We start from the raw sequence: 113,247 nt of genomic DNA, 5'->3' as shown, positions 1-113,247 counted from the left end.
CGAACTTTTCCGTGGCGCAAGGCGTTGTGGATTAAGGTCATTCCCAGTCAGTCCCAGTAGTATCGGGAAGAGGAAGGGCCGTGGGGCGCGCACTTTGGTGTGTGCACAGTCGGACCAATTGCAGGACTATCGGACAGGCACAGCAGGTGCCGCGGCAAGGAAAGGAGAAGGAACATGGGTTTGCTGGACAAAGTCGAGCGCGGCATTGAAAAGGCCGTCCGCAACGTCTTCTCCACGGGGTCGCGGGCACGGGTTGAGCCAGTGGAGATCGCGAGCAAGCTGAGGCGGGAACTGGACAATCAGTCCATCACCATCGCCGCCGGACGCACGCTTGCTCCCAACGTTTTTGATGTCCTGCTCAGCGATGAGGACTTCGCCCGGGCCCAGGAATGGGGAACGCCCCTCGCTGAGGAACTGTGCGACGTCGTTATCCAACACGTTCGCAGCCAGGGCTATACGCTCCAAGGCGCGGTCAGGATCTCGTTCCGTCGCAATGACGAGGAACGGGCCGGCCACTTCGAGATCGCTTCCCGGACCGAAAAGTCCTCCGGCGACGCAGCTCCTGCTCCGCAGCCTCCGCGGGCCAACGTTCCCGCAGCCCCCGCACGGCAGCCAATTCGCCTCCAGCCTGTCCTGGACATCAGCGGTCAGCGATACTCCCTCAATGCGGCCAGCGTGGTGCTCGGCCGCTCTTCCGAGGCCGACATCCTGGTGGACGACACCGGGGTTTCACGGAAGCATCTTGAGGTACGCACCGAGAACGGGAGCACGTGGGCAGTTGACCTCGGCTCCACGAATGGCAGTTACGTCAACGGACATAAGGTAAACGGCAGCGTGGAGCTCACAGACGGCTCAACCATCACGATGGGACGTACCAAGATTATTTTCCGCCTCCTCCCCCAGACCCCGGGTGGCCACGCGTGAACGATGTCAGCGAACTGACCATAACAGCGCTTCGTTTCGGCTTCCTCCTGTTGCTGTGGGTCCTGATCTTCAGCATTGTGTCCACCATGCGTCGCGACTTCCAGATCGGACGCAAGGCAGTGACCGGTGTTCCTACGGCACGTGAAGTCCGCAAGCATCCTGAACTGGCTGCCACACCGCCGCCGGCCATCCAGCATGCCCGCAACCTGGTGGTCACCGAGGGTCCCCTCAAGGGCACCACGGTTCCCCTGGCGGCCAGCCCCATCCTGCTCGGACGCGCGCAGGAAGCCACCCTGGTCCTGGAGGATGACTACGCCTCCGGCCGGCATGCGCGTCTGTTCCCGCAGGGCAGCCGATGGTTCATTGAGGACCTCGGCTCTACGAACGGCACCTACCTGGCCGATCAGCAGCTCACTCGTGCGTTGCCGGTGGAGCTCGGTGTCCCCGTGAGAATCGGCAAGACGGTCATTGAATTGAGGCCATAGTCCATGGCCTCTTCTGAGACCCCCGAGGACAAGGAAAAGCCCGCGGAGCGCCCGCTGATCATGCGCTACGCGGCCCGTTCCGACGTCGGCCGGATCCGCTCCAAGAATGACGACTCCGCTTATGTGGGCCGCCATCTCGCTGTGGTCGCCGACGGCATGGGCGGGCACGCGGGCGGCGATGTCGCCTCCGCTTCGACGGTCCTGGACATGATCCACCTGGATCATGACGACTACCCTGAAGGCGCCGACACCGTCCTGGCGGACGAGATCCAAACCGCCAATTCACTGCTCTCAGAGCTCGTCCACCAGAATCCCAAGCTGTCAGGCATGGGTACGACGGTCACGGCGTTGCTCCTTGAGGACCGCAAGCTCCACTTCGCGCATATCGGCGATTCCCGCGCTTACCGCCTGCGCAACAAGAAGTTCGAGCAGATCAGCGTGGACCACACGTTCGTCCAGCGCCTGATCGATGAGGGACGCCTCCGTCCGGAGGAAGCCGAGACCCATCCCCATAAAAACGTCCTAATGCGCGTGCTTGGCGACGTTGACGCGAGCCCTGAGCTGGACTTGGACGTCCTGGACGTCGAACCCGGCGAACGCTGGCTGCTGTGCTCTGATGGCCTGAACTACGTAGCAGGGCACGTCGTGGAGCGCATGGTCCGCGAGACCAAGGACCTTCGCGAATGCGCCGAGATCCTCGTAGACCTCACGCTCGAAGCGGGCGCCCCGGACAACGTCACGGTTGTCATGTTGGAAATCGTCGAGGAGACGGTCGACGACGTCAACACGGCCGCCGTCGACGTCGTACCGGCCGCTGCGCTTGCCGCCGTCGATGAGCCTGAAGCGGTGACGGCCACCAAGTCCCCCGATGAGGTGCCGTCCGGAGATGCGGCTAAGGGCGCCTCGAAGTCGGAAGCTGACCGGAAGCCGGACGCAGGATCGGCTTCCGACGACGGCACCAGGACGAAGGAGTCGGACGAGGCGGACGAAACGTCCGGGACTTCGGATTCCTCCACCGAACCGCCGGCGACCACCGATCCCCACCTCGGTGAGCATCTGTCAGCCGAAGTCCTGCGCGAGGAACTGGCCAGCCGCCCCCATGAGCTCGTTGGCGCCGCGGCAACGGCTGCTGAAACAGGCTCCATTCCTACCGTTGCCGGCCGCACGGTGGCCCGTCGCGCTGCCACAGTCCTGACGCACAAAGCAGAGCAGGACCGCGCGGAGGCCGAAGAGCCGCCACGACGCCGCATCCGCTGGTTGATGCCCGCCGTCGCCGCATTCCTGGTTCTGGGCGTCGTGGTCGGCCTGTGGCTTGGCTACGCCTGGACCCAGACACGCTATTACGTGGGTGAATACGATCAGCGTGTTGCCATCTTCAACGGCATCTCGCAAAGGCTCGGCCCAATTCAGCTTTCCCGGCTGGAAGCCGTAACCGATGTCAGGGTGGATTCCTTGCCTGAATATGGCCAGCAGAGCGTTCGCCAGACCGTTCCTGCCGGGGACCTCGACGACGCCCAGCTCATCGTGGAAAACCTGAAACAGTACGGCAGCGCCTCGGCCAATTGCCCCAGCCCGACGCCAACCGGCACGGCGACTCCCACGCCGTCGCCGTCGCCGTCGGCTACGGCCACAGTGCCGGTACCCAGCACGGCAGCCGTTGCCAGCCCCACGCCATCTCCCGTTCCGACTCCCTGTGAGGGGGCAAAATGATCCAGACTGAAACCGCCCCCAAGCCCCGCCGGAACGTCGAGCTTCTGCTCATCGTGCTGGCACTTGCCGTTGGAATCGGCGCCAGCGCACTGGTCAGCCTCAACTCGGATCTGGGACTGGACAGCGACTTCTGGTTCCAATCGAGCCTGCTCGCCGTAGCCGCCTTTGCATTCCACGTGGTGCTCCGTCTCCGCGCTAAATATGCCGATCCGGTAATACTTCCCATCGTGGTGGCCCTGAATGGATTGGGCCTGGCCCTGATCCACCGCATGGACGGCCCTGGCGACGACACCGGCAACAACCAGCTCCGGTGGACGCTGATTGCCATGGCCGTTTCCATCGCCGTGATCTGGTTCCTCAAGGACCACCGCATCCTGCGCCGCTTCACCTACATCTCGTTGGCGGCCAGTGCATTGCTGCTGATTCTTCCTCTGGTGCCCGGCATCTCCGCCGGTGAGGTGCTCGGTGCCAGCGTCTGGATCCGCATCGGCCCCATGACTTTCCAGCCTGGTGAAATCGCCAAGATCACCCTGGCCATATTCTTCGCGGGTTATCTGTCGTCCAACCGGGACCTCATCCTCCTGGCCGGCCGGAAGATCGGTCCCATGCAGTTCCCCCGCTTCAAGGACCTGGGTCCGATGATCACCGCCTGGCTGGTGAGCATCGGTGTCCTGGTCTTCCAGCGCGACCTCGGATCGTCCGTCCTCTTCTTCGGCCTCTTTATCGTGATGATCTACGTGGCCACCAGCCGTATCTCCTGGGTCGTTATTGGCCTGGCCCTGATCCTCGGCGGCGGTTTCATCGCATCGAAGATCTTCTCCCACGTCGCGTTCAGGATCGACAGCTGGATCAACGCCTTCACCCCGGAGGTCTTCGGCAGGTCTCCCGGCGGGAGTGGACAGATCGTCCAAGGCCTGTTCGGCATGGCCGACGGCGGCCTGGTGGGAACAGGACTGGGACAGGGCCGCCCGGACCTGGTTCCGTTCGCAAACAGCGACATGATCGTGGCGCTCATCGGCGAAGAACTGGGCCTGATCGGCCTTTTCGCCGTGGTGATGCTCTATTTGCTGCTCTTCACCCGCGGTTTCCGCGCAGCCCTGGGAACGCGCGACGCCTTCGGAAAGCTCCTGGCGTGCGGCTTGTCCTTCGCGATCGCACTGCAGTGCTTCGTGGTCATCGGCGGCGTCACCCGGCTCATCCCGTTGACCGGCCTGACCACCCCGTTCCTGGCCGCCGGGGGTTCATCCCTGCTGGCCAACTGGATCATCGTCGGGCTGCTGCTCATGATCTCCAATACGGCCCGCGGACCGGTTGACACCACACCCATGGTCAACAAACCCCCGACCACCAGCTCCCACGGGACAGTCAAGACTCCAACAGGCCAGACACCAAGCGCACCAACTGAGGCGGTGAAGCATCAATGAACCAAGCGATTCGCAGCTCGTGGATGGCCGCCGTCGCCATGTTCGCGTTGATTTTCGGCGCCATCAGCTACGTCCAGGTCATTGGCGCGGACGACCTCAACGCCAATCCCTGGAACCAGCGCGCCATCCTCGCCACGTTCTGCAACGAACGCGGTGCCATCATCGTTGGCGGGAAACCGGTGGCAGAGTCCGTCCCCGGAACCGAGTCCTGCGCCTTCCAGCGTTCGTACCCCCAGCCGGAGCTTTATGCGGGCGTCACCGGCTTCTTCTCGAGGGGCTTCGGATCCACCGGGCTGGAGCAGTCAATGGGGGAAACCCTGGCGGGTAACTCGGACCAGTTGTTCCTGGACCGCATCAGCCAGATGTTCCTGGGCAAGGAACCCAAGGGCGCTTCTGTGGAGCTGACCCTTGATCCTGCCATCCAGAAGCTGGCCTACGACCTCATTCCGGACGGCCAGCGGGGTTCCATCGTGGTCACCAACCCGAAGACGGGAGCCATCCTGGCGATGGTCTCCAAGCCGTCCTACGACCCCAACCTGATTGCCACCCACGACACTGCCGCTGCAGAGGCGAACATGGCCCAGCTGAACCAGATCCCGGGTATCAACCTGAACCAGAACGTCAGCGGTCCCACCGGAAACCTGCTCTCTCCCGGCTCGGTTTTCAAGCTCATTGACACGGCCGCGGCGTTGAACTCGGGCAAGTACAACAAGGACAGTGAGCTGCCGAACCCGAGCAGCCTCCCGCTTCCCGGTTCCAATGCCAGCCTTCCCAACTATGCCGGGGGCAACTGCAACGTCCGGGAGACGGCGTCGTTCGCCTTTGCCCTGGAGCAGTCCTGCAACACGCCGTTTGCGAGCATTGCCCTGGACCTCGGCCAGGACGCCATTCGTGAGCAGGCCGAGAAATTCGGTTTCGGTGAAACCTTCGGAGATCAGCTCAAGCTTCAGCAGGCCAAGAGCGTCTTCCCCAGGGACCTGGACCAGGCACAGCTCGCCCAGTCGTCCGTGGGCCAGCGCGACGTCAAAGCTACTCCGCTGCAGATCAACATGATGACGGCAGCCATCGCAAACGGCGGCGTGCAGATGAAGCCGAACCTGGTGCAGACAGTACGTGCTCCTGACCTGCGCGTCATCAGCGAAACAAAGCCTGAAGCACTCCGCACCAGCACCACGCAGCCGATCGCCGGCCAGATCACCGAATGGATGACCAGCGCAGTGGACAACGGCATTGCCAAGGGCGCAGCCGTTCCCGGCATCAAGGTGGCCGGCAAGACCGGCACGGCGGAACTCGGTGATTCAGGTTTGAACAACTCATGGTTTACCGGGTTCGCCCCGGCAAACGACCCGCAAGTAGCCGTCACCATTGTCATGGAACGTGTGGACGTGCTCAGCGGTGCCCAGCTAACCAGTCCGAACGCAAAGAAGATTTTTGAGGCGGTGTTGAATAAGTGAGGCCTACTTCGGGAATCACACTCGGCGGCAGGTTCCAGCTGACCAGTCGCATTGCGATTGGCGGCATGGGCGAGGTCTGGAAGGCCAAGGACCAGATCCTTGGCCGGATCGTGGCCATCAAGGTGCTCAAGGAGGAATACACGGGTGACCCCGGCTTCCTGCAGCGCTTCCGTGCCGAAGCGCGCCACACCGCCCTCCTCAACCACGTGGGCATCGCCAACGTGTTCGATTACGGCGAGGAAGCCGGCTCGGCATACCTGGTGATGGAGCTCGTGCCGGGCCACCCCCTGAGCGGCATCCTGGAGCGCGAACAGGTGCTGTCCCCGGACATGACGCTCTCCATCATTGCCCAGACAGCCCGGGCCCTTGCCGTGGCCCACGCGCAAGGCCTGGTTCACCGCGATATCAAGCCCGGCAACCTGCTCATCACACCGGACAACCGGGTAAAGGTCACCGACTTCGGCATCGCCCGCCTGGCGGACCAGGTTCCGCTGACGCAGACCGGCCAGGTCATGGGCACCGCCCAGTACCTGGCACCTGAGCAGGCAACCGGCCAGACAGCCACCGGGTCCTCGGATATCTACTCCCTGGGTGTCATCGGCTACGAATGCCTCACAGGTCACCGTCCGTTCTCCGGGGAATCGCAGATCGCCATCGCCTTGGCGCAGGTCAATGACGCACCGCCGCCCCTGCCGGAGACGCTGCCTACGCCCGTGCGTGCCCTCTTGATGTCCATGCTTGCCAAGGACCCCAAGAACCGGCCGGCCAACGCCATCAAGCTTGCCGAAGCAGCTGAAGCCATCCGTAACGGCGACATCGCCACGGCTCATGCCGCTGTGCCGGGAATGCTGTTGTTCGAAGACTCAACCGGCCCCATCACTGCGCCGGTCGACACCGCAACGGCACCCACCGGCGTCGTCGCCTCACCTTACGGCAAGGAGCAATCCTCGACGGCGACCTCCGCACTTCCGGTGCTGGGCGCCGGCGCCGCCGGAGCTGCTGTGGGAGCCGCTGCGGCATCCGCGGACAACCCACTGACACGAGCCAACGCCCTCGAGGCGGAACGGCAACTGAACGACGACGAAGAAGTCATCTACAGCGATGACGAACGTTACGACGATCAGGAACCGGAACGCAAGAAGCGCAGCCCCTGGACGTGGCCCCTTGTTGCGTTGATCCTCCTGGTCTTGTTCGCGCTGGTCGGTTTCCTGATTTCCCAGTCGGGATTCTTCTCGCCCACCCCTTCGCCGAGCCAGTCCACTTCCGCGAGCCCGAGCCGTTCTGCCAGCCCGTCGTCCTCATCGACGTCGTCCTCGCCGACGCCTACGCCTACGGAAACCTCTGAAGCACCGTCGCCCACCCAGTCGACGCCGCAGAAGATCAACATCATCCCGGAGGAATTCCAAGGACAGCCGTTCGAGACGGTCAGTGCCAAGCTGCGTTCCCTCGGCCTCGGCGTCAACGGCCAGGAGGTCTTCGATCCGGCAACACCCGGGACGGTTCTCAGCCTCAACCCCACAGGTCCTGTTGACCCGGGGACCACCATCACGGTGACCTACTCAAAGGGACCCGAAATGGTTGCGGTCCCGAACATCGGTCAGGGAGTCTCCGAAACCCAGGTCCAGGGCGCCCTGCAGGGGGCAGGGCTTAAGTACGTGAGGGGCGAGGACGTCAACGGAAGCATCAGCCAGGGCCCGAACACGTTCGTGCGTTCCTCGCCTGCCGCCGGCACCGAGGTACCCGCAGGGTCCACGGTGACCTACTACCTGTCCAAGGAGCTCATCCCTACGGATCCGGTCACTCCCAGCGGCAACCCCAAGCCGTCCAGCTCTGCGTCCCCCACAGGCCGCTAAGCCACCATGTCTACGCCACGTCCCGGCCCCGCGCATCGAGAGGAGAGCACACCTGTGTCTTCACAGCGCATCCTCAATGGACGCTACGAACTCGGTGAGTTGATCGGTCGTGGCGGCATGGCTGACGTCTACAAGGGAACAGATACCCTCCTGGGCCGAACCATCGCCGTAAAGGTCCTGCGTGCCGACCTTGCCCGCGATCCCCAGTTCCAGGCCCGTTTCAAGCGTGAAGCCCAAGCCGTCGCGGCGCTTAACCACCCCTCCATCGTGGCTATTTTCGATACCGGAGAATATTCCGTTCCAGGTGGGCCCGGAGAGGATGTCCGCGTTCCGTACATCGTCATGGAGTTCGTCTCGGGCCGCACCCTGAGGGACATGATCAAGGCGAAGGAACTGGGCGTAGAGGACTCCGTCGGCTACACGCTGGGTGTCCTCTCAGCCCTGGAGTACAGCCACCGGGCAGGGATTGTGCACCGGGATATCAAGCCGGCCAATGTCATGGTGTGTGCGGATACCGGCGACGTCAAAGTCATGGACTTCGGAATCGCCCGGGCCATGGCAGATTCCGCGGCCACCATGACCCAAACACAGGCAGTCGTTGGCACCGCGCAGTACCTTTCCCCGGAACAAGCCCGGGGCGAAACCGTGGACGCCCGCAGCGACCTCTACTCGGCTGGATGCCTCCTGTACGAACTGCTGACCAGCAGGCCGCCGTTCGTTGGTGACAGCCCGGTGTCCGTCGCCTACCAGCACGTCCGGGAAACCCCGGAACTGCCCAGCACCCACAACCCGGATATCACAGATGCGCTGGATTCCGTTTTGGTCAAGGCACTGCAGAAAAACCGTACTGACCGCTTCCAGGACGCAGCGGCCTTCCGTCGGGCCCTCCGGGCAGCCAGCAATGGCATTCCCGTGCCTGCACTCCCGGCAAGCGAAGCCCCCACAGATCCCAACGACCTCGTGGAACAGGAAGATCCCGCCACGCAGCTCTTGAGCACTACCGCCGTGGGGCTTTTGGACGTGGACCAGTTCAAGGACGAGACCTTGGACCACGAGCACGAGGAACCCCTTCCTTTGGGCCTCCCAGCGGAACGTGAGCGGCCCGCCCAGCAGAAGTCCCGGCGTCGAGCGTGGATCTCCACCCTGGTGATCTTCACTATCCTGGTACTGGCCGGCGGCGGGTTCTGGCTCTACAACCTCATGAACGCCAAGCCGGCCGAACCTGCACAGATCGAGGTTCCGGTGGTGGCCAACATGTCGGAATCCCAAGCGATCCAGAAGCTCTACTCGCTCAAGCTGGTACCGAAATCCGTACGCGAGCCAAGCGATACTGTGGCCAAGGACATGGCCATTGGCACCTCGCCCGCAGCGGGCGCCAAGGTGCCCCAGGACGGCGAAGTGATCCTCAAGGTCTCCAGCGGTCCGAGTTCGGTGACCATACCGGCGGATATCGTGGGCCGCACGGAAGCAAACGCGACCGACGCCCTGCGGGAACTTGGTATCACGGGCACCATCACCAGTGTCCGGACGCACAGCCCGACGGTACCCATGGGCCAGGTGATCAGCACAGCCCCGGCGCCGGGCGGACCCATAGCTACGTCCTCAAAGGTGGAGCTGCAGATCTCATCGGGCAAGGTCCTGATGCCCCAACTCATTGGCCTGCCTGTGGCGGAGGCCGAAGCGGCGCTGAAGGCCAACGGCTTGACCATGCAGGTAGTGGAACAGGAAAACTCGCAGGTGGATCCGGGCAAGGTCACGGCACAAAGCGAGGTATTCAACAGCGAGGTAGATCAGGGCAAGTTGGTCACCGTTACTGTTGCGAAGGCTCCCGCGCCTGTCCCGACCCCGACCCCCACTCCAACACCCACAACGGACACGCCTACGCCGAAGCCTACGCCGACGACAACCAAGAAATAGCCTGCTGCCTGGGCGGATCCACCGTCCCGCCGGGAAAGTCTTTACCGGCAGTTATTGCTTAATGAGCGGGCTCAGCTTGGAGGCACGTTCGGCGGCACCGGCCATGCCCAGGGATTCGAGCCAGTTCCCCAACATCTGGTACCCACCCTCGGTGAGCACTGATTCCGGGTGGAACTGGACACCGCACAGGGGAGCGGTCCTGTGTTGAAGACCCATCACTACACCGTTCGTCGTCTCCGCTGTGACCTCCAGGACGTCCGGTATGGAGTCACGAACCGCCGCCAGTGAGTGGTACCGCGTTGCCGTGACGGGCGAGGGCAGGCCGACGAAGACGCTTTTGCCTTCATGCCGCACGGGTGATGTCTTGCCGTGCATGAGTTCCGGCGCGTGGGTCACCACTCCGCCGTAGGCCTCAGCGAGGGCCTGGTGTCCCAAGCAGACACCGAACATGGGTTTGGAGGCCTCACCGCACCACTTGATCAGCTCAATGCACACGCCGGCTTCTGCAGGGGTCCCGGGCCCGGGGGAAACCAATACGCCGTCCCGCGTTGCGGCCAGTTCGATGGCCTCGGCAAGGGTGACGTCGTCGTTACGGACGACCGTTGTTTCCGCACCCAGTTCCTGAAGGTAGCCCACCAGTGTGTAGACGAAGCTGTCGTAGTTATCTATTACCAAAATCTTTGTTGTGCTCATGGCTGCTGCACTAAACCAATCGTTGAGTCAGTCAATGTGGTGAATTGGGAAAACCAGGGGAAGAGGAACTCGACCATCAAGACAAGGGCCACACCCACCAGTACCAGTGAGGTCAGGATCCGTACCCATAGCGGACCGGGCAAGTTCCGGAAAATCCATGCGTACATCTGCTACCCCTTTCCGTGGGCGCGGGCTACTTGGGCGGCTATTTCCGACGGCGGCCCTGCCGAGGCAGGTTGCCAACCATCCAGCACTGAGTACGCGATGATGCGTTCCTGTGCACCAAAGCGGGGATTGCAGCTGGTCATGGTGAGGAAACTTTCCGTGGGGGTTGCCCCCGGTTGGGTAGGCACGGGCATCAGCACGTCGGTACGGTCCGGCAGGACAATCTGATTGTTGCGGAACACGTAGGTGTAGTAGCCATCCGCGGTTTGGACGTAGATCTTGTCACCGGGAACCAACGTGTGGATGTTGTCCAGGACCGCACCGTGCGTTTGCCTGTGGCCGGCCACCGCAAAATTGCCGGGAGCTCCAGGCATGCTGGTGGTTCCGTAGTGGCCCAATCCCAAGGTGTCCAGGACGTCCGAGCCCGTGCCTTCAATGATGGGGCGGGTGTAGTCCTGGCCGAAGCGGGGGATGTACATGATCCCGATGGTTCCGCCGTTGCCGGGAGCCTTGCCCACCACGGGAGGGCCATAGTCCACCGGACCCACCGGCGCCGCCGGAGCTACCGGGCCGGTGAATTCCTGGGCGAAGCTCTTCACCGCTTCCGTTTGCTTGGCATCGGCTTCCACGTTTGTCCACCACAATTCCCAGCCAACGAACAGCAGCAGGACTATCCCGGCTGTGATGAGGAGTTCGCCGAAGATCTGGCTGATTTTACGGATAACATCCGAGGCCCGTCGACGCTTTCGGGGCCGCCGTTCCTGCCCCGGGCTGGCGGACGGCACGGCTGATGCCGCCGTCGTCTGCTGGTGCGCCACAGGGTCTCCTCATATAGGGCGCGGGCGTCGCGGGCGTATCCCGAGTTGCGGCTAGACTTGACAGCTAGAACCAACCCGGAACGCCGTGTGGCCGTTAACCGCTGGAAATTTCCTTCCTGCAGGATATCAAGGCCGGCAGGGACGGGTATCAACCGAACAGTCCAGGAGGATCCGTGCCCGAGTCCAAGCCCCGCAAGCGGCCTGCCCGCCAGGCCCCACAGACTTCGGCCACGCAGCAGTACAAGCCCAACCCGGTTTGGTACAAGGCCGTCATGTTTGGATTGATGATCCTCGGCCTCCTGTGGATCATCACCTTCTACATCACTGAAGGGCAGTTCCCGGTCCGCGACTGGGCATCCTGGAACATCGTGGCCGGCTTCGGCATTGCAATTGTCGGGTTCCTCATGACCACGCGCTGGCGCTCCTAGGAATTCCGGACCTCACATTCCAGTGCTTGCTGGCGTCTACAGGATATGAGCAACCGGCACACCACGTTGGACTCCCCGTTGGGTCAGTTGACGCTGACAGCCCGCGGGGAGTTTTTGACGGGCATATTTTACGAAGGCCACTGGCATATGCCTCCGCCCGACTATTTCGGAGAGCCCACCACCATCGAGGACCCGGTGTTCTCCCGCACCCGGAGCGAGCTCTCCGAATACCTGGCCGGTCAACGCACCGAATTCAACGTGCCGTTCGAGGCACGCGGAAATCCCTTCCAGGAGAAGGTCTGGGCACGCCTCGAGACCATTCCTTTCGGGGAAACGGTCAGCTATGGGGAATTGGCCCAGGAACTGGGTGATCCCCACCTGGCGCAGGCAGTTGGTTCGGCTGTCGGCCGTAATCCCATCAGCATCATCATCCCCTGCCACCGGGTAGTGGGCCGGAAGGGGCAACTGACCGGCTATGCCGGCGGGCTTCGCAACAAGCGCTTCCTCCTGGAACTGGAAGAACCGGATTCCGTAAGAGAGGGCAAGCTCTTCTGATGGAAGACGGACAGGCGGCCAGCAAGAAACCGTTCGAAGCAGTTGTTCGGGAACGCGGGGCGACAGTGCTTCGTGTTTGCCGTGCAATTCTCGGCGTCCACGATGCCGACGACGCCTGGTCGGACACGTTCCTGGCGGCTCTCCAGGCCTATCCCGATCTTCCCGTGGGGGCCAACGTGGAAGCCTGGCTGGTGACCATCGCCCACCGGAAGTGCATTGACCATCTGCGGGCCGGTGCGCGCCGGGCATTACCTGTGGAACAACCGCCGGAACAACCAACCCGCCTGGGCCTTCCGGGCGAACGGGACACCGAGCTTCTCGACGCCGTCGCCAAGTTGCCCTCGAAGCAGCGCCAGGCCGTGGCGTACCACTACCTCGCCGGGCTGCCTTACAAAGAGATCGGCGCCCTTCTGGGCAGTTCCCCGGAGGCCGCACGCCGGGCCGGAGCAGATGGCGTGAAGGCGCTCCGGGCAGCCGTCCACACCCCCGTTCCGCTGGTCCATTCATCGTCGAAAGGTGAAGTGCAATGACCCTCGACCCCAGCCCCGGGCACACCGAGGTGTTGTCACTCCTGGAACCACTGGACGTTGCCCTTGGGCCCGCCCTCGCGGACCTCCATGCCCGTCTGGCCCTCGACGCACAACTGACCCACACCCTGGACATCGCCTACCGAACCGTCGATTCACCGGTGGGGAAGCTCCTCTTGGCAGCCACGGACCGCGGAATCATCCGGGTAGCCTTCGAATTGGAAAACCATGACTCCGTCCTGCAGTTGCTGGCGGACACGGTCAGCCCCCGCATTCTGGAAGCGCCCACGCGCCTCGACGACGCTGCCCGGGAACTCGAAGAGTATTTCGCCGGTACACGCCGCGACTTCGACCTCATCCTCGATTTCCGGTTATCCCGCGGTTTCCGGCTCAACGTCCTCCGTCACCTGCCCCGGATTCCGTACGGCAACACGGCGAGTTATGCACAGGTGGCCCAGGCGGCCGGCAGCCCCAACGCCGTCCGTGCCGTGGGCACCGCCTGCGCCACCAACCCGCTTCCCGTGATCGTTCCCTGCCATCGGGTGGTCAAATCCGACGGCAGCTTCGGTGGCTACCTTGGAGGTCCTGAAGCCAAACGCGCATTGCTCACGCTGGAGGCCGCGGCGTGAGCGACGACGCCCTGTTCCCGCTGGAGCTGGTTCAACCGGAAAACCACGACGCCGGTCCACGCCTGGTGCGGCCGGGTGCGGTTCACGTCCCCGGTTGGCTGACCCTGGAACAGCAACGATGGATCGTCGGGCGTTTTGGTGAATGGACCCAGGGGCCCGTTCCCTTGCGGGCTGCAACTCTGCCGGGAGGGCATCAGATGTCCGTCCGCACGGTTTGCCTGGGATGGCATTGGCAGCCGTACCGCTATTCACGGACGGCGACCGACGTGAACGGCCAACCCGTCCTCGATTTTCCTGAGTGGATGGTCCGCCTGGGGAAGCAGGCCGTTGCTGTCGCGTATTCCCCGGACCTTGGAGTCGATGAATCCTTGATTGGCCTGTCCCGGGACTACGCACCGGATGCCGCCCTGGTGAACTATTACGGCGATGGAGCCGCCATGGGCATGCACCAGGACAAGGACGAGCATTCCAACGCTCCGGTGGTGTCCCTCAGCATCGGAGACACGTGTATCTTCCGTTTCGGCAACACCGAGTCACGGACCAAGCCCTACACCGATCTGGAACTCCGTTCGGGCGATCTGTTCGTTTTCGGCGGGCCCTCCCGGTTCGCTTATCACGGCATCCCCAAGGTCCTTCCGGATACGGCTCCTGAGGGCTGCGGCCTCGATCGTGGACGGATCAATATCACCATGCGTGTCACGGGTCTGTCGTAAGACCGGACCCGTGGAAACCGGCTCCGTGCTACCCGGCTGTCGACGTGACAGCTGTTAATGTCACAGGTGCCGGGAAGAATATCCCCGGCAGTTAAATGCATGCCGGCCGCTGGGCCGGCATGGTTGCGGAGGAGTGCGCATGACCCCGGATAACGGCACCATCATCGGACCGGACGGCTTGGCTCGTCCCTCATGGGCTGCCTCGGACCCGCTCATGCAGGCCTACTACGATCACGAGTGGGGCATGCCCGTGCGCGATGAACAGGGCATGTACGAACGCATCAGCCTCGAGGCGTTCCAGGCCGGCCTCTCCTGGGCCACCATCCTCCGGAAGCGCGAGGCCTTCAGAGAGGCGTTCCTGGACTTCCACCCGGAAAGCGTGGCCGCCTTCACGGAATCCGACGTGGAGCGCCTGATGCTCGACGCCGGGATAGTCCGGAACCGCCTGAAGATCCACGCCGCGATCACGAACGCCAAAGCCACCATTGCCTTGCGTGAGGAGGGCGGGCTGGTGGAATTCGTGTGGTCCTTCCAGCCGGACAGCACACCCGCTCCCCGCACATTGGCGGAAATCCCCACAACTTCGCCGGAGTCAATCGCCCTCTCCAAGGCCCTGAGGAAGAAGGGTTTCGCTTTCGTGGGACCCACCACCATGTACGCCCTGATGGAAGCAGTGGGCATCATCGATACCCATTTGGTGGACAGCCACCGGCGCGGCACGTCTGGAGTGTGGACCTAGGGGAAGCGTCCACCTTCGCTGTGGGCGGCTGAGCCGCTGTCCACAGAAGTGCGTAACTTTATCCACAAGGGTGGATAACTTCTGTGGACATCCACGTACTTAGGTCCAAAATCGGTGCCACACCGCGTGTGGAGGGGCCAAACGGCCCATGTTGCGACTTATGCCCACTGTGCATCGAGCTGTGGATAGTGGTCCAAGCTTCACCAAAAATTCAACGTCGCAGGATTGCCTGGTTCGTCTTGGCGGAATAATCCGGCCACTACCTTGAGGCACCGGAGGCACCGGTCGACTCTCGCCTCGCATCTTCCGAGTCCGTGCCGGTTACCCACTTAACAACAACCCCCTACCCACAAGTTATCCACAGATGGGGAAAACATGTGGGTTTCAGCAAAGGGATCGCTGTCGTGCCGGGCCTCAGTGGCCCTAAGCCGGACTGAACTACACGTGTGTAAGTTATTAACATTGTTGATAAGCCTGTTGATAGCCGCTTCCACGCACCGGAATTAACAGGCTTATCCACAGACATCCCAAATTAGCCTTGTTTGTCCACAAATTCCGGGCTGGTGGGGACATAGTTATCCACAGGTGTGGAGAAATCCATGCCTTTCGGGGGATATCTAGCGCTTCAGGGGCTGCAACGAGGGCTTAACACGATAACTACACGTGTGTAAGTTACTCACAGTGTGGATAACGCTTGTGGATAACACGGGTGCCGCAGGGTGGGACGCCCTGGCCTGTGGGCTTAGCGTGGGTTCCATGAAGACCGACCTCAAGAAACTGATACCTGCCTACAGTGCGACCAAGGGACGGTTTTCCCTGCTTACCGTCCCGCCCATGCAGTACCTGATGATCGATGGCAAGGGTGACCCCAACACTGCCCAGGCGTACAAGGACGCGTTGTCGACCCTTTATCCGGTCGCCTACAAACTGAAGTTCTTCAGCAAGGGTGAGCTCGCGCGTGATTATGGTGTCATGCCGCTGGAAGCCCTGTGGTGGGCCGAAGACATGGATTCCTTCACCAGCGCCCGGGATAAATCACTCTGGTCATGGACGTTGATGAACATGGTTCCCGAGTGGCTTACACAGGAACACATGGAGGCAGCGTGCAGGTCGGTCGCCGACAAGGGAGCGGCTCCTGCCGTAGATGCACTCCGTCTGGAATCGTTGGAAGAGGGTTTGAGCGTGCAGACACTTCACGTTGGCCCCTACGACGACGAAGGCCCCGTACTGGATGAGATGCACAACAGGTTCATACCGGAGCATTCACTGGCCATGGCGGGGAGGCACCATGAGATCTACCTCGGTGATCCCCGGCGTACTGCCCCGGACAGGCTCAGGACAATCCTTAGGCAGCCAGTCGTGCGCCCTACGGACTGAAGGTCGGAAAAGCAGCGAGCGTGGGGGCCAGTCCAAGCATCGGGCAGCCTGCTAGCCGGCCGTAATGCGGAACCAGGTCACCACGGCCAGCAAGCCGGCCACGAGGACCAAGCCGCCGGCTTGGAGCAGGGCCTGGTTCTTGCCCCGGGGCGCGTAGGCGATGGCTGCTGCGGCCAGGCCACCGGTAATCAGCCCGCCCAGGTGGGCCTGCCAGGCAATGTTGGGGACAAAGAATCCGATAGCGCCGTTGATGGCGATCAGGATCCACAGTTGCCGGGTGTCGCCACCGCGGTGCCGTTGAACCACCAGCATGGCCCCGAAGAGGCCGAAGATGGCACCGGAGGCACCGACGACGCCGGACAGAGGGTAGTCAGGGGTCAGCAGGAGATAGCCAATCGAGCCACCGACAGCAGACAAGAGATAGACAGCCAGGAAGCGGATCCGCCCGAGCAGTGGCTCGAGGGCTTGTCCGAAGATCCACAGCGTATACATGTTCAGGACTATGTGGAGCAGGAATCCCTGGGAATGCAGGAACGCTGCGGTCAACATCCGCCAGGGTTCCGTGGCCGCAAAAGCATTCGCGAACGCAAAGTCTTGGAAAATCAGGTCGCCGGGGACAATCCACTGAAGGATGTACACCAGCACGCAAAGCCCGATGATCGTGAACGTCACCAAAGGACGGCCGACGGCCAGGGCGCCGCCATACGGGGACCGGTACGCCGGCGTCGTACGTTTTTGTTCGTTGACGCAGTCAACGCATTGGAACCCGACGGCGGCCGTCCGCTGGCACTCGGGGCACGCGGGGCGCCCGCAGCGCTGGCACCGCACATAGGAGGGCCTGTCCGGGTGCCGCGGGCACACCGGAATATCAGCGGACGGCTCTGCCGACGGGATTCCGTAACTCATGGATTCAGCTCAGTGAATGACTAGAGCTGTTCGATGTCGATGCTGTTGATGACGACGTCCTCAACGGGGCGGTCGCCCATGCCGGTGCGGACAGCCTCAATGGCGTCGACAACCTTGCGGGATTCCTCATCCGTGACTTCACCGAAGATGCTGTGCTTGCCGAACAGCCAGTCGGTGTTGACCGTGGTGATGAAGAACTGTGACCCGTTGGTGCCCTTGCCCATCTGGATGCCGGCGTTTGCCATGGCCAGCTTGTACGGAGCGTTGAAGGTCAGTTCCGGGTGGATCTCGTCATCGAACTGGTAGCCGGGGCCACCGACGCCGCGGCCCAGGGGATCGCCGCCCTGGATCATGAAATCCTTGATGATCCGGTGGAAGATCGTGCCGTTGTACAGGGGAGTTCCGGTCTTGTCCTCGCCCGTTTCGGGGTGGTTCCAGGACTTCTCGCCCGTAGCCAGGCCAATGAAGTTGGCTACCGTCTTGGGCGCGTGGTTGCCGAAGAGGTCAACCTTGATGTCGCCGAGGGTAGTGTGGATCGTTGCTTTTGCAGTTGCAATGGTCATAGGGCCATTCTTCCATGCAGGGTCAACGCCGTTGCCGTTGTAAAGCCGGTTCCGCGCTCGGTGAAATCCGGGTCGAATCCGGCAGATGAATAGCCGGTGTTCCCCAAGCGACGTAGGCTAGCAACAAACGAGCACGTGTATCGGGAGGTAGTTGTGAAGAAAACAGACCGTATTGCCCGCGAACTCGAACAATCCGTTGCGGTTGGTGTGGATAACGCACGCGACTGGGCTGCGCCCCGTGTGGAAGCAGCCGTCAATTGGGCTGTTCCGCGCATCCAGCACGGCATTGACACCGCTTCCCCCAGGATCCAAGAGGGGCTGAAGTCCGCCGCGCACAACCTTGCCGACGGCGTGGCAGTTGTAACGCCGCGGATCCAGGATGGGCTGGCGCACCTCGCGCCGAAGATCCACGACGTCGTAGAGGACGCAACACCCCGGATCCAGGAGACGCTCAACAAGGCCACTCCGGCTCTGGGTATTGCGCGGGACAAAGTCGTGGACGAGTACCTGCCCAAGCTCTCTGAACAGTTGGGCCAGGCCTCTGTAGCCGTTCACCACGTTTTGGAGAACGCCCCCGCACAGGTTGACGCGGTTGCGCAGAAGCTTGTTGATTCAGGCGTGGTGCACAGCGTCCAGGAGCAGGCACACGCTACCGGCAAGCAGATCAAGGCCGTGGCTGACGAGGCCACCAAGGCCGTCTCCACGAAGTTGGGCAAGGAACCGAAGCCCAAGAAACGTGGATGGCTGATCTTCACCGTCATTGCCGCAGCTGCGGCCGCCGGTGTTGCCGCCTGGAAGGCTTCCAAGCCGGTTGAGGATCCGTGGAAGACGCCTTCTCCGGTCACCCCCACGCCGGCTCCGGTTCCGGCCGCCCCGGCACCGGCTCCCGCGGACACCGCAGCATCGGCAACGGCTGCGGAAGCTGCCAAGCCGGGTGCAACGGACATCACCCCGGAAGATGCAGCAGCCGAGGCCGAGCAGGCCACCAAGGACGCCTTCAAGAACGTCGAGGACTCCACCGCCAAGGTGGCAACCGACGCCAAGACGGCCGTGAAGAACATCGCGGCCAGCTTGAACAAGGACACCGAAGGTACCGGGGCTGACGCCAAGGGTACAAACAGCTAAGTGCTTTTCAGATAGGCACCGCTTCAATACTGGAGGGACTTCGGCAGCAGCCGGGGTCCCTCCAGTGTTTGCCGGCTTGTAACCAAAGCCTCCGGCTGGGGCGAGGATGCGGGTGTTAGATTTGGAGAGATGTCAGCCGATAGCCCCTTGACGGGTGCCCTCCAGGATGCCCCGGAACCCCCCGGGGTCTCCATCGTCATCCCGGCGTATAACGAAGAAAGCGTCATCCGCCAGTGCCTCATCGCTGCCATCTACCAGTCTGTCCCTGCTGACGAGATCATCGTGGTGGACAACATGTCCACGGACCGGACAGCACGGATTGTGCGGCAGATGCAGCAGGAATACCCCGAGAGCCCCATCATTCTCCTGCGGCAGGACGCAACGCAGGGTCTCATCCCCACACGCAACCACGGCCTGAACAGCGCTACGGGGGACGTCGTGGGCCGCATCGATGCCGACTCTGTCCTGGAACCGGATTGGGTTGAGCAGGTCCAGAAGGCGTTCACTGACAAGTCCGTGGCCGCTGCCACGGGGCCGGTGGTGTACTACGACATGCCCATGCGCCGGTTCGGACTCAAGGCCGATGACAAGATGCGCCAACTCATGCTGCGCCTGGCCAAGCACCAGTACCACTTCCTGTTCGGCTCCAACATGGCCCTTCGCCGGACTGCCTGGGAAACCATCCGCGACGAGGCATGCCTCGATGAGAAGGATGAGATGCACGAGGACATCGACCTCTCGCTGCACCTTTTTGAGCACGACCTCAAAGTCCAGTACGTGCCCCAGATGGTCTCGGGCATGTCCGCGCGCAGGCTGGAAGACTCACCGAGGGACTACCGCTACTACGTCCAACGCTTTGACCGGACCTATAAGGCACATAACGTCAAAAAGATGGCCCTGAAAGCCCCCATGGTGGTGTTCTTCTCCGTGTATTTCCCCGCCAAATTGCTGCGGGCCATCCACACAGCCAATTCGGCTCAGGGCGTCCGCCGCGGCGGTCTGTAACGCCTGTAAGCCGTCGACGTACGACGCCGGCACTTCAGTCAGTGCCTAGCTCGGCTTCCCGCCGGTCAGCTTCCGGGCGGTCCGTTCCCGGGCGCTTGCGCCTCTGTCCGGCCACCACAACGGCCAGGCCGGCGAGTATAAGTCCCAATCCGGCGTAGATACCGGGCGGCAATGTTTCGTTGAGGAAGATGGCTGCCAGAATGGCGGCCCCTGGGATCTCCAGCAGGATGATCATGGATACCAGCAGGGGACTCATCGTTGCCAGCAAGTGATTGAAGGCCGTATGGCCCACCAACTGCGCACAAACGGTGATGGCGATGATGCCCAGCCAGCCGCCGGCGTCGAATCCTGACAACGGCTGCCCACTGACCAGCGCCATCAATGCCACGAGGGCCGCGCACATGCCGTAACAGAGCGTGGTGTAGGTTCCCGTTGCCATGGACTGCCGGGCTTTGCCGCCCGCCAGGGTGTAGAGACCTGCCAGGGCCCCGCCCGCGACGGCCAGGAGATCTCCGAGCAGTGCTTCGGGGGAAGAACCCATATCGAATCCCGTGATCGCCACAACGCCCACGAATGCGATGCCAAGGCCGGCCAGGACAGGCCAGCGGTGGCGGGTACCACGGAACATCTGGAAGACYGCGATCCAGGCTGACTGCAGGCAGACCAGAGCAGTAGCGGCCGCAACGGACGTCAACTGGAGTGCGGTGATGAAGCACGCGAAGTGGAATGCCAATGCGACGGCGGCCACCGTCGACCAGCCGAACTCACGCCGGGTGATCCTGCCGAACGCTCTCGGCTCCCGGATAGCTACAGGCGCCGCCATCACCACAGCCCCGATGGCGTTCCGCCAGAAGGCGATGGCCAGTGCAGTCACCGAGGTGGCACCCAAGGTCCCGGCAATCAGTGGTCCGGAGGAGGCAACACCCAGGACTCCCAGGGCGGCGATGAGAAGGTTCACAGACCAACCCTAGTGCGCCGGAGTTCCCTGTCCATTCGAGCTGCCGGCCAGATCATATTCCGGATCCTGGTGTTAAATGCGAAAGTCCCGGTCATTCCTGACCGGGACTTTCCTTATGGTGGAGGCACGGGGACTCGAACCCCGAACCCCCTGCTTGCAAAGCAGGTGCGCTACCAATTGCGCCATGCCCCCATAAGAAGCAACCCGTCAATCATACCCCATCTCCGGACTGGCTTTTACCAGTTCAGAACCGGGATCCTCGGCTAATCAACCGTATCGGTTGACTTGCTCCAGACATCTTTCCGGGCTTCGGATTCCTGGTTCTTTTTATAAACCAGGACACCTGCGATTGCCGCTGCCACAACTATCAGCAACTTCTTCACAAGTACCTCATTCCGGCTCAGTTTTACCTGAACCTGTTTTGGTTCCGTGGGCGTACCAGGACTTGAACCTGGGACCTCTTCGTTATCAGCGAAGCGCTCTAACCGCCTGAGCTATACGCCCCGATGCCTCATCGGGCCGAGATATGACTGTACAGCACTTCCCGGCCCGATCTCAAATCGAGGCAATTTCGCGGAAGATTTCCGCCGAAAATGGCGAAATTCCGCGGATTTCTTCTAGTCGTCCGTCAGGGTGACGCCGACGCCGCCAACCAATGTTGCAGAAATGTTATACAGCACAGCCGACAGCATGGACAGCGCCGTCAGCAGAACAACATTCACCACGGCGATGATGGTGGCGAACGAGGCAACCTGGCCCAGCGAGGCAATCTTCTTCAGCTCGAAACCGCCGCCTTCAGAACCTGCGAGAGTGCCCAGGAGGCTGTCCACCTGGTTGAAGATTCCCGTAAGGTCCAGCACAGTCCACAGAACGATTGCGGCCACGACAGTGACAATGCCCAGCGCTACGGACAGCAGGAACGCCATCTTGAGCACCGACCACGGGTCCACCTTGCTGACCAGGAGGCGTGCACGGCGCACCTTCGCCTTGGGAGCGGGCTTTACCAAGCCGGGGGCACCCTGGGCCGGACGCTGGCCCGGGGCCCCTGCAGGCCGCTGGCCGGGCTGGGCCGGACGCTGCCCGGGGGCACCCGCAGGACGTTGTCCCGCCGGGGCAGGTCGTTGTCCGGCTTGAGCGGGACGCTGTCCGGGGGCACCGGCAGGTCGCGGAGCGGAGTTGGCACCCGTCGCCGGTCGTGCGCCTGTGGCTCCTGAACCGGTGGCTCCTGCTCCGGGTCGTTGCTGGGGCCGTGCAGGCGTTCCTGCCTGTGCATTGCCCGAGGGCTGCCGGAGTCCGCCGGGGACACCTGTGCTCGGCTTGGGATATGAGTCGGAATTACTCACTCGTTACCTCCGGTATTGTCTTCGTTCAGCTCCGCGCCCGATTCACTTTCCGGGTCTGCGTCGTTTTCCGTTGCGGGCGTTGCGGTCACCGCAGCGGCGCCGTCCTCTGCAGCCAACGTTACGTCATCGTCGGCTCCGTCTTCGGATTCCTCGCCTTCCAAACCGCGTTCGCTGTTGCGGGCAACTTCAATAATGCGGTCATTCTTGTCCGGTTTGGCAAAGATGACGCCCATGGTGTCGCGGCCCTTGGCGGGAACGCCGGTCACGGCTGAGCGGACCACCTTGCCGCCCTCCATGACCACCAGGACTTCGTCTTCTTCCTGGACGATCAAAGCGCCTACAAGGTCGCCACGGTCCTCGGCCAGCTTGGCTACCTTGATACCCAAACCGCCGCGGCCCTGGAGCCGGTACTCATCCACGGCAGTCCGCTTGGCATAACCGCCTTCGGTCACGATGAACACGAACGAGCCATCTTGAACCACGTCCGCGGCCAGCAGTTCGTCGTCCTCACGGAACTTCATACCCGTAACACCTGAAGTGGCACGGCCCATGGGCCGCAGGGCGTCATCCGTGGCTGTGAAGCGGATGGACTGGCCCTTGCGTGAGACAAGCAGGAGATCGTCTGTTTCACTGACCAGCTGAGCTGAAACCAGTTCGTCACCATCGCGCAGGTTAATGGCGATGACGCCGGCGGTGCGGTTGGTGTCGTAGTCTTCCAGCCGCGTCTTCTTGACCAAGCCGTTCTTGGTGGCCAGAACCAGGTACGGAGCCTGCTGGTAATCCCTCAGGTCCAGGACCTGGGCGATGTGCTCGTCCGGCTGGAAGGCTAGAAGGTTGGCAACGTGCTGACCCTTGGCGTCGCGACCGGCTTCGGCAAGTTCGTAGGCCTTCGCGCGGTAAACACGGCCCAAGTTGGTGAAGAACAACAGCCAGTGGTGGGTGGTGGTGACGAAGAAGTGCTCAACCACGTCGTCGCCACGCAGCTGGGCACCCTTGATGCCCTTGCCGCCGCGCTGCTGCGAACGGTAGTTGTCACTGCGGGTGCGCTTGACGTAGCCGCCGCGGGTGATGGTGACAACCATTTCCTCTTCAGGAATCAGGTCTTCCATGGACATGTCGCCGTCGAAGCCCATGAGGATGTGCGTCCGCCGGTCGTCACCATGCTTGGCAACGATTTCAGCGAGTTCCTCGCTGATGATCTGGCGCTGGCGTTCCTCGGAAGCCAGGATCGAGTTGTATTCCTCGATCATCGCTTCGAGCTCGGAGTGCCGGTCCTGGATCTTCTGGCGCTCCAGGGCGGCCAGGCGGCGCAACTGCATGTCGAGGATGGCCCGGGCCTGGAGTTCGTCAATCTCCAACAGCTCCATCAGGCCTTCGCGGGCTGCTTCCGTGGTGTTGGACGCACGGATCAACGCGATGACTTCATCCAGCATGTCCAGTGCCTTGAGGAGTGCGCGCAGGATGTGCGCTTCTTCCTCGGCCTTGCGCAGGCGGTAACGGGTGCGGCGCGCAATGACGTCCATCTGGTGGGCAACCCAGTGCCGGATGAAGGCATCCAGGCTCAAGGTGCGCGGCACGCCGTCGACAATCGCCAGCATGTTCGCCGAGAAGTTGTCCTGCAGCTGCGTGTGCTTGTAGAGGTTGTTCAGGACCACCTTGGCCACGGCGTCGCGCTTGAGGACGATCACCAAGCGCTGGCCGGTGCGGCCGGAGGTCTCATCGCGGAGGTCGGCAATGCCCTGGATCTTGCCATCCTTGACCAGCTCGGCGATCTTGATCGCCAGGTTGTCCGGGTTGGCCTGGTACGGAAGCTCGGTGACTACCAGGCAGGTACGGCCCTGGAGCTCTTCAACGTTGACCACCGCGCGCATCGTGATGGAGCCGCGGCCAGTGCGGTAAGCGTCCTCGATACCCTTGTGGCCCAGGATGGTGGCGCCTGTGGGGAAGTCGGGTCCCTTGATACGCAGCAACAGGGCTTCAAGCAACTCTTCGCGCGTGGCGGTGGGGTTTTCCAGTGCCCACTGGACGCCCTCGGCAACTTCACGGAGGTTGTGCGGCGGGATATTGGTTGCCATGCCGACGGCGATGCCTGAGGAGCCATTGACCAGCAGGTTCGGGAAACGGGCCGGCAGGATGGTCGGTTCCTGGTTCTTGCCGTCGTAGTTGTCCTGGAAATCGACGGTTTCCTCGTCGATGTCTCTGACCATCTCCATGGCCAGCTGCGCCATTTTGGTTTCCGTGTAACGCGGTGCAGCAGCGCCGTCGTTGCCGGGCGAGCCGAAGTTACCCTGGCCCAGCGCCAGCGGGTAGCGCATGGTCCAGTCCTGGATCAGGCGCACCAGGGCATCGTAGATCGCCATGTCACCGTGCGGGTGGTAGGTACCCATGACGTCGCCCACGACGCGGGCGCACTTGTTGAAGGAGCGGTCGGGGCGGTAGCCGCCGTCGAACATTGCGTACAAAACGCGGCGGTGAACGGGCTTGAGTCCGTCGCGGACGTCCGGGAGGGCGCGGCCGACGATCACGGCCATGGCGTAGTCCAGGTAGGACCGCTGCATCTCTGTCTGCAGGTCCACCTGCTCCACGCGGTCGGTCAGCACATCACCCTCAAGAACAACTTCCTCGGCGTCGTTCGATTCCGCCGGGACTTCGGGAGTTTCGTCACTCATAATCTAAGGTTTCCGTTTCAGGTATATGTCGGTTCTGGAATATTCAAGTGCCCTGCTGGGCCCTTAGATATCGAGGAACCTGACGTCCTTGGCGTTCTGCTGGATGAAGTTACGGCGTGATTCAACGTCCTCGCCCATCAACACGGAGAAGGTCTGGTCGGCTGCCAATGCGTCGTCCATGGTTACCTGCAACAACGTGCGGCGACCCGGATCCATGGTGGTATCCCACAGCTCGGTGTAGTCCATTTCACCGAGGCCCTTGTAGCGCTGGATGCCGTTGTCCTTGGGGAGGCGCTTGTTCATGGCGGCACCCTTGCGGATGGTCTCGTCGCGCTCACGATCGCTGTAGACGTAGTCGTGCGCGGCATTGGACCACTTGATCCGGTACAGCGGCGGCTGGGCCAGGTACACATAACCGTTCTCGATGAGCGGGCGCATGTAGCGGAACAGCAACGTCATCAACAGGGTGGTGATGTGCTGGCCGTCAACGTCAGCATCGGCCATCAACACGATCTTGTGGTAGCGGAGCTTGGAGATGTCGAAGTCTTCGCCGATTCCCGTGCCGAATGCGGTGATCATGGACTGGACTTCAGCGTTACCCAAAGCTTTGTCCAGGCGTGCGCGCTCCACATTCAGGATCTTGCCACGCAGCGGCAGGATCGCCTGGGTTTCGGGGTTGCGCCCACGCTTGGCCGAACCGCCGGCCGAGTCACCCTCAACGAGGTAGACCTCGCAGCGCGAAGGATCCTTCGACGAGCAGTCAGAGAGCTTACCGGGCATACCGAAGGACTCAAGCGGGCTCTTTCGGCGGGCATTGTCGCGCGCCTTCCGGGCGGCCATGCGGGCCTGGGCGGCTGAAATGGCCTTGCGGATAACGTCGCGGGCCGGGCCCGGGTTCCGTTCCAGCCAGTCACCCAACTGGTCAGTAACGACGCGCTGGACGAAGCCCTTGACCTCGGAGTTGCCCAGCTTGGTCTTGGTCTGGCCTTCGAACTGCGGTTCAGCAAGCTTTACCGAAATCACCGCAGTCAGGCCTTCGCGGATGTCATCACCGGTAAGGTTGTCTTCCTTTTCCTTGATGATGCTCTTCTCGCGCGCATAGCGGTTGATCAGCGATGTCATCGCGGCACGGAAGCCTTCTTCGTGCGTTCCGCCCTCGTGGGTGTTGATCGTGTTCGCGTACGTGTGGACACTTTCCGAATAAGCGGTGGTCCACTGCATGGCAACCTCGACGGCGATGTGCCGCTCAGTGTCCTCGGTTTCGAAAGCGATGACGTCCTCGTGGACGATCTCGACCTTCTTGTTCGAGTTGAGGTGCTTGACGTAGTCCAGCAAGCCGTCCGGGTACTCGTAGACAACCGTGCGGTGCTCGGCTGCAACTTCGCCTTCGGTGGCCACTGCGTCCAGGTCAAGGTCGTCATCGCCATCGCGGTTGACCGGACGCTCGTCAGTCAACGTGATCCGCAGGCCCTTGTTGAGGAAGGCCATCTGCTGGAAACGTGCGCGAAGAGTCTCGAAGTCGAACTCAGTGGATTCGAAGATCGTTCCGTCGGGGTAGAACGTCTGGGACGTTCCGGTACGCTCGGTTTCTTCTCCCTTGACGAGTTCGCCCTGGGGCTTGCCGCCGTCGGCGAAGGTCATCCGCCAAACGTGGCCCTGGCGGCGCACTTCCGTGTCCACACGACGGGAAAGGGCGTTCACAACCGAAATGCCGACACCGTGCAGACCACCGGAAACCGCGTACCCTCCACCGCCGAACTTGCCGCCGGCGTGCAGGATGGTCATGACTACTTCAACCGTGGGCTTACCCTCGGTGGGGTGGATATCCACGGGAATGCCGCGGCCATCATCGACCACCTGCACACCGCCGTCAGCGCGGAGCGTTACTTCGATATGGCTGCAGTAACCGGCCAGGGCCTCATCAACAGAGTTGTCCACCACTTCATAGACCAAGTGGTGCAGGCCGCGGGGACCGGTTGAACCGATGTACATACCGGGGCGTTTGCGCACGGCTTCGAGGCCTTCCAGCACGGTGATGTCGCTGGCACCGTACTCCCTGGGGGCCTCCGCAGGCGTATCAGGCGTGGGAACAGTCTCCTCTTGGGGCTCTACTGCCAAGGTCTCTGCATTGTCGTTAGCCACAGGCGCTTTCGACTCCTCTGTACTCGATGTCGGCCGTTCCCGCAGCTGCCCGCGGCGAACCGCGGCCGCCAACGGGCACGTGACTGATTGCGCCGATTACTCCGACGACGGGGGTTCCCAACTGCCACAGGAGTGGATTCGGGATCCGACGACGTTTCACCGGCGCTCAGTGATCTACGCCAATTCTATCGTGGAAACCCGCGAATCCTTGCAAATACGGGGGCAGCCCAGAGCTGAATATGCCGATGGGAGGCCGCTGGCCCTATCTGCAATGGCCCTGCGGAGGTCCCGATGGGTGCCTATACGACCCGGGGGCGTTGAAACGCCCTGCACGCCGTTCAGCCGTAGGTATCCCGGGGGCCGCGGCCGTTGACACTGCGCCCGCCTTTTCGCCAACTTGGAGCTGATGGCCCCAGTACCTGGATGCTGGTGACCACCCCTTCACCCAGCTCATTCCGGAACATCTCCAAGAGGCTGGTACTGAGCAACCGCAATTGCGTGGCCCATGCCGTTGAGTCACAGCGGACATGCAGCGTGGTGTCGGTGAAACTCTCCGGGGTGCAGTGGGCGGAGATGTCCGACCCAACCAACGTTTCCCATTCGGCCATGACGGAACCGACGGCAACAGGAGAAGTCCAACCCCGTTCCGCCACAAGCCTTCCCACAACATTGCCCAAGCCCAAGGGGTCGCGGCCGCTGCCATGAAACTGCGCAAAACCCCGGGTATCCCGCAGACCCTTGCGTTTGGGAGCAGATCCGGGCCTGGGGGCACGCAGCCTTACTTCACCTCGGGCCGCGGCTGCTTCACGCATGCGGTTCAGCGCCGCCTGGGCAGCATCAATTTCGTCCGGATCCCGGCCCGGTTGCAGTCCTTCGGGACTATCCTTCGCCATCGATGCCTCCCGGAACAACGGTTACGCGCCGTCCGGCCAGCTCCTCAGGGATATCGGCATCGACGGCGGCAGTCACCAGAACCTGTTCAGCGCCGGCCACTATTGCAGCCAGTCTACGCCGCCTCTGCACGTCCAATTCGGCAAAAACATCGTCCAGAATCAGGATCGGCGCAGTTCCACCAGTCCGGGCATCGTCCAACATGACGTAGTAGGAAGCCAGGCGCAAGGACAGGCACATGGACCACGTTTCGCCGTGGGAGGCATAGCCCTTGGCTGGAGCCTGTCCCAGGACGAGTTCCAACTCGTCGCGGTGCGGGCCAACAAGCGAGATGCCCCGCTCAAGTTCCTTTTTCCGCGAAGCTGCAAAGGCCTGGACATAGCGTTCGGTGAGTTCGTCGACGGACAGCAGCCTGAGGTCCTCAACCGACGGCGAAGGTTCCGTTCCGTAGTCGGCCGGACCGCCGTCGTCGTCCAGGATGTCCTGGATGGTGGAGCGGTAAACCGCCCCGGCGTCTTTGGAACCATCCGTGAGTTGGGCGTAGGCGCTGTTCAGGTGCGGACGCAACCGCTCCACCAACTCCAGCCGGGCGTGCAGCAATTCGGCCCCGGCCTTGGCCATGTGTTGGTCCCACACATCCAGGGTTGCTTCATGACCCGCAGTGAATTTGCCTRCACGGGCCGATTTCAACAGGGCGTTCCGCTGTTTCAGGACGCGGTCGTAGTCACTGCGGGTGGCAGCATGGCGGGGTACCAAGCTGACCAGCAGTTCATCGAGGAAGCGCCGGCGGTTGGAGGGGTCCCCCTTCACCAGTGCCAGGTCCTCGGGCGCGAACAGCACCGTGTGGCAAATGCCCAGGATGTCCCGTGCGCGCACCGGGTTTCCCCGGTTGATGCGTCCCCGGTTGGCGCGCCCGGCATTGATTTCAAGCTCGATGACCGTCGCTTGCTCACCACGGACCAAACGGGCCCGGATCAATGCGCGTTCTGAACCAAAACGAAGCAATGGCGCGTCTGTGCTGACACGGTGCGAGCTCAGGGTAGCCAAATAGCCGATGGCTTCCATGAGGTTTGTCTTGCCGATGCCGTTGGAACCCACCAGCACGGTGACACCGGGACCCAGTTTCAGGTCTACCTGTGCGTAGCTGCGGAAATCAGTCAGCGAAAGATGTTCGAGGTACACGCCGTTTGCAGGACTCCTGCGGCCTAGTTGGCCGGACGGGTGGCGTGTCCGCCGAACTGGTGACGCAGGGCGGAAACCATTTTCATGGCCGGTGAGTTGTCTTCGCGCGAAGCAAAGCGTGCAAAGAGCGCAGCCGTGATGGCGGGTGCCGGAACAGCATTGGCGATGGCTTCTTCCACGGTCCAGCGGCCCTCGCCGGAATCTTCGACGTAGTCGTCAATGGAGGCCAGCCCCGGATCTTCGTCGAGTGCCTTCACCATGAGGTCCAGGAGCCAGGACCGGACAACCGTTCCCTTTTGCCATGCGCGGAATGTTCCGGGAAGGTCCTTGACGATGTCCTTTGCGGCGAGGAGTTCATATCCCTCGGCATAGGCCTGCATCAAGCCGTACTCGATGCCGTTGTGCACCATCTTGGCGTAGTGGCCGGCGCCAACGCCGCCAACGTGGACGAAGCTGTCGGCCCGATCGCCTTCAGGACGAAGAGCGTCGAAGACCGGCATGGCAAGTTCGATGTCTTCGTCAGCTCCACCAGCCATGAGGCCGTAACCGTTCTGGAGACCCCAGACGCCGCCGGAAACACCGCAGTCAGCGAAGCGGATGCCCTTTTCGGCCAGCGCGGCCGCGTGCTTCTGGTCTTCGGTGAAACGTGAATTTCCGCCGTCGATCACCATATCGCCGGGGCTCAGTTTACCGCCGAGCTCCGTTACGACCGCGTCAGTGATCTCGCCTGAGGGAACCATGACCCACACGAGCCGCGGAGTAGGAAGGGCGGCAATGAGCTCGTCGACCGAAGCGGCATCGGTGACCTCGGGATTCCGGTCGAAGCCTGTGACCTCGATGCCGCCTTTCCGCATGCGTTCCCGCATGTTGAAACCCATTTTTCCAAGGCCGATCAATCCGATGTGCACAGTGCGAACTCTTTTCTGCGAAAGCGGGGCGGGTTTTGCCGATTAGTTGGGAAGGCGGACCGGCATCACGAGGTAGCGGTAGTCGTCCTGGTCTTCGCCGTCGGCCTCAGCCTGGGCCGTGATCATGGCCGGCTTGGGAGCGGTGGTGAAGGAGAAGCGAACGTACTTGGTCTCGATGACGCTCAAACCTTCAACGAGGTAGTGCGGGTTGAAGGCCACGGTGATGTCATCGCCGGACAACTGTGCTTCGAGCTCTTCGGAAGCCTGCGCGTCTTCGCCGGTGCCGGCGTCGAGGTTCAGCAGGCCCTGCGTGAAGGCGAGGCGGACGGGAGTGTTGCGCTCTGCAACGAGGGAAACGCGACGTACAGCCTCCACCAATTCCTGGGTCTGGACTGTTGCGTGGATCGGGGTAGAGTCCGGGAAAAGTGAGCGGATCTTCGGGTAATCGCCGTCCACCAGGAGCGAAGTCGTGGTACGGCCGCCGCTCTCGAAACCAATAAGCCGGCTGTCGTCGTCCGCGAGGGCCAGGTTGATGTCACCGCTGCCGCCCAAGGTTTTGGCGACTTCGTTCAGGGTCTTGGACTTCACGAGTGCGCTGGTTGAGATGCCGGGAGTTACTGGCTTCCACGGCACTTCCCGCATGGCCAACCGGTAGCGGTCCGTAGCCAGGAGCGTGATGAGGTCATCCTCGATCTCCATGCGGACGCCGGTCAGGATCGGCAAGGTGTCGTCCTTGCTCGCAGCGATGATGACCTGGGACACGGCTTGGGCGAAAGCGTCGCCGGGCAAGGTGCCGCTGATGGCGGGAAGCGCAGGAAGGGCCGGGTACTCGGACTCAGGCATTGTGGCCAGGTGGAAGCTGCTTCGACGGCAGGTAAGCGTGACTTTGCTTCCGTCTGTTTCAACCTCGACCGGAGCCGAGGGGAGGCTGCGGCAGATGTCTGCCAGGAGGCGTCCGGAAACCAGGATGGTGCCCTCGACGGCGATATCGGCGGGGATTTCCAGGCGCGCCGATGTTTCGTAGTCGAAGCTCGAGAGGCTTACGGTTCCCGCCTCAGCTTTGAGGAGGAGGCCGGAAAGCACAGGAACGGGCGGCCGCGGAGACAACGACCGCGCGGTCCACGTAACGGCTTCTGCCAGGACGTCGCGGTCGACTCTGAACTTCACGGAGGGGTGCCGCCTTTCATTGCTGCTGCCATGTAGTAGCCGCGGATTCCTGCTTGGAAACCGCTAAATCTTCGCAGTCCGGCATCGGAACCTGCATGGTCCGCACTCAGCGAACTACAAACAAGACCCAAGGATGGGAGCGCTGCTGACAGCTTAGCCGGAAGATCCGCGATTAACCCATCCCCGATTGCTCCGACCCGTCCTATGTGGACAGCCGCAGGCTGGCCGTGGCCCGGAACTTGGCATGTCCTTCGGAGGGTCGGGTGGGTGGCAGAACGAGATTGTTATTTGAGGGATTTCAATTTTTTGGGATTCGTAGTGTTAATAACTGCTGTGGAAACTGTGGATAACCCCATCCTGCGGCGCAGATCCGGGGTTAAGCCCTGTTCATGGACTGTGCGTTAACTGGGTTTTAAACAGGGTGTGGATGGGGACAACTCCAAAGCCGGTTTTTAACGATCCACAGACGGCTTAAGGGTTTTAAGCCCATTAACCGCGCTTGTCCCCTTAAGTATCCACAGGCTTATCCACATGTGCCTGTTAATAAGGTATGTAGTGGCGGACGCGATGTGGATTTCAGGAGTCGCGTTGCTGCTGTTTGATGCGGTTGGTGAGCTCTGTGACCTGGTTGTAGATCACACGACGCTCGGCCATGAGCTCGCGGATCTTGCGGTCGGCGTGGATGACCGTGGTGTGGTCACGTCCGCCGAGCTCCTGCCCGATCTTGGGGAGCGACATATCCGTCAGTTCGCGGCAGAGGTACATCGCGATCTGGCGTGCGGTCACCAGGGTGCGGGTACGGGACTTGCTGCAGAGCTCTTCCATGCTGAGCTTGAAGTAGTCAGCAGTCTGGTCAAGGATCTGCTTCGCCGTGATCTCCTGGGCACCGTCGTCGGTAATCAGGTCCTTGAGCACCATCTCGGCGAGGGCGACGTCCACCGGTTGGCGGTTCAGGCTGGCGAAAGCCGTGACGCGGATCAGTGCGCCTTCAAGTTCGCGGATGTTGCTGGAGATCTTGGACGCGATGTACTCCAAGGCGTCATCGGGGGCCGAGAGGCCTTCGCTCAATCCCTTTTTGCGGAGGATGGCGATACGCGTTTCGAGTTCCGGCGGCTGGATGTCCGTCAGAAGGCCCCACTCGAAGCGGGAAGTCATGCGGTCTTCGAAGCCGGCCAGCATCTTGGGTGGCTGGTCCGAGGTGATGACAACCTGCTTGTTGGCGTTGTGCAGCGCGTTGAACGTGTGGAAGAACTCTTCCTGCGTCCGGTCCTTGCCTGCCAGGAACTGGATGTCATCGATCAGGAGGACATCCACGTTGCGGTACGTGGTCTTGAAGCTGGTGCCCTCGTCATCACGGATGGAGTTGATGAAGTCGTTCGTGAATTCTTCCGAGTTCACGTAGCGGACCCGGATGCCGCTGTAGAGCCTGCGTGCGTAGTGCCCGATCGCGTGCAGCAGGTGCGTCTTGCCAAGGCCCGAGTCGCCGTAGATGAAGAGCGGGTTGTACGCCTTTGCCGGCGCTTCCGCGACAGCGACGGCGGCCGCATGGGCAAATCGGTTCGAGGAACCGATCACGAAAGTGTCGAAGATGTACTTAGGATTCAGGCGGCCGAACTCATGTGAGGTGCTCGGCGGGGTTGGCTGCGGCTTCGGCTCAGCGAAGTCAGGAACGGCGGAAAGCTCGACGGCGGGTTCCGGCTCGGCATGGACGGGTACCAGATCAGTGTCGACATCAATGGCACAGCGGATGTCGTCGGAGAAGACATTGCGCAAGGCGTCATCCAGAGCATCCTTGACCTGTGTCTGGAGGACTTCGCGGGTTAGCTCATTGGGCACGGCCACCAGCAAGGTTGAACCGATAAGGCCTTGGGCCTGGGCGAGAATGACGAAACCACGCTGACGGGGTGTGACCCGGTCGTCCTGTTCCAGGAGGGTTAGCACCCTGCGCCAGGAACTTCCGACAGTGTTGGCGTGGTTGGCTTCGTCTACTGTCATCAATCAGTTCCTAAATACTTGCTTGCCGGCGTTGCTGGCAGCCGAGGTGTCTCAGGCGGGCGCTGGTCCGGGCGTTAATCCACAGAGTTATGCACAGCGGGTGGACAATGGGCTACTGAGCCACTCTAGGGGATGAAATCGCCAGAAGATAGCTGGGAAGTTGCCTGTGGATAATTACACTGTTGTGGTTCTGCAAAACGCTCTGTGAGCCACTTCATCCACAGGCTTGAAGCCGCTGTTGAACACAACTGTGGATAGATGCGCGGCAGGCTCCCGGTTTGACTGTGGGTGCCTTTTTGCCCTAACGTTGTGAAGTCCTTTGTGTCCGCTTTTGAGATCAGTTGTAACCCCGTACGTTCATCGTTCGGAAGGCAACGGCGGCAGGCACATACAAAACTTAGCGTCGGCCAGTTCTTCCCCTTTTTTGATCGGGTGGGCGCACCTTTGATCCACTGGAGTAACTAACGTGAGCAAGCGGACTTTTCAGCCGAATAACCGCCGTCGGGCCAAGAAGCACGGCTTCCGCCTTCGTATGCGCACCCGTGCCGGCCGCGCCATCCTGGCTGCCCGTCGCGGCAAGGGCCGCGTCGAACTGTCGGCGTAAATAACTGACTTGTCGGTCAGGGTCTATTTGCGGGTTCGACGGTGCTAGCCACCCCTAACCGTCTGCGGACGTCTACCGACTTTTCAACAACTGTACGTTCCGGCGTCCGCAATGGACGCCGGAACTTAGTGTTATATACGGCTCCTATCGGAGCCGGGGAGCCGAGTCGAATCGGCTTCATTGTCTCCAAAGCCGTCGGGAACGCCGTGACCAGGAACCTCGTTAAGAGGAGACTGAGAGAAGCAGGCGCACTTTCCTTGCATACGCATGGAACGGGCCTGGCGGTCGTGGTCCGGGCACTGCCCGCAGCTGCAAATGCGAGCTGGGAGCAGTTGCTTTCGGACTACAACGCCGCACTGGCAGTGACGACGAAGCGATTGAGTGGCCCAGTTCCACGCAATGCTTCGACCGAACACAACGGCACCACAACGGAAGGGACACCGCGTGCATGACATAAGCACCGCCGTCGTTCCTTCCTCAAGCGACCCCTCCGGGAAGGTTCCCCGGCGGAGCCTCTCGGCGGCGGTGGGCACATTCCTCTGGGAGCTGCCCCGCAACATCCTGATCATCCTGCTGAAGACATACCGCAAGGTGATCTCACCCCTGTACGGCCAGGTTTGCCGTTTCTTTCCCTCCTGCTCGGCATATGCCTTGGAAGCAGTGACGGTGCATGGCGCCGTGAAGGGTAGCTGGCTGGCAGCCAGGAGGCTCGCCAAATGCCACCCCTGGAACGCCGGTGGAGTGGACCATGTCCCCGCCGGCCATCGTCATTGGCCCGAAGGCCGGACGCCCACAATTGTTGTACTGAACAATCCGGACCAGTTCCTGGCTGCTCAGGCTGATGAAGAAGGCCGCACTGCGGCCTAACGAATAGGGATATCGTATGGACTTCTTTGGAACGATCATGTTTCCGTTCAAGTGGCTGGTGTCAATCATCATGGTTGCCTTCCACGACGGACTGAGCTTCATCGGCTTGCCCGCCGCCAACGGCTGGACGTGGACCTTGTCGATTATCGGCCTTGTGCTGGTGATCCGTGCTGCCCTGATTCCTGTGTTCGTGAAGCAGATCAAGGCGCAGCGCGGCATGCAGCTGCTGCAGCCGGACTTGAAGAAGCTGCAGACCAAGTACAAGGGCAAGACTGATCAGCTCTCCCGCCAGGCCATGGCCCAGGAGCAGATGGCGCTGTACAAGAAGCACGGCACCAACCCGTTCTCGGCATGTTTGCCGATGCTGATCCAGATGCCGTTCTTCTTCGCGTTGTTCCAGGTGTTGTCGGGTATCTCCACCAACGCCAAGGAGGGCCAAGGCGTCGGTGCCATGAGCCACGAACAAGTGGTGCAGTTCGATCAGTCCAGCATCTTCGGCGCGCCTCTGTCAGCATCCTTGCTGCACGGCGGGGCTGGCGGCAATGACGTTACGGTCTGGGTACTTTCGATTGTGATGATCGTGGCCATGACCGCCTCGCAGTTCATCACCCAGAAGCAGATCATGGCCAAAAACATGTCCGAAGAGGCCATGGCCAGCCCGTTCATGCGCCAGCAGAAGATGATGCTCTACATCCTGCCGCTCGTCTTCGGTATCGGTGGCATCAACTTCCCGATCGGTGTCCTCATCTACTGGACCACCACGAACCTCTGGACCATGGGACAGCAGTTCTTCGTCATTCGCCGTATGCCTACCCCGGGCTCACCTGCCGCGAAGGCACTTGAAGAGCGCCGCGCTGCCAAGGGCCTGCCCCCGCTGCTGGGTGGCAAGAAAGCCGCGGACGCCGCTGCCGAAGCCGAAGCTGCTGCAGCCGCCGCAGCCGAAGCCCGTGCCCAGCGCGTCCAGCCACAACGTAAGAACAGGAAGAAGAAGTAATGTCTGCCGAGAGCACTGAAGAAGTTATCGCCGCCGTGACTGAAGAGCAGGATGACTCCCAGGAAGAGACACAATCCAAGACGGCAAGCCGCTTGGAAGAGGAAGGCGACATCGCCGCCGACTACCTCGAAGAACTTCTTGATATAGCCGACATCGACGGCGACATCGACATTGAGGTCCGGAACGGACGTACTTACATCTCCATCGGTACGGACGAAGAGTCTGCGGCCCTGGACAGCCTGGTGGGGCGCGACGGTGAGGTCCTCGAGGCCCTGCAGGAACTCGCCCGCCTCTCCGTTCTCTCCGCTACCGAGACCCGCTCACGCCTGGTGCTGGACATCAACGGCTACCGCAAGGAGCGCGCAGGCGTTCTCCAGCAGATCGCCGAAGACGCAGTGGCCAAGGTTAAGGCAGACGGCGGGACTGTGGCCCTCGAACCGATGAGCGCTTACGAGCGCAAGATTGTCCATGATGCCGTGGCTGATCTTGGATTCGTCTCCGAGTCCGAAGGCGAAGGCGCTGGCCGTCACATCGTCGTTTCGGCTGACTAGAGCCCATGGTCGAAATCACCGCAGCAGAACTGGCAGCTGCAGAGAAGATCTTTGGGGAGCGCCTGGATCTTGCCAAGCGCTACGTTGAGCACCTGGCCACGTCAGGAACAGAACGTGGGCTGATTGGCCCGCGCGAGGTTCCCCGTTTGTGGAGCAGGCATGTTCTCAACTGTGCAGTGATCGAGTCCGCCATCGCAAGGAACAGCCACGTTGCCGACGTCGGTTCCGGCGCCGGGCTACCTGGTCTCTGCCTTGCCATAGCCCGCCCGGATCTCGAATTGACCTTGATTGAACCCTTGGAACGTCGAGTCGTCTGGCTTCAGGAAGTGGTGGATGACCTGGGACTGGACAACGTCACCATCATGCGGACACGTGCCGAGTTGGCCGTAGGCATGGTGGACGCTGACGTCGTCACAGCCAGGGCTGTATCAGCGCTGACCAATCTTGCCGGGCTGACCATCCCGTTGCTTAACGGCAGCGGAGAGGTAGTGGCCATCAAGGGTCGCAGTGCTTCTGAAGAGATAGAGAAGGCCGGCAAAGTCATCCGCAAGCTCGGGGGCGTGGAAACGTCTGTCGTGGTTTGCGGGCAGGAGCTGCTGGAAGAACCCACCACTGTGGTGAGGATTATCGTCAAGAAGCACGGAAAGACGGCGTAGATACCGCTTGGTTTCCCGCGTGTCGGCGGCTGAGCGGTTAGGCTAGAGAACGGCAGCAAGCGCCGAATGAGAGTGAGAGTGTGACCAGTGGGCAGTAGTGAAACTTCCACGCAACGGATACCCCCCTTTATGTCCTTGGGGTCCGCGCGGGCCATGGCTACACCCTCTTCGCCTCTCCAGTCCGCGATTGTGCGCACTGATTCAGTTGCAAACGCTGCAGTTTCACGTGAAACCGTCTCAGATGGAGTGCAGAACGTCATGGATTCCATCGATGATTCCAGCCCAATAGCGCGGCAGCTCGCGAATGAAACGCGGCGCCGAGAGCGCTTGATCGGCCGTGAACTTCCCAAGCCGGAAGGGACCCGTATCTTTACGGTTTCCAACCAAAAAGGCGGGGTGGGTAAGACCACTACCACTGTGAACATTGCAGCAGCCCTGGCCTCGGCAGGCCTCAACGTGCTCGTGATCGATATCGATCCGCAGGGAAACGCATCTACGGCCCTGGGTATTGAGCACCATGCAGATGTAGACAGCATCTACGACGTCCTCATCAACGATCTTCCGTTGAAGGAGGTCGTGGCCCCATGCCCCGACATTCCCAACCTCATCTGCGCGCCGGCGACCATTCACTTGGCTGGCGCTGAGATTGAACTCGTTTCGCTGGTGGCCCGTGAGCAGAGGCTCCGGCGTGCCATTGATGTCTATGCCAAGGAACGAGAGAAGAACGGTGAGGGCCGTCTGGACTTCATCTTCATCGATTGCCCTCCCAGCCTGGGTCTGCTCACTGTTAACGCTTTCTGCGCAGCCAGTGAGGTTCTCATTCCCATTCAGTGTGAGTACTACGCCCTTGAGGGACTGAGTCAGCTACTCAAGAACATTGAGATGATCCAGAAACACCTCAATGCTGACTTGGTGGTCTCGACCATCCTGCTCACGATGTATGACGGCAGGACGAACCTTGCCGCACAGGTCGCATCAGAGGTACGCCAGCACTTCCCCCAACAGGTCCTGAGTGCGGTGGTTCCGCGCTCGGTGCGTATCTCTGAGGCGCCGAGCTACCAGCAGACCGTCATGACTTACGACCCTTCATCGAGCGGCGCGCTGTCCTACATGGAAGCCGCAGCCGAAATCGCTGAACGTTAGAATTCTTGAAACACAGCAACAGCCAGGGCAGGTCCGTGCTCGGCTATTCCATCGGAGGGATGAATCAATGAGCGAAAAGCGAAGGGGCCTCGGCAGGGGTCTTGGGGCTCTCATTCCTAGCTCGGCCGCGGCCCAGGGAAATGGCTCAGCGCCGTCCCGTCCCGTGGACCTGTTCTTCCCGGAAGCACGTAAGGCGTCGGAACCGACAGTTGAATCTCCGCGTGAGGAGTCGGTGCCTGCCGATTCAGCGCCGGCAGCTGCGAAGTCATCACCCGCGACGTCAAAAACCAAGGCCCCTGCGGCGAAGTCACCGGTCAAGAGCGCGTCAGCCAAGACGCCTGCTGCCAAGTCCAGCGCGAAACGTTCTGCCGACGCTGCGTCCACTGCCGTCGAACAGCCCGTGCCTTCTTCGGATGCAGATGTCCAGGTTCCCTCAGCTCGTGCAAAGGCTCCCTCGGCACCCCAAAGCAACGACGTCGAGTTGGTGGAGGTTCCCGGGGCTCGGTTCGCTGAGATCCCGGTCGGTGATATCCATCCGAACCGTAAACAGCCCCGCTCCGTCTTCGATGAGGACGACATGGCTGAACTGGTTCACTCCGTTCGGGAAATAGGGGTTCTCCAGCCAATTGTTGTACGAACCTCAACCGAAAATGGTGGAGAACCGTACGAGCTCGTTATGGGCGAGCGTCGGTGGCGGGCAGTACAGGCCGCAGGGCTGGAAACCATTCCTGCGATTGTCCGGGATACCACGGACGACGACCTTCTCCGTGATGCTCTTCTGGAGAACCTGCACCGTAGCCAGCTGAACCCCTTGGAAGAAGCTGCAGCGTATCAGCAGCTCTTGGAGGACTTTGGTACTACGCACGAGCAGCTGGCAGATCGCATCGGCCGCTCACGCCCGCAGGTCTCCAATACACTGCGCCTCCTCAAGCTTCCGCCGTTGGTGCAGCGTCGTGTGGCCGCTGGTGTCCTATCCGCAGGCCATGCACGGGCTTTGCTTGCCCTTCCGGATGCGGCCGCAATGGAACGCCTGGCGCAGCGTATTGTCGCCGAGGGTATGTCTGTGCGTGCCACCGAAGAGGCAGTGACGCTTTACCAGGATCCCACCACGCCCGCGAAGAGCAGCATTCCCAAGCCAAATGCTCGGCATGAGCGGCTCGATTACCTCGCTTCCTCACTTTCGGACCGTTTGGACACGAATGTGAAGATCACTTTGGGCGCCCGTAAGGGACGAGTAAGCATCGAGTTCGCCAGCGTTGAGGACCTCAACCGCATTATGGATGTTCTGGGTCCGGGCTCTGAAGACTAAGCTAACGCGCAATTACTGAAGGGCTCCACTCATTGAGTGGGGCCCTTCTTCTCTTTCCAGATCGATGTGCCCTTCTGGGGGTTTCTGGCCTTGCACCGTGAGGCACCGTTTCATTCCCGGCGGGCGCGCGGAACGGTTCTCTCGATCCGCCCCGGCGCTGATTGTAGGTGCATTCGCAGTGTCGAGCGTACAAACCAGTGATTCGACTAGGACTAATGTGTTTCACGTGAAACACGCAATGCCGAGGTCTAGGAATCTCCGGCAATCCACTCATACACATGCCGTCTCCGTAGTGTCTCGCGCGGCGGTTAGGCCCTCTCTTTGGGTGTCTGAGCTGTCAGCTCCCTTAGCGGTTGGTCGATGTCAGATTTAGTGCCGGGGCTTCTACCTAAGCTCTTGATATTGGATAGCTCGGGATTTCGTGTGCTCGGACACAGGATTGTTCCGCCGGCATCTGACACCACACCAGATGTTCACGTTGTTTCACGTGAAACCTGCGGCGTACTGTTCTCCGCGTCGAAATCAGCGCAATATGCCGGAAAATCCCAAAGGCACTCTTCCGGCCATTGGCTACCACTTTCGAGTTGCCCTGGACGCAGCTGAGGAACGCACCCTACAGCAGCCAGCTGCGGCCGAGAAAGCCCGAGACGTCCATGCGCACCTCTTTACGGAGGTGCGGCGCCTGCAGTGATACATCTTGTACTCTGACACTGCTGGTTTCACGTGCAACACCCAGACTGACCATAGGGCTATGGTCCGCTGGTTTGCCTCCTTGGCTGAGTCCTATCACTGCCTTTGGACTGGGCGTAGGATCCTTCTGATTCGGGTCAGGATCAGTCTTATCCCACGCTTCTACATTCGATATCCCATGCCGAAGGGGCTCAGTTCCCGTCTGTTTCACGTGAAACATTGCCGCACCTATCTACTAAAACGGAATAGGGTTCGCATTGTCCTCTAGGGAGGTTGCTCCGCATACTCTGGGCCAGAGGATGTTGCTGGCGCCTGGTCCAAGCGGTCTGTGTAGACCGTCTTAGCGGCAACCGGACTGTGCTTGCGGGTGTCTGCAGAGCTTGCGACTGCGGACCCGGACTTCGCTGGCCTCGCTGTCTTGGAGGCATGAGACACTGCTGCAGGGCGCAGGATGACAAGAAGCACGGTTTGGCCGACCCGTGGCACATAGCCCGGCAGGTCCGGAGAACCAGATTGCTCGCGTCGCACCAAGTGCGAAGCAGCCGCCGTAGCTGGTTGGCGAGGCTGGATGCTCGCATAGTTCCCTGGCTCGCAGCCAACCAGAGTGTCCTCGGAAGGGCCATTGGCATATGCAGGTGCCATCGTCAGAACAGCAGCAACGCGGCTGAGGTGTGGCAGTGAACCGTTCGATTGCCCAAACACTTAGGCGTAGTCCTCAATTGAATAGTTGTCATGCGCTGTTCGAGCTGTGGAGTCGAGGACTTGAGCAGTAAGGGTGTACAGCACCATGGGTGTGTGGAGTCCTATAGTGATCCAGGGTCTCGGTGATGGCTCAACCGCGGCCACTCATCTAGCGATGTTGACTACTCCCCCAAAGCTTGGGCTAGCGGGGTCTCGGAGGGTCCATGGGTGTCGGGAGTGTCGAAGGCCTGTGATCCATGAGCCAGCCCAGGTTGGCACCTTCAGAGGTGAATAGCAGGCCTAGAGGGTCTTGGACAATCCATACTTCGTTCCGTCCGTAGGGCGTTCTGCTCTGTGCAATCTCATCGTCTCCGCCGTGGAGATTCTGGCTAGGCCGGCAGTATCCGGCATCCGCCCATACACTCCTCCGTACTGCGCACCCTGGATCGCGTACGCTGAGTGCGCGGTCGAGGCTTGAATTGGTCGGATGTTGAGGACGAATATTGAGCCCGCATTCACACACTATTGTTCTGGCGATTCGACGACTGGCTTTTTAGGCCGCTGAGTATTCGGCTCCCCTGCTACGCCTCATCAGCCGGCGCACCTGCAGGCGCTGCATAGGGCCATCATCCCCGCTTGTTTCACGTGAAACGAAGAGAGGACCATTGACTCGTAGTGGTCTAAACTGCCCGTTACAACTGTGCATAATGCGGTGGATAAGCCTGTGGATATCTTTGGGGATAACGTTCGGCCGATGTGGGTCGAACGAGAGAGCGAATATGACTCGACGGCTTCCTCAGAGCCCGTCCGCCGGATGGCCTGAAGTGATGCGGCAAGGCCTGTTCTGGGTTTGATCCCGACTGGTAGAAATTGAGCTTCAACAGGGGTTTATGACACGTAAAAGCGCTGTATTCTTGCGCATTTTCGAAACTTTCGAGCCCCAGCAGTTTGGGCCCTGTGCATTGGAAGCAACTTCAGGAAAAGATGCCACAGATGTCTTACTGTCTTGGCTCTCCTAGTGGGATGGTGAGATTGAACACCCGCAGTGGATAAGCCTGTGGATAACTATGTGCATAAGAAGAGGGCTCTCCTGCGGATAACTTGGGAATGACGGCTAGGATCGATCCTGATCCATCCGAGAGCACGACAGAGTTGAGGCCTTCGCCTAGGCCGGCGATTGGCGCGGACGGTAGGGTGATCCCCTCCCGGTCTCAGCTTGGGATGACAGAACTGGAATGAAGGCCGACACCTGTGGCTGCCGACGGAGCATTGCGCCGAACGTGCCTAAGATGCCGAGCACCTAGGTGCGTGAATCATCGGATGTTCTGTCCCGAATAGCCATAGCGACTGAGATACGAGCTGCCTCATGTTGACGCCCATGCATTCTCCTGGCTCCGCATAAACAGTGCGCCACCTGGAGGCACTGAACGGTGGCCGCAGTCGGTGTGGCGTACGGGCCGAGTAGCTGACAGAGTTCTCCTGCCTCAGCAACCAGAACCCGGGATCAGCATGGGCAAGTATCTCGTGATCCTATTCGGCCGTCGCAGTAGGCATCGTCGCAGTACGCCTCACACACAAGGGTTCAGCGAGGAGCCGCTCTGAGTCTACGGAGAGAATATTGGTGCCCTCCGTAGTCTCTGGCTAGAGAGTGCCCTGTGGTTCGGTTTCACGTGAAACGACCCATAGGCAGGCATGCCGTTGGCGTTTCCTCGCGAAGACTTGCCGCCGTTAGCCCACAGGGCAGTGTGCGGAGTCCGGAGACGCTGCCGCCGTACCGTACAATCGACAGCTGAATACCTGAAATCACATGGCGTAATGTGGACGTGCTGCGATCGTCGACATGGGCTTAGGCCGTCAGGCTGAATACTCTTGCGGTCGGGTGACACGATAATCCTCAAGAGAAGAGGCAATCCCGCCCTTGTGGTACTTCTCGGCGGCTTCGATTCAAAAGGCAAAGCAGCAAGCCCCATGGGCGTTCCGGTCACGCGCCGTGCTCCTCATGAGATGCTCGCTCCGCAGCAGCAAGCAGCAAGAGTCCTAAGGCGGCAGTCATGGGCTGTCTTGCTTGTGATCAGATTCGAGTGTGCTTCCCGGGACACCGGTCGTCGTGAAACTACGGATACGTTTCACGTGAAACAGACAGTCCGTGTCTCTGTGGGGGTACCGCGGAGAGGTCTCCTCGGAACGAGTCTGCTTGGAGGTGGAACGTTCTGATGCTTTCGTGAATGGGCCTGGTTCAGAGTCTTGAACCTTCAGTTCGCGGAAGTCGTCTAAAGGGATACTCCGGGTCATACGAGCGCTTCTACACTAGCCTAGAGGCTGTTGGTCGCAACTCTGCCACTTCATGCCACTTCAGGGCTCTGGCAGCCATGGAAGCACGCCTAGAGCGGACAGCATGCCGCTGCTTCGGAATCTGGTTCGGGAAAGGCCGCGATCGCCTTACAAGGCCCGCTGAGCATCCGGAGCGGCCTCCCTGAGGCATACGTCCCGGTAGGGACCGTTGAAAGGACTTCCGAGGCCGCCGATAGCGCTGAAGGCGCATACGCGTTTGCTGTGCAGCCGGTGGTACGGCTCCTCGCCGACCGCAGCGCATACTTCATCGTTGGAACCTGAGACATCCATTCCGTTGCATTTCCGGATGAGACCGTGAATGAATCCAATTGTCTGGATCGGATTCAGTCGCCGTTGGCCTACCCTGTAGTGCTGTCGTAGTACCATCACCGTGGTGTCGAACGGATCCGATTGGTCCTGTTTCACGTGAAACACCGAGCAGAGGGTGCCGGCCATTTCAGTGCCTGGAGGTCGTTTCACGTGAAACAGGAGGACCCCGTCCTACCGAATTCCGAATAGGAACTTCGATCGCCCTCTTGCTCTGTTAGAAACGCTAGATGTCATTGTGACGCAGGAAGTGGGCTGATCCACTCGTCACTACATCTGAACTTGGGCTTTGAAGGCCGCGCTCTTGCCGCGAAAGCTCTGATTCTCGACTCCATCGACGTCGTCTCCGTAATGGTGCGGCGAGGTACACGTCCCAAATGGGAACTCCGGCCTCTACCAACGAGACGAAGCTGTCGCTCTCTTAGCTGTGCACAGACGCTGGGTCATCTCGATAGCCCTCCCAGGCCGCAACTTGCCCCTTCGGCCAGGGCGTGGGAATACTTGCGGCCCCTTGATATATGGAGGAGTCGGGACCATGCCATTCGGGTTGTCTCAGGACTTAGCTCGCGGTCGAATCGGCATCAACTCTGAGCTTCGCGTGCATCACGTTACGCGCACTGTCGGGCTGCGGGTCTATTCGCGCTAACAGACAGAAGACGTGATGTGGCGGAGGGTTGGGTGGGAAGGGGCTGGGGTGTGGAGGAGGGTCGGGTGGGAAGGGGCTGGGGTGTGGAGGAGGGTCGGGTGGGAAGGGGCCGGGATGTGAGATTTCCCCCTACCCCAGGTAGGGAAAGGCGCTAATTCGCCGTCGCGGGCAACAGAACGCTTCCAGTCGACGCACTGGCAGGTATGAGACTGGTAGAGGCTGATCTTTACAAACAACAAAAAAGCCGGCGGTCCCGCGCCCCTTGGGGAGCGGAACCGCCGGCTTAAGGAATCCAGTTAAGGCGTAAGCCTTAGGACAGGACGTCCGCGAATTCCTTTTCGAAGAACTGCTTCGGCTTGGCGCCGATCACGGTGCTCTTCACTTCTCCCCCGCTGAACAGGTACACAGCAGGGATGGAAGTGATGCCGTACTCGGCAGCGATTGCCGGGTTGTCATCGACGTTCAGCTTTACGACGTCAACCTTCTCGCTGTACTCAACGGAGATCTCGTCGAGAATGGGACCGAGTTTGCGGCAGGGGCCGCACCACTCTGCCCAGAAGTCCACGATGACCGGCTTTTCGGAAGCCAGGACATCCGTGCTGAAGCTTGCGTCAGTTACGTCTTTTGCGTTGCTCATAACTTTTCCCTTCGTATGGTTGCTTGGATGCAGCTTAGGAGTGCAGGTCTGCGAGGTAGTGTTCGACGTCGAGGGCAGCGACACAACCGGAACCCGAAGCCGTGATGGCCTGGCGGTAAGTCGGATCGATGACGTCGCCCGCAGCAAACACACCCTTTATGTTGGTCCGCGAACTACGACCCTCAACGGCGATGGTTCCCTCGGGAGTCAGTTCGACTTTGCCCTTGACCAGATCCGTACGTGGATCGTTGCCGATAGCCACGAAGACACCCGTGACTGCGAGCTCGGACTCGGTTCCGTCCACCAGGTTCTTCAGCTTCAGGCCAGTGACCTTATCCTCCCCGAGGACGTCTTCAACAGCCGTGTTCCAGACGAACTTGATCTTTTCGTGAGCCTGGGCGCGGTCACCCATGATCTTGGAAGCCTTCAGGGTGTCGCGGCGGTGGACAACGGTGACCGACTTGGCGAACTTGGTGAGGAAGAGTGCTTCTTCCATAGCGGAGTCGCCACCACCGATCACTGCGATGTCCTGATCCTTGAAGAAGAAACCGTCGCAGGTTGCACACCAGCTAACGCCGTGGCCTGAGAGTCGCTTCTCGTTGGGCAGACCGAGTTCGCGGTACGCCGAACCGGTGGACAGGATAATGGCCTTCGCCTGGAAGGTCTCCCCCGTGCCGATGGTGACGGTCTTGATGTCGCCGTCGAGATCCAGCTCGGTGACGTCCTCGAACTGAATTTCAGTGCCGAATCGGGCAGCCTGCTTCTCGAAGTTCTCCATAAGGTCCGGGCCCATGATGCCATCAGGGAATCCCGGGTAGTTCTCAACGTCCGTGGTGTTCATCAGTTCGCCGCCGGCAGTGACGGAACCGGCAATGAGCAGAGGCTTCATGTTGGCACGGGCGGTGTAAACAGCGGCTGTGTAGCCGGCGGGGCCTGAACCTACGATGATGACGTCACGCACCTGCGATGCGCTGTTTTCTGCAATGCTCACGTGGCGTGAACCTCTTCCTTAGTCGATGCTGCGGCTTTCGGGGCAGCCACCTGACTCAACCCCTTATGTGTTCCAAATATTCCGTTGGAGTTGGGGACCCTAAAAGCCACCAACATTCAGGGTACCGTCTGGACACCTGCCTTATCGAAGCGGTGACGCTGGCGCAGACAACAGTAAGGGCCGCCCCGACGAATCGAAACGGCCCCTCTGATAACTCCCCGGATGTGACTACTGAACGGAAACTTCAGCGAGCCGGAGCCCGAAGTTGTACTGCGTCTTGGGTGCGGCCAGCTTGGGCAGCGCCTTGATGACAACAATGACGTACTGGGCCTTTGTGGGGCTTGCCAGCGGGATGGTCAGTTCCGGAGAGGTGAAGCTGTTGGTGCCTACGAGCTTGGCGCCATCCATGGCCGGCCGATCGTTGGTGAACACGCTGATGTTTCCACCGGAACCGCCCAGCTGGTTGAGGACCACGGACTTGATATCCGCCGGTTCCTTCAGCTTGATCATGAGCGGCACCTCTTCTGACAGGCCGCCCCAGTTGGCCGAGGCAAACTCCATGTCAGACCAGTAGCTGGCTGCGTTGCCATCGAAAGCCTTGCCGAGGTCCTTATCGAACGTCGCTGCGAACGGGAAGTTGCCGAGGCGGGTGATCTCCTCGATAGCCGGCGGAGCCGCAGGCGGAGCTGTCTCCGTGGGCGGGGGCTCCTCGCTGGTGGACTCCGAGGGCTGCGGCGTGGAGCTGCTCTGCGTGGCAGCAGGCTGGCCGCTGGGTAGGAGACTTCCCAAATTGGTGACCGCGAGGACAAGACCCACGATCAAGACGGCGGCAAGGAGGCCGCCCACGAGCCAGCGCAGCGACCGAGGCTCCTTTTCGGGAGCCTCTTCCTCATAAACGTCGTCTTCGTCTGAGTAATCCTCTGTGACAGCCGACGACGCCGGGAAGCTGCTTGCCGCCCGGTCGTAGCCTGATTCGCCGCTTCGGTTGGAAGCCGCGGTGCCCGCAGCAGACGCGCCACCGGCCGCGGCGCCACTCTCCGCGTAGCCGTAGTCTTCCTCTGACCAGAGGGACACCTTGGGTTCGCGGGCCTGTTCGCGGCCGGGAGCTGCCTGCGACGAAACAGCCTCCGACGAAACAGCCTGCGTGGGCGTCTCAGCGGCCGGACCGGGTGTGGCAGCTGCCGACGAGCCGGCGGCAGCACCGGCGTCGTTGTTGTTCTTTGAACCGGCGTTCTTCTTCAGCGCGGAAGCGGCGGCAACACCTGCTGCACCGGCCCCGGCGGCGGCAGCTGCGAGCTTTCCCGCGATGCCGCTCTTGGCGGACGACGGATTGGACGCCGGCATGGGCGGCACGTGGGGTGCGCTGCGTGCGGGTGCGGCAGGCTCAGGTTCATCATCCGACTCGGGGGTGATGGCATAGCCGTTTTCGTCGTACTGGATGTACTCGGCCTCGTGCTCGTCGTCCTCGTAAAGGCCGTCGTAGGTTTCCGGCTCATAGGTGCGCGCCTGGCCGAAGATCTCACTGCCCAGAGTCTCTGTGAAGAACGGTTCGATGTAGGGCGGGTTGGTAGCCACCACCAGGTCCAGCAGATCCGGTGCGGTGCTGTGGTTGGTGATCAGGTACGTGGTGTTTTCGCTGATGCCGAGGTCCAGGATCTGGACGTGCCCGGGGCGCTCCCCTGTGGCCACTTCGCGGGCGCTCTGCGCAACCTGTTCGGCGTTTCCGGGACCGGCAACAAGGATGCTCACGGGACGGTTGAGGACCTGGTCCACGCCGTCGAGCACCTGATCTTGGTCATGCGAGGTCAACACATTGGCCGTGACCTTGTRGCGGCCGCCAAGTACTGATCCGACGTCGATCGGGTGGGACACGTGTTCCTCCTAGGCTGTCCGGGAGCTGCGGGTCCTGCATACGGCCGGCCCGGCTAGCCGGTTCCACCGCTTTTGCAACTACCTATATTCGTTTCTAGCCTAGCGGATTCAGTGCCGCCGCCCATGTTGGCGGCACCGGCTCACTTCCTGCGGTTTCGCGGAACAGGGAAGTACGGATTGCGTCCGGCCTCGCCTTGGTACGTCCGGCGGCCCGGAAGCGGCACCGATGGGCGGAACCTGCCGCCCTGCGCTGTGCTCGGTTCGTCTTCCTCCGGAAGATACACCTTGGGTGCATCCGGCTGGTCCGGTGCAGGTTCGGCGGCGCGCTGGGGAGCCACTGCGGGTCCGGCGCGGAAGGACGCGGCGTCGAACTCGCCGGAGATACGCGGGATCAAGCCGGTATCGTCCGAGACCGTGGCGCGCGCCGCCGTCGTGGGTTCTGCGGGGGCGCCAGCAGGCGCGGGCGTGCCGCGGCCCAAGCGGCTCATCAGCGGACGCAGGAGGTCACGAAGTTCAGTGACGTGGAAAACGCGAAGCAGGACAAGGTAGGCCAGCAGCATGACGGGTCCGACGACGGCCACCGTCACCAAGGCGGCCGGGCGGCTGCTCCACGCGAAACCGTCAGAACGGTAACTGCCAAGCAGCCACAGTGCGAGGGCGCCGGCCAGGGCGGAGCCCAGCCCCGCGTAGCCCATGCGGATGTATGAATTGGCGATCCGGGGACCGTCCAGGTGCCCCAGCAGGCGGCGCAGGAACACCACGCTGATCACGACGGACAGGATGTTGCCCAGCATGTACAGGATGGCGATCGCGTAGATGATCTGGCCGACGGGGAGGAACTGGATGAAGAAGGCACCCACAACGTAGATGACGGCCAGCCACAACTGGACATACAGGGGCGTACGGGCGTCCTCGTTGGCGTAGAACACGCGGGACATCATGAAGTTTGCGCTCAGGAACGGGGTGCTCAGGGCAAGGATGGTGAGTGTCTGCGCCAGCATCACGCCGTCTTGCCTTTCACCACCGGAGAAGAACATGCCCAGCGGCCCCGCCAATGCGAACAGCGCCAGGGCGCCGAAGACCGTGGCAACAGCCATGGTGCGGAGGCCATGCGAGAGGGCGTCGCGAAGCTCGGCTTTGTTGCCGTCCTGCGAAGCGCGTGTCATGCGGTTGAAGAGGACCGTGGCCAGGGACAAAGCGATGATCGAGTGCGGCAGCAGGTACAGCTGGCTGGCCACCTCCAGGACGGCGTTGCCTGGCAGGACAGCGGCAGCCGCCCGGTCTCCGGCGTTGTCCAGGCGGAGGCGCTCGGCGCCGGGGATCGTGGCGATCCTCATGACGTACAGGAACGCCAGCTGCCCGACGGCGGCAGTCGCCAGTGTCCAAACGCTCAGCTTGGCTGCCTGGCCGAGTCCAACGCCGCGCCAACCAAAGCGGGGACGCAGGCCAAGGCGCAGCTTGAAGACCGGGATCAGCAGGATGGCGGTTTGGGCCACCACGCCGAAGGTGGAGAAGCCGGCGAGGAGGAACGTTTGGGTTGGCCCCCAGTTGTCCAGAGTGTGGGGGTTTACGATGTTGGCGCCGAGGATCCAAATGAACAGTCCCAGGCCGGCAATGGCCACGAGGTTGTTGAGGATGGGGGCCCACATGGCGGGCCCAAAAGCCCCGTGGGCGTTGAGGACCTGCGTGAGCAGGGCATACAGCCCGTAGAAGAAGATCTGGGGCAGGCACCAGAGGGCGAAGGTGACCGCCAGGGCCTTCTGCTGCTCGGAGTATCCCTGGGTGGTGAGGTCGATGACGAGCGGCGCCGCGAGGGTCACCAGGGCCGTGAGTGCCAGTAGCACCAGCACAGCCAGCGTCAGGAGCCTGCTGATGTAATCCGCGCCCCTGTCCGGAGCCTTGCTGGCCTTGATGATCTGCGGAACCAGGACGGCGTTGAACACGCCGCCTGCCACCAGCAGGAAGATCAGGTTTGGCAGGTTGTTCGCGTTAATGAACGTGTCATTGACCGTGGAACCCAGGCCGAGGGCGGCACCGAGCATCCAGGTTTTGGCGAAACCAAGGAACCGGGAGACGAGCGTCCCTGCGGCCATGATGGCGCTGGAACGTGCTTCTCCGGATTGAACGGACTGGGTTGTTTTGGCTTCAGACATCGCCTTTATCGTCCCATGTACCCGGGTCAGAGGTGTTCGGGCAGCACTTCCCGTGCCAGGTCGGCGATGCGGCGTTCATTCGGGAAGGACAACTTTCGGGCCAATTCCTGGATGGGAACCCACGCAGCATCCACGGCTTCCTGGTCCGGATCATTCTCGATGGTCAGCTCGCCACCGGTTGCCCTGAGCAGGAAGTGGTGCACCGTTTTGTGGACGCGGTGGCCGCTCACAGTGAACCAGTAGTCGATGCTGCCAAGCGGTGCCAGGATGCTGCCTTCGATCCCGGTTTCCTCGGCGATCTCGCGTACAGCAGCTTCCTCGTTGTTCTCCCGGCCTTCCGGATGGCCCTTCGGCAGGCACCACTCGAGGCGGCCACCCCTATTAAGGCGGGCGATGATCGCAACCCGGAGTTCGCCGTCGGACGTGTCAACTACGACACCACCGGCGGACACTTCCTCAACCGTCGGAAGCGAGGCCTGCACCGGGTGCTGCGGGGCAGGCGCGACGTGGGCACCGATTGCCGACGGCAACGGTGCGTTTGTCCTCCTGCCAGGAGCGCTCGGAATCGGGTTGGCCATGTGGTCCACTCTAACGACTCTTGCCCCGGAGTGATGACCGGGACATGGCCACAAGATGGACTGCAGGAGATGCCCGGCGGACGCATGCCTGATTTCGCATGGAACAGTGGCCCAATGCAGCGCAAAAATCTGCCAAGCTTAAGGAACTATGGCGCACGTATTGGACAGCTCTTCTGTTAACTTCACCATCGATCCGGTGGTGCTCGACCTCGGGCAGCGCTTTGTCGACGCCGGATTCGAGCTGTCCTTGGTGGGTGGCCCCGTGCGTGACCTCTTTCTGGGCCGGACCTCTCCGGACCTCGATTTCACCACCGACGCCACGCCGGACCAGACCATCACCGTCATCAAGAAGTGGGCGGACAACTTCTGGGAAATCGGGCGCGCCTTCGGCACCATCGGGATGCGGAAGAGCGGCTTCCAGATTGAAATCACCACCTACCGGGCCGAGGCGTACGACCCCGATTCCCGCAAGCCGGTGGTCGCGTTCGGCAACTCCCTGACCGACGACCTGCTGCGCCGGGACTTCACCATCAACGCCATGGCACTGCGCCTGCCGAGCCTGGAGCTGGTAGACCCCTTCGGCGGCGTCCGCGATCTGCACGCTTCCGAGCTCGCCACACCCGGCGCACCTGAGTCGTCCTTCTCGGACGACCCCCTGCGCATGATGCGCGCTGCCCGTTTCGCATCCCAGCTGGGCGTGTCGGTCCATGACGACGTGCGCCTGGCCATGTCCAACATGGCCGATCGCATCAAGATCATCTCGGCAGAGCGCGTCCGCGAAGAGCTGGTCAAGCTGATTAACGGCGCGCACCCGCGCGTAGGCATCGACCTTCTGGTGGACACTGGGCTCGCCGAATTCGTCCTGCCCGAGGTCTCCGCCCTGCGCCTGGAATCCGACGAGCACCACCGGCACAAGGATGTGTACCAGCACTCACTGCAGGTCCTGGAACAGGCTGCTGCGCTGGAAACCGGTCCTGACGGTCCGGTTCCCGGCCCCGACTTCGTGTTGAGGTTCGCTGCGTTGATGCACGACGTCGGCAAGCCGGCGACGCGCCGATTCGAACCGGGCGGTGCGGTGAGCTTCCGCCACCACGACGTTGTGGGCGCCAAACTGACGGCCAAGCGGATGAAGGCACTGCGGTTCGACAACGAGTCCATCAAAGCTGTTTCCCGCCTGGTTGAACTGCACATGCGGTTCTACGGCTACGGTGACGCCGGCTGGAGCGACTCCGCGGTCCGCCGTTACGTGACCGACGCCGGCCCCCTGCTGGAACGCCTGCACCGGCTCACCCGTTCAGATGTCACCACGCGTAACCAGCGCAAGGCCGACCGTTTGTCCTTCGCTTACGATGACCTTGAGCACCGCATCACGGCGCTCTTGGAGCAGGAGTCGCTGGCAGCTGTCCGGCCCGACCTGGACGGAGCGCAGATCATGGCACTGCTGGGACTGAAGCCCGGACCCGTGGTGGGACGCGCCTACAAGTTCCTCCTCGAAGAGCGGATGGAACACGGGCCGCTCTCACCGGAGGAAGCTGAGCAGAAGCTCCTGGCATGGTGGGAAGAACAACCCGAGTCCGCCGCCGTCGTCGAGCCTTCGACCGAAACTGAGGAGCCCTCATGAACGCTGTGACTTCCCCGCGTCCGCAACTTTGGATCCTTCGCCACGGTGAAACGGAGTGGTCCAAGAGCGGTCAATACACGGGACTGACGGATCTCCCCCTCACTGTCGAGGGCGAGCAGCAGGCCGTGGAGGCGCGGAAGGTGCTGGAAGGCATCGACTTCGACCTCGTCCTGACCTCGCCGCTGCGACGTGCCCGGAGGACAGCGGAACTCGCCGGCTATCCGGACGCCGTTCACGAGCCACTCGCCGTGGAATGGAACTACGGCGACTACGAAGGCATCAGCTCCGATCTCATCCGCAAGGACAACCCGGAGTACCTCATCTGGACCGACGGAGTGCCCAACGGAGAGACGCTGGATGAAGTAGCTGCCCGGGCCGACAAGATCATTGGGCGTGTCCTGGAATCGGGCATGGACAATGTCCTGGTTGTGGCACACGGACATTTCTCCCGGATCCTCACAGCGCGTTGGCTCGAAATGGACGCCCGCGAAGGCCGGCACTTCATTCTCGGAACCGCGAAGGTGTGCACGCTTGGTTGGGATAAGCGGACGCCCGCAATTGTCCGCTGGGGCCTCTAAACCATTAATTTTGAAAACTTTTGGCAAATTAGCCAATTATGCTGGTCAAACTCCGTGTTCATGGGGTAGCTTATAACTTGTTCCCAGAGCGACCCGCCGGGAACCAGGCGCGCATTCACCGGTTAGTCAGCCGGGACAATGCCACAGCAGGCTGTTACGGCCAGAAAAGGAGGTTGGGAAAATGATTACTTTGACTAGCGGACGGAAGTTGACCGTCACTGCTACCCCGGCCTCTGCTGATGACGCGCGCCGTTTTTGCTCTCTGACCCACTCCTGATTCACCGGACCGGCCTGACGCCGGCGGTGTTCATGGCCACCACTCTCCGTGGTTGGCGTTCTGAGTAGTCAGTTGTAGGCGCGGACCCACGCAGCATGACGCGGGTGCGCAGTTTCCCCAAAGTTCGGAACCAGCTTCTTGTTGGGTCGACTGCAGGAAGCACGCGCTTTTATGCACGACGATTCGGGTTCTCCTGATTCGGTCCGCAAAATCCCCTCATTGGCTTCGGCTATTTGTCTCCTTTTGGCTGTTATTTCCTTCGAAATAAATAGCTCTAATTGTTGTGCCTAAATGCCGGGTAATTCTTTGTGAAAGGAGGTGAACCATGCCAAAGCGCCCCGAAGAGATGCGTTTCTACAAGAGCAGCGATGCTCCCAAGGACCGCACACTGTTCAACGGCCAGCTGCTCGACCAGCGCCGCGAAGACGTTTTCGTTGTCCTGCACCAGATGGGACTCATCCGTTGATTCCCCTGAGCCGGCCACGAAGGAGTTCAGATGCCGGATATCCATGCTGAACCTCAAGGAGCCCACGCGGCTACGCGTGGGCTCCCCCCTTTTAACTGGGTCTGGTCCGGCGTAACTGGGTCGGGTTCGGCCATGACTGTAAGCTCGATTCATGCAGGAGACGAAGCCGCACCGGCAACGAAAACGTGCCCGCTTTGTTGTTCCCAGCCGCAGTGACTCCCTGCTTCGAAACTTCACGGAGCTGGTGGGCGGTCCATTGGGCAAACGCTCGTCTCCCGGAGAGGTTTCCGCGCGCCCGTTCACTGTTGAACGGGTACTCATCGTCCTCACTGTGATCGCGGCTCTTTTGGCCGTGCTCGCAAAGGACTACTGCCGGGTCAATGGCTGGGAAACGCCCGGCCAGTTCTACGCCACCTGCTACTCGGACTTCCCCGAGCTCTTCAAGAACCGCGGCCTGGGCGATGGCGTGTTTCCGTTCTTCACCCAGGGCAGCCTGTTTGAGTACCCGGTGCTCATGGGGATCATTGCCGGGGTCACCGCGCTCATGGTTCCCGGTCAGGGGGTGGGAAGCGAGCGGATCCTGGGGTATTTCGACGTCAATGCGACGCTGATTGTGGCGGTCTGGATGGTCACAGTCATCCTCACTGCCCGGATCAACAAGCGTCGCCCGTGGGATGCCGCCATGGTGGCCGTAGCCCCCGGGATCATTCTTGCCGGCTTTATCAACTGGGACATGTGGGCCGTAGGTTTGCTGGCCTTGGGCATGTACTTCTTCGCCCGGGACAAGTTGATCCTTGCCGGCGTGTTCATAGGCCTTGGCACAGCCACCAAGCTCTATCCATTGTTGATCCTCGGTGCCGTTCTGGTCCTTTCCTTGCGCAGTGGAAAGTTCCGGGCCTTCTTCGTCACTGCCGGAGCCGCCTTGGCGTCCTGGCTCGCTGTGAACCTGCCCCTCGCGGCACTGAATCCAGCCGGATGGCGCTACTTCTTTGAGTTCACGCAATCCCGGCCTGCCGGCTACAGCTCGCCCTGGTTCGCTTACAACCTGGTGGCGGACCGCCTGCAATGGATGCAGATGAACGCTGCAACCATCAACACGCTGGCCCTCTACCTGTTTATTGCGGCGTGTGCCCTGATTGGAATCCTGGCTTTGTGCGCGCCACAGCGTCCGCGCATCGCCCAGCTGGCCTTCCTGATCGTGGCCGCCTTCATCCTCACCAACAAGGTCTACTCCCCGCAATTCGTCATCTGGCTTATCCCCCTGCTGGCCCTGGCACGGCCGCGTTGGCGCGACTTCCTCATCTGGCAGGCAGCAGAGGGGCTCCACTGGGCGGCGATCTGGATGTACCTTGGACAGGCCACCAGCGGAGGGTCCGTCCAGCACAACCTGGACATGTCCTACTACGTCCTGGCGGTGGGCCTGCACATGGTGGTCACCGCATACCTGATGGCACGGATCATCATGGATATCTGGGATCCTGCCCAGGATCCCCTGCGGATCGACGGCGAAGACGATCCCCATGGCGGGCCCTTCGACGGAGCCCGGGATTGGTTGCGCGTCGACCTTTTCCGGCCTTCGCGATCTGTGTTCCCGTGGAGCCCCCGGCGCGACAGCAGTTCCACAGCAGCCCAGCAATCGGAGGTGAGCAGCGATGGTTGATGTCGCCGTCGTCGGGGCCGGTCCGAATGGTCTGGCCGCTGCCGTGGTCATGGCCCGCGCGGGACTGGACGTGACGTTGTACGAGGCCGCCGATGACATTGGAGGTGGCTCGCGCACCACCGAACTGATCGAACCCGGCTTCCTGCATGACGTCTGTTCGGCGGTGCATCCGATGGCCCTGGCCTCGCCGTTCTTCCGGGAGTTCGAATTATCCCGTCGCGTGGATCTGCGCATTCCCGAGGTCCAGCACGGTACACCGCTGGACACAGGCGGTGCGGCGGTGGCGTACCAGTCCCTGGAACGGACCGTCGCAGAGTTGGGCGTTGATGGTCCGGCCTACGGGCGGCTTCTCGGTCCCCTGCTGGCACGGGTTGATGGCGTCGTGGAATTCACGTCGAACCAGTTGCTCCGCCTGCCGAAAGACCCCCTTGCGGCGCTGCTGTTCGGACTGGCCACCCTCGACCAAGGCACCCCGCTGTGGGGCCGGCGTTTCCGGGAGGAAGCGGCTCCGGCGCTCCTGACGGGGGTCATGTCGCATGCCCTCGGATCCCAGCCGGCACTCAGTTCCACAGGCGCTGGTTTGTTGCTAAGTGTCTTGGCCCATGCCGGCGGCTGGGCGGTGCCGGTTGGTGGTTCCATGTCCATCGCCAGGGCCATGGCAGATGACCTGACCTCCCATGGCGGAACCATCCGCGTGGGTGAGCGCGTCGATTCCCTGGACCAGGTGCGACCCGCGAAAGCCATCCTGCTGGACGTTGCGCCACCGACGCTGGCGCGCTTGGGTGGATCTGAAGTGCCCGACCGCTACCGACGCGCCCTGGAAGCATTCCGCTTTGGGAATGCTGCCTGCAAGGTGGACTTCATCCTTTCGGGTCCCGTTCCCTGGCGCTCTCCGGAATTGGCCAAGTCCGGAACAGTGCATGTGGGCGGTTCGCGGCGGGCCATGGCCGAATCCGAAAACCTCGTGGACATGGGCAAACACCCCGCTGAGCCCTATGTGCTGGTCTCCCAACCGTCACTGGTGGATGCTTCGCGTGCCCCTGAAGGGCGTCAGATTCTGTGGACTTACTGCCATGTCCCCAAGAACTCCACGGTGGACATGGCAGAAGCCGTTATCGCCCGCATAGAGCGGTACGCGCCCGGGTTCCGTGACGTGGTGGTGGCATCGAAAACCACGACGGCGGCGGAACTGTCCGCGTACAACGAGAACTATGTGGGTGGGGACTTCAGCGCCGGAATGCTGGACTTGCGTGGCTTGGTGCAGAGGCCCGTGGTCTCTCCTGTGCCCTGGAGAACCCCCATGCCCGGTGTGTACCTGTGTTCGTCCTCCACGCCTCCCGGCCCCGGAGTTACAGGTATGCCCGGGTACCACGCCGCGAAACATGCCCTCAAGGACATATTCAATGCTCGGGTACCCGGGCTGGGCCTGGGGCTCTAGGCGGGTTAGTTGGCGGCCGTGAAACGGGCGCGGCGGTGTGCCGGGCTTTCGATCTCGTCCAGCATGGCCACGGCGTAGTCCTGGGTGGAGATGGTGTTGCCGGCCGGGGAGTCCTTGGCCACGGTGTATTCGCCCGTACGCTTGCCCGGCTGGATAACCGGTGCCGGTGCCAGAACGGTCCAGTCGAGGGATTCAGGGGACTGCTTCACGGCCTCAAGGGCCTTGGCTGCGGTGGTGGCTTCAGCCTTGTAGGCTTCCGGGAAATCCGGGGAGTCGAGGAGGCGGACGCCATCGACTTCCAGGGTGCCGGCGCCGCCCACGATCATCAAACGGGTGCCTTCGGCATTGCTGTAAGCAGTAGCCATGGCGTCCAACCATTCTGCATGGTCGCCGCCGGTGCGGCTGGGACCTGTCGCCAGCACAACGACGTCGTGGTCCTTCGCGATGGATGCGAACGTCTGGCCGTCGGCCTGGTCCGCGGCCCGGGCGGAAGCGCCGGGAACCTCTGAGCCCTTGCGGGAGATAGCGGTGACCTCGTGGCCACGGGTGATGGATTCGTTGACGATCTGGCTGCCGACCATGCCCGTTGCGCCGTAGACTGCGATTTTCATAGCTCTCCTTGAGGTTGGTATCCTTGCAATARGACAAAGGTATCTATTGGATACCGATAGCTTCAAAGGAACTCAGTTACCTCATGGATACTAAAGACCTCCCGGCGAACATCCTGGATCCCAATTGCCCGTCGCGCGTGATCTTTCAGCGCATCGGAGACAAATGGGCCTCGCTGGTGATTCAGGTGCTCGGCGACGGTCCCGTGCGTTTCTCGGAACTGCGCAAGATGGTGAATGTGGTGACGCCCAAGGTACTGACCCAAACGCTCCGTGCTTTAGAGCGGGATGGCCTCATTACCAGGACGGTCTACGCTCAGGTGCCGCCGCGCGTGGACTACCAGCTCACGCCCATGGGTGAGTCCCTCCTGCAGCCGTTGTCGCTCCTGCGTGAGTGGGCCGAGAGCCATGTCCCCACCATCATGGAAGCCCGGGAGGCATACGACGACGCACAGGACCAGGCCCTCCTCGGCTCCCCCAACTAGGGGACAGCACTTGATCCAATGAGGCCCTGTTGGGACGTTTGTTGTCCCTAGTTGGGTTGGGTCGACGGAACCGATGCGCGGTTGATCCGGCCGTCCCGCATGGTGGCAACTGCGTCGGTCAGGGGCAGGAACTCGGTGTCGTGAGTGACCATGACCGTCGCCGTCCGGAAATCGTCAGTGACACGGCGCAGGAGCCGGACGATTGACTCGCTCCGTTCGTGGTCAAGCGCAGCCGTGGGCTCATCTACCAGCAGCACCGTGGGACTCCCCATCAGCGCCCGTGCGATATTCACCCGTTGACGCTGGCCGCCGGACAACTGATGCGGCCTCTTATGCATCGCTGCAGACAGGCCCACCACATCCAGTAGTTCCTCCGCCGCGCGGCGGGCCTCCTTCACGGCGTTGCCGCGCAGATGCTCGCGGATGAGCAACTGCTCGACGGCGGTCAGCGCCGGCAGCAGGTTGGGTTGCTGGAAGATGATGCCCACGTTGTCCCGGCGGAGCTCTGTGCGCTCCGAATCCTTCAAGCCGGAGACATCCTGCCCGTCGACGACAACCAGGCCGGCGGTGGGCTTGGCCAATGTTGCGGCAACAGCCAGGAGTGAGGACTTGCCCGAGCCTGACGGCCCCACCAGGGACAGGAATTCACCCCTGCCGACGCCCAAATCCACGCTATCCAGCGCTTTGAGGGTGGAGCCGCCGTCCGGGTATTCGAGCGAAACGTTCACGAGGGTCAGTGCGGAATTCATGATGTATGCCTTTCGAAGAATGTGTTAGTTGCCGCCGAGGGCCAGCAAAGGGTCCACGGTGGTGACTTTGCGGACAGCCAGGACGGCACCGGCGAGCCCGAGGACGACGATCCCTGCCACCGGCAGCAACGTGGTGAGCGGGGTGACAAGGAACGGTGCTGCTTGGGCGGCCAGGATTCCACCGGCCAGGCCAACTGAGCCTCCGACAGCTGCCCCTGCCAGCAACACGAGCGCTGCCTGCGCCAGGGCATCGCGCAGGACGTAGCCGGAGGATGCACCCAAGGCCTTGAGCACGGCAATGTCCCTGGTGCGCTGCACTGTCCACACCGTCAGAAAGGCCACGATCACGAGGGCTGAAATCCCGTAGAGGAACGCCTGCATGAGGAGCAGCGAGCCGTTTTCGCTCTTGTAYGATGCCAAGGCCTGGAAGGAAGCGGTGGGGTCGGAGCTGACCGTACCGGCGGCCGCATTGGCGGCATCGACGCTGACGGAAGCGTCGTCGTCGTACGTCACGGTGAGGACAGTTGCCGTCCCAGGTGCGGCGTGGGCGACAGCGCGCCAGGTATCGAGCGTGGTCCAGACGACGCCGGTGTGTGAATACCACTGGTCCTCCACAATGTCGGAGACCGTCAGGTCGGTGCCGCCCACACGGAGCCGGCTGCCCTTCGTCAGGCTGAGCTCCTTCGCCAATGTCTTGCCCACGACTACGGTCCCGTCCTCCACAGCGGATGGAGCTTCCGAACCACCGAAGACGGCCACGTTCGCAGTGCCACTGGGGCTGCCGCCGTTGGCCAGGGATTGGACCCGCGACTGGGTGATGCCCAGCGCCTGTGCGGATTTCACGCCCTGCTGGTCACGCCAGGTCTGAAGCTGGGCGGTGGAAACTTCCGATTCCGTGTAAGACGCTTTCGGTTCGCCGCCTGCCGGTGCGCCGAAAACGATCTGCTGTGCGGGCAAGGCCGCTATGGCTGACGTGGACTGGTTGCCCAATCCCGCGGTCAGACCGGACAGCATGACGAGCAGCAGCGTGATGAGGGCAACCACGCTGCCCATGAGGGCGAACCGGCCTTTGGCGAAACGAATGTCGCGGATGGCGAGAAACATCGGATTCCTTCTGTTGTTGCGGGCTTGTTCCGTTGCCTTCAACTCTTCCGGCGATGGGCCCCGCGGACATCGTGAGCCGGATGGATTTGCTGGCGCCGGGAGGTTGAACCGGGAGTCAACCGAAAGGTTGATTTGTATGTCCTGGACGGAATATCGGGCTGGCCGGGCGAGGGGCGGGGATACGCTGGAAGGCATGCAGTCCCCCACCGGCGCCACCACGATCCTCCGGGTCCTGCGCGTGTGCCTTCACGTTGGTTTCGCCGTGCTCTTGCTCGTGGCAATCGTCCGGCTGCTGGGCGGCCTGGGCTCTGCCGGTGCGCCATCACCCCTCGCAGTGACCGCCGGTTTGGGGCTCTCGGCTTTGCTGGCCTTGGTGTACCTCGCGGGGACAGTGCTGGAGAAACGGCACGCCAGTGACCCCTCCAGGTTCAACCCAACGCCCTACGCTCTCTGGTGGCTGGCCGCCGTCATGATGCTGTGGCTGCTCCTGCTGCTGGTCAGCGCGGACTTCGCCTGGGTGGCCTTCCCGCTGTTCTTCCTGCAGCTCCACCTGCTTCCGCGGCGCCTGGCACTGCCCGCGATCGGGCTGAGCACCGCGCTGTTGGTGGGTGCTTTGTGGTTCCACGGCAGGGGCTCCGCGGACGGCGGCCTGCAGCTGGCCATGGTGCTGGGTCCCGTGTTCGGTGCGGCTTTCGCCGTCGTGACCGGCCTGGCGTACCGGGCATTGTTCCTGGAGGCGGAAAACCAGCGTCTAGTCGCCGAGGAACTGCGCCGGACCCGCGACGCACTGGCACAAACACAGCACGACGCCGGCATGCTGGCCGAGCGCGAACGACTGGCCCGCGAAATCCACGACACCCTGGCGCAGGGCTTCTCCAGCATCGTCCTCATGGGGCGGTCCGCCGAGAAGGCCCTGGACGGCGGAAACACCGAGACGGCGAAGGAACAGTTGAGGATTGTCCAGGAGACAGCTTCGGCCAACCTGGCGGAGGCGCGCAGTTTCGTGCGGGGGCTGCGGTCGCCGGACCTGGAGCACTCAGGCTTGGTGGACACCCTGCGCCGCCTCTGCGAAAAGACCGAAACCGAGGCGGCGGCAAGGGGAACAGCCTTGCGCTGCCGCTTCGAACTGGTGGGCACGCCCGTCGAGCTTCCCAACACCTACCAGACCACCCTGCTTCGGGCCGCCCAGGCCTCCCTCGCGAACGTCTGGGCGCATGCGAAGGCGCGTGCCGCCGTCGTCACTCTCTCCTTCCCGGGTTCCGAAGTGACGCTGGACATCTTCGACGACGGCGTCGGTTTCGAACCCACGACGGCGACCGGCACCGCGCGCGGCGACGGTACCGGCGTCGGGCTTCTGAGCCTGCGCGAACGGCTGGCGGCGCTCGATGGCAGGCTGGACCTGGAGTCGGCCCCGGGTGAAGGCACGGTGGTGGCCATCCGCGTACCTTTGCCAACCGGGGAGGGGGCGGCATGACCGGAATCCGGGTGTTGTTGGTGGATGACCACCCAGTGGTCAGGGCCGGGCTTCGGGCCATGCTGAGCGACTTCCCAGGGGTGAGCGTGGTGGCGGAGGCCGCTGACGGTGACGCCGCACTGGCGGAGTTGAGCAAGCTCCACACCCTCGGCGAGCCGGTGGACCTGGTGCTCATGGACCTGCAAATGGGCAGTGGCATGGACGGCGTGACGGCCACGGAAAAGATCAAAGCCGGTGAAGCCGGGACTCCCCCGCCACCCGTGCTGATTTTGACCACTTACGACACCGACGCCGACATCCTCGCCGCTGTGGAGGCAGGCGCCAGTGGTTACATGTTGAAGGATGCGCCGCCGGAACAGATCCGGCAGGCCGTGCTTTCGGCCGCTGCCGGCCAGACCGCACTGGCACCGGAAGTGGCGGCGCGATTGATGGGGCGGATCAGGAATCCCTCACCCGTGCTGAGCGGCAGGGAAGTCCAACTGTTGGAATTGCTCGCCACCGGCATGAGCAACAGGGCCATCGCCAAGCAACTCTTTATTTCCGAGGCCACTGTGAAGACACACTTGGTCCACATCTATTCCAAGTTGGGTGTGGACAACCGGACGGCAGCCATCGCGACGGCAACGCAGCGGCGGATCATCCGCGGGCACTGACTTCCGGCGCCAGGCACGCGCCCGGCAGTCCTCTGGTGAGGAAAGCAGTTTTGGTGAAACGGTTGACCTTTTGCCTTTCAACAGTGACGATTAGTGCACGTTTCGCTATGAGTTAGATCACAAACTGTCACTCGTCGAAAGTTGGCTCACATGTCCGCACCCTCCTTGGGTCTGTCCGGAGCTGCCCCCAACAGCTCCGGACGCATCAGAAAAGGCTCATTCGCCAGGAAGGCCGCGTCCCTCGGTCTCGCCTCACTCCTCCTCGCAGGAACCATCCCGGCCCTCACCTTCGCCGCCGCTGCCAATGCCGCTCCCGGCGACCCCGCGGTCATCAAGACCGTCACCCCGGAAGTACCCGTCGACGCAGCTGGAGTACCCCTCGGGGCGGTGACCGGCTTTACCCAGTCCGGTAACGTCGTCGACCTCTCCACCGAAAAGGGCGCCATCCGCGTCACCTTCCTGGACGACGGCAACTTCCGCCTGGAAGCCGATCCCAGCGGAAAGTTCACCGACCCTGCGAACACCGACCAGGGCGACCCGGCCAGGACAGCCAACATCGTGGTGGGCAAGGACAAGTTCCCCGGCACCACGCCCACGGTCACCGACGGCGACTGGCTGGTCCTGAAAACTGCCAAAATCAGCGTCGAGATCAACAAAGCGACCACCCTGCTCCGTGTTGTCAGGGCCGACGGCTCGCTGGTCCTGGAAGAGTCCGCACCCATCACGTTCGGTGCGAATTCGGCCACCCAGCACCTCGCCCGGCACGAGGGTGAGCAATTCATCGGCGGCGGCATGCAGAACGGCCGCTCAGTCCACACCGGCGCACTGATCAACATCGCCAAGAACTTCGACTGGGACGACGACGGCTACCCCAACGCCGTCCCGTACTACATGTCCTCCATGGGCTACGGCGTCCTGCGTGACACGTTCGCCCGCGGCTCCTACAATTTCGCGGGCGAACCAACCACGACGCATGAGGAAAAGCGCTTTGACGCCTACTACTTCGTGGGCGATTACAAGCAGTCGCTGGGCGCGTACACCACGCTGACCGGCAAGCCGATGATGCCCCCGGTGTACGCCCTGGAATACGGCGACGCTGACTGCTACAACCGCTCAAACCCGGGCTATTCGTCCTCCGGATACGGCGATCCCGACGGCGCCAAGCAGAAAACTCCCGACGCCATCAAGACCGCACGGAAGTTCGTTGAGAACGACATGCCCGCAGGCTGGATGCTGGTCAACGACGGCTACGGCTGCGAGTACCAGCAACTCCCGGAAACCGTGAGCAACATCGAGGACGAAACCGCCCTCAAGGTCGGCCTCTGGACGCAACGCTCCCTCACCAACCAGGAATACGAAGTAGGCGAGGCCGGCGTCCGGCTCCGCAAGCTGGACGTCGCATGGGTTGGCCAAGGCTACCGCCAGGCCCTGACGGGCTGCGAAGCTGCCCACGGCGGCATCGAGCAGTACTCGAACGCCCGCGGCACCTCGCTGATGGTGGAAGGCTGGGCCGGCTCCCAGCGGTGCGGCATGCAGTGGACCGGTGACCATTCAGGAAACCTCGACGCCGTCCGCTGGCAGGTCCCGGCCCTCACCGGCGCCGGCAACTCGGGCCTGGCATTCACCACGGGCGACGTTGACGGCATCTTTGGCGGGTCCGCCGAGTCCTACGTCCGCGACCTCCAGTGGAAAGCCTTCGCTCCGGCGCTGTACTCCATGTCCGGCTGGGCCGCGACGGACAAGCGTCCGTGGCTCTACGGCGACGAGGCAACAGCCATCAACCGCCAATACCTGCAGCTCCGCCAGCAGCTCATGCCCTTCATCTACTCGCTCGCGCAGGAATCCTCCACCACCGGCGTCTCCATGATGAGGTCCATGGCCCTCGAATTCCCTGACCAGCAGTGGTCCTACGGTGCCGAAGCGAACAACCAGTTCATGCTGGGCTCCGACTTCCTGGTAGCACCCGTCTTTACGCAGACCGACGTCCGCAACGGCATCTTCCTCCCGGCCGGCCAGCAGTGGGTGGACTACTGGACCGGCAAGCTCTACCAGGGTGGCCAGATCCTCAACGGCCACAACGCACCCCTGGACAAGCTGCCGGTGTTCGTTCGTGCCGGAGCGGTGATCCCGCAAGGCATCGTTGCCCGCAACGCGTCTTTGGTCCCTGAAGATTCCATGATCACCCTGGATGTCTATGCCAAGGGCCAGGACACCTTCACGCTCTATGAGGATGACAAGGTCACCCGCGAATTCAAAAACGGCAAGTCCTCCAGCCAGCTCTTCTCCGTGGATGCTCCCGGTACCGGCAACAGCAGCGTCAAGGTGTCCATCGGTGAACGCAAGGGCGAATACACCGGCAAGGCCGCAGCCCGCCCCTACGAACTGAAGGTCCACGCCGGTGCTGCTCCCAAGGACGTCAAAATCGGTGGAACCAAACTCACCCAACACACCACCCAGGCTGCTTACGCAGCTGCGACAACCGGCTGGTACTTCGATGAAGCCAACAACGGCACCATCTGGGTAAAGACCGGGTCCATCGCTTCCAACCAGTCCGCAAGGGTTCAACTCCAGCAGGCAGGTCCGCTGGGCGGCAAGAGCCAGGAAGACACCGCTGCGGAAGTCCGCGTGACCACCGGCCAGCAGGTCTTCCAGGACCAGGAAACAACCGTCACCGCGGCGTTCGTGAACACCGGAACCAAGGCCAAGAGCAATGTGGTCCTCACCCCGGTTCTTCCCGAGGGTTGGACTGTTGTCTCGTCCTCCGGCGCGACGGCGGCCAAGGTTGAAGGCGGCGCTACAGGCACGGCCACTTTCGTCATCAAACCCGGCCCCAGCGCGAAGGCGGGGCAACAGACTGTGCGGGTAACGGCGTCGTACGCTGCTTCCGGCTCAACCCAATCGGTGACCGGCGGCAACCAGATCTACGTCGCCTACGGGTCCTTGGCCGCGGCCTACAACACCGTCTCCGTCACCACGGTGGCCGGCAAGGCACTCGGGAACTTCGACGGCGGAGGGGCCACCTTCGCTGCCGAGCAGCTGGCTGCCGCTACGGTTCCGGCAGGCGGAGTCCGGCCGGGCAGCACCGTGACGGTGGATGCCGGGAAGCCGACGCAGGTCGATTACACCTGGCCGGCCGTGGGACCCGATGTTCCCAACTCGGTGGCGCTGTCCGCGCAGACCATCGCCGTGAAGGGCAAGGGAACGCACTTGGCTGTCCTCGGTTCGGCTGCGGTGGGCAATGGCACCAGCCCCACGTTGACCTTGACGTACGCTGACGGATCCACGGAGAAACAGTCCATCTTCTTCCCGAACTGGCTGCAGCCCTCAGTACTGAACGGCGCCCTGCTCGCGGTATCCGAACAAGGCCGCAACAACGCCAACGGTCCGTCGCCGGAGTACACGCAATACAAGTACCAGGCATTCTCCAACACGGTTCGGCTCAACCCCACCAAGGAACTGGCCTCCGTCACCTTGCCCACCGACACCCGGGTGAAGTTCTTCGACTGGAAAGTCACCTCGCAGCCGTTGCCGGACGTACCGCATGGAGCGGTGTACGCCTCGGAAACGCCGTGGGTCCAGGCACTCAACGGCTACGGGGTGATCGGCAAGAACGTGGCCAACAAGGACTCCGCGTCGTCCCCGGACAAGCCGTTGGCCATCAACTACACCGATCCCGCCACCGGTCAGCAACCCGTTTTCTCCAAGGGCCTGGGCGTCCACGCTGCCTCCAGGATCACCTATTACCTGGGCGGCAAGTGCACTTCCTTTACGTCCCAAGTGGGCCTTGAAAGCGGCTTCGGCGGCAACATCATCTTCAAGGTCAACGCCGACGGGGTGAACAAGTACCAGTCGCGCACGTACACGCCGGGGTTTGCTCCGGAGTCGGTGTCCGTCGACCTGACGGGGGCGGCTTACGTGGAGCTGGTCGTTGACCCATCCGGTTCCATCAATGGAGCACATGGTGTCTGGGGTGATGCAAAGTTCACCTGCGCTCCCTAGCCTGACGTTGCAAACAGACGGCCGTCGCTTGCCGCACCTCCCCGGGGTGGCAGGCGGCGGCCGTCCGGCTGCCGGCCATGACAAGAAAGTGTCAGGGGAACCGGGCATAATGTGGCAAATGGGGAAAACACGTACTTTGATTCTTGGTCTGGCCACGATTGTGCTGGCAGGCTCGCTGACCGCTTGCGACGACGGCCGTTCGGGCGCTGAGGGAGCCGCCAAGCAGCTCGCCTCCTCGCTGTCGGCGCTCGACGTCGGCCAGCTCGCCGTTGAGGGCAAGGATGCTGCCGCGGCCAACGACCAGCTCAAGGCAGTTTTCGAAGGACTCGACGCCAAGCCGTTGGTGCAGTCCGGTGACGTCAAGCTCGACGGCGACACCGCCACTTTCCCTCTTATCTACAGCTGGAACATCGGCTCGGCCAAGTGGGAGTACAGTTCCGAAGCCACCTTGAAGAAGTCCGGTGACAAGTGGGCGGTTCAATGGAGCCCTGCCCTGCTGGCACCGGAGCTTTCCGATGGCGAAACTCTTTCCGTCAAGACCGTTCCTGCCCAGCGCGGCCAGATCCTGGGCGCCGGGGATGCCCCGATTGTGGAGGACCGGCCCGTCTTCCGGGTCGGCATCGACAAGACCAAGATTCCAGCGGAACAAGCGGATGCTTCAGCGCGTGCGATGGCTGCCCTGCTGGGCTTGGACGTTGAGGAATACGCCAAGCAGGTTGCTGCGTCCGGCCCGCAGGCATTTGTGGAAGGACTGGTTCTCAGGGCTTACACGACGGATATCACGGAGGCCAAGATCAAGGCCATTCCCGGTGGTGCCAGCATCCTGGATTCGATGGCCCTCGCACCAACGCGGACCTTTGCACGTGCACTGCTCGGAAGCGTTGGCCAGGCCAGCGCGGAGCAGATTGAAAAGTCCAACGGCGCCTTGCGTGCCGGTGACACCACGGGAACCGGCGGCCTGCAGCAGAAGTACGACACCCTGCTCCGCGGCAAGGACGGTGTTGAGGTCATTGCGAGCACCGAGGCCAAAGCTGAAGGGGAAACGCCCGGCACCAAGGTGTTCTTTTCCTCCCTCCCCGCTCCCGGCACCACCCTCAAGACAACCCTTGACCTGAAACTGCAGCAACTGGCCGAGGAAACCCTTGTTGGCGTTGGCCCGGCGTCGGCCATAGTTGCCCTCCGACCCTCCACAGGCGCCGTGCTCGCCGCTGCCTCCGGGCCGGGGAGCAACGGGTACAACACTGCAATGCTGGGCCAGTACGCGCCAGGATCCACCTTCAAGATTGTTGACTCCCTGGCGATGTTCCGGAACGGCGCAACCCCCGATTCCAAGGTCGAGTGCCCGCCGACGCTGACTGTTGACGGTCGGACCTTCAAGAACGCGGAGGGGTATCCGGAAAGCTCGCTGGGTTCAGTTGCCCTGAGGGATGCGTTTGCCCACTCCTGCAACACTGCCTTCATCAACGCCCGTGACACCGTCAGCCAGGACCAGTTGGAATCCGCGGCCCAGGCTCTTGGTGTGGCTGTTGAAGCCCCCAAACTCGGTGCTGACGCGTTCCTGGGTTCCGTTCCCGGTGCTGCTGAGGGTACGGAGCATGCCGCTTCCATGATTGGCCAGGGCAAGGTGCTCTTCTCGCCCCTCTCGGCCGCTGTCATGGCAGCTTCGGTGGCCAACGGTGCCCCCGTCTCACCGCAACTGGTGCTCAATGCCGACGCCGTGCCGGCCACCACCTCCACTGCCGCTCCCACGGAAAGCAGCTCCGCCACGCCGTCGCCGGACTCCGCGACGGCAAGCGCGCTGCCTGCCTCGCCGGCATCCACCAAGCCGATCACCAAGGAGGAATCGGCTGCCCTGTCCGACATGATGCGGGCGGTAGTAACCTCGGGCCACGCCGGTTTCCTTGCCGCAGTGCCGGGTGCACCGGTCGGGGCAAAGACGGGCACCGCCGAATTCGGTAATGACAACCCGCCCAAGACCCACGCGTGGATTGTTGCCACCCACGGGGACCTGGCGGTTGCCGTGTTTGTTGAAGACGGCGGACTGGGTGCCACCACCAGTGGGCCGTTGCTGAAAACGTTCCTGACCGCGGCGGGCTGATCCGGAGGAGAACCCATGACAGGCAGTACCCAGTGTGTGGTGGTCGGCGGAGGTCCGGCCGGGATAATGCTGGGGCTGCTGCTTGCCCGGGCCGGTGTGCAGGTCACTGTCTTGGAAAAACACGCCGACTTCCTCCGGGATTTCAGGGGCGACACGGTCCATGCGTCCACCGTCCGGCTCCTGGACGAGTTGGGTTTGGGAGAAGGCTTCAGGGCCCTGCCGCAGAGCCGGCTGGAGAACTTCCGGTTGCCTGTTGCCGGGGGTCGCTCGGTGGTGCTGGCCGATTTCGGACTCCTTAAAGAGCCCTACAACTATGTGGCGATGGTTCCCCAGTGGGACCTGCTTAATTTCCTGGTGGCAGCTGCCGGGCAGGAACCCACCTTTACGCTGCGGATGAATACCGAGGTCACGGACCTGCTGCGGGACTCTTCGGGGGCAGTGACGGGTGTGGCGTACCGGACCAGGGACCCGCTGACCGGCTCCCCGCTGGACAGCGGCGAACTGATGGCCACCCTGACTGTGGCGTGCGATGGCCGGGGTTCGGTGCTGCGGCAGCGGGCCGGACTGGCTCCCCACGAATACCCGGTGCCGTTCGACACCTGGTGGTTCCGGCTCCCCCGCACGGCCGACGAGGATGAGCCAGTGGCATCCATAGCGCCGCGTTTCGGCAGCTCCGACGTCCTGCTGAGCCTCACCCGCAAGGACTACCACCAGATCGCCTATCTGGCCGCGAAGGGCTTGGATCCCCAGCTCCGGGCTGAGGGCGTGGAAGCCTTCCGGGCCAGGGTTGCGCGGCTGCGGCCGGATCTAGCCGACCGCGTAGACACCATCAGGTCTGTCGACGAGCTTCACCTGCTGGATGTGAAGCTCAACCGCTTGGCCCGCTGGCATCAGCCGGGCCTGCTCTTGATTGGCGACGCCGCGCACGCCATGTCCCCGGCCGGAGGCGTGGGAATCAACCTCGCGGTGCAGGACGCCGTGGCGGCAGCGCGCTCTATTGCCTCACCGCTGCTCAGTGGAACACTCGACGACGGCCACCTCGCCGCCGTCCAGAAGCGGCGTTGGCTGCTCACCGTGATTGTCCAGACGTTCCAGCGGGTGCTGCATCGCGCCATCTTTGCCCGGGTGATGGCCGGCAAACAGCCCAAGCCACCCAGGATCCTGGTCCTGATGGCCCGGCACCTGCGCGGTTTTCCCAAGCTTCCCGCCCGCATGATCGCCTTTGGACCGCGCCCCGAGCATGCTCCGGACTTTGCCCGGCGAAAGCCGTAGCGCTGCGTCGACGCCCAAGCCAATTGCCGCCGTCGGGCGTTAATACGCCGGCGTGGGAGGATTGAAACGTGGCCCATATTGACGTTTCCGGCATCGACTACTTCCTCTCCGACGGCACCCAGCTGCTCAACGGTGTGACCTTCAAGGTCCCCGACGGCACCAAAACGGCGCTGATCGGACCCAACGGAACAGGGAAGACCACACTGTTCAAGATCATCGCCGGAGACCTCACTCCTGATGAAGGTGCCGTGGGCCGCTCGGGCAACATGGGCATCATGCGGCAGTTCGTGGGCCAGGTCCGCGACGAATCCACCGTCCGCGACCTCCTGGTTTCCACTGCGCAGGCCGGGCTCGCAGCAGCAGCCAAGGCGGTGGAAGAAGCCGAATTGGCCATGATGGAGCACGACGACGAACCCACGCAGATGAAGTACGCGCAGGCGATCGTGGACTGGGGCGATGCCGGCGGATACGACGTCGAGACAGTCTGGGACGAAGTGTGCATGGCCGCTTTGGGGATTTCCTTCGACAAAGCCCAGTTCCGCCGTGCTTCCACGCTGTCGGGCGGCGAGCAAAAGCGCCTGGTGTTGGAAGCGCTCTTCGCCGGGCCGGACGAGCTCCTGCTCCTGGACGAACCGGACAACTACCTTGACGTGCCTGGGAAGCGATGGCTGGAAGGCAAGCTCAACGAGTCCAAGAAGACCGTGCTCTTCATCAGCCACGACCGCGAGCTTCTCAACAACGCCGCCGGCCGTATCGTGACACTGGAGCCGGGCATCAACGGTGCCGGCGCTTGGATCCACGGTGGAGGTTTCGGCTCCTACGTCGAAGCACGCGCAGACCGTAACGCCCGGTTCGAGGAACTCCGCAAACGCTGGGACGAGGAGCACATCAAGCTCAAGGAACTCGTCAACATGTACAAGAACAAGGCGGCATTCCGCTCCGACATGGCCAACAGGTACCAGGCAGCGCAGACCCGCCTTGCGAAGTTCCTGGAGGCCGGGCCGCCGGAGGCCCTGCCCATCGAGCAGAACGTGAAGATGCGGCTCAAGGGTGGCCGCACCGCCAAGCGGGCCGTCGTTGCAGAGAAGCTGGAACTGACCGGGCTCATGAAGCCGTTCTCCACGGAGATCTGGTTCGGGGACCGGGTGGGCGTCCTGGGATCCAACGGTTCGGGCAAGAGCCACTTCCTGCGTCTTCTCGCGACCGGCGGTACCGACCCGGAGCGCGAGCACCTGCCGGTGTCCGACGTCGTCATCGCGGAAGTCCCGCACGAAGGGTCGGTGAAACTGGGGGCACGCATCCGGCCCGGGTTCTTCGCCCAGACGCATGTCCGTCCGGATCTGCTGGGCCGGACGTTGCTGGAAATTCTGCACCGCGGCGACGAACACCGTTCGGGCCTTCCGCGTGAGGCTGCAGCGGGAGCCTTGGATTCCTATGGCCTGGCGGGTCAGTCGGAGCAGAAATACGAGTCCTTGTCCGGTGGCCAGCAGGCACGTTTCCAGATCCTGCTGCTCCAGCTGTCCGGTGCCACGCTCCTCCTGCTGGATGAGCCCACGGACAACCTGGACCTCCACTCAGGCGAAGCCCTGGAGCGTGCCATCGACGCGTTCGAGGGAACCGTCCTGGCCGTCACGCACGACCGTTGGTTCGCCAAGTCCTTCGACCGCTTCCTGATCTTCGGGTCCGACGGCAAGGTGTACGAATCCGAAGAGCCCGTGTGGGACGAAAAGCGGGTAGAGCGCGCCCGCTGACACCGGACGCTTCCTCACGTTCCGCGCCTTTCGGGTGGATGCTTGCTCACGTAACAGGCCTTTCGGGCGGACGCTTGCTCACGTAACAGGCCTTTCGGGCGGACGCTTGTTCACGTTCCGCGCCTTTCGGGTGGATGCTTGCTCACGTTCCGCGCCTTTCGGGCGGATGCTTGCTCACGTTCCGCGCCTTTCGGGTGGACGCTTGCTCACGTAACGAGCCCTTCGGGTGGACGCTTGCTCACGTCCCGGCGCGAGAGCTTGAGCTGGCTTCCTAGTTGGCCGCTACCCGATCACCAACGGGTGGTCACTGAGCGAGGGTTGGGTTGAAGGCAGTGGGGTGTGGGTGAGGGTTGGGTTGAAGGGTGTGGGATGTGAGGGAGGATTGGGTTGAAGGGCGTGGGATGTGAGCGAGGGTTTGTGCGCAAATGATCACTTGACATGATTAAGTGAGCACACGCCTGCTACCGTGGAGGCATGGGAACCACTGACCGCCACAGGCTCATCGCCGAACTGCTGCGCGGACAAGAAGAAGTAACCGTCGACGAACTGGTCTCAACCACCGGAGCTTCCGGGGCGACCATCCGCCGCGACCTCGAGATCCTGGCAGCCAACGGTGTGCTCAAGCGAGTCCACGGGGGTGCCCGCAGCCTCCTGGCCCGTGGAGAGAACCCCGGCTACGGGCAGCGTGAACTCGAGGACCACGAGGCCAAAGCCCGCATAGCCAAAGCCGTGGATGGACTCATCAGGGATCGCGAACACGTGTGGCTGGACAGTGGATCCACTGCCACGGAAATCGCACGCCGGCTCAGCACACGAGAGCTCACGGTCATGCCGATGTCCTTGCACGGCGTCCAAGCCCTCACGCAATCCTCGGAGGGCCGGGCTCCTGAACTCATCCTCCCAGGTGGCCGGTTCACCCCGGGTGAGCAGTCTTTCAGGGGACCCATGGCGGAAGCCAACGTCCGCTCGCTTAGGTTCGACACCGCCGTCGTAACCCCTTGCGCGCTCAACCTCAAAGACGGCCTGCTGGCTCACGACCTCGATGACGCGGCCGTGAAGCGTGCCGGTCTGGAGTCGGCGTCGCGCGTGATCGTCGCGGCCGCGGGAAGCAAATGGAATGCCGGCGCCAGGGCCCTGGTTGCCGCGATGGACAGCGTGGACGTCATCGTGACGGACCTGGAACCATCCCCCGAAGACCTTGCCCAGCTCAACAAACTCTCCGTGGAAGTTGTGATTGCATGACCACCAACACCAGAAGCACCACCAACGTCAGGGCCGCGGCAGTGGCGACGTTCCTGATCTTCGGCATGAACGGTCTGGTCTTCGCCAGTTGGGCAGCCCGCATTCCGGCTGTGACCGAAGCGCTCAACCTCACGTCCGGCCAGATGGGCACGCTCTTGCTCTGCACCGCGGTTGGCTCGTTGCTGGCGCTGCCGTCTGCGGGTTGGGTGGTGGGCCGGATCGGCACGGCGAACACGGTTCGGTTGGCCGGCATCGTGGCAGGAGCCGCGGGTGCGGCAATTGCGTTCTCCCTGATTGCCGCGTCCGTGCCGGCCACAGCCATAGCGCTCTTCTTCTTCGGCATCGGCATTGGCCTGTGGGACGTAGCCCAGAACATTGAAGGCGCCGACGTCGAACACCGGCTAGAGCGGACCATCATGCCGCAGTTCCACGCGGCATTCAGCGGCGGGGCCTTCCTCGGCGCGCTGATCGGTGCGGGGTTGTCCCAGCTGGGAGTCGGCCTGCCCGAGCACTTGCTGGTCATCGCCGCCGTCGCTGTCGCGTTGGCCCTGACCGTCCCTAAGTACTTTTTGCCGCATGAAGCGGTGGAAATTCACGACGGCGGCGGGTCGGCCGCCAAGGGTCCCACGGCTTGGCGGGATGGCAGGACGCTGCTGATCGGCGTCGTGGTCCTGGGTGCCACGCTCACCGAGGGTGCGGGCAATGACTGGATCGCCAAGGCAGCCGTGGACGGGCTGGGTACTTCAGAGTCCACCGGCGCTTTGCTGTTCGCCCTGTTCGTACTGGCCATGACCATCATGCGGTTCCTGGGCGGCAAGGCGATCGACAAGTTTGGCCGGGTAGCCGTTCTCCGCGCCAGCATGGCCGCAGCCGCCTTGGGCCTGGCCCTGTTCGTATTCGCGGGCAACGTGGTTTTGGCCGGAGTCGGCGCGGCTCTCTGGGGCATTGGGGCGGCGCTGGCCTTCCCCATGGGTATGTCTGCGGCTGCCGATGATCCCAAACACGCCGCTGCCAGGGTCTCCGTAGTTTCCACCATCGGCTACATTGCCTTCCTGGCAGGACCGCCGCTGCTGGGCTACTTGGGAGACCAGACAGGAATCCACCTGGCCTTGCTGGCCATTGGGGCGCCTATTCTGCTGGCTCTCCTGCTTGCCGGCGTCGCGAAGCCCTTGCCGCCCAAATAGTCCTGCCATCCAACGAAGCATTCTCCCGAATGCATACGTCCTGGAATCGCCACCAAGCCAAGAGCACCAAGCCGGCAGCCAGGCAGGCACCGCCCAGGACATCGCTCAGCCAGTGCGCGGAGAGGTACGTCCGGCTGATCATCATGGCGATGATGCCCAACGCGGCCAATGTCGTCATCCACCAACGGCCGGCGAGGACAGCCAGAACCACCAGGAAGGCGGTGGTGGCGGATACATGCCCGGAAGGGTATGAACCGGTATCGGTGAGGACCTTGGCCCCCACAGGCCTTTCCCGGCCTACTACGACTTTGGCCAGCTGGGTGAGCGCCAGTGTGGCTATTCCGGAGCCCGCAACGAATAACGCCGTCACCGGACGTTTCCAAGCCACCAAGGCGAGGGCCAGCACTCCCTGGGCCGACAGCATCCCCACGTAGCCCACCCAGTTGAGGATCCCGTTGACGCCATCCCAGAAGGGAGAGTGCAACGTAAAGGAGAAGGCCTGCCACCAGGTGTCTACGCTGTTGAAGGAAGGTTGGCCCTGTCCTGCCAGGATCATGACTCCCGGAACCACAAACGCACACAGCAGCAATATTCCAGGGGCAAGCAGCTTCCAGTCCGGTTGCTTTCGGGGAGTCAGGACGCGAATCATCAACTCATCGTAGCCATGGCGGCCCTGCAGTACCGGCAGGCGATACTGTGAAGGGATGCGAGGCTTCGTGGGCAAAGGTCCCAAACGTGTTGTCAAACTCGACCACTTCCTGGTGCGGGCTGTTTCCCGGCAACCGCAGGGCGATCATGACGTCTTCTTCCGGCGGCTTTCGTCCGCGGCGACGAAAGGCAAGCTGTGGTTCGGCATTGCCGGGATCATGGCGACGGTTCCAGGGAAACCCCGCAGGGCGGCGCTCCATGGCTTGCTCGCACTGGGTGTGGCTTCCGGCGTTACCAACGTCATTTTCAAGCGGGCTTTGCCCCGCAGGCGGCCGCTTCCTGAACATCTGCCGTTGTTCCGGTTCGTGAATCCGCAGCCCACAAGCTCTTCGATGCCATCCGGCCACTCTGCGTCCGCTGTGGCCTTCGCGGTGGGCGCAGGAATCGTCTCGCCTGCGATAGGGGTTGCATTGGCGCCCATCGCCGTGGGGGTGGCCTACTCGCGGGTGCACACGGGTGCCCACTGGCCATCCGACGTCGTCTTTGGCTCGGCTTTGGGTGCCGGCGCCGCATTTCTCACGCGTAAGTGGTGGCCTGCCCGCCCGGCGGAGCCGACTCCCCGCCGCACCCCCGCTGAGGTTCCGGCAATTCACGACGGCGAGGGGCTGAGTATCGCGGTCAACGTCCTGGGCGGGTCCTACTCCCCCGAAACCGGAGAACTGCTGCGACGAGTATTCCCCAAGGCTTATATACGAGAGATTTCCGAAGGGGAGGATGTCGCCGAAGAGGTTAAGGCCGCAGCAACCCGGCCCGGAACCGTAGCGCTGGGCGTATGGGGCGGCGACGGAACGGTGGGAGCGGCGGCTGCTGCCGCCGTCGAACATTCACTGCCGCTGGCGGTTCTGCCGGGAGGGACGCTGAATCACTTCGCGCGCGATCTCGGCGCCCGCTCGATCGAGGATGTCCTGGACGCCTTGACCAATGGTTTCGCAGCGTCCGTGGACCTGGGGCATGTTGTTGTCCAGCGCGGGCTCGTTGAGAAGCCGGAGACCTCGGAGCTGGCCATGCTGAATACGGCGAGTGTGGGCGTGTACCCCAATCTGGTCAGGCGGCGTGAGCGCCTGCAGCCGGCCATGGGCAAGCCGCTCGCCAGTGTGGTGGCATCGCTCCGGACCTTTGGCGTGAATTCCCCCACCACGCTCACGGTGAACGGACAAAAGCACAAGCTCTGGATTCTCTACATGGGCAGGGGAAGGTTCTATCCCAGCGACCATGCGCCCATCCGCCGTCCTGTGCTGGATGATGGTGTGTTCGACCTCCGCATGATCACGGCGGACGAACCATTCGCACGTGCGCGTTTGCTGTGGGCCGTCGTTACCGGCACCGTGTCGGCCTCGAAGGTCACCCACCTTGCCGAGGCTACAGAGATTACCGTCGAAGCCATTGGGCAGCCGTTGGTGCTGGCCGTCGACGGTGAACCTACGCCTGGAGTCCGCTCGGCTACCTTCACGGTGAAGCCTCGCGTCCTGCGCGTGTACTCGTCGCTTCCGGTGGCTGACTGAAGCGGACTGACCGGGGTCATCCGGTAGGACTACCCTGACTGAACCCTGAATCATCCCTGAGACAGGCGATTTGGGCGGCCTCCCTGAGTAGCGTGGTGAGTACATTCAAAACTCACCTGCACATTTATGTGCTCCGAGGAGGGGAACGCTTCCATGATCGAAGCAAAGGGCCTGACTAAGGTCTACGGCCAGAAAACTGCCGTCGGCGGTGTCAGTTTCACTGTCCAGGCTGGACGGGTGACGGGCTTCCTGGGCCCGAACGGTGCCGGCAAGTCCACCACGATGCGCATGATCATGGGGCTTGACTCTCCCACATCGGGCGACGTCACGGTCAACGGCCTGCATTATGCGCAGCACAAGGCTCCCCTGCACCAGGTAGGTGCCTTGCTGGATGCCAAGGCTGTCCACACCAGCCGCAGTGCCTACAACCACCTGCTGGCCATGGCTGCAACGCACAGCATTCCTACCGCCCGCGTTCACGAGGTTATTGAGATGACCGGGCTCGGCGCCGTGGCGAAGAAGAAGGCCGGGGGATTCTCGCTGGGTATGGGCCAGCGCCTCGGCATTGCGGCCGCACTCCTCGGTGACCCTCAGACCCTCATCCTCGACGAGCCCGTCAACGGACTCGATCCTGAAGGCGTGCTGTGGGTGCGCAATCTGGTCAAGTACCTGGCCAGCCAGGGCAAGACCGTTTTCCTTTCGTCGCACTTGATGAGCGAAATGGCGCAGACCGCCGACCACCTGATTGTGATCGGCCGGGGCAGGATCATCGCGGATGCTCCTGTGCAGGACATCATCGCCGGAGCCCAGCAGGCCAAAACGTTGGTTCGTACCTCAGCTGCCAGCCAGCTGTCGGCCTTGCTTGTGGGAGACGGTGTCCGGGTGGACCAGAGCCAGACGGAGACCCTGGAAGTGGTGGGTCTGCAACCGCGTGAGATCGCCCAGGTTGCCTTGGACAACAACGTGCTGGTCTACGAACTGACGCCGCAGGTTTCCTCGCTGGAAGATGCCTACTTCAATCTCACCAAGGACGAAGTGGAGTACCAATCCCATATGTCCGGTGAGCCTGTCTCTGCCGCCCCGGAAGGAAAGTAAGGACAATGAGCACCATGACTGAAAATCGCACCAAAGCACCGGCCCACGCATCGGCCGGGGTCCGCGGCGTTACTTTTGGGGGAGTAGTCAAGTCGGAGTGGATCAAGCTCCGCTCCCTGACGTCCACCGTGATCCTGCTCGCTGTGACTCTTATTGCCACAGTGGGCGTGGGTGCCCTTGCCGTTTTGATCCGCTTCACCTTCCTTGACCAGATGATCAAGCAGGCCAAGGATGCCGGCCAGCCCGTCACCGGCGAGATGCTGACGAAATCCTTCCCGCCGGGGTCCGGATTCGACCTCTACAACCTGCCCAATGCCGGTATCCAGATCGGCACCTTGGTCCTTGGATCGCTGGCCGTGCTCTTCATTTCGTCCGAGTACGCCACCGGCATGATCCGTTCAACCATGAACGCAGTTCCCAAGCGCATTCCGGCCTTCGCGGCCAAGGCGCTGCTTCTGGTGGTCCTCTCCTACGTCATCACCACCATTGCCGCCGTATTGACATTCCTCATCGCCATGCCCGTCTTCCAGGGCCTGGATATTGATCTGACGTGGTCCACTGACGGTGTCCTGTACAGCATCTTCACCGGTGGCCTGTATGTTGCCGGCGTGGCTTTGATCGGTCTTTCGTTGGGAACCCTCCTGCGCAACTCGGCCGGTGGCGTGACCGTACTTGTCGCACTGTTCTTCGTACTGTCGATCGCGTCCGGATTCCTCTCACTGGTGCCCGGCGACTTCTGGAAGTACGTGCCGCAGTACATTCCCAGCGAGGCTGGTGGCAGGTTCCTTTCCATCGGTCACACCGACGGCGTCATCGACCCGTGGCAGGGTGGGTTGATCTTCCTGGGCTACGTGCTGGTCTTCCTGATTCCGGCCATGATCGTGATCAAGAAGCGCGACGTCTAGGCCGACGTGCCCTCTAGGCTCAATTCATGACTGAAGCTCCACAGATGAAGGACGCGCCGGCCGCCGTGGCCGACGCGTCCTTCGCTGAAATTGCCCAACGCCGCCGGGGCAGGATCCGGCGGTACTTCTTCACGCGTCCCCGTGCCATGGACGCCGTGGTGGTGCTTTGCTACGTGTTGTTGGCGTTGCCCACCATCGTCGCCTCGATCGGTGAGGGCAAATGGCTCGTGGTGGCCATACTGCTCCTTATTGCCTTGGCATTGGTCTTCAGGAGGCAGTTCCCGCTCCAGGTGGTCCTGGCCGTGGCCCTGCTGGAAATCTCGGCGACCATCCTGAACCCCTGGGGCTCCAACGTTTCGGCGGGCCTTTGGTTCGCCCTTTATGCGGTGGCTTCCCTCCGGAAGCGCGGGATCACGTTTGCGGTCTTTATCGCCGCAAGCCTGCCCCTGAGCCTGCTTTACCTGTTCATGTGGACTAGCCCGGCCCAGATGGACACGCTTCAGGACGTTCCGGAGAATTTCCACCTCATCAACAACATCGCCACGGCGGTCACCATCATGTTGTCGAACCTGCTGGCCACGGGCATTGGCATTTCGGTTCGCCAGCGCCGGGAACACGAAGCGGAGATCGCTGCCTGGGCCGCCCGGACCACGCGGCTGGGCAAGGTCACCGAACGCAACCGCATCGCCCGCGAAATGCACGACGTCGTCGCCCACTCTTTGACGGTCATGATCAGTCTTTCGGATGGTGCGGCAGTTGTGGTCAAGAAGGATCCGGAACGTGCCGGCGAGGTGCTTGGCGAACTCTCGCGGACGGGACGCACCGCCCTGGCGGATATGCGGCGTGTTCTGGGGGTTCTACGTGATGATTCAGGCCGGCCGGCCCCGCTCACGCCGCTTGAGTCCGGGTACAACCTGGCCAAGCTCCTGGAGGGCTTCCGCACGGCCGGCCTGCCACTGCACTATGCGCACACCGGGCCGGCATTGCCGGCCGACCCGGCGTTCGAGCTCACCGTCTACAGGATCGTGCAGGAATCCCTGACCAACGTGTTGCGTTACGGACGCTCGTTGAGCCGGGTGGACGTCCAGGTGGCCCGCGACGGCGATGTGGTCACCATTGATGTCCTCGACGACGGACGCGGAACCAGGGACGGTGGCAGCGAATCGATAGGCAGCCTGGGCACAGGGCTGGGCATTGCCGGGATGAATGAACGCGCTGGAATCTATGCTGGAATCGTTACTGCCGGTCCAGGCAAAAGAGGCGGTTGGGCGGTCCACGCCGACCTCCACTGGAACGGCGACAAGGGGGAATCATGACCAATGACATCAAAGTGCTGCTCGTGGACGACCAGCCGCTGCTCAGGATGGGCTTCCGGCTCATTCTGGAAGGCGAAGAAGACTTCCATGTAGTGGGCGAGGCGTCCGATGGCGCTGAAGCCGTCCGCCAGGTCGAAGCCTTGCAACCTGACGTGGTGCTGATGGACGTCCGCATGCCCACCATGGACGGGATCGAGGCAACGCGGCGTATCTCCGATTCAGGTTCGGAAGCGCGGGTCATCATCCTGACCACGTTCGACCTCGATGAGTACGCCTTCACCGGTTTGCAGGCCGGAGCTTCTGCCTTCCTCCTCAAGGACGTTGCCCCGGTAGAGCTCGTCCATGCGGTGCGGCTCGTGGCGAGCGGCGACGCCGTCGTCGCCCCGCGTGTAACGCAGCGGCTCCTGGAGACGTATGTCCGGGGCGGTGCAGTGCCGGGCCATTCGCCCGCACCCCACCGGGATCCCTTGCTTGGCGAACTCACGCCGCGCGAAACCGAAATCCTCACGACCATCGCCGAGGGTCTGTCCAATGCGGAGATCGCCCATAAGTTCTTCCTCTCCGAGGCCACTGTCAAGACGCACGTCCGCCGGATCCTGAGCAAGCTGCAGCTGCGGGATCGCGTGCAGGTGGTTGTCTACGCCTACGAGACCGGACTGGTGGTGCCGAGCAACCCGGACTATTGATGCGGTGGGCCCGACCCGGGCCCACTTTCTTCACAAGATGTGCGTTATAGACATTCATAAATGTTTTTAATGACTATTTGAGCCGATTCTGTGTTACCTTCGTCACTACAAGCGCGCCTCCGGCTCCCCCGCGCAGGAAGTCCCAGGCGTCCCGATCGCATCTTTCACTTATCGGAGACGAGTCATGGAATCATCAACCCCCCTGAAACTGGACCACCCGGCTGACGCCCCTCCGGCGCCTTTGGAAACAGGCCTTCGCCGTTCCATGGGTCCGCGTCACCTCATCATGATTGCCATGGGAGGTGTCATCGGCTCAGGCTTGTTCCTCAGCTCGGGCTACACCATCTCCCAGGCAGGCCCCTTGGGCGCAGTCATCGCCTACCTGGTGGGAGCCTTCGTGGTCTACCTGGTGATGGCCTGCCTTGGCGAGCTCGCCATTGCCTACCCGGTCTCGGGTGCCTTCCACATCTACGCTTCCCGTTCAATTGGTCCGGCTACCGGCTTCACCACCGCCTGGCTCTACTGGCTGTGCTGGGCGGTGGCGATCGGTTCGGAGTTCACGGCCTCGGGCCTGCTCATGCAGCGGTGGTTCCCGGGTGTCGAGGTATGGGTGTGGTGCCTGGTGTTCGCTGCCATGCTCTTCGGCTTCAATGCGCTCTCGTCCAAGTTCTTTGGCGAATCTGAATTCTGGTTCTCCATCATCAAAGTCGGAGCGATCATCGCACTGATCGTATTCGGCGGGGCGGCCCTCTTCGGATTCCATCCACTCTCGGACAACGACCACCACCCGTTCCTGTTCGAGAACTTCAATACCTCAGGCGGCCTGTTTCCCAACGGCTTCTCCGGCGTCCTGGTGACAGCCCTGGCCGTCTTCTACGCCTTCTCCGGCTCGGAATTGATTGGCGTGGCGGCAGGCGAAACCAAGGATCCGGCACGGAACATCCCCAAGGCCATGCGCAGCACGGTCATCCGCCTCCTGATCTTCTTCGTGGGGGCAATCGCCGTCATCGCCGCAACCGTTCCTTATGACCAGGTGGGACTGGATGAGAGCCCGTTCGTCACTGTTTTCTCGTCCGTAGGCATTCCCTTCGCGGCGGACATCATGAACTTCGTCATCATCACAGCCCTCCTGTCCGCCGGAAACAGCGGCCTGTTCTCCTGTGCCCGCATGCTCTACTCCCTTGCAGACGAAGGGCACGCTCCCAAGGCGCTCAAGCGCCTCACCCGCCGGGGCATCCCACTCCTTGCCCTGTCCGTCAGCATGGTGGGAGGGCTGGCGTCCCTGATCAGCAGCGTGGCTGCTCCGGAGACCGTGTACCTGGCCCTCGTCTCCGTAGCCGGCTTCGCCGTCGTCGGGGTATGGATGTCCATCACCGCCTCGCATTTCTTCCATCGCCGGGCCTTTGTCCGCAACGGGGGACGGGTGGCTGACCTTGCCTACAAGGCACCGTTCTTCCCTGTAGTTCCGATCCTGGCCTTCGGACTGTGCCTGCTCTCACTGGTGGGCATTGCTTCAGATCCCGCGCAGGTCGCTGCCCTCTACTTCGGTATCCCCTTTGTGGCTGCCTGCTACCTGTATTTCCACTTCCGATACGGCCGGACTGTGAAAGTAAAGCAGTCGGTCTGATCCAGGTTGCCACGTCAGGCGGCAGGGCAATATTGCCCCGCCGCCTGACTGTCTTGAAAGGGGGAGGGCAGGATGGCCCAAACAACCCAGTCCACGGAACCGGCCGGGAAGTTTTCCAGTTGGTTGGAAGTTGACGGCGACGCTTTTGATGGCAACGTCCGATCCATGATGCAACTCCTGGAAGGCCGGGCCTTGCTGTGTGCCGTGATCAAATCCGACGCCTACGGCCACGGGGCTGACATGTTGCTGCCGTTCCTGGTTCGTCAGGACGTTCCCTACATAGGGGTGGGGTCGAACCACGAAGCAGAGCTGGCGCGGAGACATGGTTTTCAGGGAAAACTCCTCCGCGTTCGAGCAGCGGCCCCGCAGGAAGTCAGGGCGGGCATGGACTTCTCCATTGAAGAACTCGTCTCTGATCCGCAGAGTGCCTTGGCCATGAGCGGGATCGCCGAGGAAACGGGCCGGAAATTACGGGTGCACCTGGACATTAACTCGTCGGGTATCAGCCGCCACAGCCTTGACGTGTCTTCTTCCCGCGGCAGGGCCTGCGCAGTCGGGATCCTGAGCCAGCCTTGGCTTCAACCCGCCGGCATCATGACGCATTTTCCCTGCGACGACGTGAAGAACATAGAAGAATCGCTGCGGCGTTTCAGGGCCGAGTCCGAAGCTATCCTCCAAGCCGCGCAAGTGCCCCGCAGCGAAGTGCTCCTCCACGCGGCGAACTCATTTTCAACCCTGAACGTCCGGGCGTCGTGGATGGACATGGTACGGACCGGGGCCGTCCTCTACGGTGACACGGAACCCGCGCAGCCCGGATTCAGCCGCTGCCTGACCTTCAAGGCACGCATCGGCTCGGTGAACACCTATCCCGCCGGAAGCAAGGTGGGCTATGGGCTGACCCATACCCTGGCGACAGAGTCCCGTTTGGCAACAGTCACTGTGGGCTATGGCGATGGGTATCGACGCGCACTCGGCCGTCGAAGCGCCGACCATCGCGGCGATGTCCTGGTCCGCGGCCGACGCGTGCCCATCGTCGACGTGATTTCCATGAACTCCATGGTGGTTGATGTGACATCCGTTCCGGAGGTCCTGCCCGGGGACGAAGTGGTCCTGTTCGGGCGCCAGGACCGGTCCGAAATCACTTCGGGAGAGCTTGAAGCAGCCAATGCCGGAATTCTCGCAGATTTGTACACGGTGTGGGCCAAGGACGCCAGGATCCTCAGGGTCTGCGCCAACGTGTGAGAATGGCGTGAGCGCTTGGTGGAAGGAGCCTGATTCGTGGATGTGTCAACAGAGGCTTCGTCGTTGGCGCAGGGCCTTCGCCTGATCCGGCTGGTCACGGACCGCGAAAAGCAGGGACGCCAACTTTTGGGAGTCTCGCAGTTGGCTGCGGAGCTGGACATGGAACAAAGCCGGGTCTCACGGTTGGCGCAGGAACTGTGCGATCTTGGGCTGCTGGAACGCGTGGATCGGGGTCCCTTCCGCACAGGGCCGCGGTTCTTCACCCTGGCAGCCTCCCTGAACGGAGGCTGGGTCCAGCAATCCGGACCCGAGCTTGAGGAGCTGGTGTCCTCTTATGGATTGCGCTCCAGGCTCTCAGTGCGCGACGGGGTCCGGGTGCTCCTGCTGCGTTCTTCCGCCAACAACTCTGTCCTTGGCGGCTTCGCCAAGCCCGGCATGGTGACCCCTGTGTGGTGCACGGGCGCCGGCCGGGCCTTGCTGTGGGACCATTCGGCAAAGGAGCTTGAGGGTCTGCTCCGCGAGGCCAACTTCATTGGCGTTGGCGGCCCCGCCGCGGCGCATTCCGCAGCGGAGGTGGCCACCCTGATGGACAAGGACAAGCCACAGGGGTATGTCCTGGCTGCGGAAGAATTCGAGCACGGCGTCTGGGAGCTGGCAGTACCGGTCCGGGCAGGCGGAGCCCGCATTGTTGCCGCACTCAGCGTCCTGGGAAGCCGCGCCGATCTGGAGAAAGCGGCTCCACACATTGCAGCGGCGCTTCAGTCCGCTTCCAACCGGCTCGGCAGCGCGGCCCAACCTCAGGATTGACCTGACTGTCCTCCAACTGAAGACTCAAGCCAGTCCCGCCACGAACCAAGAGCCATGGCGAAGGCTTCGCGCTGGGGTTCCAGACGTGATTTCGGGCCGACAATCTGCAATGCAGCAGCGACTTCGCCTTTGAAGTCCCGGACGGGCGCGGACAGGGAGTAGAGGCCCGGTTCGGCTTCCTCGTCCACGATCGAGTAGCCGCGTTCCCTTGCCTTGGCCAACCGCTCCAGGAAATCGTCAACGGACACAGGCGTATTGGGCCCGTGCTTCACGAACTCGACTCCGTCAAAGATCTTCCGGACGTCTGAGTCCGGCGCATCCCACAAGAGCGCCTGGCCGGCGTCGCTGCAGTAGGCGGGGTAGGGCCGGCCAAGCCAGGAACCCACCAAATTGGCGCTTTCAGGCACCTGCTCGCCAATGGTGACAGTACTGTTTCCGCTCAGTACACCCAGGAAGCAGGCTTCGTTGGTTTCGGATGCCAGACCCTCCAATGCGGTCAAGCCGTCAGTCTTCAGCCGCTGTTCGGTGACCAGCTGCGCGTCCGTCAGGAAGGACCAGTCCAGGCAATACTCACGCTGTTCGGTCCTTGTGAGGAAACCTTCCAACTGTGCACCTTTGAGGCTGCGTGAGACCTGGCTGCGGTCCTTGTCCAGGCGGGCTGCAATGTCAGCCACCGTACCGCCGTCGAATCCTTCCGCGTGACGCGCCCCAACGGTGAGTAAGGCCATCATGCCGCGGCCCATGCTGGAGGTCTTTGACATGGATTGATTCTAGTCAGCCCCGGGGGCCGGATCGGTACGGCGTCAGTGAATGGCGAACACCCGTGCCGGAAAACCGCTGCCCTCCAAGGGCTTTGCCCACGTGGCGATCAGCATGGCGCCGGATTCCGGTAGTTCATCCAGGTTGGCCAGCAGCTCGATCTGCCAGCGGTCCTGGGCCAGGACGTATGTTTCCAGGCTGAAGTCCTGCCGTGAGGTAGCCATGCCGGGATCCGTGTCGGTCTGCTCGTGGCCTACGGCAGCAACGGAGCGCTCCTCGACCAGATACCGAAGCACCTCCTGGGACCACCCGGGTGTGTGGCTGATGCCGTCGTCATCCCTGTTGGCCATTGCCGATGCGTCCGGCCAGTGTTTGCTCCAGCCGGTCCGAAGGGCAACGAACGCCCCGTTTGGGACGGCCCCGTTGCGTGCTTCCCATTGCCGGACATCGTCAAGGGTGGGGGTTGCGTCCGCATCGTTTCTGACACGGTGGCTGATGTCCAGGACAACCAGGGGAAGCATCATGTCCTCCACAGGTATCTGGTCCAGCGTCCGGCCTCCCCGGACAAAATGCGACGGCGGATCCACGTGCGTGCCCCACTGGCCCACAATCGAATACCTGTGGGCGGTGAATCCGTCGCCCTTTTCCATATCGAAAAGGGCTTCCCGTGTCTCGTCGGGAAAGGCCGAAAAGTGCGGTTGGCCGGGGTGGAAGGCGTGGGTGAGATCCGTGAAAGTCCTGTTGCGGAGGAGTGGTGCAACCTCTTCCCAGACTGAGGCGCTCATGATGCCACCCGCATTTCGGTGCGGGAGTCCATAACACTGCTTGAGACGCTGAGGGGTCCCGAAACCTCGATCACGGGAACCTCCCATGGGTGAATGTCGACGATCGTCTGGACGAGCTGTTGGACGGCGGTGTCGTCCAGGGAGTCGTCAAAGTACGTCGTGAAGACAAAAGTGGGTGAGATGGTCCGCTGGCCTACGCTGCCCAGGGTGGGATTGGCTCCTTCTGCCACTGTGAATCCCTCAAAGCCGGCCGAGGATTCGAAGACATGGTGGTAGTTCCCGAACCCGCCCAGCTCCGGGGTTGATGTCAGCGCGTCCAGCAACGAGGCGATACCGGCGTCGGACTCAAGGGCCTGAAGCTGACCGTCGGCGAGCTGGGTCATCGTCTCTACCGAAATGGGCCAGTGGATGCGAAGCTTCCGCACCGGTTTCAGTTCGATGTTCATGGCAGTGGACCTTCCGTCAGTTGCTGTTGCAAGCCATCGTGCCACGACGTGACGAGCATTACAAGCATATCGAAATGCTTATTATGCACGCCTGGCTCAATTCCGGGGGTCTTCACCGGTCACAGTCCTGCCACAGATTCCCCATGTACAACTCACAGTGACTGCAGCTTTGATGGAGGCATGACATCTCCTCAACAGCCGCACCCGAACCACGACAAGGGACTGGAGTTCGACCTCTCCACGCTCCTGAGCCGGCGGCGGACCTTGGGCGTTCTTCTCGGGACGGGAACCGTTGCCGCCCTCGCCGCCTGCACGCCGGGGACGCAAGGCGGCGGCGCGACGCAGTCGGGAACCTCCACCGGTACCGTCACCCCATCGCAAGGCACGACGGCGGCCACCTCACCGTCGGCGGAGGCCACCAGTACGGTGACCCGCGCCTTGGCCGAATGCGGAGCGGAAATCCCGGAGGAAACGTTGGGGCCCTACCCGGGCGACGGCTCAAACGGACCCAATGTCCTCGAGGCTTCGGGAGTTGTGCGACGGGACATCAGATCCAGTTTCGGAGCGTCCAGCACGAAGGCCGCAGGAGTGCCGCTCACTGTCACCTTGACGCTTCTGGATAACGCCAACGGGTGCTCTCCCCTGGCGGGCGCGGCTGTGTATGTTTGGCATTGCGACCAAAACGGCAAGTATTCGCTCTACGATTCCGGCCTGGAAGACGAGAACTACCTGCGGGGCGTCCAGGAATCGGATGAAAATGGCCAACTCACTTTCAGTACGGTCTTTCCCGGCGCCTACATGGGCCGCTGGCCTCATATTCACTTTGAGGTATTTGAGTCGATGAGCAACGCCACCAACGCGGGGCAGGTGCTGGCGGTGTCGCAGATAGCCTTGACTGAGAGCGCCTGCAAGACCGTGTATGCAACCACCGGTTACGAAAACAGTGCCCGAAGCTTCCCGAAAACCACCCTGTCCTCTGACAACGTCTTTGGTGACGATGGGGGCATATACCAGTTGGCGACTATTTCCGGCTCGGTTGCCGGCGGCTATACGGCCGCCCTGAACGTTACCATCTGACCCCGCAGCTGTCCGGGGCAGGGTGCCAGGTGGTCCGGACAGGCGGTTGAATCCATGCGGCTAGACTCGGGAGCATGCCTTCAAACGCTTCCGCAGCAGTTGACCATATCCAGGATCTCGGCGTGTACGTCTCGGCGTCGCCGTCGAGTTTCCACGCAGTGCACGAGGCCGCGCGCCGCCTTGACGAGGCCGGTTTCACTGGATTGGACGAGCGGCAGCCGTGGGACGGTGGAGCGGGAAAGTTCTATGTCATTCGTGACGGCGCGTTGATCGCCTGGGTTACCCCCCCCAATGCCGGACCCACTACCGGATTCAACATCCTGGGTGCACACACAGATTCACCGTCCTTCAAATTGAAGCCGAAACCCACCACCGGCAAGTTCGGCTGGCTCCAGGCGGGAGTCGAGGTCTACGGTGGCCCGCTCCTCAACTCGTGGCTGGATCGCGAACTGCAGCTCGCCGGCCGGCTGGTCATGCGCGACGGCACCGAGCACCTCACCTCAACAGGACCGCTGCTGCGTTTTCCCCAGTTGGCCATCCACCTTGACCGGGGCGTCAATGACAACGGTCTGCACCTGTCAAAGCAGCAGCACATGAACCCGATCTTTGGCCAGGGCGATCCCGTGGGCGAGGACCTTCTGGGACTGCTGGCCGCCGGCGTCGAGGGCACCTCGGTGGATGCCTCCGAAATCGGCGGATACGACGTCGTCGTGGCGGACACGCAGGCTCCTGCGGTTTTCGGGGCCAAGGGCGAGTTCTTCGCCTCCGGCCGCATGGACAACCTTTCCTCCACTCACGCGGGGTTGGTGGCCTTGATTGCCCACGCTTCCTCGTCCCCGGAGGACGGCCCGATCGCTGTTCTTGCAGCGTTCGATCACGAGGAGATCGGCTCCAATTCGCGCTCGGGCGCTTGCGGTCCCATCCTTGAGGACATGCTGGTGCGCATCTCTGATGGATTGGGAGCCTCGGTGACCCAGCGGCGGCAGGCCGTGGCGGCGTCGTTCTGTGTTTCCGCGGACGCCGGCCACGCTGTCCATCCGAACTACGCCGAGAAGCATGACCCGGCGAACAAGCCGGTTCTTAACGGTGGTCCCCTCCTGAAGATCAATGCCAACCAGCGCTACGCCACCGATGCCGCGGGAGCTGCGCTGTGGGCCAGGATGTGCGCCGAGGCGAACGTGCCCTACCAGGAGTACGTCTCCAACAACGATCTTCCCTGCGGATCGACCATCGGCCCGTTGACTGCCACGCGCCTGGGGATCCGCACCGTGGACGTCGGTATCCCGCTGCTGTCGATGCACTCGGCGCGTGAGCTCTGCGGCGTACAGGATCCGCATCATCTTGCGGCGGTGACGGAACTGTTCTTCCGGACGTCGGTCTAGCCGAAAGCCTCAAGCACTCGTTTCGCGCATATTTCGAATGTTTTCATAAGGAAACTTGTGTTGCCTGTGGCAATACATTTTGTGCAGTCTCCCTTTTTTGGAGGTGTCAAAATGTCCAATTGCACAGCAATTTGCCCTCTGGTGCTGGCTAGTGTGGGAAAGTCGTGTGGCCCGTGGCACACCACTCATGGCCCAACTCAAACCCAAAGGACGGCGCCGATCCATGCACGCTGACCAACAGCTTTCAAAGTCACTGAAACCCCGCCACCTCTCCATGATCGCCATTGCGGGCGTCATCGGAGCAGGTCTGTTTGTTGGCTCCGGTGCTGCTATCCAGCAGGCCGGACCCGGCATCCTGGTGGCCTATCTGGCCGCCGGCCTGGTTGTCATCCTCGTCATGCGCATGCTTGGTGAGATGGCGGCCGCCAACCCGGAGACGGGTTCGTTTTCCACATACGCAGACAAGGCCCTTGGCCGCTGGGCAGGGTTCAGTATTGGCTGGCTTTATGCCTGGTTTTGGATCATCGTCCTCGGCATCGAGGCAACGGCGGGTGCCGCCATCATGCACCGCTGGGTTCCCGGCGTCGATCAGTGGATCTGGGCGTTGGTTCTCATGGTTCTCCTGACGCTGACCAACCTCGGATCAGTCAAGTCCTACGGCGAGTTCGAATTCTGGTTCGCTTCGATCAAGGTTGCGGCGATCGTGATCTTCCTCCTTGCAGGCATCGCAGCAATTCTCGGTCTCATGCCCGGTGTATCCGCCCCGGGTGTCGCCAACCTGCTGGACCAGGGCGGCTTCATGCCCAACGGTCCCGGCGCAGTGTTGGCGGGCATCCTCGTCGTGGTCTTCTCCTTCTTCGGTGCCGAAATCGCGACCATCGCTGCGGGTGAATCCGAGAACCCCGTAGACGCCGTCAAGAAGGCCGTGAAGTCCACAGTGTGGCGCATCCTGATCTTCTACATCGGCTCCATCGCCATTGTTGTCACGCTCCTGCCGTGGAACGACGCATCCGTCGCCAAAAGCCCCTACGTCGCCGTCATCGAGCTTTATGGCATCCCGGGCGCCGGCACCATCATGGACATCGTGGTGCTCACCTCGGTGCTGTCCTGCCTGAATTCAGGGCTCTACACCGCCAGCCGCATGCTCTTCTCGCTCTCCCGGCGCGGCGATGCTCCCAAGTCGTGGATGAAGATTTCCAAGCGCGGTGTCCCCGCAGCAGCCGTCCTTGCTTCCACGGTGGTTGGTTTCATCACGGTTGGCTTGAACTACATCGCGCCGGACACGGTGTTCCTTTTCCTGGTGAACACCTCGGGCGCGATCGCCCTGTTCGTGTGGCTGGTCATTGCGACTTCCCAGCTCATCCTGCGCAGGCGCATGGGTGCTGCAGCGAAGGAGCTCGAGCTCAAAATGTGGTTCTTCCCGTACCTCACCTGGATCGCCATCGGCAGCATCGTTGCGCTCATCATCGGCATGGTCATCCTCGAGTCCACCCGCGAGTCGCTGTTCCTGTCGCTGGGCCTCGCCGCTGTGGTGGTGGGCATCGGAGTGTTCCGCTACCGCAGGAACGGTGGCAGCCCGCACCAGGATGCCGCTTCAGCCGAACCTTCCGCGGTCGGTTCCGGACCGGCGTCGTAAGTTTCTTTCTGATGCGGGGCAGTTGCCGTCGGCGTTCGACGGCGGCTGTCCCGTTTTGCTTTGTGACCGGCCTGATGAGCGGCTGCTTGGGCTACGCGGCTGCGTGGGCTACTGGGCCAGGCCGATCACCAGGTTGATGGTGACGGCAAGGATCACCGTGCCAAACAGGTAGGAGAGCAGGCTGTGTTTCAAGGCTTCCGCCCGGATCCGGTGGTTGCCGAGGTTGGTGTCGGACACCTGGTAGGTCATGCCCAGGCTCGTGGCCAGGTAAGCAAAGTCCGTGTACTGGGGTGGCCGTTCCTGGTTGAAGCTGATTCCGCCCACCTCACCTCCGGCATCTTCTGCAGGGCTGTAATAGAGCTCCGCGTAGCGAAGCGTGAAGAGGGTCTGCACCAGCATCCAGGACAGCGCGACGCAGGCAAGTGCCAGCGCTCCCGAAGACAGGCGTGATCCGGTGCCTTCCGTGTGGGAGTTGACGATCACCGCGACGGCCGCGGCAATACTGGCAAGGTTCGCGATGAGGATCAGGAGATCGGTGACTCCGCGGGAAGGGTCCTCGGACGTTGCGTGCTGCTGTGTTTGACCGGGGTCCATCCGGGCGATCACCAGCCAGACCCACGCAACATAGACCAGTGCCGCCGTCGCCCAGCCCACGGCAGGCGCGTCCACCCAGCTCCCTGCCAGCCCCGTTGCGAGGAACGTCGACGCGCCGGCAACCATCATGGCGACGAAGCGCAATCTGCTGCGTCGGACCCTGAGGCTTTTCGCTTGCCCGCCGCTGGTCACGGTTGTTCCCGTGAGGTGGAGTCCTGGGAGATCTTCTTCGCCTGAAGGATGCCGTCCCTCACTCCAGCGCGGACCACGAAGTACAGGGCGTAGAGGGCTATCGCGGCAAAAACAACGGTCAGGACCAGGTTGTTCAACGGTGTGGCATCCATGGCGCCACTCTAACGGGACGTCCTCAAGGTGCCAGGAATCCACGAATCGGACATGTTCGTGTTACTGTCTTTGTCGCTGTCAAGGAGAAAAACGAAAGTTGCTTTCTCCTGATCACCTTGCGCGGGTGGCGGAATGGCAGACGCGCTAGCTTGAGGTGCTAGTCCTCGAAAGGGGGTGGGGGTTCAAGTCCCCCTCCGCGCACAGAGAAACCCCTGGAAGATCCACGATCTTCCAGGGGTTTTGTCGTTGGGCCATGCGGCATGACGCCGACCCAGGCGGATTTATCCACATACGCCAAGTGCCCCGTTCCGGGCCGGGATCCGCCCGAATAGCTTTGAGTGCAGGAGATGCACTAAGATATTGAAGTCTGTGTTACGCCCTCCTTCCGAATCTTCGGCGGGGGAGCGGTGCACAGCATCGCAAATGAACCTCCTGTTACGGAAATACCGTAACCGCTTAGCCCAAAGGAGGTGGGTTCACATATGCGTCCTTACGAATTGATGGTAATCATCGACCCCGAGGTCGAAGAGCGTACCGTAGAGTCGTCGCTTCAGAAGTTCCTTAATGTCATCACCACCGATGGTGGAACCATCGAAAAGGTTGACATCTGGGGCCGTCGCCGTCTGGCATACGACATCAAGAAGAAGTCCGAAGGTATCTACGCCGTGGTGAACTTCACCGCTGCACCGGCTACCGCCAAGGAACTTGATCGCCAGCTGTCTCTCAACGAGACGATCATGCGCACCAAGATCATCCGCCCCGAAGACCAGAAGGTCGTTGCTGAGTAATCAGCCCCTTCAAAATCTTTACACCGCAGGAACGAACAAGGAGGCAGTAGATGGCAGGCGAAACCACTATTACGGTCATTGGTAATCTCACCAATGACCCGGAGCTGCGGTTCACCCCGTCTGGCTCAGCAGTAGCGAACTTCACCATCGCTTCTACTCCCCGGACCTTTGACCGCCAGTCCAATGAATGGAAGGACGGGGAAACCCTGTTCCTCCGTGCATCGGTATGGCGCGAAGCAGCCGAGAACGTAGCCGAGTCCCTCACCAAGGGCATGCGCGTGATCGTTTCCGGCCGCTTGAAGAGCCGTTCCTACGAAACAAAAGAAGGCGAAAAGCGCACCGTTATCGAGCTTGAGGTCGACGAAATCGGCCCCAGCCTGCGTTACGCAAATGCCAAGGTCAACCGTACCCAGCGCTCCGGCGGTGGACAGGGTGGCTTCGGCGGCGGTAACTCCGGTGGCTTTGGAGGTGGCGCTCCTGGTGGAAACCAGGGCGGCGGCAACTCCGGTGGAAGCTGGGGCGGCAACCAGCCCGCACAACAGCAGGATGACCCTTGGGCTACGCCCGGTGTCAGCAACGCTGGCGGCTGGGGCAACGGCCCGGATTCCGAACCTCCCTTCTAAACACCACATTAAAGTCCGACGCCGGACACCCGCCGGGACTGCCGCAAGGCACCTTGGCGATCACCGCCGTCGAACACCACCATCCCGTGGATCAATATCCACGGGCTCCATAGAAAAGGAGCTCCACGATGGCTAAGGCTGAACTCCGTAAGCCCAAACCAAAGTCCAACCCCTTGAAGGCCGCTGACATCACTGTCATCGACTACAAGGACGTAGCACTGCTGCGCAAGTTCATCTCCGACCGCGGAAAGATCCGCGCTCGTCGCGTTACTGGCGTTACCGTTCAGGAACAGCGCAAGATCGCCCAGGCAATCAAGAACGCCCGCGAAGTTGCTCTGCTGCCTTACTCCGGCGCTGGCCGCGGCTAAGGGAAGGGATTAACTAACATGGCAAAGCTCATTCTGACCCACGAAGTAACCGGTCTCGGTGCTGCTGGCGACGTTGTCGAGGTCAAGGACGGTTACGCACGTAACTTCCTGCTGCCCCGCGGTTTCGCCCTGACCTGGTCGAAGGGTGGCGAGAAGCAGGTTGAGTCCATCAAGGCTGCCCGCGCTGCTCGTGCCCACGCTTCCGTTGAAGCTGCACAGGCACAGGCCCAGGCTCTGTCCTCCAAGAAGGTCAAGCTCGAGGTGAAGGCCGGCGAGTCCGGTCGTCTCTTCGGTACCGTCAAGCCGGCCGACGTCGCTGCTGCTGTTGAGGCCGCTGGCCTCGGCGCCATCGACAAGCGCAACGTTGAACTGCCGAACCACATCAAGTCTGTCGGTTCGTACCAGGCCAACGTTCGCCTGCACGAGGACGTTTCCGCTGTCATCGACCTCGAGGTCGTTGCAAGCAAGTAGTCTCTGACTGCAAGGAAGGCCCCCGCTACCGGATTCCGGTGGCGGGGGTTTTTCTGTGCACCGAAGTGACACTTAATGCCAATACTGATGCCTGGAACTGTCATCAACTGCCACCTCGGGGAGGGGCTAAGGCGTGTGGTGCTCCGTCATCACGTGTTTGTAGCCGGCGCGGATCATCTCTGCCAGCACATCCCGATCCACGTCGTCCAGCTTGTTGAGGTACAGGCAGGCCGTGCTCGTCTTGTGCTTGCCAAGCTCAAGGAGGAGCCTGTCGGCGTCGGGCCCTTCCGTGACGCCGTACAACACCAGGTTCGCTTTTCGCGGCGAGAACCCGACGGCGGGGGCGTCGCCTTCGCGGCCGGTCTGGTACTTGTAGTGGTAGCTGCCGAACCCGACAATCGTGGGACCCCACATGACAGCTTCCTGGCCGGTGGCTTCGCGCATCATCTCCAGCAGCTCAACGCCGTCCGCACGCCGGGTAGGGTGCTCGACGGCCGCCAGGAATTCCTCGACCGACACGTCCGTGGGCTGGGTCTTGTTCTCTGCCATGTTCGTAGTTTTGCAGACGCAGGTCACGGCCGCCAGCACCCCGGTGATAGCCTTCCCGGATGACTTCAGAAGCTTTCCGCGCCCGCCCGTTCCACCAAGTGGACGTCTTCTCCGACCAGCCGTACCGGGGAAACCCCCTCGCCGTCGTGGTCGACGCCGAGGGCCTCAGCACAGAGGCAATGCAGCACTTCGCCAACTGGACCAACCTCTCCGAGACCACGTTCCTCCTTCCGCCGACGGATCCCGCAGCGGACTACAGGGTGCGGATTTTTACCAGCAGCGAGGAGTTCCCGTTCGCGGGGCATCCCACCTTGGGGTCCGCGCACACCTGGCTGCAGTCCGGGGGAGTGCCAAAGGCGGATGGCGTTGTGGTTCAGGAATGCGGCGCCGGCCTGGTCCGGGTGAAGCACGACGCCGGACGGCTGGCTTTCGCCGCTCCGCCGCTGACGCGTTTCGGTCCGGTAAGCGAGACTGAACGCGCCCAACTGGCTGCAGGGCTGAGCCTTCCCGAGGCTTCGCTTCTGGATGTGTCGTGGCTGGTCAACGGCCCGGAATGGATCGGCGTGCTCCTTGAATCAGCCGAACAGGTGCTGGCCCTTGAACCTGATTTTGCTGCGATGGGCGACCTCAAGGTTGGCGTGATCGGCCCGCATGAGCCAGGTGCAGCTGCCGATTTCGAAGTCCGCACGTTCGTTCCGGGTGACGCCATGGTGGAAGACCCCGTAACGGGCAGCTTCAACGCGGGAGCGGCCCAGTGGCTGATCGGTACCGGGCGTGCACCAGCGGAGTATGTCGCGGCCCAAGGAACGGTCCTTGGCAGGGCCGGACGCATCCATGTCTCTGCCGAGGATGACGTGATCTGGATCGGTGGGGAATCGACCACCTGCATCGAGGGCAGCGTGCTCCTGTAGCTACTTCATATCGGTCCTCGGAGCACGGATGTCGCTATGCAGTCCCCGACACCAGCAGTACGGAATTGATAATTGAGGAGATGACGAAGAGTACGGCGAGGCGGCCGTTGGGAGCCCCGAATACTCTGCGGGCAAGCACTGCGTAGAGTGCGGCGGCGATGGCCCCGAACAGAATTCTCAGCCAAGTTTGTCCCAGCACCAGCGTCGCTGCCGGTTCAAGAAACAGACCCACGAAAAGCGTCGTCAGCATGAACGGTATCTGGCCCAGCAGCACCCAGAGCCAGCTTGTGCGCAGTGTTGGCACCTCGACCCCGACAATGAACTTGTAGATCAGCCGCAGTGCAAGGGCCTGGAGGAAAGATGCCACCATGCTCCAAAGAGGTACGCCTACGCGCATGAAAGTGAGCAGTACTTCCTGGCTGGAGAACTGGTTGTATTGGGCATTCTCGCTGACCAGTTGTTCAAGCCTGGGGCCTGCCGCGTATTGCGCCGCCGCGGTGTAGGCGAGAAGCAGGCAGATTATCCAGACGGCGTTGATCTTGGGTGCTCCAGGAGCCTGAAGGGATTCGTGGGACGGGGAGGGGTAGCTCGGGGTCATCGATTACCTTTTCAGTAGTGCGTACTCAGCCCATTCGGCCACGGCGGCCAGAACGTAAAACACGGTGAAGGCGGCGATGGTGCGCATTATCGCTGGGAGGAACTTCGTCCGAATGCCTTCCTTCCTGAGGACTGCAACCAGCGTCGGCCAGAACAGGCGAGCACCCTGGATTGTCATCACCCACGCAACGATCTCGAGCGGGACGTGGACCAGTGTGAGTGCAACGGTCTGTGCCAGGCCTGCCGAGGCGACACTTCCCACCAAGCCCATCCCCAGATAGAAGCCGTTGGCAAGCATCATGATCCTCGCACCGTATTGCGTCAGGAGGAGGGCGACCAATGCCAAGGAGAAATTGTGGGCAAAAATTTCGTTGGCCGTGAGGGCGGTTCCATCAGTAACGGGCTTCCAGGTAAACAGCGATGCAAATAATCCGCCCGCCACCACCGTAATGACTGGCGGGACCAGATCCTTGGCAAAAGACGGGAAGAGCCCGCTTAGCGAACTGTAGAAAGATCGGAAGCCCGAGGGCCGCGCAGGCAGCTGGGATGCGTTCAAGCTGCGACTCCAGCCTCGGACAACCTCACCTTGCGGTCCTGCCCGATGGTGAGATCGTAGTCCGTCCATCGGTCCTCTTCATGGGTGGCCAGGATGACAAGACGATCTTGGCCCGCGGCCAGGAGGGCACTGCGGGCAGCTTTGGAACCATCCCGGTCCAGCCCATTAAGAGGTTCGTCAAGCAAGACAACATCCGTGTGCTGGAAGGCCAATGCCGCTGTAAGGACGAGTCGTTGGCGCTGGCCAAGTGAAAGATCACTGACCTTGGTAGCCAGCATCCCATCGGTGAGGAGCCCGTTATCTGGGATGGGTCCGGTGAGGGGCCTGATCATGTCAAGCAATTCGCTCGCTGTGAGGTAGTCGAGCGTCAGGTATTCCGTGTCGAGATAGACCGCGTTGAACCTGTTCCGCCAGTCGCGGACAGTTCCGCAGGATGAATGGATCACGCCGCCGAGCAGTTTCAGCAGAGTCGTCTTTCCGCTCCCGTTGCTCCCACGGAGGGCCACCACGCCTCTTTCCGGCAAGTCGATCTTCGTGCTGGCGAAGATGACATTGCTTCCGAAGGCGTGTTCAACGCTCGTCAGGGACTTCATGGTTCCTCTGTTTCTGTTGCCGTCAGGTCGCGTAACCACGATGGTGTATCTGCCATAAGAACGCCGAAGAGCAGCGCGGCTACTATCACCAAGGCGCCAGCGACGGCGGCCAGCCATGCTGGCTCTGCCGCTCCGGGAATGATGCCTCCCAGGACCCCGGAAAGCACGACAGCCATCCCGCCGCACAGAGCTGCGCCCAGGCCTGCCCTTGAGCGTTGGGACAGTTCGGCGATACGCGACGCCGGCAGGACCGCTGTCTTCCGCTGGATGATTAGGGCATCAGCGGCGATTTCAAAGACGGCCAGAGCGGCCAGGAGCAAAGCCGACTGCGGATTTCCGTGGAAGAGCAGAGTTGCGATGAGACACGCCAAGGCAGGCAGTACAAGCACGGCATTGGTAAACAGGCTTCTGAGTAACAGCGCCCTTGCTTTCCCCGGGACAGTGCGGAAAACGAACAACCCAAATCCGAGAGTCTCAAGTGACGACGTCCGCACGAAGCCTGACCTGAAAAGTATCATTCCCAGGAAGAACACAGCAATGGATACAAAAGGCGCAACTCCGGGCCAGGGCGTATTTTCACCAATTATGAGTGCTAGTGAAGCCAGAAGTACTATACCGCCAGCCTTTATGCCCATATCCAGGAATAATCCCCGTGACTTGAACGCATAATTATGGGCAATTCCGGTGAACAAAAGGGGGGTTCCTGATGCCGTAAGGACCACCGAGGCCAGGGTAACTGCCAAGTCAATCGCGTACTGGTCTTTGCCGCCGGAGAAAATGATGAGCGCGGGAGATTGGGCTATGAGCATGATGACGCTCCCTGACGTCGCTGCTGCTGCAATGATTCCGGGCGTCCAGACCCACGATCTGCCGTTTGGAAGCAGGGCAACCGTGGCTCCAGCCAAGCCAAGGGTTGCCAGTACATTGATCAGGCTGCCCCAGTGAAGGTTCTGGACTGCCAGCATCAAAGCCAAGCCGATGTCCGGGATGGCCAGCCCGGCGCGCATGCCGCATCCCAGCGCTCCCGATACGGTAGTCCACTGCCGGTGAGCCCGCCGGAAGCGACGCCTCGCCTGTAAAAGCCCCAATGCCAGCATGGCGCCGGCTATTGTGGTCAGGTCCGGAGCGTTGAGCGGAATACCCAAAGGGGACAGGCCGGCGTGGGGTGCTGTCCATACAAGGCCAATCACTATGACAAGCAATGTTGCAGCTTGTCCTGCCGTCACTACGGCTTTGCTGGCGCCTAGGCTGAAGCGGAACCCAAGGTCGTCAAGGACACCTTGAAGGCGGCTGGATCTGCGACGGAATTCGTTGACATACGTGGCATGGCATCCGGTAAGGGCCACAGCGAAAGCACTGCGCCAGCGTGGCTGGGTGCTAAGTGGATCCATTGTGGCCCCCTCCGGGTTCACTTGCTGCGGTTTACCAGGCCACGAACTGCTTCAGTGCCCAGCGCTTGACGAGTCCGAAGATGACGCCTGCGAGGGCCGTGCCGATTCCGAACGAGGCGACGATGCCTGCAGCCAACGCGGCCCAGGAAAGTGCGTTGAGCGCGAAGTACAGATTGGTCGCCAGACCCGAGGAGATGCCGAGGGTAGCGACGGCCTGGAATACCACGGACAAGGTTGCGAACAGGGCAGCCGTCACGCCGCCGACCTTAGCCGCTTTGGCCACGGCTGGGCTGATATCACGCTTAACTCGTGTAATTGATGCCGACATGGAAATGCTCCTTTCAATATCATGCGAATAGATTCTTCTGGATCACTTGAGAGGGCTGTTTGTCTTCGGCCGAATGACATTTTGCAGCCAAGAAGGAGCATTGCGTACGAAGTTGTGCCGGTCAACCCCGTTATTGGTCCAGAGAAGGATTAGGGTGCAGGTGTTTGAATCTACAAGTTTCATCAAATCGCGTAACAATTATGTATTTAGTGCCCTAGGGGATGATCTTTGCAATTTCGGCGTCATGAATCTGGCACTTGCCTCACTCAGGAAAATCACCTGCGCTCCCGTAGACCAGCAGGGCCAAAAAAATTTCAAAAAAAGTTTCAAAACCTGCGACACGGACGGCGTGCTACTCATACATATTGCGGGCATGGTGAGTAACACCTACCTCTGTTGACAGGGCCCGACCTTGCTCCTGTAGCGCCCCGGCCCTCACGCCCGCTTGGGTCTGGACAGCACTGCAACCATGACGATGCCCGCACTGAACAGGGCCTGGACCATCCCCACAGCCCACGGAGTGTAGCCAAGATAGAGCCCTACCAGCAGCGGAACCATGGCCAGGATGGTCACGTCGAGTCCGCGCATGAGGGAACCCAGCTGGGCGCGTGGAACGGGGCCGAAGGGCGTGTCTACCGGGGGAGCCGACCAGTCCGGGGCGGCTTTGGTGGCGGAACGGAGCGATCCCGCACCCATCCCGATTCCTGCCAGGGCACCTACCGCAATCAGGGCAGGATCGGAAGCGCCCAAAAGAACCAGGAGCCCACTGAGGGCGGCCATCCACACGGCCATGGCCAGGCACGGCATGAGGGCACGGCTGCTGCGGACCAGCGCCGGGTGGAGGGGGAGCAACGCATCGAGTTCGGGCACCAGTGCCGCCTTGCGGGCCACGCCGCCCATGCCGGAAGCCGTAGCGCAGCCGGCGATGACGATGATGCCCAACTGCGCGAATTCGGGCAGGCCGCCTTCGACCAACAGCATGGCGACGCAGGCCACCAGCCACAGCAATGAAGGTAGCAGGGGCGGATTCAGCCTGAGGAAAGCCACAACATCCGCCCGGATCAGCGCCCGAAGCGGACCTCCGGCCGGGCGGGAGAAGAAGCCCGCCGCCCTGCCGCCGTCGACCGTTTTCCGACCGGCGCCCAGCGCACGCAGTACCTCGTTGGAATCCATCATGAACAGGGAAGCTCCGGCGTGCCCGGCCACCGCCCCGCCGCGGATCAGCTCCTCGCTGCGCACCTCACCCGTGCGCGGACCCGCAAGGACCAGAAGTACGACGGCGGTGGCTCCGGCCAGCGCTGCCGGCCAGGGAGATTCAGGGAGCGCAGGAAGGACCGCGCAGGCAAGGAGCACGACCATGGTCATCGCGCGGCCAAGCCGGGGTCGGACCATGCCGAGCTGCTGGAAGGCCGCTAACGCCACGGCGATGACCCCGGCCGCAGCAAAGGTGACTGATGCAAGAAGATGCCCAATGGGCGTGCGGTCAACAGCGGTGACCATGCTGAACGGCAGGAAAACAATGGCCAGGCCGGCCGAAGTGAGAACCACTTTGCGCAGGAATGGGGGCAGGACCATGGGGCGGCGGTCGATGGGGAGGGACAGCCACCAGGTGCTCTCAGGTCCACCCACCGTGACAGGACCGAGCTTCCGGGCGAGGTTGGCCACGATCAGCAGGAAGGCGTACGTCACGGTCGTCCACAGCACGGACTCGGGGAGGACAAGCCACTGTTCCCCGATGATGCTGCTGCCCGCGGAGCTGTGGTCGGCGATCTCGTTGCGGAGGGCCAGTACGAACGAGGCCGCGATGGTCAGCGAAACGGCAATGCCAAGTCCCCAGCTGTACGCGTCGACGAAGCGTTCACTCAACGAAACCCGGCTGCGCTTGTAACGCCGGGTGGTGCTGCGGGTAAACCGGACGATCTCCGCGGCGAGGTGACGGTCCGCCGTCGAACCATCAACTGTCAGTAACTCAGGACCCGGCAATGATCGACGCTCCCCGCTCGGGCTCCAGCTCGCGGACTTCATGGTCGATGACCAGGCAGGAAGAGGCCGTGGCGAGCAACAACTCCGGATCGTGGGTCACCAGCACCACGGCACCGCCGTTCCGGGCGTGTTCAGCGATGCGCACCCCGAGTGCCACCCGCATCATCGGATCGAGGCGCTGTTCCGGCTCGTCAAGGATCAGCAGCGAGGATGGACGGATCAGGCCTGCTGCGAGGAGGAGCCTGCGTCGTTGCCCGGAAGAGAGGGCATCCGGGATCGCGTCGGCTCTGCCAAGGAGTCCGAAGAACCCGAGTTCGTCTTCCACCCGCCCTTCAGGGTCGGCTACGGAATGGCCGCGGGCAACGAGGAGCAGGTGCTCCCTGACCGTGAGCGAGGGGAAGAACAGGTCGTCGTCGAAAACGGCCGCTACCTGCCGACGGAACGGCACCGCGTCGGGATCGATGAGGAGGCCGTGGACTCTCACGTCTCCGGCCAGGGGAGCCTGGCGACCTGCGATGGTTCTGGCTACCGTCGACTTCCCGGCACCGTTCACCCCCACGATTCCGAGGACTTCGCCGGCAGCCACCGAAGCGGATACCTCTCCACACACTGGAGCTCCGGCATATCCCACAAGCAAGCCTTCGGCTTCCAGTACTGACCCCATGGTGCAACCCTACCGGCGGAACGGGCGCCGGCTCCCGGTAGCGTTGGGCATGGGGCCCGCGAAACCCGGGCGAAATGGACGAATGCGGGAGTGCCGGCTTGCCGGCGGAGTTGGAGAAATGATGAGGGACCTCGAAACCCTGATTGCGGAGGCCATGGAAGCCGACGTGGATGGCTGGGGGTTCGGATGGCTGGATAAGCGCGCCACTGAAGAGCGCCCGCCCTGGGGGTTCGCCGCGTTGCAGGCAGACCGCCTGGCCCAGGTCCGAAGCGCCCTGGACCTGGACACCGGTGGCGGAGAAGTGTTGTCAGAGGCCCGCAGCTTTCCCGAAAGGATGACAGCCACAGAGGCATGGCCACCCAACGCCGCCCGCGCCCGGGCCTTGTTGGGACCGCGGGGCGTGCAGATCGTGGAGCCAACCGCCGGCGATGCGCTGCCTTTCCCTGACGGGTCGTTCGAACTGGTCACTGCCCGGCACCCCGTCAGCCCGGACTGGAATGAAATCCACCGCGTCCTGGTCCCCGGCGGCCACTATTTCGCCCAGCACGTTGGGCCGGCGTCGGCCTTTGAACTCATCGAATATTTCCTGGGACCGCTGCCCGAGCAGCGGAAGGGCCGCGACCCGCAGGCCGAGGTTGCAGCAGCAGAAGCCGCCGGGCTTACCGTGACGGACCTCAGAACGGCCCGGTGCCGCATGGAGTTCTTTGACGTGGGTGCGGTGGTGTGGATCCTGCGCAAATGCGTGTGGTGGATCCCCGGGTTCACGCCGGAACGGTACCTCGACCAGCTCAAGGAACTGGATGGCCGGATGAGATCCGGACATCCCTTTGTTGCGCACTCCACCCGGCACCTGATCGAAGCGCAGCGGAAAGCGGGAGCAACACAGTCTGAGGACAGTTAGAGGAGTGAACGGGCTTCCAGGTCTTCCATGGCCCAGCTGAGGATTCTGAGATCGAAGGGATCGCGTTCCAGGATCCCGAAAAGGTAGGCGTCAAAGTCCCAAAGCATGGCATTCCCGCCATTTGCCCAGTACCAAGCCCATAAATCGTCAAGGGTGATCTCATGCTCAAGGACGAGTAGTCGTGCTGTCTGGCGTGAGTCCATGGGATTTCCCCGCTGCTGCCGCAGCACCACGCCGCATCCAGCTGATCGACAAAGGTTCACATCTGGGAACCCATTTTCATGGTTTCACGTTCGCTGTATATCCGAAACCCCCACGGGTTGCGAATACTATGGGAACCTCCGAGGATACAACCGCCTGAATAAGGGACCTCGCAATGAATCAGGAGTACATCGTGGATTCTGCCCGGACCTTTGAGTCGATCGTTATCATTTTCAATCCCAACAGCACGGGGGATGCGCCGGAGCTCGCGCAGCAGTTGCAGGAGAAGCTGAAGGAACTCCTCACCTATCAGCCCGAGATCACCCTCCAGCCGACGGAGCACGCCGGCCACGCCGTGGATCTGGCGCGGGAAGCGGCAGCCAAGGGCGGGGACGTCCTCGTGGTCTCGGTGAGCGGCGACGGCGGCTACAACGAGGTCGTCAATGGCGTCATGCAGGCAGGTAACCCCAAGGCAGTATGTGCTGTCCGGGCGGCAGGCAACGCGAATGACCACAGCCGGATCATGGCCACCAAGCCCTTGGAAGAGGCCATTGCCGAGGGGCATGTCCACAACATCGACCTTCTCCGCATCCACACAGGGCAAAAAGGTGACGAACCGCTTGAATATGCGCATTCGTACATCGGCTTCGGTTTGACCCCGGTGGTTGCCACGGAACTGGAAAAGGGCAGCAAAGGCGCACTCAAGGAAATGGTCACTGTCATACAGACCTTCTCCAAATTCGAGCCGTTCGCCATCCGTTTGGCCGACGGAAAACGCCGCAAGTTCGACAGCCTGGTCTTTGCGAACATCCACGAGATGGCCAAATACGCCACGTTGAGTGAAGCCGACGGGCACCCGTCGGACGGCAAGTTCGAGGTCATCACCTTCCCGCACATGGCCAAGTGGCGCGTGCTCCTGACTGCCTTGAAGGCCACCACCCAGGGCCTGGGGGACCAGCCCAGCGTGAGCAACTACGAATTCACCACCCTCAAGCCGCTTCCTTACCAAATGGATGGCGAGGTGAAGAGCGTGGAGGCCAACGTCAAGGTCACGGTGGAGTGCGCTCCCCGCGCCCTCGCAACACTCGGATAAGGCTCTTAGCCTGCAGGTGCGCAGGCGGCGGTGACAAAGCCGTAGATGCGACCACGCAGGTCATTTGATGCCGGGACCTTTATCAGGCCCTGCCGTCCTCCGAGCCTGATCCTGAGTGGCAGGAGCGTGCCCACCTTGTCTTCGGCGACGGCATGGGGGTCGCAGCGTGCCGGGCGGATGGTCAGGGGCAGTTCCTGTTTGTCCGTGCCCACGGTGACGTTCGTGGGCCAGGAGTTACCTGGGGACTGCGCCAGCAACGTAGTCTCGTCGATCGATTCGATGGTGAGGCTTTGCGGCCCCCCGCCCTGCGTGGCCGGGGTGATGATGAGTCGCACGACGGCGGTCCGTCCGTCCGTTGCCACCTTCAGCTCGGGGTCCAGCACCATGGTGGCGACGGCGGCAGCTTCAGTTGCGATGCAGAGTTCGGTTGCGTTTCTGGTCAGCACCCCGAAGGGGTCGGTGGCCCCAGTGGTTTCCTTCGTGGCTTCCTTGCCGGGTTCGGAGTACTCCAAGGTTGCTCCGATCGGCGGCTCGGAGGTGTCTTGTGCTGCTCCGCAGGCCGCCGCAGGCAGTGCCGTGGGCACAGCTTTGGGCTGTCCCGGGGGCAGTTCGAGGCCGCTTTCGGGTCGCTGCCAGAGAATCTCCTCCTCATAGAGGGGCGAACGAAGCCGGGCAGAGGTCACTGTCAGGGGCGTGGCCGTGGTGTTGGTGAACTGGATCTGGATGGCTTGCTTGCCGTACTGGTCACGGGACTGGTTGACTTCCACGGCGATGGCTCCGGCGCTGGTGCTCGCCGAGGGCTGCGGGGAGGCGGCACCGGAGTCGCAGGCGGACAGGGCAGGCATCATCGCCGCCAGCACCAGAAGCCCGGCGAGGACACGCCCTTTTCGGCACACCATGCGATCAGTGTAGGTGTCGCTGGGGGCGCGGGTACGATGTCGCTGACGCACAGCTTTCAACTCCGCCCAAGGAGTTGCCATGAAAGGCGGTATCCATGTCATTCCAGGCTTACCTCGACGCCATTGAGGACAAAACAGGCCTCACGCCGCGGCAATTGGTCGAGATCGCGGAAACCAAAGGCTTCAGCGACCCCTCGGTGAAGGCGGGCACCATCCTTGAGTGGCTTAAGGCGGACTACGGCCTCGGCCGCGGCCACGGAATGGCCTTGGTGCATGTCATCAAGAAGGGAGCGCAGATCGACAGTCGGCACGTGGGATCCGAGGGAAGCCACCGGGACGAGTCGGACATGCTCTGGTTGGACGGCAAGGCCAGCAAGCCGTCATTGTGACCGCTGGAGGTCACTGGCCATAAAACACTAAGCATGCTTAGCTTAGTGTCCACTGCACCATCCGTACGCGCGCAGAAAGGTTCACATGTCTACCGTGACGCAGCTGTTCAAAGCCCCTGCCGCAGATGTTTGGAAGGTTGTCCAGGAGGGCTGGCTGTATTCCGGGTGGGTGGTTGGCGCCTCAAGAATCCGTTCCGTTGACGACCATTGGCCGGAGAAGGGGTCCGGGCTTCGTCACTCCGTGGGCTCCTGGCCGTTCCTCATCGACGACAGCACCCGCGTGACCGCCGTCGAACCTGGGCGGATGCTGGAGCTTCTCGCGAGGGGCTGGCCCCTGGGCGAAGCCACAGTGCGCATCACCTTGGAAGACGTTGGAGACTCGCAATGCAGGGTTTCCATTGCTGAGGATGCCGTGCGTGGACCGGGCAAGATGGTGCCCAAGAAGCTGCGTGATCCCGTTATTGCAGTCCGGAACCGCGAAACCCTCAGACGGCTGGAACTCATGGCCCTGGGCGGGGCCGGGCGGCACAGCTAGGAGCGCACCACCCAGTCGAAAGCGTCGGCCTTGGATCGTGCGCCCTGCGCTGACTTGGAGCGGTTCGGCTCATCAAGCTCCGCCAGCAACGTCTCCGACAGCACCACGAGTTCGCCAAAGATCCCCGGGGTCAGCCAGTCCGGGCGGGTCGCGAACAGGATGTCCTCGCTGGAAGTGTTGCCGCTGGCACCCGGGGCAAAGGGGCAGCCGCCAAGACCCCCCAAAGCGCCGTCCACCATGGCAGCTCCTGCCTGGATGGCTGCGAGGGTATTTGCCACGCCCAAACCCCAGGTGTCGTGGCCGTGATAGACGATCCGGCGGGCAGGGGATTCGTCCCGCACACGTGCCACCAGTCCGGCAACCTGGGCAGGAACCGCCTGGCCCAAGGTATCGCAGATGACAATGTCCGTGGTGCCCTCGGCGCGGGGATCATTGGCAATCGAGAGTATGCGTTCTTCGGAAATGTTGCCCTCAAACGGGCAGGTAAAAGATGTTGCGATGCACAGCTGGATCTGCCCGTTCACGGCGCGTGCGTATTCGACGGCCTCGGGCAGGGCCGCCAGGCTCTGATCCGTGGTGCGGCCGATGTTCGCCTTGTTGTGGGAATCCGAGGCGGACAGGCAGTACTGGAAGTTCCGCGCCCCCGCAGCCGATGCCTTCGCCACGTGGCCGGGGGTGGCTACCCAGATCCAGCACTTCTCCAGTTCGTCCGGCGTAAGCGCCTGGACGACTTCCAAGGTGTTGGCCATGGTGGGAACCAGGTCGGCGCGGGCCATGGAGCCGAGTTCAATGGCGGGCACGCCCAGGCGCAGCAGCTCCCGGACGGTTTCGATCTTCTGCTCAGCCGTCAGGAGCTTGCCCGTGAGTTGCAAGCCGTCGCGCAGAGTGACGTCCCGAAGGATGGCTTGGCCCAGTGTTCCGGCAAGGGGGTTCTCAACGTGGTTCATGAGCGGACTGCCTCCTCACGGCCGGATGCGGCATCGATTTGGCCCGCACTCATGCCCAGCAGGCCACCGAGGATCTCCTGGGTGTTCTCACCGAGGTCCGGCCCGAGATTGCGGATAGGCAGGGATTGACCGCCGATGACCGGCACAATCCCGGGGAACCCAACGCCGGGGATGGTCTCCTCGCCCGTGGAAACATCGAATTTCTGGATCATGTTCCGTGCCGCGTACTGGCTGTCGTCGCTGATGTCCGCCGCTGTGTAGATGGGTCCCGCGGGGACGCCGGCGGCTTCCAGCACGGCCAGGGCTTCGGCGGCAGGCAGCGTGGCCGTCCATTCGCCAATTGCCTGATCGAGCTCTTCACGCCGGGTCCAGCGCCCGGCATTGCCCTGCAAATCCGGGCGTTCGGCCAGGTCCGGGCGTCCGATGGTCTGCATGTACCGCTGGAAGATCGAATCACCGTTGCCGGCCACCACGATGCTCGCGCCGTCCCCGCACACGTACGCGTTGGAGGGGGCAATGCCTTCCATCCGCCCACCCACGCGCTGACGGTCCACGCCGTAGGCCTGGTAATCCGGAATCAGTGATTCCATCATCGAAAACATGGCCTCATGCAGGGCAACGTCAATGACGCGTTCGGTGAGGGGAACGCCGGAACCCGGGTCCCGGCGTCGTGCTTCGCGTTGGAAGAGGCTCATGACGGAGCCGAAGGCGGCGTACAGTCCCGCGATCGAGTCTCCAATGGAGACGCCGACGCGCACCGGTGCGCGGTCCGGGTCGCCCACCAAGTTGCGGAACCCGCCGTAGGCTTCGGCGACGGCGGCAAAACCGGGCCGTCCGGACAGTGGCCCCGTCTGCCCGAAGGCGGAGATACGGGTGACGATGAGCTCGGGGTTTGCCTCGTTCAGGACTTCCGGGCCGAGGCCCCACTTTTCCAAGGTGCCCGGCCGGAAGTTTTCCAACAGGATGTCGCACTTCGCCACAAGCTCCAGGACCGCCTGTTTGCCGGCATCCGTGCGGAGATCGAGGACCACTGACTTCTTGTTCCGGTTCAGCGTCCGGTAGAGCATGGAGGTGGTGCCCTTGTGGAGCCGCCAGTTGCGCAATTCGTCACCGGTTCCCGGACGTTCCACCTTGATGACTTCGGCGCCGAAGTCGGCAAGGAGCCGGCCCGCGGTAGGAGCCGCGATGTAGTTGCCGAGCTCCAGGACCCGGACGCCGTCCAGCGGGGCGATTGTTTGCTCTGTCATGGTCTTCTTTCGTGCGTGGCTGGCGAGGGCAGCAGTAAGGAACCCCTTACACTCTGGCACGGTATGGCCGGCTCCACCATCGTTACGGCCGTTGGCGGGCATTGTCGGTGACGGAAGTAGACTCACGCTATGGGTTTCCTGATCCGGACCGCCACCGAGGTGGACGTTCCCGGCATCGTCGCGGTGGAGCTGGCCGCTGGCCGGACCGCGCCCGCCGCCGCCCGGGCGTTCGGGCTGAGGATCGGCAGCGCCATCGCTGATCCCGGGCGTTTGGTTCTTGTGGCCGGGATGCCTCCGGACGTACCGGCGGGCGGAGGCTCCGCCGTCGTGGGTTGGGCCAAAACGCACCAATGGGATTTCCCGGACGGATCGGCGCCCGCCGGTCATTATCTGGCCGGCATCACCGTGCTGCCGGATTTCCGACGACGAGGGCTGGCCCAGGAGCTTACCGAAGCAAGGCTCCAATGGATTTGGCAGCAGGCCGGCGACGCTTGGTACGTAGTGAACGCCCGCAACCAGGCCTCGTTGGCACTGCACCGGAAATGGGGGTTTCGGGAGGTCGCGCGTGGCCCGGGTTTTCATACGGTGACGTTCGACGGCGGTGAGGGCGTCCTGCTCTCGGCGGCACGGCCGCTGTCCTGATCCCATCCAACGGCTCCCCGCCTTAGCATGGGTCCAGGGATGCGCCGACTGGGGGAGTGTGTGATGGGGCCTTTGGATTCGATTCAAGCCAGTGCAGGGAAAGCCGAAACGGCTCAAGTGCCACCGCGACCGAAGGTTCCACGACGTCGTACCTCACGGCTGCGGAAGCTCGAGCTGGCCATCCTGGTGGTGTTGGTCCTGGCCCTGGCTCTTTCCGCTACGCCCTGGCCCTCGGCCTTGCTCATCCGCAGTGTTTTTGAACGGGGTGCCCAAGCCACCATCGACGAGATGACGCCTTACGTTCCCGACACGCCCCTGGAAACCCAAGCCGGTGTTGTCTACAAGCCAGGCTCCACGTTTGACGTTTTCAGCCCGCAAGGCACCGCGGCTCCCCTTCCTACGGTCGTGTGGATTCATGGGGGCGCCTGGATTTCCGGGGCACAACGCGACGTCAATCCCTATCTGCAGATTCTGGCGGCCAAGGGCTACACCACGATTGGGATGAGCTATCCGATCGCGCCGGAGGCCACGTACCCGACCGCTGTGCGGGACATCAATGAAGCCCTGGCGTATATCAAGGCGCACGCGGCCGAGCTCAATGTGGACACCAACCGCATCGTCCTCGCAGGGGATTCCGCCGGCGCCCAGCTGGCCAGCCAGATGACCACGCTCACGGTGAACCCTGAGTATGCCAATCTCATGGGAATCCAGCCTGCCCTCCGGAAATCGGAGCTTGCTGCCACCATCCTGCATTGCGGTGTCTACGATCTTCGCGCCATGGCTGACCTGAACGGCATCGTGGCGTGGGGTTTCAAGACTTCCCTTTGGGCCTACACCGGCACCAAGGATTGGTCTGCCACGTATGCCGGGGCCACCATGTCCACCATCGACTTTGTTACCCCCGGTTTCCCGCCGACGTTCATCAGCGGCGGCAACGGCGACGGCCTCACCTGGCTCCAATCCGTTCCGTACAGCAACCGACTAAAGGACGCCGGGGTGCCGGTGACGGAGCTGTTCTGGCCGGCCAATCATGAGCCCGAGCTGCCGCACGAATACCAGTTCCACTTGAATTTCAGCGAGGCACAGGAGGCCCGGGACAGGACGTTCGATTTCCTGGCGCGGTATACCGCCAAAGTATCTCCATGATGGAACTATTATGGGGGAATGGCTGATTCCCCTGAACGTCGGATAACCCGCACTCCCCTCCTCTTCTGGGCTTCTGTTGTCTGTGCCGCGGTACTGGTCCTGGTGCCGGCATGGATGCTTGCGGGGAACCCGGCCGTACTGCGGGGCCACCCCTTGCTTCCGTCGCTTTTGGTGACTGCCGCCGTCGTCGGGCTCGTGTGGGGCTTGCTGCTGTGGCGGCGTCGACGCGCACTACGGCCGCGTTCTGTCGTGCGGACGGTCGGGGCCTGGCTTGGGCGCGTGGCGGTGCTGGCGCTTGTGGCAATGCTCTTCTGGCTCAATCCATTCGCGTACCAGCCACCTGCTGACCAGGCCTCAGGCCCGGCGTCCAGCTTTTCGATCACCGAGGATCCGACGTCGATCGTGCTGACTCCCGAGGCGAGTGAGGTCAGTACAGGTCTGGTGTTCTATCCGGGCGCCCGGGTTGAAGCTCGCGCCTACGTGGACCTGCTCAAGCCCGCCGCCGATGCCGGGTTCCTGGTGGTCATTCTGAAAGAGCCCCTGAACCTCAGCTTGCTGGACGGAGACCAGGCCCGCAGCGCCATGGCCGCCCACCCCGCCATCACCACGTGGGCAGTGGGGGGCCACTCGCTCGGCGGGGTGAGTGCCAGTTCCTTCGCGCTTGGCAACGCCGATGTGGACGGGCTGCTTCTGTACGCCTCCTACCCTTTGGATTCCCTCCGGGAGCGTGCGGGGCTGATGGTCGAGTCCATTTCCGGAACAGAAGATGGCCTCAGCACTCCGGCGAAGATCGATGCCTCCCGCGACTTGCTGCCGGGTGACACCAGGTTTGTCGCGGTCCAAGGCGGGAACCATGCCTTCTTTGGAAATTACGGAGCGCAGCCCGGAGACGGTCAGCCGGGCGTGGACAGGTCCGTGGCGCAGGCGCAGATCGCCGCGGCTACTGTGGAGTTCCTGCAGCAACTCAAGGCTCCGTAGGCCAGGAGGGAATACCTCCGGAAGGGTCCCTGTTCTTAGATTTAGATGCAAATGCATGTAAGCTGGATGAACAAGCAACAGGAGAATGCCATGGAAACCCGCCGCATCACCGTACTTTCCGCCGGACTCGGAGTCCCGTCGTCGAGCCGCTTGCTGGCGGACCAGCTGGCAGCTTCTGCCGAGCGGCAGCTGCGCGGAGCCGGCTATGAGGCGAAGATCGACATCGTCGAGCTGCGCGACCTGGCGGTGGACATCGCCAACAACTTCGTTACCGGCTACGCCGCACCCCGCCTCGCGGAGGTGATTGCCGGCGTCGAGGATTCCGACGCCATCATCGCCGTCAGCCCCGTCTTCAGCGCCTCTTACAGCGGTCTGTTCAAGTCGTTCATCGACGTCCTCGATCCCAAGTCGCTGGACGGCAAGGCCGTACTGCTGGGCGCGACGGGCGGCACCGACCGCCACCAGATGGTCCTCGACTTCGCCATGCGGCCCCTGTTCAGCTACCTGCGCACCAGGATCGCGGCTACGGGCGTCTTCGCGGGGCCGCAGGACTGGGGAAACACCGACGACGGCGCCTCGCCACTTTCGTCGCGGGTGGACCGGGCCGCGGGTGAACTCGTGCAACTGCTCAGCGGCCCGCAGCCGCACCGCAAGGACAACGCCCTCGAGTCGTTACCGTTCGAGCAGCTGCTGGCCGGAATCTCAGCCGGCAGGTAGGCCGAACTTTTAGCGCGTGCCGGTCGTTGGGGCAAGCATGAAGTGTCCTGTGGATTCCATTGACCTGGTGATGAGCGAACGAAGCGGCGTGGAGATCGACTACTGCCCGCAATGCAGGGGAGTGTGGCTGGACCGCGGTGAGCTGGACAAGATTATTGACCGCGTAGCAGCTGAGACCGGCCCGGCCGTCAGCCGGCAGGCGCCACCACAACCGCCGATCGCCCCGCCGCCCCTCTACAACCCGTTTGAATCCCGTCCGCAGGAACCGCGGTACGACGACAGGGACCGCCGCGACCGGCACGATCATGACCGCGACCATCATGACCGTGACCGTCGGGACTACGACCGGCGGGATGGTGGCCGCGACCAGTACGGCCGCAAACGGAAGAAGAAGGAAGGCTTTCTGGGCGACCTCTTTGACTTCTAGCTAGTCGTCCAGAAGCTCGATGAATTCACGGGCCTGCTTGATGTTGATGTCCGAATGGCGGGTCAGGGCCAAGGCCGCGCCTTCCACGTCACCGCTCTTGGCCAACGTGCGGATCCGTCCGTAGATTTCGTCGTTGAGCATATTGCTGCTCACTTCGCGGGTGACGTCACCCTTGCTGACGATTGCCCTGTAGCGGTAGGGAAAACGCTCCGGTTCATCGTCGTCATCCGCGAGCAGGTCTTTGGCCGGGGCTTCCGGCGTGAATGGTTGCGGGTGTGCCGCCAAAGCACCCACGGCGTTGCGCGAGGCCCGCAGCCCCTCACCCGTGGCCTGCAGATACAGCTTGATCGCCGCCATGCCCTGGCCCTGGGCTATGAGCGAGTACAGCTGGCGGTGCTGTTCCTGGTTGAGCTTGGCCGCAGACTCCTTGGCCAGATCCACGGGGTCCATTGGCGCATTTGCTGCGTCGTTGCCCGCCTTTGTTTCAGCAGAGCGCTTGGTGAAGGAATGAATGAGCAGGAGCACTCCCGCCACCACCGCAATGAGGATCAGGAGCGGAATGAGGATGGAATCCATGGCGTTGTCAGAGCCGATCTACGTAGTTCTTGGCGGTAAGCAAATCTGAGTGGGTGGCTTGGCGAAGAACTTTGATGGCTTCAATCTTTTTGCCGCTTCGGACCAGGTTCTGCAGCTCGAAGGCGAGCTGGGGGTTGAGCTGGCCGTTGGGAAGCACAGCGGGTTGGTGGCCCTGCTGGCCGGCGGCCTGCGAACGGGCCGCCTGCGCCTGGACTGCCGTGCGGTTCTGCTCGGTCTGCTGGCTGTGTTGGGCTTCGTTTTGGCTCGGCTTGGTGGTGGCCTCGATGCGGGCTCGAAGGGCCAGCGCCGCTTGGACCTGGGAAGCCTGGTGCGCGGCGGAGCGGGCTGCCAGTTCCCGCTGGTATCTCTCAGCATCCGACACCCCGGTGTCCCGTGGTTTGAAGGCCGCAGTCAAGGCCCACAACAGGCCCAGGAGGACAAGAAGCGGAAGGGCAATCGTCAACACGTCACCAAAGTTCATCCCCATGCTTAGAGCTTATGCCAGAACTGCGTTATCCACAGCACATTCCACGGTGGGCATAGGCTTCTGAGAGGATAGTGTCAAATTCAGCCACGAAAAGTAAGATGCATCACATTTGGGGCATGTTTATGGTGCTTTTAGCCACTCCGGGCCTCCTTGGAACCCTTGGGGCTGTGGATGATTTTCCGCTGAATCTTTCTTTAGTCCACAGCTTGTGAGAAGCGTTTCCGCAGGTCAGAGTGTTGATTCCGTCAAAAGAATTTCTCTATCCACAGAGTAGTGCACAGTCTGTGCACAACGTGGAGGTGGTATTCCACAGCTTATCCACAGGGGTCTTCGGGTACCTGCTGTAACGTGTCTGAAGTGTCCATTTTGGGCACGGATATCCCCGAGTCGAGTTTCCTTGGTCGCAAAAAGCCGCTTACGGTGACGATCTCAGGGAAGCGGCTGTGGATAACTTGTGGATACCGCTATTTTGTCGGAGCTGCCTGACATTCTCGGAGCAACCCCGGCGGACGGTTTAGCCACACACTGCGCTGTACAGGCCGCCAGGGAGTTCAGCCCTGCAGCGGTACAAAAATGGAGGACGGCTTTGTCAGTTACGCACTTGGACTCAATCGAGGGCACTCGCGCTTCGGACTCGAGCCGGAAGCCTCCCCAGGACATTCCTGCCGAACAGTCAGTACTGGGCGGCATGATGCTGTCCAAGGATGCGATCGCCGACGTCGTCGAAATCGTCCGCGGACATGACTTCTACCGGCCGGCGCACGAGACCATCTATGAATCCATCATTGACCTCTACGGCCGTGGTGAACCTGCTGATGCCGTGACGGTATCGGACGAGCTGACCAAGCGCGGCGAGATCAACCGGATCGGCGGCCCCGCCTACCTTCACGAGCTCATCCAGACTGTTCCCACCGCCGCAAACGCCGGGTACTACGCGGAGATCGTGGCCGAACGAGCGGTCCTCCGCCGCTTGGTCAATGCCGGCACCAAGATTGTGCAGATGGGCTACGGCCAGGACGGCGAGGTGGAGGACCTCGTCAACCAAGCACAGGCCGAGGTCTACGCGGTGGCTGAAAAACGCACCGCCGAGGACTACGTGGCGTTGAAGGACGTCATGGAGTCCACTGTGGACGAGATCGAAGCTTCGGGCCACCGCGGCGAAGGCATGACCGGTGTTCCCACAGGATTCTACGAGCTCGACGAACTGACGCACGGCCTCCACCCGGGCCAGATGATCGTTATCGCAGCCCGCCCGGCTGTTGGTAAGTCCACTTTCGCGTTGGACTTCGCCCGCTCGGCTGCCATCAAGAACAACCTGGCCACTGTCATGTTCTCCTTGGAAATGGGCCGGAACGAGATCGCCATGCGTCTGCTCTCCGCAGAAGCCACCATTGGCCTCCAGGATCTCCGCAAGGGAACCATCAAGGACGAGCAATGGTCCAAGATTGCCACCACCATGGGCCGCATGAACGATGCTCCCCTGTTCATTGATGACAGCCCCAACATGTCCCTCATGGAGATCCGGGCGAAATGCCGCCGCCTGAAGCAGCAGCATGACCTCAAGCTCGTGATCCTTGACTACCTCCAGCTCATGAGCTCGGGCAAGAAAGTTGAGTCCCGACAGCAGGAAGTCTCCGAGTTCTCGCGTGCACTCAAGCTGCTCGCCAAGGAGCTCCAGGTTCCCGTCATCGCGCTGTCACAGCTGAACCGTGGTTCCGAGCAGCGACAAGACAAGCGCCCGATGGTTTCCGACCTCCGTGAATCAGGCTCGATCGAGCAGGACGCCGACATGGTCATCCTGCTTCACCGTGAAGACGTTTACGACAAGGAATCGCCGCGTGCGGGTGAAGCGGACATCCTGATCGCCAAGCACCGTAACGGCCCCACCAAGGACATCGTGGTCGCCTTCCAAGGCCACTATTCGCGCTTCGCCAACATGGCCGGCGATACCGGCGGTGGCGGCGGGTTCTAATCTTCTTGTGGCCCTCCCCTGACAACGTGACCGGGCCAGTAGTGTTGACTCGGTCCGCGTCCGCGGGTTTATCAATGACTTATTGGGGAATCATATGAAGAAGAACTTGCTGCTCGGACTTGGGGCATCAGCAATCGTTGCGATGACTCTTACGGCATGCGGCGGCACTACGCCGGCATCGCAGGACTCGACGGCGGCTGCGGCCAGCGAAACGGCCTCCAGCACACCGTCCCCGGCAAAGCAGTACACCGACGAAGAACTCGTCGCTTTGGTCGGGCAAATCAAGGCCTCTGATGGCAGCAGTCCCGCCGTACTTTCCGGTGAGGAGCTCTTGGGCCAGTACGCCTCACTGCTGGACGGCTTCGGCAAGGCCACCATTGAACCGGAAAGCTGCAAGGACCT

106 protein-coding genes, 3 tRNA genes and 1 pseudogene (1 of these 110 only partly in view) are annotated in these 113,247 nt (G+C 62.2%); 66 read left to right on the top strand and 44 right to left on the bottom strand.

The annotated features are described in order from the left end of the window. Nucleotides 1-174: 174 nt before the first annotated feature. Genes AB4Y81_RS05585 through pknB form a run of 7 tightly spaced genes read left to right on the top strand, consistent with a single transcriptional unit; the run spans nt 175 to nt 9,767 of the window. Nucleotides 175-924: an FhaA domain-containing protein gene (locus tag AB4Y81_RS05585; RefSeq protein ID WP_018778451.1), complete on the top strand. Its 750-nt coding sequence runs from the start codon at nt 175-177 to the stop codon at nt 922-924. Next, on the top strand, nt 921-1,409 hold the full coding sequence (locus AB4Y81_RS05580) for an FHA domain-containing protein FhaB/FipA (protein ID WP_018778452.1): 489 nt from the start codon (nt 921-923) through the stop codon (nt 1,407-1,409). Before AB4Y81_RS05585 ends, AB4Y81_RS05580 begins: the two co-directional genes overlap by 4 nt. Before the next feature lie 3 nt (nt 1,410-1,412). Further along, nucleotides 1,413-3,119: a PP2C family protein-serine/threonine phosphatase gene (locus AB4Y81_RS05575; RefSeq protein WP_189076466.1), complete on the top strand. Its 1,707-nt coding sequence runs from the start codon at nt 1,413-1,415 to the stop codon at nt 3,117-3,119. Beyond that, nucleotides 3,116-4,543 (top strand): FtsW/RodA/SpoVE family cell cycle protein, encoded by a 1,428-nt coding sequence (locus AB4Y81_RS05570; RefSeq protein ID WP_018778454.1) that lies wholly within the window; start codon nt 3,116-3,118, stop codon nt 4,541-4,543. The genes AB4Y81_RS05575 and AB4Y81_RS05570 overlap by 4 nt, the downstream gene beginning before the upstream one ends. Continuing rightward, nucleotides 4,540-5,997: a penicillin-binding transpeptidase domain-containing protein gene (locus AB4Y81_RS05565; RefSeq protein ID WP_026267267.1), complete on the top strand. Its 1,458-nt coding sequence runs from the start codon at nt 4,540-4,542 to the stop codon at nt 5,995-5,997. The genes AB4Y81_RS05570 and AB4Y81_RS05565 overlap by 4 nt, the downstream gene beginning before the upstream one ends. Further along, entirely contained in the window at nt 5,994-7,850 is a 1,857-nt protein-coding gene (locus tag AB4Y81_RS05560; protein ID WP_018778456.1) for a protein kinase domain-containing protein, read from the top strand. Before AB4Y81_RS05565 ends, AB4Y81_RS05560 begins: the two co-directional genes overlap by 4 nt. Before the next feature lie 6 nt (nt 7,851-7,856). Next, a complete protein-coding gene (gene pknB / locus AB4Y81_RS05555) occupies nt 7,857-9,767 on the top strand; it encodes a Stk1 family PASTA domain-containing Ser/Thr kinase (RefSeq protein WP_189076465.1) in 1,911 nt (636 codons plus the stop codon). Nucleotides 9,768-9,818: 51 nt separating this feature from the next. Here pknB and AB4Y81_RS05550 read toward each other — a convergent pair whose 3' ends face one another. Both AB4Y81_RS05550 and AB4Y81_RS05545 read right to left on the bottom strand, forming a co-directional pair. Next, nucleotides 9,819-10,460, bottom strand: coding sequence for an aminodeoxychorismate/anthranilate synthase component II (locus AB4Y81_RS05550; RefSeq protein ID WP_039239007.1), 642 nt, complete (start codon nt 10,458-10,460; stop codon nt 9,819-9,821). A 170-nt stretch (nt 10,461-10,630) separates the two neighbouring features. Then, nucleotides 10,631-11,443, bottom strand: a complete 813-nt coding sequence (locus AB4Y81_RS05545) for a class E sortase (protein ID WP_018778459.1) — start codon at nt 11,441-11,443, stop codon at nt 10,631-10,633. A gap of 173 nt (nt 11,444-11,616) precedes the next feature. Between AB4Y81_RS05545 and AB4Y81_RS05540 the strand changes: the two genes are divergently transcribed. From AB4Y81_RS05540 to AB4Y81_RS05510, 7 genes are all read left to right on the top strand, one after another. After that, the gene (locus tag AB4Y81_RS05540; RefSeq protein WP_018778460.1) at nt 11,617-11,871 is read left to right on the top strand and encodes a cell division protein CrgA; all 255 of its coding nucleotides are present in this window, start codon (nt 11,617-11,619) and stop codon (nt 11,869-11,871) included. Nucleotides 11,872-11,916: 45 nt separating this feature from the next. Further along, nucleotides 11,917-12,426 (top strand): methylated-DNA--[protein]-cysteine S-methyltransferase, encoded by a 510-nt coding sequence (locus AB4Y81_RS05535; RefSeq protein ID WP_039239004.1) that lies wholly within the window; start codon nt 11,917-11,919, stop codon nt 12,424-12,426. Beyond that, nucleotides 12,426-12,956 (top strand): RNA polymerase sigma factor, encoded by a 531-nt coding sequence (locus AB4Y81_RS05530; RefSeq protein WP_018778462.1) that lies wholly within the window; start codon nt 12,426-12,428, stop codon nt 12,954-12,956. Before AB4Y81_RS05535 ends, AB4Y81_RS05530 begins: the two co-directional genes overlap by 1 nt. After that, nucleotides 12,953-13,582 (top strand): methylated-DNA--[protein]-cysteine S-methyltransferase, encoded by a 630-nt coding sequence (locus AB4Y81_RS05525; RefSeq protein WP_018778463.1) that lies wholly within the window; start codon nt 12,953-12,955, stop codon nt 13,580-13,582. The genes AB4Y81_RS05530 and AB4Y81_RS05525 overlap by 4 nt, the downstream gene beginning before the upstream one ends. Continuing rightward, nucleotides 13,579-14,295 carry an alpha-ketoglutarate-dependent dioxygenase AlkB family protein gene (locus AB4Y81_RS05520; RefSeq protein ID WP_039238999.1) on the top strand — a complete coding sequence of 239 codons (717 nt, stop codon included), beginning with the start codon at nt 13,579-13,581 and terminating at the stop codon, nt 14,293-14,295. The genes AB4Y81_RS05525 and AB4Y81_RS05520 overlap by 4 nt, the downstream gene beginning before the upstream one ends. 139 nt (nt 14,296-14,434) lie before the next feature. Continuing rightward, entirely contained in the window at nt 14,435-15,034 is a 600-nt protein-coding gene (locus AB4Y81_RS05515; protein WP_018778465.1) for a DNA-3-methyladenine glycosylase I, read from the top strand. 756 nt (nt 15,035-15,790) lie between these two features. Further along, entirely contained in the window at nt 15,791-16,411 is a 621-nt protein-coding gene (locus AB4Y81_RS05510; protein WP_189076464.1) for a GyrI-like domain-containing protein, read from the top strand. Between the two features lie 51 nt (nt 16,412-16,462). Here AB4Y81_RS05510 and AB4Y81_RS05505 read toward each other — a convergent pair whose 3' ends face one another. Continuing rightward, the gene (locus tag AB4Y81_RS05505; protein WP_055976705.1) at nt 16,463-17,317 is read right to left on the bottom strand and encodes a rhomboid family intramembrane serine protease; all 855 of its coding nucleotides are present in this window, start codon (nt 17,315-17,317) and stop codon (nt 16,463-16,465) included. 20 nt (nt 17,318-17,337) lie between these two features. Further along, nucleotides 17,338-17,880, bottom strand: a complete 543-nt coding sequence (locus tag AB4Y81_RS05500; protein ID WP_018778468.1) for a peptidylprolyl isomerase — start codon at nt 17,878-17,880, stop codon at nt 17,338-17,340. A 153-nt stretch (nt 17,881-18,033) separates the two neighbouring features. On the opposite strand from AB4Y81_RS05500, the gene AB4Y81_RS05495 reads away from it, so the two are divergent. After that, nucleotides 18,034-19,005, top strand: coding sequence for a hypothetical protein (locus tag AB4Y81_RS05495; protein ID WP_018778469.1), 972 nt, complete (start codon nt 18,034-18,036; stop codon nt 19,003-19,005). 129 nt (nt 19,006-19,134) lie between these two features. Then, on the top strand, nt 19,135-20,010 hold the full coding sequence (locus tag AB4Y81_RS05490) for a glycosyltransferase (protein WP_018778470.1): 876 nt from the start codon (nt 19,135-19,137) through the stop codon (nt 20,008-20,010). 34 nt (nt 20,011-20,044) lie between these two features. Here the strand turns inward: AB4Y81_RS05490 and AB4Y81_RS05485 are convergent, their stop codons facing one another. The 12 genes and pseudogenes from AB4Y81_RS05485 to dnaA all read right to left on the bottom strand — a co-directional run bounded on the left by AB4Y81_RS05485 (nt 20,045) and on the right by dnaA (nt 33,265). Further along, the gene (locus AB4Y81_RS05485) at nt 20,045-20,968 is read right to left on the bottom strand and encodes a DMT family transporter (protein WP_018778471.1); all 924 of its coding nucleotides are present in this window, start codon (nt 20,966-20,968) and stop codon (nt 20,045-20,047) included. A 116-nt stretch (nt 20,969-21,084) separates the two neighbouring features. Beyond that, nucleotides 21,085-21,160: transfer RNA gene (locus tag AB4Y81_RS05480), tRNA-Ala, on the bottom strand. Nucleotides 21,161-21,231: 71 nt separating this feature from the next. Next, nucleotides 21,232-21,351 carry a DLW-39 family protein gene (locus AB4Y81_RS05475; protein WP_018778473.1) on the bottom strand — a complete coding sequence of 40 codons (120 nt, stop codon included), beginning with the start codon at nt 21,349-21,351 and terminating at the stop codon, nt 21,232-21,234. Between the two features lie 47 nt (nt 21,352-21,398). Beyond that, nucleotides 21,399-21,472: transfer RNA gene (locus AB4Y81_RS05470), tRNA-Ile, on the bottom strand. 113 nt (nt 21,473-21,585) lie between these two features. Further along, nucleotides 21,586-22,311, bottom strand: a complete 726-nt coding sequence (locus AB4Y81_RS05465; RefSeq protein WP_026267271.1) for a DUF3566 domain-containing protein — start codon at nt 22,309-22,311, stop codon at nt 21,586-21,588. Next, nucleotides 22,308-24,980, bottom strand: coding sequence for a DNA gyrase subunit A (gene gyrA, locus AB4Y81_RS05460; RefSeq protein ID WP_079582045.1), 2,673 nt, complete (start codon nt 24,978-24,980; stop codon nt 22,308-22,310). Before gyrA ends, AB4Y81_RS05465 begins: the two co-directional genes overlap by 4 nt. A 63-nt stretch (nt 24,981-25,043) precedes the next feature. Further along, entirely contained in the window at nt 25,044-27,122 is a 2,079-nt protein-coding gene (gene gyrB, locus AB4Y81_RS05455; protein ID WP_018778477.1) for a DNA topoisomerase (ATP-hydrolyzing) subunit B, read from the bottom strand. A gap of 338 nt (nt 27,123-27,460) precedes the next feature. Then, nucleotides 27,461-28,015 carry a DUF721 domain-containing protein gene (locus tag AB4Y81_RS05450; RefSeq protein ID WP_018778478.1) on the bottom strand — a complete coding sequence of 185 codons (555 nt, stop codon included), beginning with the start codon at nt 28,013-28,015 and terminating at the stop codon, nt 27,461-27,463. Then, nucleotides 28,002-29,195 carry a DNA replication/repair protein RecF gene (recF, locus tag AB4Y81_RS05445; RefSeq protein WP_441995485.1) on the bottom strand — a complete coding sequence of 398 codons (1,194 nt, stop codon included), beginning with the start codon at nt 29,193-29,195 and terminating at the stop codon, nt 28,002-28,004. The genes AB4Y81_RS05450 and recF overlap by 14 nt, the downstream gene beginning before the upstream one ends. A gap of 23 nt (nt 29,196-29,218) precedes the next feature. After that, nucleotides 29,219-30,130: pseudogene (gene gnd, locus AB4Y81_RS05440) on the bottom strand (phosphogluconate dehydrogenase (NAD(+)-dependent, decarboxylating)); the annotation flags it as partial. A 15-nt stretch (nt 30,131-30,145) separates the two neighbouring features. Then, nucleotides 30,146-31,270 carry a DNA polymerase III subunit beta gene (gene dnaN / locus AB4Y81_RS05435; protein WP_018778481.1) on the bottom strand — a complete coding sequence of 375 codons (1,125 nt, stop codon included), beginning with the start codon at nt 31,268-31,270 and terminating at the stop codon, nt 30,146-30,148. 576 nt (nt 31,271-31,846) lie between these two features. Then, nucleotides 31,847-33,265 carry a chromosomal replication initiator protein DnaA gene (gene dnaA, locus AB4Y81_RS05430; RefSeq protein WP_018778482.1) on the bottom strand — a complete coding sequence of 473 codons (1,419 nt, stop codon included), beginning with the start codon at nt 33,263-33,265 and terminating at the stop codon, nt 31,847-31,849. Between the two features lie 466 nt (nt 33,266-33,731). On the opposite strand from dnaA, the gene rpmH reads away from it, so the two are divergent. The 8 genes from rpmH to AB4Y81_RS05390 all read left to right on the top strand — a co-directional run bounded on the left by rpmH (nt 33,732) and on the right by AB4Y81_RS05390 (nt 39,389). Next, nucleotides 33,732-33,869, top strand: coding sequence for a 50S ribosomal protein L34 (gene rpmH / locus AB4Y81_RS05425; RefSeq protein WP_011776797.1), 138 nt, complete (start codon nt 33,732-33,734; stop codon nt 33,867-33,869). Nucleotides 33,870-33,910: 41 nt separating this feature from the next. Further along, nucleotides 33,911-34,321, top strand: coding sequence for a ribonuclease P protein component (rnpA, locus tag AB4Y81_RS05420; RefSeq protein ID WP_413306532.1), 411 nt, complete (start codon nt 33,911-33,913; stop codon nt 34,319-34,321). Then, entirely contained in the window at nt 34,251-34,736 is a 486-nt protein-coding gene (yidD, locus tag AB4Y81_RS05415) for a membrane protein insertion efficiency factor YidD (protein ID WP_026267272.1), read from the top strand. The genes rnpA and yidD overlap by 71 nt, the downstream gene beginning before the upstream one ends. A 16-nt stretch (nt 34,737-34,752) precedes the next feature. Beyond that, nucleotides 34,753-35,730, top strand: a complete 978-nt coding sequence (gene yidC, locus AB4Y81_RS05410; protein WP_018778484.1) for a membrane protein insertase YidC — start codon at nt 34,753-34,755, stop codon at nt 35,728-35,730. Beyond that, nucleotides 35,730-36,281 carry a Jag family protein gene (locus AB4Y81_RS05405; protein WP_039238989.1) on the top strand — a complete coding sequence of 184 codons (552 nt, stop codon included), beginning with the start codon at nt 35,730-35,732 and terminating at the stop codon, nt 36,279-36,281. Before yidC ends, AB4Y81_RS05405 begins: the two co-directional genes overlap by 1 nt. Nucleotides 36,282-36,286: 5 nt before the next feature. Continuing rightward, a complete protein-coding gene (gene rsmG, locus AB4Y81_RS05400; protein WP_055976714.1) occupies nt 36,287-36,937 on the top strand; it encodes a 16S rRNA (guanine(527)-N(7))-methyltransferase RsmG in 651 nt (216 codons plus the stop codon). Nucleotides 36,938-37,024: 87 nt separating this feature from the next. Then, the gene (locus tag AB4Y81_RS05395; RefSeq protein WP_413306538.1) at nt 37,025-38,080 is read left to right on the top strand and encodes a ParA family protein; all 1,056 of its coding nucleotides are present in this window, start codon (nt 37,025-37,027) and stop codon (nt 38,078-38,080) included. Between the two features lie 67 nt (nt 38,081-38,147). Continuing rightward, nucleotides 38,148-39,389, top strand: a complete 1,242-nt coding sequence (locus AB4Y81_RS05390; RefSeq protein WP_441995484.1) for a ParB/RepB/Spo0J family partition protein — start codon at nt 38,148-38,150, stop codon at nt 39,387-39,389. A gap of 4,985 nt (nt 39,390-44,374) precedes the next feature. Here the strand turns inward: AB4Y81_RS05390 and trxA are convergent. From trxA to AB4Y81_RS05365, 5 genes are all read right to left on the bottom strand, one after another. Next, nucleotides 44,375-44,701 (bottom strand): thioredoxin, encoded by a 327-nt coding sequence (trxA, locus tag AB4Y81_RS05385; protein ID WP_014923339.1) that lies wholly within the window; start codon nt 44,699-44,701, stop codon nt 44,375-44,377. Nucleotides 44,702-44,735: 34 nt separating this feature from the next. Then, on the bottom strand, nt 44,736-45,692 hold the full coding sequence (gene trxB / locus AB4Y81_RS05380; RefSeq protein ID WP_018778491.1) for a thioredoxin-disulfide reductase: 957 nt from the start codon (nt 45,690-45,692) through the stop codon (nt 44,736-44,738). A 228-nt stretch (nt 45,693-45,920) separates the two neighbouring features. Beyond that, nucleotides 45,921-47,564: an ABC transporter substrate-binding protein gene (locus tag AB4Y81_RS05375; protein ID WP_441995483.1), complete on the bottom strand. Its 1,644-nt coding sequence runs from the start codon at nt 47,562-47,564 to the stop codon at nt 45,921-45,923. A gap of 140 nt (nt 47,565-47,704) precedes the next feature. Further along, complete coding sequence (gene murJ, locus AB4Y81_RS05370; RefSeq protein ID WP_018778493.1) at nt 47,705-49,717, bottom strand: murein biosynthesis integral membrane protein MurJ; 2,013 nt, start codon at nt 49,715-49,717, stop codon at nt 47,705-47,707. Nucleotides 49,718-49,743: 26 nt separating this feature from the next. Then, the gene (locus tag AB4Y81_RS05365) at nt 49,744-50,247 is read right to left on the bottom strand and encodes an NUDIX hydrolase (protein ID WP_018778494.1); all 504 of its coding nucleotides are present in this window, start codon (nt 50,245-50,247) and stop codon (nt 49,744-49,746) included. A 196-nt stretch (nt 50,248-50,443) separates the two neighbouring features. Between AB4Y81_RS05365 and AB4Y81_RS05360 the strand changes: the two genes are divergently transcribed. The 5 genes from AB4Y81_RS05360 (at nt 50,444) to AB4Y81_RS05340 (ending at nt 56,335) form a co-directional block, all read left to right on the top strand. Continuing rightward, entirely contained in the window at nt 50,444-51,916 is a 1,473-nt protein-coding gene (locus tag AB4Y81_RS05360; protein WP_018778495.1) for a CCA tRNA nucleotidyltransferase, read from the top strand. Then, nucleotides 51,913-52,494 (top strand): histidine phosphatase family protein, encoded by a 582-nt coding sequence (locus AB4Y81_RS05355; protein WP_018778496.1) that lies wholly within the window; start codon nt 51,913-51,915, stop codon nt 52,492-52,494. Before AB4Y81_RS05360 ends, AB4Y81_RS05355 begins: the two co-directional genes overlap by 4 nt. Nucleotides 52,495-53,096: 602 nt before the next feature. Next, nucleotides 53,097-53,237 carry a hypothetical protein gene (locus AB4Y81_RS05350; protein WP_354628474.1) on the top strand — a complete coding sequence of 47 codons (141 nt, stop codon included), beginning with the start codon at nt 53,097-53,099 and terminating at the stop codon, nt 53,235-53,237. 151 nt (nt 53,238-53,388) lie between these two features. Beyond that, the gene (locus tag AB4Y81_RS05345; protein WP_018778498.1) at nt 53,389-54,897 is read left to right on the top strand and encodes a glycosyltransferase family 87 protein; all 1,509 of its coding nucleotides are present in this window, start codon (nt 53,389-53,391) and stop codon (nt 54,895-54,897) included. Next, nucleotides 54,890-56,335 (top strand): phytoene desaturase family protein, encoded by a 1,446-nt coding sequence (locus tag AB4Y81_RS05340; RefSeq protein ID WP_441995482.1) that lies wholly within the window; start codon nt 54,890-54,892, stop codon nt 56,333-56,335. The genes AB4Y81_RS05345 and AB4Y81_RS05340 overlap by 8 nt, the downstream gene beginning before the upstream one ends. 5 nt (nt 56,336-56,340) lie before the next feature. Here the strand turns inward: AB4Y81_RS05340 and AB4Y81_RS05335 are convergent, their stop codons facing one another. Then, the gene (locus tag AB4Y81_RS05335; RefSeq protein WP_441995481.1) at nt 56,341-56,946 is read right to left on the bottom strand and encodes an NAD(P)-dependent oxidoreductase; all 606 of its coding nucleotides are present in this window, start codon (nt 56,944-56,946) and stop codon (nt 56,341-56,343) included. Between the two features lie 83 nt (nt 56,947-57,029). Between AB4Y81_RS05335 and AB4Y81_RS05330 the strand changes: the two genes are divergently transcribed. Further along, on the top strand, nt 57,030-57,428 hold the full coding sequence (locus tag AB4Y81_RS05330; RefSeq protein WP_055976736.1) for a winged helix-turn-helix transcriptional regulator: 399 nt from the start codon (nt 57,030-57,032) through the stop codon (nt 57,426-57,428). Nucleotides 57,429-57,475: 47 nt separating this feature from the next. Here the strand turns inward: AB4Y81_RS05330 and AB4Y81_RS05325 are convergent, their stop codons facing one another. Continuing rightward, the gene (locus AB4Y81_RS05325; RefSeq protein WP_441995480.1) at nt 57,476-58,177 is read right to left on the bottom strand and encodes an ABC transporter ATP-binding protein; all 702 of its coding nucleotides are present in this window, start codon (nt 58,175-58,177) and stop codon (nt 57,476-57,478) included. A 24-nt stretch (nt 58,178-58,201) separates the two neighbouring features. Next, nucleotides 58,202-59,281, bottom strand: a complete 1,080-nt coding sequence (locus AB4Y81_RS05320) for an ABC transporter permease (protein WP_441995479.1) — start codon at nt 59,279-59,281, stop codon at nt 58,202-58,204. 193 nt (nt 59,282-59,474) lie between these two features. Between AB4Y81_RS05320 and AB4Y81_RS05315 the strand changes: the two genes are divergently transcribed. The 8 genes from AB4Y81_RS05315 (at nt 59,475) to AB4Y81_RS05280 (ending at nt 72,954) form a co-directional block, all read left to right on the top strand. Continuing rightward, nucleotides 59,475-60,755 carry a sensor histidine kinase gene (locus tag AB4Y81_RS05315; RefSeq protein ID WP_055976744.1) on the top strand — a complete coding sequence of 427 codons (1,281 nt, stop codon included), beginning with the start codon at nt 59,475-59,477 and terminating at the stop codon, nt 60,753-60,755. Beyond that, complete coding sequence (locus AB4Y81_RS05310) at nt 60,752-61,408, top strand: response regulator (RefSeq protein ID WP_018778505.1); 657 nt, start codon at nt 60,752-60,754, stop codon at nt 61,406-61,408. Before AB4Y81_RS05315 ends, AB4Y81_RS05310 begins: the two co-directional genes overlap by 4 nt. 150 nt (nt 61,409-61,558) lie before the next feature. Then, nucleotides 61,559-65,407, top strand: a complete 3,849-nt coding sequence (locus AB4Y81_RS05305; RefSeq protein ID WP_441995478.1) for an NPCBM/NEW2 domain-containing protein — start codon at nt 61,559-61,561, stop codon at nt 65,405-65,407. A gap of 118 nt (nt 65,408-65,525) precedes the next feature. Continuing rightward, complete coding sequence (locus AB4Y81_RS05300) at nt 65,526-67,505, top strand: penicillin-binding transpeptidase domain-containing protein (protein ID WP_441995477.1); 1,980 nt, start codon at nt 65,526-65,528, stop codon at nt 67,503-67,505. Nucleotides 67,506-67,520: 15 nt separating this feature from the next. Further along, a complete protein-coding gene (locus tag AB4Y81_RS05295; RefSeq protein WP_441995476.1) occupies nt 67,521-68,777 on the top strand; it encodes an FAD-dependent oxidoreductase in 1,257 nt (418 codons plus the stop codon). 68 nt (nt 68,778-68,845) lie between these two features. Further along, on the top strand, nt 68,846-70,528 hold the full coding sequence (locus tag AB4Y81_RS05290; protein WP_055976759.1) for an ABC-F family ATP-binding cassette domain-containing protein: 1,683 nt from the start codon (nt 68,846-68,848) through the stop codon (nt 70,526-70,528). Between the two features lie 474 nt (nt 70,529-71,002). Continuing rightward, entirely contained in the window at nt 71,003-71,770 is a 768-nt protein-coding gene (locus tag AB4Y81_RS05285) for a DeoR/GlpR family DNA-binding transcription regulator (RefSeq protein WP_079582545.1), read from the top strand. Further along, nucleotides 71,767-72,954, top strand: coding sequence for an MFS transporter (locus tag AB4Y81_RS05280; RefSeq protein WP_441995475.1), 1,188 nt, complete (start codon nt 71,767-71,769; stop codon nt 72,952-72,954). The genes AB4Y81_RS05285 and AB4Y81_RS05280 overlap by 4 nt, the downstream gene beginning before the upstream one ends. Here the strand turns inward: AB4Y81_RS05280 and AB4Y81_RS05275 are convergent. After that, the gene (locus AB4Y81_RS05275) at nt 72,899-73,603 is read right to left on the bottom strand and encodes a phosphatase PAP2 family protein (RefSeq protein WP_441995474.1); all 705 of its coding nucleotides are present in this window, start codon (nt 73,601-73,603) and stop codon (nt 72,899-72,901) included. The two genes, AB4Y81_RS05280 and AB4Y81_RS05275, sit on opposite strands and share 56 nt — an antisense overlap. 55 nt (nt 73,604-73,658) lie before the next feature. On the opposite strand from AB4Y81_RS05275, the gene AB4Y81_RS05270 reads away from it, so the two are divergent. The 8 genes from AB4Y81_RS05270 to AB4Y81_RS05235 all read left to right on the top strand — a co-directional run bounded on the left by AB4Y81_RS05270 (nt 73,659) and on the right by AB4Y81_RS05235 (nt 82,842). Next, nucleotides 73,659-75,164, top strand: coding sequence for a bifunctional phosphatase PAP2/diacylglycerol kinase family protein (locus AB4Y81_RS05270; protein ID WP_441995473.1), 1,506 nt, complete (start codon nt 73,659-73,661; stop codon nt 75,162-75,164). A gap of 153 nt (nt 75,165-75,317) precedes the next feature. Then, nucleotides 75,318-76,259, top strand: a complete 942-nt coding sequence (locus AB4Y81_RS05265) for an ABC transporter ATP-binding protein (RefSeq protein ID WP_018778515.1) — start codon at nt 75,318-75,320, stop codon at nt 76,257-76,259. 14 nt (nt 76,260-76,273) lie between these two features. Continuing rightward, nucleotides 76,274-77,164, top strand: coding sequence for an ABC transporter permease (locus tag AB4Y81_RS05260; RefSeq protein WP_441995472.1), 891 nt, complete (start codon nt 76,274-76,276; stop codon nt 77,162-77,164). Nucleotides 77,165-77,190: 26 nt separating this feature from the next. Next, nucleotides 77,191-78,480 carry a sensor histidine kinase gene (locus AB4Y81_RS05255; protein ID WP_039243532.1) on the top strand — a complete coding sequence of 430 codons (1,290 nt, stop codon included), beginning with the start codon at nt 77,191-77,193 and terminating at the stop codon, nt 78,478-78,480. After that, nucleotides 78,477-79,166 (top strand): response regulator, encoded by a 690-nt coding sequence (locus AB4Y81_RS05250; RefSeq protein WP_018778518.1) that lies wholly within the window; start codon nt 78,477-78,479, stop codon nt 79,164-79,166. The genes AB4Y81_RS05255 and AB4Y81_RS05250 overlap by 4 nt, the downstream gene beginning before the upstream one ends. 184 nt (nt 79,167-79,350) lie before the next feature. Further along, on the top strand, nt 79,351-80,793 hold the full coding sequence (locus tag AB4Y81_RS05245; protein WP_039243531.1) for an amino acid permease: 1,443 nt from the start codon (nt 79,351-79,353) through the stop codon (nt 80,791-80,793). A 72-nt stretch (nt 80,794-80,865) separates the two neighbouring features. After that, nucleotides 80,866-82,035, top strand: coding sequence for an alanine racemase (gene alr / locus AB4Y81_RS05240; protein ID WP_018778520.1), 1,170 nt, complete (start codon nt 80,866-80,868; stop codon nt 82,033-82,035). Nucleotides 82,036-82,071: 36 nt separating this feature from the next. Next, nucleotides 82,072-82,842 (top strand): IclR family transcriptional regulator, encoded by a 771-nt coding sequence (locus AB4Y81_RS05235; protein WP_018778521.1) that lies wholly within the window; start codon nt 82,072-82,074, stop codon nt 82,840-82,842. Here the strand turns inward: AB4Y81_RS05235 and AB4Y81_RS05230 are convergent. From AB4Y81_RS05230 to AB4Y81_RS05220, 3 genes are read right to left on the bottom strand one after another with little or no spacing between them, the layout of a single operon-like run. Next, the gene (locus AB4Y81_RS05230) at nt 82,833-83,603 is read right to left on the bottom strand and encodes an IclR family transcriptional regulator (protein WP_018778522.1); all 771 of its coding nucleotides are present in this window, start codon (nt 83,601-83,603) and stop codon (nt 82,833-82,835) included. The two genes, AB4Y81_RS05235 and AB4Y81_RS05230, sit on opposite strands and share 10 nt — an antisense overlap. Nucleotides 83,604-83,645: 42 nt before the next feature. Next, a complete protein-coding gene (locus AB4Y81_RS05225; protein WP_189076447.1) occupies nt 83,646-84,386 on the bottom strand; it encodes a cyclase family protein in 741 nt (246 codons plus the stop codon). After that, nucleotides 84,383-84,832, bottom strand: coding sequence for a hypothetical protein (locus AB4Y81_RS05220; RefSeq protein ID WP_018778524.1), 450 nt, complete (start codon nt 84,830-84,832; stop codon nt 84,383-84,385). The genes AB4Y81_RS05225 and AB4Y81_RS05220 overlap by 4 nt, the downstream gene beginning before the upstream one ends. A 180-nt stretch (nt 84,833-85,012) precedes the next feature. Here AB4Y81_RS05220 and AB4Y81_RS05215 point away from each other — a divergent pair, with 180 nt between their 5' ends. The 3 genes from AB4Y81_RS05215 to AB4Y81_RS05205 all read left to right on the top strand — a co-directional run bounded on the left by AB4Y81_RS05215 (nt 85,013) and on the right by AB4Y81_RS05205 (nt 88,927). After that, nucleotides 85,013-85,909, top strand: a complete 897-nt coding sequence (locus AB4Y81_RS05215; protein WP_441995471.1) for a dioxygenase family protein — start codon at nt 85,013-85,015, stop codon at nt 85,907-85,909. 74 nt (nt 85,910-85,983) lie between these two features. Further along, nucleotides 85,984-87,291, top strand: coding sequence for a M18 family aminopeptidase (locus AB4Y81_RS05210; RefSeq protein ID WP_441995470.1), 1,308 nt, complete (start codon nt 85,984-85,986; stop codon nt 87,289-87,291). 223 nt (nt 87,292-87,514) lie between these two features. Continuing rightward, nucleotides 87,515-88,927, top strand: a complete 1,413-nt coding sequence (locus tag AB4Y81_RS05205; protein ID WP_441995469.1) for an amino acid permease — start codon at nt 87,515-87,517, stop codon at nt 88,925-88,927. A 108-nt stretch (nt 88,928-89,035) separates the two neighbouring features. Here the strand turns inward: AB4Y81_RS05205 and AB4Y81_RS05200 are convergent, their stop codons facing one another. Further along, nucleotides 89,036-89,713, bottom strand: coding sequence for a DUF1345 domain-containing protein (locus AB4Y81_RS05200; RefSeq protein ID WP_231375249.1), 678 nt, complete (start codon nt 89,711-89,713; stop codon nt 89,036-89,038). Next, a complete protein-coding gene (locus tag AB4Y81_RS05195) occupies nt 89,710-89,865 on the bottom strand; it encodes a hypothetical protein (protein WP_179128458.1) in 156 nt (51 codons plus the stop codon). The genes AB4Y81_RS05200 and AB4Y81_RS05195 overlap by 4 nt, the downstream gene beginning before the upstream one ends. Nucleotides 89,866-89,984: 119 nt before the next feature. On the opposite strand from AB4Y81_RS05195, the gene AB4Y81_RS05190 reads away from it, so the two are divergent. The 5 genes from AB4Y81_RS05190 (at nt 89,985) to rplI (ending at nt 92,116) form a co-directional block, all read left to right on the top strand. Next, a tRNA-Leu gene (locus AB4Y81_RS05190) sits at nt 89,985-90,067 on the top strand. A gap of 281 nt (nt 90,068-90,348) precedes the next feature. Then, nucleotides 90,349-90,654, top strand: coding sequence for a 30S ribosomal protein S6 (gene rpsF / locus AB4Y81_RS05185; protein ID WP_011776755.1), 306 nt, complete (start codon nt 90,349-90,351; stop codon nt 90,652-90,654). Nucleotides 90,655-90,704: 50 nt separating this feature from the next. Beyond that, the gene (locus AB4Y81_RS05180) at nt 90,705-91,277 is read left to right on the top strand and encodes a single-stranded DNA-binding protein (RefSeq protein ID WP_018778530.1); all 573 of its coding nucleotides are present in this window, start codon (nt 90,705-90,707) and stop codon (nt 91,275-91,277) included. Between the two features lie 128 nt (nt 91,278-91,405). After that, nucleotides 91,406-91,645 (top strand): 30S ribosomal protein S18, encoded by a 240-nt coding sequence (gene rpsR / locus AB4Y81_RS05175; protein ID WP_003800144.1) that lies wholly within the window; start codon nt 91,406-91,408, stop codon nt 91,643-91,645. Nucleotides 91,646-91,663: 18 nt separating this feature from the next. Next, nucleotides 91,664-92,116, top strand: a complete 453-nt coding sequence (rplI, locus tag AB4Y81_RS05170; protein WP_018778531.1) for a 50S ribosomal protein L9 — start codon at nt 91,664-91,666, stop codon at nt 92,114-92,116. Between the two features lie 126 nt (nt 92,117-92,242). Here the strand turns inward: rplI and AB4Y81_RS05165 are convergent, their stop codons facing one another. Then, nucleotides 92,243-92,665, bottom strand: coding sequence for a DUF1801 domain-containing protein (locus tag AB4Y81_RS05165; protein WP_441995468.1), 423 nt, complete (start codon nt 92,663-92,665; stop codon nt 92,243-92,245). Nucleotides 92,666-92,724: 59 nt separating this feature from the next. Here AB4Y81_RS05165 and AB4Y81_RS05160 point away from each other — a divergent pair, with 59 nt between their 5' ends. After that, on the top strand, nt 92,725-93,576 hold the full coding sequence (locus AB4Y81_RS05160) for a PhzF family phenazine biosynthesis protein (RefSeq protein ID WP_441995467.1): 852 nt from the start codon (nt 92,725-92,727) through the stop codon (nt 93,574-93,576). 34 nt (nt 93,577-93,610) lie between these two features. Here the strand turns inward: AB4Y81_RS05160 and AB4Y81_RS05155 are convergent, their stop codons facing one another. From AB4Y81_RS05155 to AB4Y81_RS05125, 7 genes are all read right to left on the bottom strand, one after another. Continuing rightward, entirely contained in the window at nt 93,611-94,174 is a 564-nt protein-coding gene (locus AB4Y81_RS05155; protein WP_441995466.1) for a hypothetical protein, read from the bottom strand. Nucleotides 94,175-94,177: 3 nt separating this feature from the next. Continuing rightward, entirely contained in the window at nt 94,178-94,729 is a 552-nt protein-coding gene (locus AB4Y81_RS05150) for a hypothetical protein (protein WP_144027682.1), read from the bottom strand. Continuing rightward, nucleotides 94,726-95,322 (bottom strand): ABC transporter ATP-binding protein, encoded by a 597-nt coding sequence (locus AB4Y81_RS05145; RefSeq protein WP_064722379.1) that lies wholly within the window; start codon nt 95,320-95,322, stop codon nt 94,726-94,728. The genes AB4Y81_RS05150 and AB4Y81_RS05145 overlap by 4 nt, the downstream gene beginning before the upstream one ends. Further along, a complete protein-coding gene (locus AB4Y81_RS05140; protein ID WP_181423305.1) occupies nt 95,319-96,713 on the bottom strand; it encodes a hypothetical protein in 1,395 nt (464 codons plus the stop codon). Before AB4Y81_RS05140 ends, AB4Y81_RS05145 begins: the two co-directional genes overlap by 4 nt. A 31-nt stretch (nt 96,714-96,744) precedes the next feature. Then, a complete protein-coding gene (locus tag AB4Y81_RS05135; protein ID WP_079582254.1) occupies nt 96,745-97,041 on the bottom strand; it encodes a hypothetical protein in 297 nt (98 codons plus the stop codon). Nucleotides 97,042-97,476: 435 nt separating this feature from the next. Beyond that, nucleotides 97,477-99,066: a DUF6297 family protein gene (locus AB4Y81_RS05130; protein ID WP_441995465.1), complete on the bottom strand. Its 1,590-nt coding sequence runs from the start codon at nt 99,064-99,066 to the stop codon at nt 97,477-97,479. After that, nucleotides 99,011-99,688: an ABC transporter ATP-binding protein gene (locus AB4Y81_RS05125; protein ID WP_039243499.1), complete on the bottom strand. Its 678-nt coding sequence runs from the start codon at nt 99,686-99,688 to the stop codon at nt 99,011-99,013. The genes AB4Y81_RS05130 and AB4Y81_RS05125 overlap by 56 nt, the downstream gene beginning before the upstream one ends. A 121-nt stretch (nt 99,689-99,809) precedes the next feature. Here AB4Y81_RS05125 and AB4Y81_RS05120 point away from each other — a divergent pair, with 121 nt between their 5' ends. Next, nucleotides 99,810-100,589, top strand: a complete 780-nt coding sequence (locus AB4Y81_RS05120) for a class I SAM-dependent methyltransferase (protein ID WP_441995464.1) — start codon at nt 99,810-99,812, stop codon at nt 100,587-100,589. Here AB4Y81_RS05120 and AB4Y81_RS05115 read toward each other — a convergent pair. After that, on the bottom strand, nt 100,586-100,792 hold the full coding sequence (locus AB4Y81_RS05115) for a hypothetical protein (protein ID WP_035734196.1): 207 nt from the start codon (nt 100,790-100,792) through the stop codon (nt 100,586-100,588). The genes AB4Y81_RS05120 and AB4Y81_RS05115 overlap by 4 nt on opposite strands. Before the next feature lie 173 nt (nt 100,793-100,965). Here AB4Y81_RS05115 and AB4Y81_RS05110 point away from each other — a divergent pair, with 173 nt between their 5' ends. Further along, nucleotides 100,966-101,883 carry a diacylglycerol/lipid kinase family protein gene (locus AB4Y81_RS05110; protein ID WP_275777049.1) on the top strand — a complete coding sequence of 306 codons (918 nt, stop codon included), beginning with the start codon at nt 100,966-100,968 and terminating at the stop codon, nt 101,881-101,883. 5 nt (nt 101,884-101,888) lie between these two features. Here the strand turns inward: AB4Y81_RS05110 and AB4Y81_RS05105 are convergent, their stop codons facing one another. Further along, complete coding sequence (locus AB4Y81_RS05105) at nt 101,889-102,782, bottom strand: hypothetical protein (RefSeq protein ID WP_441995463.1); 894 nt, start codon at nt 102,780-102,782, stop codon at nt 101,889-101,891. A gap of 95 nt (nt 102,783-102,877) precedes the next feature. On the opposite strand from AB4Y81_RS05105, the gene AB4Y81_RS05100 reads away from it, so the two are divergent. Next, complete coding sequence (locus tag AB4Y81_RS05100) at nt 102,878-103,171, top strand: DUF4287 domain-containing protein (RefSeq protein ID WP_064722384.1); 294 nt, start codon at nt 102,878-102,880, stop codon at nt 103,169-103,171. 85 nt (nt 103,172-103,256) lie between these two features. Continuing rightward, nucleotides 103,257-103,706, top strand: a complete 450-nt coding sequence (locus AB4Y81_RS05095; RefSeq protein WP_064722385.1) for an SRPBCC family protein — start codon at nt 103,257-103,259, stop codon at nt 103,704-103,706. Here the strand turns inward: AB4Y81_RS05095 and AB4Y81_RS05090 are convergent. Both AB4Y81_RS05090 and AB4Y81_RS05085 read right to left on the bottom strand, forming a co-directional pair. Further along, nucleotides 103,703-104,653 carry a hydroxymethylglutaryl-CoA lyase gene (locus AB4Y81_RS05090; protein WP_018779432.1) on the bottom strand — a complete coding sequence of 317 codons (951 nt, stop codon included), beginning with the start codon at nt 104,651-104,653 and terminating at the stop codon, nt 103,703-103,705. The genes AB4Y81_RS05095 and AB4Y81_RS05090 overlap by 4 nt on opposite strands. Further along, complete coding sequence (locus AB4Y81_RS05085; protein WP_018779431.1) at nt 104,650-105,900, bottom strand: CaiB/BaiF CoA transferase family protein; 1,251 nt, start codon at nt 105,898-105,900, stop codon at nt 104,650-104,652. Before AB4Y81_RS05085 ends, AB4Y81_RS05090 begins: the two co-directional genes overlap by 4 nt. Nucleotides 105,901-106,029: 129 nt before the next feature. On the opposite strand from AB4Y81_RS05085, the gene AB4Y81_RS05080 reads away from it, so the two are divergent. From AB4Y81_RS05080 to AB4Y81_RS05060, 5 genes are all read left to right on the top strand, one after another. Then, nucleotides 106,030-106,542: a GNAT family N-acetyltransferase gene (locus AB4Y81_RS05080; RefSeq protein WP_018779430.1), complete on the top strand. Its 513-nt coding sequence runs from the start codon at nt 106,030-106,032 to the stop codon at nt 106,540-106,542. Nucleotides 106,543-106,659: 117 nt separating this feature from the next. Further along, nucleotides 106,660-107,688, top strand: a complete 1,029-nt coding sequence (locus tag AB4Y81_RS05075; RefSeq protein WP_229778690.1) for an alpha/beta hydrolase — start codon at nt 106,660-106,662, stop codon at nt 107,686-107,688. Between the two features lie 18 nt (nt 107,689-107,706). Next, nucleotides 107,707-108,666, top strand: coding sequence for an alpha/beta hydrolase (locus tag AB4Y81_RS05070; protein WP_441995462.1), 960 nt, complete (start codon nt 107,707-107,709; stop codon nt 108,664-108,666). Between the two features lie 90 nt (nt 108,667-108,756). Then, nucleotides 108,757-109,383, top strand: a complete 627-nt coding sequence (locus tag AB4Y81_RS05065) for an FMN reductase (protein ID WP_441995461.1) — start codon at nt 108,757-108,759, stop codon at nt 109,381-109,383. Nucleotides 109,384-109,432: 49 nt separating this feature from the next. Continuing rightward, nucleotides 109,433-109,810 carry a TFIIB-type zinc ribbon-containing protein gene (locus AB4Y81_RS05060; RefSeq protein ID WP_018779426.1) on the top strand — a complete coding sequence of 126 codons (378 nt, stop codon included), beginning with the start codon at nt 109,433-109,435 and terminating at the stop codon, nt 109,808-109,810. On the opposite strand, the gene AB4Y81_RS05055 is transcribed toward AB4Y81_RS05060, so the two are convergent. Then, complete coding sequence (locus AB4Y81_RS05055) at nt 109,811-110,386, bottom strand: hypothetical protein (RefSeq protein ID WP_039243491.1); 576 nt, start codon at nt 110,384-110,386, stop codon at nt 109,811-109,813. It abuts the gene before it with no gap. A gap of 7 nt (nt 110,387-110,393) precedes the next feature. After that, a complete protein-coding gene (locus AB4Y81_RS05050; RefSeq protein WP_441995531.1) occupies nt 110,394-110,867 on the bottom strand; it encodes a hypothetical protein in 474 nt (157 codons plus the stop codon). 592 nt (nt 110,868-111,459) lie between these two features. Here AB4Y81_RS05050 and dnaB point away from each other — a divergent pair. Then, nucleotides 111,460-112,845, top strand: a complete 1,386-nt coding sequence (gene dnaB / locus AB4Y81_RS05045; protein WP_018779423.1) for a replicative DNA helicase — start codon at nt 111,460-111,462, stop codon at nt 112,843-112,845. Between the two features lie 94 nt (nt 112,846-112,939). Next, nucleotides 112,940-113,247 carry the 5' end (the start) of a hypothetical protein gene (locus AB4Y81_RS05040; protein ID WP_441995460.1) on the top strand. The gene runs 424 nt beyond the window's last position, so the window shows 308 of its 732 coding nt (coding positions 1-308); its start codon is at nt 112,940-112,942; its stop codon lies beyond the right edge, outside the window.

It is taken from the genome of Paenarthrobacter sp. TAF1 (assembly GCF_052113825.1).
In the GTDB taxonomy this organism is placed as follows: Bacteria; Actinomycetota; Actinomycetes; order Actinomycetales; family Micrococcaceae; genus Arthrobacter; species Arthrobacter nicotinovorans.
Note: the sequence above shows the minus strand (reverse complement) of the source record. Positions and strands in the feature narration are given on the sequence as shown.

Excerpts from the sequence above, each read along its gene's own strand:
- AB4Y81_RS05585 (WP_018778451.1), top strand. The coding sequence starts at position 175 with ATGGGTTTGCTGGACAAAGTCGAGCGCGGCATTGAAAAGGCCGTCCGC.
- AB4Y81_RS05575 (WP_189076466.1), top strand. The coding sequence starts at position 1,413 with ATGGCCTCTTCTGAGACCCCCGAGGACAAGGAAAAGCCCGCGGAGCGC.
- AB4Y81_RS05570 (WP_018778454.1), top strand. The coding sequence starts at position 3,116 with ATGATCCAGACTGAAACCGCCCCCAAGCCCCGCCGGAACGTCGAGCTT.
- AB4Y81_RS05565 (WP_026267267.1), top strand. The coding sequence starts at position 4,540 with ATGAACCAAGCGATTCGCAGCTCGTGGATGGCCGCCGTCGCCATGTTC.
- pknB (WP_189076465.1), top strand. The coding sequence starts at position 7,857 with ATGTCTACGCCACGTCCCGGCCCCGCGCATCGAGAGGAGAGCACACCT.
- AB4Y81_RS05550 (WP_039239007.1), bottom strand. The coding sequence starts at position 10,460 with ATGAGCACAACAAAGATTTTGGTAATAGATAACTACGACAGCTTCGTC.
- AB4Y81_RS05535 (WP_039239004.1), top strand. The coding sequence starts at position 11,917 with ATGAGCAACCGGCACACCACGTTGGACTCCCCGTTGGGTCAGTTGACG.
- AB4Y81_RS05530 (WP_018778462.1), top strand. The coding sequence starts at position 12,426 with ATGGAAGACGGACAGGCGGCCAGCAAGAAACCGTTCGAAGCAGTTGTT.
- AB4Y81_RS05525 (WP_018778463.1), top strand. The coding sequence starts at position 12,953 with ATGACCCTCGACCCCAGCCCCGGGCACACCGAGGTGTTGTCACTCCTG.
- AB4Y81_RS05515 (WP_018778465.1), top strand. The coding sequence starts at position 14,435 with ATGACCCCGGATAACGGCACCATCATCGGACCGGACGGCTTGGCTCGT.
- AB4Y81_RS05510 (WP_189076464.1), top strand. The coding sequence starts at position 15,791 with ATGAAGACCGACCTCAAGAAACTGATACCTGCCTACAGTGCGACCAAG.
- AB4Y81_RS05505 (WP_055976705.1), bottom strand. The coding sequence starts at position 17,317 with ATGAGTTACGGAATCCCGTCGGCAGAGCCGTCCGCTGATATTCCGGTG.
- AB4Y81_RS05500 (WP_018778468.1), bottom strand. The coding sequence starts at position 17,880 with ATGACCATTGCAACTGCAAAAGCAACGATCCACACTACCCTCGGCGAC.
- AB4Y81_RS05490 (WP_018778470.1), top strand. The coding sequence starts at position 19,135 with ATGTCAGCCGATAGCCCCTTGACGGGTGCCCTCCAGGATGCCCCGGAA.
- gyrA (WP_079582045.1), bottom strand. The coding sequence starts at position 24,980 with ATGAGTGACGAAACTCCCGAAGTCCCGGCGGAATCGAACGACGCCGAG.
- AB4Y81_RS05450 (WP_018778478.1), bottom strand. The coding sequence starts at position 28,015 with ATGGCGAAGGATAGTCCCGAAGGACTGCAACCGGGCCGGGATCCGGAC.
- dnaA (WP_018778482.1), bottom strand. The coding sequence starts at position 33,265 with ATGACAGTAGACGAAGCCAACCACGCCAACACTGTCGGAAGTTCCTGG.
- yidC (WP_018778484.1), top strand. The coding sequence starts at position 34,753 with ATGGACTTCTTTGGAACGATCATGTTTCCGTTCAAGTGGCTGGTGTCA.
- AB4Y81_RS05405 (WP_039238989.1), top strand. The coding sequence starts at position 35,730 with ATGTCTGCCGAGAGCACTGAAGAAGTTATCGCCGCCGTGACTGAAGAG.
- rsmG (WP_055976714.1), top strand. The coding sequence starts at position 36,287 with ATGGTCGAAATCACCGCAGCAGAACTGGCAGCTGCAGAGAAGATCTTT.
- AB4Y81_RS05390 (WP_441995484.1), top strand. The coding sequence starts at position 38,148 with ATGAGCGAAAAGCGAAGGGGCCTCGGCAGGGGTCTTGGGGCTCTCATT.
- trxA (WP_014923339.1), bottom strand. The coding sequence starts at position 44,701 with ATGAGCAACGCAAAAGACGTAACTGACGCAAGCTTCAGCACGGATGTC.
- murJ (WP_018778493.1), bottom strand. The coding sequence starts at position 49,717 with ATGTCTGAAGCCAAAACAACCCAGTCCGTTCAATCCGGAGAAGCACGT.
- AB4Y81_RS05360 (WP_018778495.1), top strand. The coding sequence starts at position 50,444 with ATGGCGCACGTATTGGACAGCTCTTCTGTTAACTTCACCATCGATCCG.
- AB4Y81_RS05355 (WP_018778496.1), top strand. The coding sequence starts at position 51,913 with ATGAACGCTGTGACTTCCCCGCGTCCGCAACTTTGGATCCTTCGCCAC.
- AB4Y81_RS05350 (WP_354628474.1), top strand. The coding sequence starts at position 53,097 with ATGCCAAAGCGCCCCGAAGAGATGCGTTTCTACAAGAGCAGCGATGCT.
- AB4Y81_RS05345 (WP_018778498.1), top strand. The coding sequence starts at position 53,389 with ATGCAGGAGACGAAGCCGCACCGGCAACGAAAACGTGCCCGCTTTGTT.
- AB4Y81_RS05340 (WP_441995482.1), top strand. The coding sequence starts at position 54,890 with ATGGTTGATGTCGCCGTCGTCGGGGCCGGTCCGAATGGTCTGGCCGCT.
- AB4Y81_RS05335 (WP_441995481.1), bottom strand. The coding sequence starts at position 56,946 with ATGAAAATCGCAGTCTACGGCGCAACGGGCATGGTCGGCAGCCAGATC.
- AB4Y81_RS05330 (WP_055976736.1), top strand. The coding sequence starts at position 57,030 with ATGGATACTAAAGACCTCCCGGCGAACATCCTGGATCCCAATTGCCCG.
- AB4Y81_RS05325 (WP_441995480.1), bottom strand. The coding sequence starts at position 58,177 with ATGAATTCCGCACTGACCCTCGTGAACGTTTCGCTCGAATACCCGGAC.
- AB4Y81_RS05315 (WP_055976744.1), top strand. The coding sequence starts at position 59,475 with ATGCAGTCCCCCACCGGCGCCACCACGATCCTCCGGGTCCTGCGCGTG.
- AB4Y81_RS05310 (WP_018778505.1), top strand. The coding sequence starts at position 60,752 with ATGACCGGAATCCGGGTGTTGTTGGTGGATGACCACCCAGTGGTCAGG.
- AB4Y81_RS05305 (WP_441995478.1), top strand. The coding sequence starts at position 61,559 with ATGTCCGCACCCTCCTTGGGTCTGTCCGGAGCTGCCCCCAACAGCTCC.
- AB4Y81_RS05300 (WP_441995477.1), top strand. The coding sequence starts at position 65,526 with ATGGGGAAAACACGTACTTTGATTCTTGGTCTGGCCACGATTGTGCTG.
- AB4Y81_RS05295 (WP_441995476.1), top strand. The coding sequence starts at position 67,521 with ATGACAGGCAGTACCCAGTGTGTGGTGGTCGGCGGAGGTCCGGCCGGG.
- AB4Y81_RS05285 (WP_079582545.1), top strand. The coding sequence starts at position 71,003 with ATGGGAACCACTGACCGCCACAGGCTCATCGCCGAACTGCTGCGCGGA.
- AB4Y81_RS05280 (WP_441995475.1), top strand. The coding sequence starts at position 71,767 with ATGACCACCAACACCAGAAGCACCACCAACGTCAGGGCCGCGGCAGTG.
- AB4Y81_RS05275 (WP_441995474.1), bottom strand. The coding sequence starts at position 73,603 with ATGATTCGCGTCCTGACTCCCCGAAAGCAACCGGACTGGAAGCTGCTT.
- AB4Y81_RS05270 (WP_441995473.1), top strand. The coding sequence starts at position 73,659 with ATGCGAGGCTTCGTGGGCAAAGGTCCCAAACGTGTTGTCAAACTCGAC.
- AB4Y81_RS05265 (WP_018778515.1), top strand. The coding sequence starts at position 75,318 with ATGATCGAAGCAAAGGGCCTGACTAAGGTCTACGGCCAGAAAACTGCC.
- AB4Y81_RS05260 (WP_441995472.1), top strand. The coding sequence starts at position 76,274 with ATGACTGAAAATCGCACCAAAGCACCGGCCCACGCATCGGCCGGGGTC.
- AB4Y81_RS05255 (WP_039243532.1), top strand. The coding sequence starts at position 77,191 with ATGACTGAAGCTCCACAGATGAAGGACGCGCCGGCCGCCGTGGCCGAC.
- AB4Y81_RS05250 (WP_018778518.1), top strand. The coding sequence starts at position 78,477 with ATGACCAATGACATCAAAGTGCTGCTCGTGGACGACCAGCCGCTGCTC.
- AB4Y81_RS05245 (WP_039243531.1), top strand. The coding sequence starts at position 79,351 with ATGGAATCATCAACCCCCCTGAAACTGGACCACCCGGCTGACGCCCCT.
- alr (WP_018778520.1), top strand. The coding sequence starts at position 80,866 with ATGGCCCAAACAACCCAGTCCACGGAACCGGCCGGGAAGTTTTCCAGT.
- AB4Y81_RS05230 (WP_018778522.1), bottom strand. The coding sequence starts at position 83,603 with ATGTCAAAGACCTCCAGCATGGGCCGCGGCATGATGGCCTTACTCACC.
- AB4Y81_RS05225 (WP_189076447.1), bottom strand. The coding sequence starts at position 84,386 with ATGAGCGCCTCAGTCTGGGAAGAGGTTGCACCACTCCTCCGCAACAGG.
- AB4Y81_RS05220 (WP_018778524.1), bottom strand. The coding sequence starts at position 84,832 with ATGAACATCGAACTGAAACCGGTGCGGAAGCTTCGCATCCACTGGCCC.
- AB4Y81_RS05215 (WP_441995471.1), top strand. The coding sequence starts at position 85,013 with ATGACATCTCCTCAACAGCCGCACCCGAACCACGACAAGGGACTGGAG.
- AB4Y81_RS05210 (WP_441995470.1), top strand. The coding sequence starts at position 85,984 with ATGCCTTCAAACGCTTCCGCAGCAGTTGACCATATCCAGGATCTCGGC.
- AB4Y81_RS05205 (WP_441995469.1), top strand. The coding sequence starts at position 87,515 with ATGCACGCTGACCAACAGCTTTCAAAGTCACTGAAACCCCGCCACCTC.
- AB4Y81_RS05195 (WP_179128458.1), bottom strand. The coding sequence starts at position 89,865 with ATGGATGCCACACCGTTGAACAACCTGGTCCTGACCGTTGTTTTTGCC.
- rpsF (WP_011776755.1), top strand. The coding sequence starts at position 90,349 with ATGCGTCCTTACGAATTGATGGTAATCATCGACCCCGAGGTCGAAGAG.
- AB4Y81_RS05180 (WP_018778530.1), top strand. The coding sequence starts at position 90,705 with ATGGCAGGCGAAACCACTATTACGGTCATTGGTAATCTCACCAATGAC.
- rpsR (WP_003800144.1), top strand. The coding sequence starts at position 91,406 with ATGGCTAAGGCTGAACTCCGTAAGCCCAAACCAAAGTCCAACCCCTTG.
- rplI (WP_018778531.1), top strand. The coding sequence starts at position 91,664 with ATGGCAAAGCTCATTCTGACCCACGAAGTAACCGGTCTCGGTGCTGCT.
- AB4Y81_RS05165 (WP_441995468.1), bottom strand. The coding sequence starts at position 92,665 with ATGGCAGAGAACAAGACCCAGCCCACGGACGTGTCGGTCGAGGAATTC.
- AB4Y81_RS05160 (WP_441995467.1), top strand. The coding sequence starts at position 92,725 with ATGACTTCAGAAGCTTTCCGCGCCCGCCCGTTCCACCAAGTGGACGTC.
- AB4Y81_RS05155 (WP_441995466.1), bottom strand. The coding sequence starts at position 94,174 with ATGACCCCGAGCTACCCCTCCCCGTCCCACGAATCCCTTCAGGCTCCT.
- AB4Y81_RS05145 (WP_064722379.1), bottom strand. The coding sequence starts at position 95,322 with ATGAAGTCCCTGACGAGCGTTGAACACGCCTTCGGAAGCAATGTCATC.
- AB4Y81_RS05140 (WP_181423305.1), bottom strand. The coding sequence starts at position 96,713 with ATGGATCCACTTAGCACCCAGCCACGCTGGCGCAGTGCTTTCGCTGTG.
- AB4Y81_RS05135 (WP_079582254.1), bottom strand. The coding sequence starts at position 97,041 with ATGTCGGCATCAATTACACGAGTTAAGCGTGATATCAGCCCAGCCGTG.
- AB4Y81_RS05130 (WP_441995465.1), bottom strand. The coding sequence starts at position 99,066 with ATGAAGTCCGCGAGCTGGAGCCCGAGCGGGGAGCGTCGATCATTGCCG.
- AB4Y81_RS05125 (WP_039243499.1), bottom strand. The coding sequence starts at position 99,688 with ATGGGGTCAGTACTGGAAGCCGAAGGCTTGCTTGTGGGATATGCCGGA.
- AB4Y81_RS05120 (WP_441995464.1), top strand. The coding sequence starts at position 99,810 with ATGAGGGACCTCGAAACCCTGATTGCGGAGGCCATGGAAGCCGACGTG.
- AB4Y81_RS05115 (WP_035734196.1), bottom strand. The coding sequence starts at position 100,792 with ATGGACTCACGCCAGACAGCACGACTACTCGTCCTTGAGCATGAGATC.
- AB4Y81_RS05110 (WP_275777049.1), top strand. The coding sequence starts at position 100,966 with ATGAATCAGGAGTACATCGTGGATTCTGCCCGGACCTTTGAGTCGATC.
- AB4Y81_RS05105 (WP_441995463.1), bottom strand. The coding sequence starts at position 102,782 with ATGGTGTGCCGAAAAGGGCGTGTCCTCGCCGGGCTTCTGGTGCTGGCG.
- AB4Y81_RS05100 (WP_064722384.1), top strand. The coding sequence starts at position 102,878 with ATGTCATTCCAGGCTTACCTCGACGCCATTGAGGACAAAACAGGCCTC.
- AB4Y81_RS05095 (WP_064722385.1), top strand. The coding sequence starts at position 103,257 with ATGTCTACCGTGACGCAGCTGTTCAAAGCCCCTGCCGCAGATGTTTGG.
- AB4Y81_RS05090 (WP_018779432.1), bottom strand. The coding sequence starts at position 104,653 with ATGAACCACGTTGAGAACCCCCTTGCCGGAACACTGGGCCAAGCCATC.
- AB4Y81_RS05085 (WP_018779431.1), bottom strand. The coding sequence starts at position 105,900 with ATGACAGAGCAAACAATCGCCCCGCTGGACGGCGTCCGGGTCCTGGAG.
- AB4Y81_RS05080 (WP_018779430.1), top strand. The coding sequence starts at position 106,030 with ATGGGTTTCCTGATCCGGACCGCCACCGAGGTGGACGTTCCCGGCATC.
- AB4Y81_RS05070 (WP_441995462.1), top strand. The coding sequence starts at position 107,707 with ATGGCTGATTCCCCTGAACGTCGGATAACCCGCACTCCCCTCCTCTTC.
- AB4Y81_RS05065 (WP_441995461.1), top strand. The coding sequence starts at position 108,757 with ATGGAAACCCGCCGCATCACCGTACTTTCCGCCGGACTCGGAGTCCCG.
- AB4Y81_RS05055 (WP_039243491.1), bottom strand. The coding sequence starts at position 110,386 with ATGGATTCCATCCTCATTCCGCTCCTGATCCTCATTGCGGTGGTGGCG.
- AB4Y81_RS05050 (WP_441995531.1), bottom strand. The coding sequence starts at position 110,867 with ATGAACTTTGGTGACGTGTTGACGATTGCCCTTCCGCTTCTTGTCCTC.